At 71.3% G+C, this 88966-nt stretch carries 81 protein-coding genes (1 of these 81 running past the window's edge); 8 read left to right on the top strand and 73 right to left on the bottom strand.

The genetic code is table 11. The annotated features are described in order from the left end of the window. The first annotated feature begins 402 nt into the window (after window positions 1-402). Window positions 403-1101 (top strand): ester cyclase, encoded by a 699-nt coding sequence (locus tag ACFYYR_RS11110; RefSeq protein WP_388849887.1) that lies wholly within the window; start codon window positions 403-405, stop codon window positions 1099-1101. A gap of 72 nt (window positions 1102-1173) precedes the next feature. Here the strand turns inward: ACFYYR_RS11110 and groL are convergent, their stop codons facing one another. The 3 genes from groL to ACFYYR_RS11095 form a co-directional block, all read right to left on the bottom strand. Then, entirely contained in the window at window positions 1174-2796 is a 1623-nt protein-coding gene (gene groL / locus ACFYYR_RS11105; protein WP_388849884.1) for a chaperonin GroEL, read from the bottom strand. Window positions 2797-2886: 90 nt separating this feature from the next. Next, window positions 2887-3195, bottom strand: coding sequence for a co-chaperone GroES (gene groES, locus ACFYYR_RS11100; protein ID WP_329175511.1), 309 nt, complete (start codon window positions 3193-3195; stop codon window positions 2887-2889). Between the two features lie 434 nt (window positions 3196-3629). Continuing rightward, window positions 3630-4688, bottom strand: coding sequence for a polysaccharide deacetylase family protein (locus ACFYYR_RS11095; protein WP_388849880.1), 1059 nt, complete (start codon window positions 4686-4688; stop codon window positions 3630-3632). Window positions 4689-4777: 89 nt separating this feature from the next. On the opposite strand from ACFYYR_RS11095, the gene ACFYYR_RS11090 reads away from it, so the two are divergent. After that, entirely contained in the window at window positions 4778-5953 is a 1176-nt protein-coding gene (locus tag ACFYYR_RS11090) for a methyltransferase domain-containing protein (protein ID WP_388849877.1), read from the top strand. Window positions 5954-6005: 52 nt separating this feature from the next. Here the strand turns inward: ACFYYR_RS11090 and ACFYYR_RS11085 are convergent, their stop codons facing one another. The 4 genes from ACFYYR_RS11085 to tsaB are packed head-to-tail and all read right to left on the bottom strand — an operon-like array spanning window position 6006 to window position 8790. Next, on the bottom strand, window positions 6006-6284 hold the full coding sequence (locus ACFYYR_RS11085) for a hypothetical protein (protein WP_388849874.1): 279 nt from the start codon (window positions 6282-6284) through the stop codon (window positions 6006-6008). 10 nt (window positions 6285-6294) lie between these two features. After that, complete coding sequence (tsaD, locus tag ACFYYR_RS11080) at window positions 6295-7467, bottom strand: tRNA (adenosine(37)-N6)-threonylcarbamoyltransferase complex transferase subunit TsaD (RefSeq protein WP_388849871.1); 1173 nt, start codon at window positions 7465-7467, stop codon at window positions 6295-6297. Then, window positions 7460-8068: a ribosomal protein S18-alanine N-acetyltransferase gene (gene rimI, locus ACFYYR_RS11075; RefSeq protein ID WP_388850335.1), complete on the bottom strand. Its 609-nt coding sequence runs from the start codon at window positions 8066-8068 to the stop codon at window positions 7460-7462. Before rimI ends, tsaD begins: the two co-directional genes overlap by 8 nt. 53 nt (window positions 8069-8121) lie before the next feature. Continuing rightward, the gene (gene tsaB, locus ACFYYR_RS11070) at window positions 8122-8790 is read right to left on the bottom strand and encodes a tRNA (adenosine(37)-N6)-threonylcarbamoyltransferase complex dimerization subunit type 1 TsaB (protein WP_388849868.1); all 669 of its coding nucleotides are present in this window, start codon (window positions 8788-8790) and stop codon (window positions 8122-8124) included. 381 nt (window positions 8791-9171) lie between these two features. On the opposite strand from tsaB, the gene ACFYYR_RS11065 reads away from it, so the two are divergent. Further along, window positions 9172-9738 carry a hypothetical protein gene (locus ACFYYR_RS11065; RefSeq protein WP_388849865.1) on the top strand — a complete coding sequence of 189 codons (567 nt, stop codon included), beginning with the start codon at window positions 9172-9174 and terminating at the stop codon, window positions 9736-9738. A 282-nt stretch (window positions 9739-10020) separates the two neighbouring features. Here the strand turns inward: ACFYYR_RS11065 and ACFYYR_RS11060 are convergent, their stop codons facing one another. From ACFYYR_RS11060 to ACFYYR_RS11010, 11 genes are all read right to left on the bottom strand, one after another. After that, window positions 10021-10251, bottom strand: coding sequence for a hypothetical protein (locus ACFYYR_RS11060; RefSeq protein WP_388849862.1), 231 nt, complete (start codon window positions 10249-10251; stop codon window positions 10021-10023). A gap of 373 nt (window positions 10252-10624) precedes the next feature. Next, on the bottom strand, window positions 10625-11164 hold the full coding sequence (gene tsaE / locus ACFYYR_RS11055) for a tRNA (adenosine(37)-N6)-threonylcarbamoyltransferase complex ATPase subunit type 1 TsaE (RefSeq protein ID WP_388849860.1): 540 nt from the start codon (window positions 11162-11164) through the stop codon (window positions 10625-10627). Window positions 11165-11289: 125 nt separating this feature from the next. Continuing rightward, on the bottom strand, window positions 11290-12489 hold the full coding sequence (locus ACFYYR_RS11050) for an alpha/beta fold hydrolase (RefSeq protein ID WP_388849857.1): 1200 nt from the start codon (window positions 12487-12489) through the stop codon (window positions 11290-11292). Between the two features lie 134 nt (window positions 12490-12623). After that, window positions 12624-13802 (bottom strand): alanine racemase, encoded by a 1179-nt coding sequence (alr, locus tag ACFYYR_RS11045; protein WP_388849854.1) that lies wholly within the window; start codon window positions 13800-13802, stop codon window positions 12624-12626. A gap of 247 nt (window positions 13803-14049) precedes the next feature. Further along, on the bottom strand, window positions 14050-15129 hold the full coding sequence (locus tag ACFYYR_RS11040; RefSeq protein ID WP_388849851.1) for a L,D-transpeptidase: 1080 nt from the start codon (window positions 15127-15129) through the stop codon (window positions 14050-14052). Window positions 15130-15342: 213 nt separating this feature from the next. Further along, window positions 15343-16797, bottom strand: a complete 1455-nt coding sequence (locus ACFYYR_RS11035; RefSeq protein WP_388849848.1) for an NAD(P)H-hydrate dehydratase — start codon at window positions 16795-16797, stop codon at window positions 15343-15345. A gap of 124 nt (window positions 16798-16921) precedes the next feature. Further along, on the bottom strand, window positions 16922-17290 hold the full coding sequence (locus ACFYYR_RS11030; protein ID WP_388849845.1) for a holo-ACP synthase: 369 nt from the start codon (window positions 17288-17290) through the stop codon (window positions 16922-16924). Between the two features lie 112 nt (window positions 17291-17402). Continuing rightward, window positions 17403-19250, bottom strand: a complete 1848-nt coding sequence (glmS, locus tag ACFYYR_RS11025) for a glutamine--fructose-6-phosphate transaminase (isomerizing) (RefSeq protein ID WP_388849842.1) — start codon at window positions 19248-19250, stop codon at window positions 17403-17405. A gap of 190 nt (window positions 19251-19440) precedes the next feature. Further along, window positions 19441-19743, bottom strand: coding sequence for a hypothetical protein (locus tag ACFYYR_RS11020; protein ID WP_388849839.1), 303 nt, complete (start codon window positions 19741-19743; stop codon window positions 19441-19443). 124 nt (window positions 19744-19867) lie between these two features. After that, a complete protein-coding gene (locus tag ACFYYR_RS11015) occupies window positions 19868-20677 on the bottom strand; it encodes an ABC transporter permease (protein WP_388849836.1) in 810 nt (269 codons plus the stop codon). Continuing rightward, window positions 20674-21666, bottom strand: coding sequence for an ATP-binding cassette domain-containing protein (locus ACFYYR_RS11010; RefSeq protein WP_388849833.1), 993 nt, complete (start codon window positions 21664-21666; stop codon window positions 20674-20676). Before ACFYYR_RS11010 ends, ACFYYR_RS11015 begins: the two co-directional genes overlap by 4 nt. Before the next feature lie 162 nt (window positions 21667-21828). Between ACFYYR_RS11010 and coaA the strand changes: the two genes are divergently transcribed. The 3 genes from coaA to ACFYYR_RS10995 all read left to right on the top strand — a co-directional run bounded on the left by coaA (window position 21829) and on the right by ACFYYR_RS10995 (window position 26415). Then, window positions 21829-22827 carry a type I pantothenate kinase gene (gene coaA, locus ACFYYR_RS11005; protein ID WP_388849830.1) on the top strand — a complete coding sequence of 333 codons (999 nt, stop codon included), beginning with the start codon at window positions 21829-21831 and terminating at the stop codon, window positions 22825-22827. A 202-nt stretch (window positions 22828-23029) separates the two neighbouring features. Continuing rightward, window positions 23030-23974, top strand: coding sequence for a DUF389 domain-containing protein (locus tag ACFYYR_RS11000; protein ID WP_388849827.1), 945 nt, complete (start codon window positions 23030-23032; stop codon window positions 23972-23974). 221 nt (window positions 23975-24195) lie between these two features. After that, entirely contained in the window at window positions 24196-26415 is a 2220-nt protein-coding gene (locus ACFYYR_RS10995; RefSeq protein WP_388849825.1) for an NADP-dependent isocitrate dehydrogenase, read from the top strand. 336 nt (window positions 26416-26751) lie between these two features. On the opposite strand, the gene glmM is transcribed toward ACFYYR_RS10995, so the two are convergent. The 4 genes from glmM to ACFYYR_RS10975 form a co-directional block, all read right to left on the bottom strand. Further along, window positions 26752-28110 carry a phosphoglucosamine mutase gene (gene glmM / locus ACFYYR_RS10990; RefSeq protein WP_388849822.1) on the bottom strand — a complete coding sequence of 453 codons (1359 nt, stop codon included), beginning with the start codon at window positions 28108-28110 and terminating at the stop codon, window positions 26752-26754. A 153-nt stretch (window positions 28111-28263) separates the two neighbouring features. Next, window positions 28264-28758: a 30S ribosomal protein S9 gene (gene rpsI, locus ACFYYR_RS10985; protein ID WP_351511208.1), complete on the bottom strand. Its 495-nt coding sequence runs from the start codon at window positions 28756-28758 to the stop codon at window positions 28264-28266. 43 nt (window positions 28759-28801) lie between these two features. Further along, complete coding sequence (gene rplM / locus ACFYYR_RS10980) at window positions 28802-29245, bottom strand: 50S ribosomal protein L13 (RefSeq protein WP_351511206.1); 444 nt, start codon at window positions 29243-29245, stop codon at window positions 28802-28804. A gap of 506 nt (window positions 29246-29751) precedes the next feature. Further along, the gene (locus ACFYYR_RS10975) at window positions 29752-31371 is read right to left on the bottom strand and encodes an ABC-F family ATP-binding cassette domain-containing protein (RefSeq protein ID WP_388849818.1); all 1620 of its coding nucleotides are present in this window, start codon (window positions 31369-31371) and stop codon (window positions 29752-29754) included. Window positions 31372-31428: 57 nt separating this feature from the next. On the opposite strand from ACFYYR_RS10975, the gene ACFYYR_RS10970 reads away from it, so the two are divergent. Continuing rightward, window positions 31429-32265, top strand: coding sequence for a hypothetical protein (locus ACFYYR_RS10970; protein WP_388849815.1), 837 nt, complete (start codon window positions 31429-31431; stop codon window positions 32263-32265). Between the two features lie 695 nt (window positions 32266-32960). Here the strand turns inward: ACFYYR_RS10970 and ACFYYR_RS10965 are convergent. The 5 genes from ACFYYR_RS10965 to ACFYYR_RS10945 all read right to left on the bottom strand — a co-directional run bounded on the left by ACFYYR_RS10965 (window position 32961) and on the right by ACFYYR_RS10945 (window position 46570). Next, entirely contained in the window at window positions 32961-33473 is a 513-nt protein-coding gene (locus ACFYYR_RS10965; protein ID WP_388849812.1) for an SUKH-3 domain-containing protein, read from the bottom strand. A 57-nt stretch (window positions 33474-33530) separates the two neighbouring features. Further along, the gene (locus tag ACFYYR_RS10960; protein WP_388849809.1) at window positions 33531-34112 is read right to left on the bottom strand and encodes a hypothetical protein; all 582 of its coding nucleotides are present in this window, start codon (window positions 34110-34112) and stop codon (window positions 33531-33533) included. A 21-nt stretch (window positions 34113-34133) separates the two neighbouring features. Then, window positions 34134-41138 (bottom strand): RHS repeat-associated core domain-containing protein, encoded by a 7005-nt coding sequence (locus ACFYYR_RS10955; RefSeq protein ID WP_388849806.1) that lies wholly within the window; start codon window positions 41136-41138, stop codon window positions 34134-34136. 189 nt (window positions 41139-41327) lie between these two features. Then, on the bottom strand, window positions 41328-44978 hold the full coding sequence (locus ACFYYR_RS10950; RefSeq protein ID WP_388849803.1) for a LamG domain-containing protein: 3651 nt from the start codon (window positions 44976-44978) through the stop codon (window positions 41328-41330). Between the two features lie 59 nt (window positions 44979-45037). Next, window positions 45038-46570, bottom strand: coding sequence for a VCBS repeat-containing protein (locus tag ACFYYR_RS10945; RefSeq protein ID WP_388849800.1), 1533 nt, complete (start codon window positions 46568-46570; stop codon window positions 45038-45040). 285 nt (window positions 46571-46855) lie between these two features. Here ACFYYR_RS10945 and ACFYYR_RS10940 point away from each other — a divergent pair, with 285 nt between their 5' ends. Then, window positions 46856-48943, top strand: a complete 2088-nt coding sequence (locus ACFYYR_RS10940; protein ID WP_388849797.1) for a glycosyltransferase family 2 protein — start codon at window positions 46856-46858, stop codon at window positions 48941-48943. A gap of 130 nt (window positions 48944-49073) precedes the next feature. Here ACFYYR_RS10940 and truA read toward each other — a convergent pair whose 3' ends face one another. From truA to ACFYYR_RS10710, 46 genes are all read right to left on the bottom strand, one after another. After that, complete coding sequence (gene truA, locus ACFYYR_RS10935) at window positions 49074-49976, bottom strand: tRNA pseudouridine(38-40) synthase TruA (protein WP_388849794.1); 903 nt, start codon at window positions 49974-49976, stop codon at window positions 49074-49076. A gap of 88 nt (window positions 49977-50064) precedes the next feature. Continuing rightward, window positions 50065-50577: a 50S ribosomal protein L17 gene (gene rplQ / locus ACFYYR_RS10930; RefSeq protein ID WP_388849791.1), complete on the bottom strand. Its 513-nt coding sequence runs from the start codon at window positions 50575-50577 to the stop codon at window positions 50065-50067. 172 nt (window positions 50578-50749) lie between these two features. Continuing rightward, entirely contained in the window at window positions 50750-51772 is a 1023-nt protein-coding gene (locus ACFYYR_RS10925; protein WP_010473911.1) for a DNA-directed RNA polymerase subunit alpha, read from the bottom strand. 130 nt (window positions 51773-51902) lie between these two features. Continuing rightward, complete coding sequence (gene rpsD, locus ACFYYR_RS10920; RefSeq protein WP_388849788.1) at window positions 51903-52529, bottom strand: 30S ribosomal protein S4; 627 nt, start codon at window positions 52527-52529, stop codon at window positions 51903-51905. Between the two features lie 23 nt (window positions 52530-52552). Beyond that, window positions 52553-52957, bottom strand: coding sequence for a 30S ribosomal protein S11 (gene rpsK, locus ACFYYR_RS10915; protein ID WP_009715860.1), 405 nt, complete (start codon window positions 52955-52957; stop codon window positions 52553-52555). A 66-nt stretch (window positions 52958-53023) separates the two neighbouring features. Then, window positions 53024-53404 (bottom strand): 30S ribosomal protein S13, encoded by a 381-nt coding sequence (gene rpsM, locus ACFYYR_RS10910; protein ID WP_388849783.1) that lies wholly within the window; start codon window positions 53402-53404, stop codon window positions 53024-53026. A gap of 197 nt (window positions 53405-53601) precedes the next feature. Then, complete coding sequence (gene rpmJ / locus ACFYYR_RS10905) at window positions 53602-53715, bottom strand: 50S ribosomal protein L36 (RefSeq protein WP_003956441.1); 114 nt, start codon at window positions 53713-53715, stop codon at window positions 53602-53604. A 59-nt stretch (window positions 53716-53774) separates the two neighbouring features. After that, window positions 53775-53996, bottom strand: coding sequence for a translation initiation factor IF-1 (gene infA / locus ACFYYR_RS10900; protein ID WP_003956442.1), 222 nt, complete (start codon window positions 53994-53996; stop codon window positions 53775-53777). 140 nt (window positions 53997-54136) lie between these two features. Continuing rightward, a complete protein-coding gene (gene map, locus ACFYYR_RS10895; protein ID WP_388849780.1) occupies window positions 54137-54973 on the bottom strand; it encodes a type I methionyl aminopeptidase in 837 nt (278 codons plus the stop codon). A gap of 174 nt (window positions 54974-55147) precedes the next feature. Further along, window positions 55148-55804: an adenylate kinase gene (locus ACFYYR_RS10890; RefSeq protein ID WP_388849777.1), complete on the bottom strand. Its 657-nt coding sequence runs from the start codon at window positions 55802-55804 to the stop codon at window positions 55148-55150. Next, a complete protein-coding gene (secY, locus tag ACFYYR_RS10885) occupies window positions 55804-57117 on the bottom strand; it encodes a preprotein translocase subunit SecY (RefSeq protein ID WP_388849774.1) in 1314 nt (437 codons plus the stop codon). Before secY ends, ACFYYR_RS10890 begins: the two co-directional genes overlap by 1 nt. 226 nt (window positions 57118-57343) lie before the next feature. Then, window positions 57344-57799 carry a 50S ribosomal protein L15 gene (rplO, locus tag ACFYYR_RS10880; protein WP_351511181.1) on the bottom strand — a complete coding sequence of 152 codons (456 nt, stop codon included), beginning with the start codon at window positions 57797-57799 and terminating at the stop codon, window positions 57344-57346. Between the two features lies 1 nt (window position 57800). After that, a complete protein-coding gene (rpmD, locus tag ACFYYR_RS10875; RefSeq protein ID WP_351511179.1) occupies window positions 57801-57983 on the bottom strand; it encodes a 50S ribosomal protein L30 in 183 nt (60 codons plus the stop codon). A gap of 2 nt (window positions 57984-57985) precedes the next feature. Then, complete coding sequence (gene rpsE / locus ACFYYR_RS10870; protein ID WP_351511177.1) at window positions 57986-58591, bottom strand: 30S ribosomal protein S5; 606 nt, start codon at window positions 58589-58591, stop codon at window positions 57986-57988. Window positions 58592-58660: 69 nt separating this feature from the next. Then, complete coding sequence (gene rplR, locus ACFYYR_RS10865) at window positions 58661-59044, bottom strand: 50S ribosomal protein L18 (protein ID WP_388849769.1); 384 nt, start codon at window positions 59042-59044, stop codon at window positions 58661-58663. 3 nt (window positions 59045-59047) lie between these two features. Next, window positions 59048-59587 (bottom strand): 50S ribosomal protein L6, encoded by a 540-nt coding sequence (gene rplF / locus ACFYYR_RS10860; protein ID WP_388849766.1) that lies wholly within the window; start codon window positions 59585-59587, stop codon window positions 59048-59050. Window positions 59588-59608: 21 nt separating this feature from the next. Further along, on the bottom strand, window positions 59609-60007 hold the full coding sequence (gene rpsH / locus ACFYYR_RS10855; protein WP_388849763.1) for a 30S ribosomal protein S8: 399 nt from the start codon (window positions 60005-60007) through the stop codon (window positions 59609-59611). Window positions 60008-60227: 220 nt separating this feature from the next. Beyond that, window positions 60228-60413: a type Z 30S ribosomal protein S14 gene (locus ACFYYR_RS10850; protein WP_003956452.1), complete on the bottom strand. Its 186-nt coding sequence runs from the start codon at window positions 60411-60413 to the stop codon at window positions 60228-60230. A 2-nt stretch (window positions 60414-60415) separates the two neighbouring features. Then, window positions 60416-60976, bottom strand: coding sequence for a 50S ribosomal protein L5 (rplE, locus tag ACFYYR_RS10845; protein WP_351511170.1), 561 nt, complete (start codon window positions 60974-60976; stop codon window positions 60416-60418). Beyond that, complete coding sequence (gene rplX, locus ACFYYR_RS10840) at window positions 60976-61299, bottom strand: 50S ribosomal protein L24 (protein ID WP_388849760.1); 324 nt, start codon at window positions 61297-61299, stop codon at window positions 60976-60978. The genes rplE and rplX overlap by 1 nt, the downstream gene beginning before the upstream one ends. 3 nt (window positions 61300-61302) lie before the next feature. Continuing rightward, the gene (rplN, locus tag ACFYYR_RS10835; RefSeq protein ID WP_003998823.1) at window positions 61303-61671 is read right to left on the bottom strand and encodes a 50S ribosomal protein L14; all 369 of its coding nucleotides are present in this window, start codon (window positions 61669-61671) and stop codon (window positions 61303-61305) included. Window positions 61672-61801: 130 nt separating this feature from the next. After that, window positions 61802-62083 (bottom strand): 30S ribosomal protein S17, encoded by a 282-nt coding sequence (gene rpsQ, locus ACFYYR_RS10830; protein ID WP_351511166.1) that lies wholly within the window; start codon window positions 62081-62083, stop codon window positions 61802-61804. Next, window positions 62083-62307, bottom strand: a complete 225-nt coding sequence (gene rpmC / locus ACFYYR_RS10825) for a 50S ribosomal protein L29 (protein ID WP_043264893.1) — start codon at window positions 62305-62307, stop codon at window positions 62083-62085. Before rpmC ends, rpsQ begins: the two co-directional genes overlap by 1 nt. Beyond that, the gene (gene rplP, locus ACFYYR_RS10820) at window positions 62307-62726 is read right to left on the bottom strand and encodes a 50S ribosomal protein L16 (RefSeq protein ID WP_351511164.1); all 420 of its coding nucleotides are present in this window, start codon (window positions 62724-62726) and stop codon (window positions 62307-62309) included. Before rplP ends, rpmC begins: the two co-directional genes overlap by 1 nt. 5 nt (window positions 62727-62731) lie before the next feature. Then, on the bottom strand, window positions 62732-63568 hold the full coding sequence (gene rpsC, locus ACFYYR_RS10815; RefSeq protein ID WP_351511162.1) for a 30S ribosomal protein S3: 837 nt from the start codon (window positions 63566-63568) through the stop codon (window positions 62732-62734). Beyond that, window positions 63568-63915 (bottom strand): 50S ribosomal protein L22, encoded by a 348-nt coding sequence (gene rplV / locus ACFYYR_RS10810; RefSeq protein WP_003974262.1) that lies wholly within the window; start codon window positions 63913-63915, stop codon window positions 63568-63570. Before rplV ends, rpsC begins: the two co-directional genes overlap by 1 nt. 44 nt (window positions 63916-63959) lie before the next feature. Then, window positions 63960-64241 (bottom strand): 30S ribosomal protein S19, encoded by a 282-nt coding sequence (gene rpsS / locus ACFYYR_RS10805; protein ID WP_351511160.1) that lies wholly within the window; start codon window positions 64239-64241, stop codon window positions 63960-63962. A gap of 12 nt (window positions 64242-64253) precedes the next feature. Next, a complete protein-coding gene (gene rplB / locus ACFYYR_RS10800) occupies window positions 64254-65090 on the bottom strand; it encodes a 50S ribosomal protein L2 (RefSeq protein WP_351511158.1) in 837 nt (278 codons plus the stop codon). 47 nt (window positions 65091-65137) lie between these two features. After that, window positions 65138-65470, bottom strand: a complete 333-nt coding sequence (gene rplW / locus ACFYYR_RS10795; protein WP_388849753.1) for a 50S ribosomal protein L23 — start codon at window positions 65468-65470, stop codon at window positions 65138-65140. Further along, complete coding sequence (rplD, locus tag ACFYYR_RS10790) at window positions 65470-66144, bottom strand: 50S ribosomal protein L4 (RefSeq protein WP_388849750.1); 675 nt, start codon at window positions 66142-66144, stop codon at window positions 65470-65472. Before rplD ends, rplW begins: the two co-directional genes overlap by 1 nt. A gap of 8 nt (window positions 66145-66152) precedes the next feature. Then, window positions 66153-66797: a 50S ribosomal protein L3 gene (gene rplC / locus ACFYYR_RS10785; protein ID WP_388849747.1), complete on the bottom strand. Its 645-nt coding sequence runs from the start codon at window positions 66795-66797 to the stop codon at window positions 66153-66155. A 13-nt stretch (window positions 66798-66810) separates the two neighbouring features. Further along, a complete protein-coding gene (gene rpsJ, locus ACFYYR_RS10780; RefSeq protein WP_003948644.1) occupies window positions 66811-67119 on the bottom strand; it encodes a 30S ribosomal protein S10 in 309 nt (102 codons plus the stop codon). Between the two features lie 451 nt (window positions 67120-67570). Further along, window positions 67571-68764 carry an elongation factor Tu gene (gene tuf, locus ACFYYR_RS10775; protein WP_351511150.1) on the bottom strand — a complete coding sequence of 398 codons (1194 nt, stop codon included), beginning with the start codon at window positions 68762-68764 and terminating at the stop codon, window positions 67571-67573. Window positions 68765-68975: 211 nt separating this feature from the next. Continuing rightward, window positions 68976-71096 (bottom strand): elongation factor G, encoded by a 2121-nt coding sequence (gene fusA / locus ACFYYR_RS10770; protein WP_351511148.1) that lies wholly within the window; start codon window positions 71094-71096, stop codon window positions 68976-68978. A 38-nt stretch (window positions 71097-71134) separates the two neighbouring features. After that, entirely contained in the window at window positions 71135-71605 is a 471-nt protein-coding gene (gene rpsG / locus ACFYYR_RS10765) for a 30S ribosomal protein S7 (protein ID WP_019707816.1), read from the bottom strand. Between the two features lie 2 nt (window positions 71606-71607). Continuing rightward, a complete protein-coding gene (gene rpsL / locus ACFYYR_RS10760; RefSeq protein WP_003948652.1) occupies window positions 71608-71979 on the bottom strand; it encodes a 30S ribosomal protein S12 in 372 nt (123 codons plus the stop codon). Between the two features lie 330 nt (window positions 71980-72309). Beyond that, window positions 72310-72966 carry a LysE family translocator gene (locus tag ACFYYR_RS10755; RefSeq protein ID WP_388849742.1) on the bottom strand — a complete coding sequence of 219 codons (657 nt, stop codon included), beginning with the start codon at window positions 72964-72966 and terminating at the stop codon, window positions 72310-72312. A 162-nt stretch (window positions 72967-73128) separates the two neighbouring features. Next, complete coding sequence (locus ACFYYR_RS10750) at window positions 73129-73686, bottom strand: NADPH-dependent FMN reductase (RefSeq protein ID WP_388849739.1); 558 nt, start codon at window positions 73684-73686, stop codon at window positions 73129-73131. Beyond that, on the bottom strand, window positions 73683-74741 hold the full coding sequence (locus ACFYYR_RS10745) for a MupA/Atu3671 family FMN-dependent luciferase-like monooxygenase (RefSeq protein WP_388849736.1): 1059 nt from the start codon (window positions 74739-74741) through the stop codon (window positions 73683-73685). The genes ACFYYR_RS10750 and ACFYYR_RS10745 overlap by 4 nt, the downstream gene beginning before the upstream one ends. 52 nt (window positions 74742-74793) lie before the next feature. Beyond that, window positions 74794-76245 (bottom strand): MFS transporter, encoded by a 1452-nt coding sequence (locus ACFYYR_RS10740; protein ID WP_388849733.1) that lies wholly within the window; start codon window positions 76243-76245, stop codon window positions 74794-74796. An 8-nt stretch (window positions 76246-76253) separates the two neighbouring features. Further along, window positions 76254-76466: an MbtH family protein gene (locus ACFYYR_RS10735; RefSeq protein WP_351511138.1), complete on the bottom strand. Its 213-nt coding sequence runs from the start codon at window positions 76464-76466 to the stop codon at window positions 76254-76256. Window positions 76467-76490: 24 nt separating this feature from the next. Continuing rightward, the gene (locus ACFYYR_RS10730) at window positions 76491-85490 is read right to left on the bottom strand and encodes an amino acid adenylation domain-containing protein (RefSeq protein WP_388849729.1); all 9000 of its coding nucleotides are present in this window, start codon (window positions 85488-85490) and stop codon (window positions 76491-76493) included. 76 nt (window positions 85491-85566) lie between these two features. Continuing rightward, window positions 85567-87051 carry a UbiD family decarboxylase domain-containing protein gene (locus tag ACFYYR_RS10725; RefSeq protein WP_388849726.1) on the bottom strand — a complete coding sequence of 495 codons (1485 nt, stop codon included), beginning with the start codon at window positions 87049-87051 and terminating at the stop codon, window positions 85567-85569. Between the two features lie 14 nt (window positions 87052-87065). Next, window positions 87066-87764 carry an indole-3-glycerol-phosphate synthase gene (locus ACFYYR_RS10720; RefSeq protein ID WP_388849723.1) on the bottom strand — a complete coding sequence of 233 codons (699 nt, stop codon included), beginning with the start codon at window positions 87762-87764 and terminating at the stop codon, window positions 87066-87068. Continuing rightward, window positions 87761-88453 (bottom strand): N-(5'-phosphoribosyl)anthranilate isomerase, encoded by a 693-nt coding sequence (locus ACFYYR_RS10715; protein ID WP_388849720.1) that lies wholly within the window; start codon window positions 88451-88453, stop codon window positions 87761-87763. The genes ACFYYR_RS10720 and ACFYYR_RS10715 overlap by 4 nt, the downstream gene beginning before the upstream one ends. Before the next feature lie 4 nt (window positions 88454-88457). Continuing rightward, window positions 88458-88966, bottom strand: the end of a protein-coding gene (locus tag ACFYYR_RS10710) for a TrpB-like pyridoxal phosphate-dependent enzyme (RefSeq protein ID WP_388849717.1). 859 nt of this gene lie beyond the right edge of the window; 509 of the gene's 1368 nt are visible here — the last part of the coding sequence; the start codon falls outside the window, past its right edge — the gene reads right to left on this strand; the stop codon is at window positions 88458-88460.

Raw genomic sequence — 88966 nt, 5'->3', positions numbered from 1 at the left:
CCCGGGGGGGGCGGGGTGGGCGGGGGGGGGGGGGGGGGCGGGGGCCCCGGGGGGGGGGGGTTCCGGAACGTATATTTACGGCCCTGGGGGCCACAAATACACGGCAGCTTCCGGAACCCCCCACCCCTGCGGCCCCGTCACCCTCACGTCTCGTCGGCGGCTGACCCCCATCGCCGCTGAGCCAGGAACGGCCTCTCGGACGTCGCCGTCCCGAGGGTGGGCAGGCCCCGTCACCCTCACGTCTCGTCGGCGACTGAACGACATCCGTGCCTCGGAGCCTCTTCCTCAGCCGTCGCCGCCCCAGGGTGGGTGGGGCCTTCGCGTCGTGGTCGGTTTTCGACACCCCAGGTTTCGGGCATTTCGTCACTGAAGTGGAGTAATCGCCCAGCGCTGGGAGGCGTCATGACTTTCGTGCAGATCATCGACTGCAAGACGGACAAGATCGACGACATGAACCGGCTCATGGACACCTGGGCCGAGCGGACCCGGGGGAAGCGGACCGCTACGCACGCGGTCGTCGGGCAGGACCGGGCCGACGGGGATCACGTCGTCGAGATCATCGAGTTCCCGTCGTACGAGGAGGCGATGCGGAACTCGGGCCTGCCGGAGACGGAGCAGATCTTCCAGCAGATGGTGGCGCTCTGCGACGGCGCCCCGACCTTCACCGACCTCGATGTCGTACGGGACGAGGCGCTCAACAAGGACACGGTGCGGCGGTTCTTCGAGGAGGTGGCCGTGGCGGGGCGGCTCGATCTCGTGGACGAGCTGTTCGCCCCGGACCTGATCGACCACGACATCTCGAAGGACGTGGAGTCCACGACCGGGTCCGATGTCATCCGGCAGGACGTCACGGGCTGGCGGAGCGCCTTCGCCTTCGACTTCACGCTCGAGAGCATGCTGGCCGAGGGCGACGAGGTGGCGGCCCGGTGGACCTGGCAGGGCACGCACCGCGGCGACTTCATGGGCATCGCGGCCACCGGCAAGGACGTCATGATGACCGGCACCACCGTGTTCCGGTTCCGCGACGGACGGATACAGGAAGCCTGGTGGCACTACGACCTGCTGCGGCTGCTCCGGCAGCTGGACGCCGTGCCGATGTGACCCGCACGCGAAGAGCCCCCGCCCCCGCCGCCGAGCGGTGGGGACAGGGGCCCTTCGTGGTGCCTCGCGAGGTCAGTGCGCGTGGCCGTGACCGTGGCCGGCGTCGGCCTCTTCCTCTTCCTTCTTCTCGACCACGAGCGTCTCGGTGGTGAGGAGCAGGGAGGCGATGGACGCGGCGTTCTCCAGCGCGGAGCGGGTGACCTTGACCGGGTCGATGACGCCGGCCTTCACCAGGTCGCCGTACTCGCCGGTCGCGGCGTTGAAGCCGTGGCCCTTCTCGAGCTCGGCCACCTTGGAGGTGATGACGTAGCCCTCGAGGCCGGCGTTCTCCGCGATCCAGCGCAGCGGCTCGACGACGGCGCGGCGGACGACGGCGACACCGGTGGCCTCGTCGCCCTCCTTGCCCAGGCTGCCCTCGAGCACCTTGGCGGCGTGGACCAGAGCGGAGCCACCACCGGAGACGATGCCCTCCTCGACCGCGGCGCGGGTCGCGGAGATGGCGTCCTCCAGACGGTGCTTCTTCTCCTTGAGCTCGACCTCGGTCGCGGCGCCGACCTTGATGACGCAGACGCCACCGGCGAGCTTCGCGAGGCGCTCCTGGAGCTTCTCGCGGTCCCAGTCGGAGTCGGTGGCGTCGATCTCGGCCTTGATCTGGGAGACGCGGCCCTGCACGTCCTCCGCCTTGCCGGCACCGTCGACGATCGTGGTGTCGTCCTTGGTGATGGTCACGCGGCGGGCGGAGCCGAGCACGTCCAGGCCGACCTGGTCGAGCTTGAGGCCGACCTCCTCGGCGACGACGGTGCCGCCCGTGAGGGTGGCGATGTCGCCGAGCATGGCCTTGCGGCGGTCGCCGAAGCCCGGGGCCTTCACCGCGACGGCGTTGAAGGTGCCGCGGATCTTGTTGACCACGAGGGTGGAGAGCGCCTCGCCGTCGACGTCCTCGGCGATGATCAGCATCGGCTTGGAGCCGCCGGCCTGGATGACCTTCTCCAGCAGCGGCAGCAGGTCCTGGATCGAGGAGATCTTGCCCTGGTGGATCAGGATGTACGGGTCGTCGAGGACGGCCTCCATACGCTCCTGGTCGGTGACGAAGTACGGGGACAGGTAGCCCTTGTCGAAGGCCATGCCCTCGGTGAAGTCGAGCTCCAGGCCGAAGGTGTTGGACTCCTCGACGGTGATGACACCGTCCTTGCCGACCTTGTCCATCGCCTCGGCGATGAGCTCGCCGACCTGCTTGTCCTGGGCGGACAGACCGGCGACGGCGGCGATGTCGGACTTCTCGTCGATCGGGCGCGCGATGGCGAGCAGGTCGTCCGAGACGGCCTTGACCGCGGCGTCGATGCCCTTCTTCAGGGCGGCCGGGGAGGCGCCGGCGGCGACGTTGCGCAGACCCTCGCGGACCAGCGCCTGGGCCAGCACGGTCGCGGTGGTGGTGCCGTCACCCGCGATGTCGTTGGTCTTGGTCGCCACCTCCTTGACGAGCTGGGCGCCGAGGTTCTCGTACGGGTCCTCGACCTCGACCTCGCGGGCGATGGTCACACCGTCGTTGGTGATGGTCGGCGCGCCGAACTTCTTGTCGATGACGACGTTGCGGCCCTTGGGGCCGATCGTCACCTTCACGGTGTCGGCAAGCTTGTTGACGCCACGCTCGAGGGCGCGACGGGCGTCCTCGTCGAACTTCAGGATCTTCGCCATGGTTGCGTATGTCCTCTCAACGAACTGCGCCCCGGACGCCCGGTTGTTGAGACACGGGTTCCGGGGCGCAGATCAAAAACAGTGGGTGAATTACTTCTCGACGATCGCGAGAACGTCGCGAGCCGAGAGGACGAGGTACTCCTCGCCGCTGTACTTCACCTCGGTGCCGCCGTACTTGCTGTACAGCACGACGTCGCCTACGGAAACGTCGAGCGGAAGGCGCTTGCCGTCCTCGAAGCGGCCCGGGCCCACGGCCAGGACGACGCCCTCCTGGGGCTTCTCCTTGGCAGTGTCCGGAATGACCAGGCCGGAAGCCGTGGTCTGCTCGGCGTCCAGCGGCTGGACCACAATGCGGTCCTCGAGCGGCTTGATGGCAACCTTGGTGCTGGCGGTCGTCACGATCCGACCTCCCCCTTCGGAGATCTCACGGGGTTAACTGTCTGAGGTGGCGACCTGGTAGATCCGTCGTCGCGGGTGCCGGACCTGCCCGTCGCTGTGTAGCTGGCACTCCGTAGTGGAGAGTGCCAAAGCTGAGACTATGACGGCGTTAGCACTCAGTCAACTAGAGTGCCAACGAACCTCCGGGCGCCCCACCGGTACAGGCGGGCCGGGCACGGTCCTCCGCTGTCGGCCCGGCCTTCCGTGGGCGGGCTTGTTGCTGGTCAGAGCGGTGGGGGGCAACGCTCGGCCGCCGGGCCCGGCGTGGTGCCGGGACGCCCGGTTTCCGGCGCGGAGCCGGAGTGTCAGGACGGGGCCGCGCACCCCGGGCCGGGCGTCCGGCTGCCGTTCGCGCTGCGAACCCGCCGCCGTCGGGCGCGCGGACGCCGGGGCCCTCAGATGTAGTCCTCCAGCCTGGCCACCGCGAAGCCCTGGGCAGTGGCGGTGCGCAGCACCTCGCGGACCATGTCGGCCATGGTCCCGCCCCATTCCCCGCGGCCGCGGAAGTGCGTGAGGATGATGTCGCCCGGGTGCAGCCGGCCCCGGGTGTCGGCGAAGTCGATGCGGTCGGCGAACGCCTCCTGGGTCCAGAGCGGCACGCTGCGGACGCCGCAGGACTTGGCGGCGAGCAGCGTCTCCCGGTCGTAGTTGCCGTACGGCGGGCGGAACAGCCGCGGCCGCACGCCGAACTCCCGTTCCAGGTTCCGCTGCTGGCGGCAGATCTCCTTGTACTGGTCCTCGAAGGACAGCTCCGTCAGGTCGGGGTGGGTGAGCGTGTGGTTGTGCAGGGAGACGCCGAGCCGCTGGAGCTTCCGGAAGTAGCCGTAGTCGTCGCGCACGACGTAGTCGCTGAGGAAGGCGCTCACCGGCACGTCCAGTTCGCGGAGCATCCGGATCAGCTCCGGGTCCTTGTGGCCGCCGTCGTCGATGGTGAGGAAGACCACGCGGTCGGAGGTGGGCACACGGGTGAACACCGGGGGGAGGCCGGACCCCATCGAGAGGGAGCGCGGCGTGGCCGGCCGCGCCTTGCGGACGGGCGGGGCGGGCGCAGCGACCGGCGGGCGGAGCAGGCCCCAGCGCTGGGCGGCGCGCAGCCGGACGGACCGGGCGTTCAGCCTGCTCTCGGCGTAGATCGCCAGGTCGCGGGGGAGGTCCGGGGCCGCCGCGGGGGCCGGACGCCCGGCCGTGCGCGGGACCGGACGGCGGTCGGCGGCGGGCGCCGGGCCGGGGCGCCCCGCGCCGCGCGAGGCGGCTTCGGGGCCGTGCGCGGCGGCGGTTCCGCCCGGCGCCGACCGTCCCGGTCCGGGGTCGGGTCCGGGCAGTGGTGCGGTGCGATCGGGAGGCTGTGCGCAGGCTCCGCCGACCACGCCGACCAGGAGCAGGACCGCGGCACAGGTGGTGGACCGGAATCGACGCTCGTGAGTGTTTTTTTCATTTTGTCGTACTAGTTGCATGGCGCCGCATCCTGCCAGGGAGTCGGCCCCGCGGCGGCGCGACAGACCGTGGTGCCCGGACGGTCCCCCGCTTGGCCCACAATTGACCGGTGAACGCCCTCGACTCCTTCGCCGCCCTGCTCACCGACGAGGGCCGGGCGCTCCTCGCGGACCTGCGCGACTACGACCCCGCCCAGGAACTGGCGACCGCGACCCGGCTGCGCCGCGACCACCCCGCCGACCTGGTGTCCGCGGCACTGGGACAGGCCCGGCTGCGGCAGCGGGCGGCGGCGAAGTTCGGTGCCGAGGACGCGGCCGTCATGTTCTTCACCCCGAACGGCGTGGAGCAGGCCACCCGCACCTCCGTCGCCCGGTACCGGGCCGAACGGTTCGCGGCGCTCGGCGTCCGGCGGCTGGCCGACCTCTGCTGCGGCATCGGCGGCGACGCCATCGCCCTCGCGCGGGCCGGCGTCGAGGTCCTCGCCGTCGACCGGGACCCGCTGACCTGCGCGGTGGCCCGGGCCAACGCCGAGGCGCTGGGCCTGGCGGACCGGATCGAGGTGCGCTGCGCGGACGTCACGGAGGTGGACACCTCCGGGTACGACGCGGTGTTCGCCGACCCGGCCCGGCGGGGCGGCCGGGGGCGGATCTTCGACCCGGAGGCCTACTCCCCGCCGCTGTCCTGGGCGGTCGGTGCCGCCCGCAGCACCCCGTACGCCGCCCTGAAGATCGCCCCGGGCGTCCCGCACGACGCGGTGCCCGACGACACGGAGGCCGAGTGGATCTCGGACGGCGGCGACGTGAAGGAGGCGGTGTTCTGGTTCGGCACCGCGCCGGGCGCCCGCCGCGCCACGCTGCTCCCCGGCCCGCACACCCTCACCGGAGCCGGGCTGCCGGACCCGGCGCCGGGTCCGGTCGGACGCTGGCTGTACGAACCGGACGGGGCGGTGATCCGCGCCCATCTGGTGGCGGACGCGGCGGCCGGCGTGGACGGGCGGCTGATCGACCCGACCATCGCCTATGTGACGGCGGACGAACTCCACCCGACCCCGTGGGCCACCGCGTACGAGATCACCGACGCGCTGCCCTTCAACCTCAAGAAGCTGAAGGCGCTGCTGCGGGAGCGCGAGGTGGGGAAACTGACGGTGAAGAAGCGCGGCTCGGCCGTCGAGCCGGAGGAGCTGCGCCGGAAGGTCAAACCGCAGGGGCCGAACGCGGCCACGGTGTTCCTCACCCGCGCGGCCGGTGCCCCGACGATGCTGATCGGGCGGCCGGCGCGGGGCTGAGGGATCGTTGCCCTACGGGCCCGGGGACGGCTCCCGGCTCGGCGGCGGGCGGCTATTCGGGGGCCCGCGCCGACGGTTCGTGGTCGAGGGCCTCGAACCGCCAGCGATGGACCGGCCGGTGCAGCAGGTCCTCCGCGGGGGAGCCGAGTTCGGGGAGGTCCGCCTCGTACGGGGCGTCCCACCAGGTGATGACCAGCACCCGGTCGCCGGGGGCGCCGAAGGTCTCGCGCCGCAGCGGCGGACCGGCGAGCTCCTGCGCGCGGGCCCACGCCAGCAGTTCCGGGCCGCGGCCCTCGGCGGCCCGGGCCTCCCACATCAGCGCGACCGTCATGCGTGCACCGTCATGAGTACAGGTTGTCCTTGCTCAGCTCGTGGAAGTGGTCGTGGTCGTGGGCATGGCCATGCCCGTGGCTGTTGCCGTCGTGGCTGTTGCCGCCGTGGCCGTCGTGCGGGTGGTCGTGGTCGTGGTTCTCGCCGGGCACATGGGGCTCCGTCACCGGGAGCGAGGAGTCCGCGGACAGGTCCCAGGCCGATGCCGCCCGCCCCCGCGCCACCATCTCCGCGCCGAGCGCCGCGACCATCGCCCCGTTGTCCGTGCACAGCTTCGGCCGCGGCACCCGCAGCACGATCCCGGCGTCCTCGCAGCGGCGTTCGGCCATGGCGCGCAGCCGTGAGTTGGCCGCCACCCCGCCGCCGATCATCAGATGGTCGACGCCGTTGTCCTTGCAGGCCCGTACCGCCTTGCGGGTCAGCACGTCGACCACGGCCTCCTGGAAGGACGCCGAGACGTCCGCCACCGGGACCTCCTCGCCCGCGGTGCGCTTCGCCTCGATCCAGCGGGCGACGGCGGTCTTGAGGCCGGAGAAGGAGAAGTCGTAGGCGGCGTCCCGGGGGCCGGTGAGTCCGCGGGGGAAGTTGATCGCCTCCGGGTCGCCCTCGCGGGCGTACCGGTCGATGACCGGGCCGCCGGGGAAGCCGAGGTTCAGCACCCGGGCCACCTTGTCGAACGCCTCGCCCGCCGCGTCGTCGATGGTCGAGCCGAGCGGGCGGACGTCGCCGGTGATGTCCGGGGCCAGCAGCAGCGAGGAGTGGCCGCCGGACACCAGGAGCGCCATCGTCGGCTCCGGCAGCGGCCCGTGTTCCAGCTGGTCGACGCAGATGTGCGAGGCGAGGTGGTTGACGCCGTAGAGCGGCTTGCCGAGCGCGTAGGCGTACGCCTTGGCCGCCGAGACCCCCACCAGCAGCGCGCCCGCGAGGCCGGGACCGGCGGTGACCGCGATGCCGTCGAGGTCACTGGCCGCCACCCCGGCGTCCTTCAGCGCGCGCCGGATGGTCGGAACCATGGCCTCCAGGTGGGCCCGGCTGGCGACCTCCGGCACGACACCGCCGAAGCGGGCGTGCTCGTCGACGCTGGACGCGACGGCGTCGGCGAGCAGGGTGTGCCCGCGGACGATGCCGACGCCGGTCTCGTCGCAGGAGGTCTCGATTCCGAGGACAAGCGGCTCGTCAGCCATCGTGGGTCGTTCCTTGTTCGTCTGCGGCGGGGCCGTCTGTGGCGTCGCCGTCTGCGGCGGGGTCGGTGTCGTGGGCGGCGGGCGCGGCCACCGCCGCGGCCGCGTCGTGCGCGTGCCGGGCGTCGTGCGCGGCGAGGTCGGGGACGGCGGCGGCGCCGTCGGCCGTCTGGGAGCGGCGCATGACCACGGCGTCCACGTTGCCCGGCTGGTAGTAGCCGCGGCGCAGGCCGATGGGCTCGAAGCCGAAGCGCTCGTAGAGCCGCTGGGCCCGGGCGTTGTCGACCCGCACCTCCAGCAGCACCTCGTGGCACTCGAAGGCGGTGGCGCCGGAGAGCAGGTCGGTGAGGAGGCGGGCGCCCAGGCCCGTACCCCAGTGCTCGCGCGCGGCGGCGATGGTCTGGATGTCACCGGTGCCGTCGACGGCGGACAGCCCGCCGTAGCCGACGACCCGGCCGTTCTCCTCGGCGACCACGTAGCGGCGGGTGGCGGACGGCCCGCGGGCGTGCGCGAGTTCGGACCAGAACAGCCCCCGCGACCAGGCGTCGTCGGGGAAGAGCTCGCGTTCGAGCTCCAGCACCGGCTCGACGTCCCACCAGCGCATCTCGCGCAGGGTCACGGCGCCGGGGGCTTCCGCGGTCGGGTCGGTCGCTTCGGTCACTTCGGGGTGACCACCTTGTAGTTGGCGGGCACTTGGGCGTCCGGGCGGCGCAGGTAGAGCGGCCGGTCCGGGAGGAAGTCCGCGCCGGAGGCGAGCCGTTCGGCGGCGAGCGCGGCCAGCGCGGCCGCGGACTGGTACTCGGGCATCCCGTCGGGCACGCGGGTGAACACCTCGGGGTAGAGCAGCGCTCCCGCGCCGACGGCCGGCTCCCCGGCGACCTGCTCGGCGATGTCGGCGGGCCGGTCGACGGCGGGTTCGGTGACCCGGGTGCGGGGATCGGCGTACCGGGCCCAGTAGACCTCCTTGCGCCGGGCGTCCGTGGCCACGGTGAAGGGGCCGTCGAGGCCGGCCTGTCCGGCGGCGTACGCGAGGCCGTCGAGCGTGCACAGCCCGTGGACGGGGGCGCCGGTCGCGGCGCCGAAGGCGGCGGCGGTCACCAGGCCGACCCGCAGCCCGGTGTACGGGCCCGGACCGACCCCCACGACGATGCCGGTCACCGCGTCGATCTTCGTCCCGGCGGCGCGCAGCACCCGGTCGACGGACGGCAGCAGCAGCTCCCCGTGCCTCCGGGCGTCGACCTGGTGGGACTCGGCGAGGACGCGGTCCCCGTCGTGCAGGGCGACCGTGACGGCGGGGGTGGCGGTGTCAAGAGCGAGCAGCAGCACGGGTACAGCCTACGGCGCGTTCCGCGGCGCCCGGTGCGGTCCGGCCACGGTCCGGCCACCGGGGGCCGGCGGGGAGGGCCGCGCTCGGGCGGGGGTGTGTGCCTCGGGGTGCCGTCGCGGGGGCCTTCGGCAGGGGCCTTTCGGCGGGGCACTTCCGGCAGGGCGCTTCCGGCCGGGTACTTCCGGCCGGGTACTTGCGGGCGGGTACTTGCGGCGAGGTTCTCCGGGCGGGCTGCGGATCCCCGGGACGGCGGTGCGCGGAGGCCGGTGCTCGGGGCGGCGGTGCGGTTGCACGCCCGGGCGCGCAGGTGTACGGGCGTGCGGTGCTACGGTCGGGCCGGTAACGCGGGCAGCGGACGGACCGGACGAGAGGCGGCAGGCGTGGCACGGAGCAACTCGGGGGCGATCGTGACCGCTCTCACGGCCGCGGCGCTCGCCGCGGTCGGCTTCCTCGCCTACCAGGCGTCCGCCAGCGCCCCCGCCGTCGCGGCCAAGCCGCGCCCCTCGGCCTCCGCCGGTGAGCACCACCGCACGGAGAAGCCCGGTGGCGCGGGGCGGACGTCGCGGCACGCGATCCCGGAGAACTCCGGCACCGGTCTCCGCGTGGTCTACGCGCTGGGCCAGAAGCGGGTCTGGCTGGTGGGAGCGGACGGCCGGGCCGCCCGCAGCTACCGGGTCACCCCGAGCAAGATCAGCCCCGCGCCCGGGCAGTACACGGTCACCGGCCGCTCCGCGCTGATCCCCGGCTCCGACGGGGTCCCCGTCGAGCACGTCGTCCGGTTCGCCTCGGTGGACGGAGTCGTGGTCGGGTTCAGCGCCGCCGTCGACGGCTCGAAGCCCGACCCGGTCTCGCAGAAGAAGACCGGCGGCATCCGCGAGGAGCGGGCGGACGGCAAGGCGATGTGGGCGTTCGCGGCCATCGGCACCAAGGTCGTCGTGGTCACCTGAGGGCGTGTGCGGGCGCCCGAGGGCGTCTTGACCGCCTGAGGCCGGGTGCGAGAGCCCGCTCCCGGGCCGCCGGTCCACCCGAAAGGGGTACCCGGCAACCGCCGGGGGTTCCTTCGCGGCTGCCGCGGCGAACGGTGTGCGGGTGCCGGCCCGGCACCGGAAGAGGTACCGGCGAAGCGCCGGTCGTCGTCGACTGGACGCGCGCCGGACGGAGCGCTGTGCGGCGTCCTGGCGGGCTCGCTGCCCCGACTCGGTCGGCGTCTGCCCCCGTCCGTCTCCGGGCTACGCGGCGTCCTGGCGGCCCGTTCCCCCCGGAGCGGGAGTGCGTGCGTCCGGTTCGCCCTCGGCCTCGGGCGGGGTGGAGACCGCGCTGGCCGCCGCGCAGGCCGCCAGCAGCTGGCTCATCGAGGGCGACGCGGCGGGCGGGGCGGCCGGCGAAGGCGACCGCGGAGGCGACTGCGCGTCGCGCCGGGCGGGGCTCGGCGCGTCGGCAGCGGGCTCATGGCGCGGCATGGATGCCTCCCGGGGCTCCTGGTGCAGGCAAAGTTAGGCAGACCTAACCACGTCTCTGTCTCCATGTGACCATGCCCGGTACCGCGCGCGCAACATCTTCCCGACGGCTTGTCGGAACGTACATCAGGGGGAGCGGCCCGCTCCGGGTCCGGGCCGGACAGCGGCAGGCCCGGCGCAGCCCGTACCGGCCGAACGGCGGCGCTCCGTACGGGAGCGGTGAGCGGAGTGCGGTGGGCGGAGTGCGGTGGGCGGCCGAGGCTGCGCGGCCGGGCTCAGGAATGACCGGGGTCGGGCAGGGCGGCCGGAGCCGGGGGCCGCACGGGAAGAAAGTCGCGCCGACCGCCGTGGGCGAAGCCGTGCGGGCGGGTCCGGGTCAGCCGGCCAGCGGGGAGAGGTCGGCGGCGGCCCAGCGCGGCCCCACGCCCGTGATGACGACCTCCCGCTCGTCGTTCTCGGCCGTCTCGTCGCCCTCGGTCCGGCCGATGACCACGTGCAGACGGTCCTCCGAGAGGTCCTCGACCTTCCCGTCGCCCCACTCCACGACCACCACGGAGTCGGGGAGCGAGACGTCGAGGTCCAGGTCCTCCATCTCGTCGAGACCGCCGCCCAGCCGGTACGCGTCGACGTGCACCAGCGCGGGGCCGCCGCTCAGCGACGGGTGCACCCGGGCGATGACGAACGTCGGTGACGTGACCGCCCCGCGCACCCCCATGCCCTCGCCGAGCCCGCGGGTCAGCGTCGTCTTGCCCGCGCCCAGCTGTCCGGTCAGCAGCACCAGGTCACCGGGGCGCAGCAGTTTCGCCAGCCGGCGCCCCAGCTCCTGCATCTGCTCGGGGCTGTGGACGGTGAGCTGCGCGGTGGCGGCGGGGGCACCGGCGGGTGCCACGGTGTGCGGGTCGTACGGGGCGTTCATACCGGCCGATGGTACGGGGCGGGAGGGCCTTCCCGCCGCCGCTGCGCCGCACGGAACGGGCCCCGGGACATCCCCGGCGGCCCGTGGACCGGATCGCGGGGGCCGGGGCCGGTCCGGGGCTCCCGCTACCCCCGCGCCGAGCGCGGCGCGCGGTCCGCCGGGGCCGTCACGCCCGTCCGGGCCAGCAGCTCCGTCAGCCGTTCCGTCACGGTCTCCGGGTGCTCCAGCATCACCAGATGGCCCGCGTCGGGGACGAGCACCAGCTCGGCCGCCGGCAGCCGTTCGGCGATCGCCTCGCTGTGCGTGCTGGGCGTCACCAGGTCGTGCCGGCCCGCCAGCACCAGGACCGGCAGGTCCCGGAAGGCCACCAGCGCCTCGGCCTTGTCGTGCTCGTCGAAGGCCGGGTAGAACTCCGCGACCACGTCGATCGGCGTGGACTCGATCATCCGCTCGGCGAACCGCGCCACCGCCGGGTCGACGTCCCGGGAGCTGAACGAGTACCGCTTGATCAGCCCGGCGAAGAGGTCCGCGGTCGCCCGCCGGCCCCGCTCGACCAGTTCCACCTGGGAGCCCAGGGCCCGCAGCATGCCGGGCAGGATGCGCCGCACCGCGTTCACCCCGGCGACCGGCAGCCCGTAGTTGACCTCGCCGAGCTTCCCGGACGAGGTGCCGACCAGCGCCACCCCCACCACCCGGTCGCGTATGTACTCCGGGAAGTGGTGAGCCAGGGCCATCACCGTCATGCCGCCCATCGAGTGCCCCACCAGCACCACGGGCCCCTCGGGCGCCGCCGCGTCGAGCACCGCCCGCAGATCGCGGCCGAGCTGGTCGATGCTGACGGGGACGCCGTCGGCCTGCGCCAGCCCGCGGGCGGAGCGGCCGTGGCTGCGCTGGTCCCAGTGGACCGTGCGGACCACGCCGCGCAGCGCGGCCCGCTGGAAGTGCCAGGCGTCCTGGTTCAGGCAGTAGCCGTGGCAGAAGACGACGGTCACCGGGGCCGGCCGGCGGCGCCCGAACCGGCGGCGCCGGCGCGGCGCTTCCTGCTCCGGCTCGACCTCGTCGACCTCGTAGTAGAGCTCGGTGCCGTCGTCGGCGACGGTGCGCCCCGGGGTGCCCCGGAGGCTGCCGTACGGGCCGGTGGCGTCCAGCGCGAGGCGCGCCTTCCGGCGTATGCCCCGGCCGACGGTGAGCCGTTCGACGGCGACGCCGGCGGCCGCCCCGGCCGCGATCACCCCGATCGCCGCGCCCGCCAGGCCGGCCCGGCGCCAGCCGCCGGCCGCGGACGTGACCGCACGTCCCATGTCCCCCGCCCCGCTTTCGCCCATGGTGGTGCCGCTCCTCGTCGCTGTTCGTCCCCGTCGGTGCGTGGTGCAGCCGAGCCGTCAGGCCCGGGGCCCGTCGTGCGACCGGGCCGCGCTCGCGGCTCCGGTCCGGTCCGGTCCGGTCCGGACGACAGACCCTAGTGCTCGTCCTCGTGGACGTGGACGCGCGGCACCCGCGCTCCGATCCGGGTGACGATCTCGTACCCGATGGTGCCCGCCGCACGCGCCCAGTCCTCCACGGTGGGCTCCCCCCGGTCCCCCGGGCCGAACAGCACCGCCTCGTCGCCCACCCGGGCCGTGTCGCCGCCGAGGTCGACGACGAACTGGTCCATGGCGACCCGGCCCGCGACCGTCCGCCACTTGCCGCCGACCAGCACGGGCCCGGTGCCCGAGGCGTGCCGCGGGACGCCGTCGGCGTAGCCGACCGGCACCAGGGCCAGCGTCGTCTCGCCGGGGGTGACGTAGTGGTGCCCGTAACTGACGCCGTGTCCCGAGGGCACCTGCTTGACCAGGGCGATGTCGGCGGAGAGCGTCATCACCTGACGCAGGCCGAAGTCCGACGGCAGGCCGATCTCCGGGCTGGGCGAGACGCCGTAGACGGCGATCCCGGCGCGCACCAGGTCGAAGTGGGACTCGGGGAGGGTCAGGGTTGCGGGCGAGTTGGCCATGTGCCGGACCTCGGGCTTCAGCCCGGCCCGCCCGGCCTCCGCCAAAGCCTCGTGGAACACGCCCAGTTGGGCCGCGATCGACGGGTGTCCCGGCTCGTCGGCGCACGCGAAGTGCGACCAGACGCCGGCCACCACGAGGGTGCCCTCGGCCTCGGCGGCGCGGGCGGCGGCGGTCAGTTCCGGCCAGGCGGCGGGCGGGCAGCCGTTGCGGCCCAGCCCGGTGTCGATCTTGATATGCACCCGGGCGGTGCGGCCGCAGGCCCGCGCGGCGTCGGTCACCTCGCGCAGCGCCCACATCCCGCTCACCGACACGTCGATGTCGGCCTCGATCGCGGCGCGCCACGGACCCCCGGGCGTCCACAGCCAGCACAGCAGCCGGCCGGTGTCCCCCGCCGCGCGCAGGGCCAGGGCCTCTTCGGGGGTCGCCGTACCCAGCCAGGCCGCCCCGGCCCGGCGGGCGGCGCGGCCGCAGGGCACCGCGCCGTGGCCGTAGGCATCCGACTTGACCACGGCCATGAGGTCGGCGCGGGGCGCGCAGGCGCGCAGGGCCCGCACGTTGGCGCGCAGCGCGGCCAGGTCGACCACCGCCCGGGCGCGCATCGGAGTGGGGGGAAGTCCGGTCGGCTCCCCGCCTGCTGGTGCAGTCATCGGGGACAGTCTCTCACCGGGCGCCCGGCCGGCGCCGGTCTCGTCCGAGTCTGTCCGGAAAGTCAGGTGCGGGGGTGGTGTGCGGCCCAGTGCGGTGTGGTGTGCGGCCGGGTGCCTGCCCGGCGTCCGGCCGGGTCCGACGCCGCGGTCGGCCGGATATCGGGGCGGCGGTCGGCCGGGTCCCGCGCGGCGGTCGGCCGGTCAGGTCCGGCCCGGCGGCCGGGCCGGATCTCGGGGCGGTGTCCGGTCAGGTTCCCGGGCGGCGGCCCCAGGAGTAGACGCGGTCGTCCAGCCGGAGCGCGTCCCACATCCGTTCGGCGTCCCCGTACCGGAGGTTGACGCAGCCGAACGAGCCCTCGTCCGGGTCGTAGATGTTCCCGTAGACCCCGTGGAAGGCCTGCCCGCCGTTGAAGAACTGCGCGAAGGGCATCGGGGAGTGGTAGATCGAGGAGACGTGATCCTTGTTCCGCCAGTAGACGCGGTTCCAGCCGACACGGGTGGGGTAGCCGGGTTTGCCGCTGCGGATCGCCACCGGCCCGAACACGACCTTCGTACCCTCCTGCACCCACATCAGCTGACGGGGCAGATCGACACAGGCGACCCGCTCGGCGACCTCGGGGCAGTCGCCCGCGGCGTTCGGATCGGGCACGGCCCGCAGCAGCCGGATGTGGCCGTAACTGCTGGGACCGGCGAAACCGATGGCGGGGGTGATGTTCTCCTTCGTCTGCCAGTCGCGGATCGCCTCGCAGTCCTCCTTGGACTGCCGTCCGTCGACGGGCAGCTCCAGGAAGTCCTCGACCTCGCGCTGGTACGGACCGACGGCGTGGGTGCAGCGCAGCGGGCCGGCGGCCTCGTCGCCGGGCTGGACCTCGTCCGGCGGCACGAACTCCACGATGGGCTCGTCGGCGGGGGGCGGTGCGTACGGCCCGGGGGCGCGGGGGTCCGGGTGGCGCTGCGGGGCCGTTCCGGGGCCGGGATCCTTCGGGGAGCCGGGGTCCTTGCGGGCATCCGGGGCGGCGTGGGCGTCCGGGGCCTCGCGGGTGTCCGGAGCGGGGGAAGTCTCCGCGGTGCCCGGTGTGCTCTGCGGGATCTGCGGCGGCAGCGCCTGGTCGGGGGTGTCCACGTGCCGCTCGTGGGGGCCGGGCGGAATGCCGGGGACGAGCCGGTCCAGCGGCACGGCGACGGCCCCCTTGCCGTCCGGCGGCTGCGGATCCCCGGCGTCCGCCACCGCCGCCGTGGCGACCGTCAGCGGCATCAGGACCGCGATGGCGACCGCTGCCGCGGCGGGACGACCTCTCCTCTGCACCGTCTTGACCGGTGGACGCATTCCGTTCCTCTCCACGGCGGCGGGACTCGCGGCCCACGCGGGGCGGGGAGGCTCGCCACAGAACGATCCGGACGGAATTACCGGTCCCGCCGGGCCCGCCCCGACCCACCGCCCCGGCCCGGACACCACCCCGATGCCACGCGGTTTCCGCCCATGAGGCGCAGTGGAGGGGAGCCGGGTGACCCCGGCCCGGGGGGCGGGACGACGCCGCGCTCAGCGCGTCCGGACGTCGCGCCAGGCCGGGGCGAGGGACTCGGCCACATCGGAGGCGCCCACCGGACTCCCCTCCCGGCCCGCCGCGTGCCGCCCCGCCAGGCCGTGCAGATACGCGGCCGTCGAGGCCGCCTCGCGGGCCTCCAGTCCGGCCGCGAGCAGCGCTCCCCCCAGCCCGGACAGCACATCGCCGCTGCCCGCCGTGGCCAGCCAGCCGGTACCGGTCGGGTTGACTCGCACCGGGCTGCCGGAGGCGTCGGCGACCAGCGTCGTCGATCCCTTGAGCAGCGCGGTGGCCCCGTACTCCGCGGCGAGCCGGCGCACCGCGGCCAGCCGCGCCGCCTCCACCTCCTCGCGCGCCGTGCCCAGCAGCGCGGCCGCCTCGCCCGCGTGCGGGGTCAGCACGGTCGCCGCCGCGCGGGAGCGGAGCCGTTCCCGGTCCAGCAGCCGCAGTCCGTCGGCGTCCACGAGCACCGGGACGTCGGAGGCGAGGACGTCGTCCAGCGCCTGCCGGGCGTCGGGGGCGTCGCCCAGGCCCGGCCCGACGACCCACGCCTGCACCCGCCCCGCCTTCGCGGGCGGCCCGGCGTGCACCAGCGCCTCGGGGAAGCGGGCGATGACCGCCTCCGCGGCCGGGCCGACGTACCGTACGGCGCCCGCCCCGCCCCGCAGCGCGCCCGCCACCGCGAGGACCGCCGCGCCCGGATAGCGCGCCGAACCGGCCACCACCCCCACCACGCCGCGCCGGTACTTGTCGCTCTCGGGCACGGGCACCGGCACCCGTTCGGCGACGTCCGCGTGCTGCAGCGCCTCGATGTCCGGCGTCGCGGGCAGAAACGGGGCGAGGCCGATGTCGATCAGCCGCAGCGCGCCGGTCCGCTCCGCCGCGGGGTCGACGAGCAGGCCGGGCTTGTACGTGCCGAAGGTGACGGTGGCGTCGGCGTGCACGGCCTCGCCCGCGACCTCGCCGGTGTCCGCGTCCACACCGCTGGGCAGGTCGACGGCGACGATGCCCGCGTGGGCGGCCCGGGCCGCCGCCACCAGCCGGGCGGCCTCCGGGCGCAGCCCGCCGCGCCCGCCGATGCCGACGATGCCGTCGACGACCAGGGCGGCCCGCGCGACGGCGTCCTCTCCCGCCCCGGCTGTGACGGTGCGTCCGCCGGCCCGGCGCAGCGCGGCGAGCCCGCCGGGGTGCGTGCGGTCCGGGGCGAGCAGCACGGCCGTGACGCCCGCGCCGCGCGCCGCCAGCCGGGCGCCGGCGTAGAGGGCGTCGCCGCCGTTGTCCCCGCTGCCGACGAGCAGCACGACGCGCGCCCCCGAGACCCGGCCGAGCAAGTCGGCGCAGGAGGCGGCGAGTCCGGCCGCGGCGCGCTGCATCAGCGCCCCCTCCGGCAGACGTGCCATCAGCTCGCGCTCGGCGGTCCGTACGGTTTCCACGCTGTACGCAGTCCTCATGGGCCCCAGTCTTCCCAAGACCGGGGCCGGCCGCGCGCGGTCGAGGAGTCCCGTCACCGATGTCCCGCACAGCCCCCGTTCGCCCCCGGGACGCCCGTCCCGGACGCACCTCACCCCCGTACGGTCACCCCTCGGCGATCACCACGGCCGACGCGACGCCCGCGTCGTGGCTCAGGGAGACGTGCCAGCCCCGGACACCCAGGTGCTCCGCCCGCGCGGCGACGGTGCCCGTCACCCGCAGCCGCGGGCGGCCGCTGTCCTCGGTGATGACCTCCGCGTCCGTCCACAGCAGGCCGGCCGGCGCGCCGAGCGCCTTCGCCAGGGCCTCCTTCGCGGCGAACCGTGCGGCCAGCGAGGCCGTGCCCCGGCGTTCACCGCTCGGCAGCCACAGCTCCCGGTCGATGAACAGCCGGCCGGCCAGCGCCGGGGTGCGCTCCAGCGCGGCGCCGAACCGGTCGATCTCCGCGACGTCGATCCCCACCCCGATGATCACGACAGCGCTCCGCCCACGAGGCCGAGCCCTCGGCGCCCCGCCGCGGGCCGCACGGCGGAAAGCGCCCCGGGAGGCACCGGAGCGGGCGACGGAGCCGTGGTGGCGGCTGCGGTCACTCGACCGTCACCGACTTGGCGAGGTTCCGCGGCTGGTCGACCTCGTTGCCCCGGGCCGTCGCCAGCTCGCAGGCGAAGACCTGCAGCGGCACCGTCGCCACCAGCGGCTGGAGCAGCGTCGGCGTGGCCGGGATGCGGATCAGGTGGTCGGCGTACGGGGCGACGGTCTCGTCGCCCTCCTCCGCGATCACGATGGTCCGCGCGCCACGGGCCCGGATCTCCTGGATGTTGGAGACGATCTTGTCGTGCAGCACCGAGCGTCCGCGCGGCGACGGCACGACCACCACCACCGGCACGTCCTCCTCGATCAGCGCGATCGGGCCGTGCTTGAGCTCGCCCGCGGCGAAGCCCTCGGCGTGCATGTACGCCAGTTCCTTGAGCTTGAGCGCGCCCTCCAGGGCGACCGGGTAGCCCACGTGACGGCCGAGGAAGAGCACCGTGTCCTTGTCGGAGAGCGTGCGCGCCAGCTCCCGGACCGGCTCCATGGTTCCCAGCACCTCGTCGACCTGGGTGCCGATCGCGGACAGCTCGCGGATCACGGACCGGATCTCGTCGCCCCACTTGGTGCCCCGCACCTGCCCGAGGTAGAGCGCCACCAGGTAGCAGGCGACCAGCTGCGTCAGGAACGCCTTGGTCGACGCGACGGCCACCTCCGGGCCGGCGTGGGTGTAGAGGACGGCGTCCGACTCCCGGGGAATGGTCGAGCCGTTGGTGTTGCAGATGGCGAGGACCTTCGCTCCCTGCTCGCGCGCGTGCCGCAGCGCCATGAGGGTGTCCATGGTCTCGCCGGACTGCGAGATGGCGATGACCAGGGTGCGGGGGTCCAGGATCGGGTCCCGGTAGCGGAATTCGCTGGCCAGCTCCGTCTCGCAGGGGACCCGGGTCCAGTGCTCGATCGCGTACTTCGCGATCATGCCCGCGTGGAAGGCGGTGCCGCACGCCACGATGACGATCTTGTCGATCTCCCGGAGCACCGAGGCGGGGATGCGGACCTCGTCCAGGTGCAGGCTGCCCGCGGCGTCGATCCGGCCCAGCAGGGTGTCGGCGACGGCCTTCGGCTGCTCGGCGATCTCCTTGAGCATGAAGTAGTCGTAGCCGCCCTTCTCGGCGGCGGAGGCGTCCCAGTCCACGTGGTACGCCCGGACGTCGGCCGGTGCGCCGTCGAAGTCGGTCACCGTCACCCCGTCCCGGCGCAGTTCGACGACCTGGTCCTGGCCGAGTTCGACGGCCTCCCGGGTGTGCGCGATGAACGCGGCGACGTCGGAGGCGAGGAACGCCTCGCCGTCCCCGACGCCGACCACCAGCGGGGAGTTGCGGCGCGCGCCGACCACCACGTCCGGGGCGTCCGCGTGCACGGCGACCAGGGTGAACGCGCCGTCGAGCCGGCGGCACACCAGACGCATGGCCTCCGCCAGGTCGTTGCACGAGGAGAACGACTCGGCCAGCAGGTGCGCCACCACCTCGGTGTCCGTCTCGGACTCCAGGGTGTGTCCCCGCTCGGCCAGTTCGGCGCGCAGCGAGGCGAAGTTCTCGATGATGCCGTTGTGGACGACCGAGACCCGGCCGGAGTTGTCCAGGTGCGGGTGGGCGTTGACGTCATTGGGCGCGCCGTGGGTGGCCCAGCGGGTGTGCCCGATGCCGGTGCCGCCGCTCGGCAGCGGCCGGGTCGCCAACTCCTTCTCCAGGTTGGCGAGCTTGCCCGCCTTCTTGGCCGCCGCGAGTCCGCCGTCGGCGAGGACGGCGACCCCGGCCGAGTCGTACCCCCGGTACTCCAGGCGCTTCAGTCCGGCGATGACGACGTCGAGGGCGGACTGCCCTCCCACATACCCAACGATTCCGCACATGCGGGCAGCCTACGTGTCCGGCCCGGACGCACCTGTCCGCGCCCCGCCCGGTACGGCGGAGCGCGCCGGGCCTCCCGGCCGGTCCGGGCCGACGGCCTCCCGGGGCGCCCGGGGCCGGGCGGCCCCGGCTCCCAGTGGCTTCGCGGTCCGGCGGCTCCGGAGACCGGCGCCCGGACCACCCGACCCGACGTCAGCAGCCCCGGTCGATCCGGTCGATGGCCTCCTGCACGAGGTCCAGGTACTCGACCTCCTCGCAGCGCGGCTTGCTGCCCATCTCGTACATGTCGAGACAGTCGGTCAGCTCCTCGCCGAGGTCCTCGTCCGGCAGGTCGGCGGCCAGTTCGCTGCGCACCCGGCCGGCGAAGTCCTCCCCCGGATCCCTCGGCCCCGGCACCACCGCCGAACGGGCCCGGCCGCCGCGGCCGCGGCCGTCCCGCGCGGTCCGGCGGCCGTCGCCCCCTCGGCCGATGAGATCACGAAGGCGTGCGGACATAACGGTCCTCTCGTGGCACATGGCGATCTACGGCTCGTCCCCCTGACATTCGGAAGCTAGCGCCGAATGCCCCGTACCGATAGACCTCGTACGGAGGACGGCCGGTTGTTCGGATGTGCCCCGATCAGACGCGTGCCCGATAGGCGCGGAGGGCGAGCGGTATGAACACCGCCGCGATCGCCGCCGCCCACAGCAGCGACCAGAGGACCGGCCCGGCCACCTCGCCGCCGGTCAGCAGACCGCGGAAGGCGTCGGAGAGATGGGTCACCGGATTGACGTCGACCCAGGCCTGGAGCCAGCCGGGCATGGTGTCGACCTGCACGAACGCGCTGCTGGTGAAGGTGATCGGGAAGATGATGGTGAAGGCGAAGACCTGCACCTTCTCCGGGTCGCCCGCCAGCATGCCGATGAGCACCGCGGCCCACGACACGGCCGCGGCGAACGTCACCAGCAGCAGCGCGGCGGCGAGGAACCCGTCGAGCCCGGTGGTGATCCGGAAGCCCAGCAGCATGCCCAGGCCGATCATCAGCAGCATCGCCCAGAGCTGCTTGGCGAGATCGGCGGCGATCCGGCCGAACAGCGGGGCCGACCGGGCGATCGGCAGACTGCGCAGCCGGTCGAACACCCCCTTGGTGAGGTCGGAGTTCAGCGCCATGGCGGTGTACATGGTCATGAACAGGGTGTTCTGCACGATGATGCCCGCCAGGGCGTACTGCAGGTACTCCTCGGGCGACCCCGCCATCTGGCCACCGAAGACAAAGGTGAACAGGAAGACGAACATGATCGGCGTGATGCTGAAGTCGACCAGTTCCAGCGGGTTGTGCTTCACGGACACCAGGCTGCGCCACGCCATGGTGACGATCTGCTGAAGCGCCGCACCGGGGCGCACCCGGCCGCTCTTGGTCAGCGGTGCGGCGACCGCCCCGGCGGTCATGCCGAGCTCGCCACCTTCGCGTAGCCGTCCTCCTCGGAGGGCCCCTCGTCCGTCGTCGGCTCGGCCTTGTGGCCGGTGAGCGCCAGGAACACCTCGTCGAGGCTGGAGCGGCGCAGGGTCAGCTCGCCCACCGCGATCCCGGCCTGGTCCAGCCGCCGCACGACGGCGGGCATCAGCGCGGGGTCCTTGACCGGAGCGGTGATCACCTCGCCCTCGATCTGCGTCTGCGGCCCCGCGGCCTCCACCACGAGGGCGTGGGCCGACGGGAGGTCCTCCGCGGCCACCGGCCGCAGCTGGAGCACCTGGCCGCCCACCGCCGACTTCAGCTGGTCCGGGGTGCCCTCGGCGATCACCTTGCCCTTGTCGATCACCACGATGTCGTCGGCGAGCTGGTCCGCCTCATTCAGGTACTGGGTGGTGAGCAGCGCCGTGACACCGTCCGCGACCAGACCGCGCACCAGCTCCCACAGCTCGATGCGGCTGTGCGGGTCGAGCCCGGTCGTCGGCTCGTCGAGGAACAGGATCTGCGGCCGGCCGACCAGGCTGGCCGCCAGGTCCAGCCGCCGCCGCATACCGCCGGAGAACGTCTTCGCCGCGCGGCCCGCGGCGTCACTCAGCTGAAAACGGTCCAGCAGCTCCCCGGCCCGGGCCCGCGCCTCGCCCCGCGGCAGGCCCAGGAGGCGGCCGATGAGCAGCAGATTCTCGGTGCCGGTCAGATTCTCGTCGACCGCGGCGTACTGCCCGGTCAGCCCCACGACGGAGCGGACCAGGCCGGGCTCGCGCAGGACGTCGTGCCCGGCGACCGTCGCGCGGCCGGCGTCCGGGCGGATCAGCGTCGCGAAGATCCGGACCGCGGTCGTCTTGCCCGCCCCGTTGGGGCCCAGCATGCCGAGCACGGTGCCGGAGCGCGCGGCCAGATCCACGCCGGCCAGCGCCTGGGTCTCCTTGAACCGTTTGGCCAGGCCCTCCGCCTGGATCGCGTACGTCATGGGCTTCCCCTCGACTCCGGTACGGGTGCATCGGCTTCCACACCTCCCACAACTGTGACGCACACCACTGACATTCCACCCGGCGAGGACCAGCAGGTGACCGGCCGGGCACAGCGGGGCGTGAGCGACGCCACGCCCCGCGCCGTCCGCCGAGCGAACACAATGAAACGTGTGATCACCTCTCCAGCGCGCAGCACCCAGCGTCGGGCCGAGACGAGCCCGTATGTGGACCTCACCCGCGCCGAGTGGAGTGCCCTCCGGGAGCGGACGCCGCTGCCCCTCAGCGCGGAGGAGGTGGAACGGCTGCGCGGGCTGGGGGACGTCATCGACCTCGACGAGGTCCGCGACGTCTATCTGCCGTTGTCCCGGCTGCTCAACCTCTACGTGGGCGCCACCAGCAATCTGCGGGGCGCGCTGAACACCTTCCTCGGTGACGCGGGCAACGGCCACGGCTCCCAGCCCGGGACCCCGTTCGTGATCGGCGTCGCGGGCAGTGTCGCGGTCGGCAAGTCGACGACGGCCCGGCTCCTCCAGGCGCTGCTGGCGCGCTGGCCCGAACACCCGCGGGTGGAGCTGGTCACCACCGACGGTTTCCTGCTGCCCAACGCCGAGCTGCACCGGCGCGGACTGATGTCCCGCAAGGGCTTCCCGGAGTCCTACGACCGCCGCGCCCTGACCCGCTTCGTCGCCGATGTGAAGTCCGGCAAGGACGAGGTGACCGCGCCGGTCTACTCGCACCTGGTCTACGACATCGTGCCCGGCGAGCGGCTGACCGTGCGCAGGCCGGACATCCTCATCGTCGAGGGGCTCAACGTCCTCCAGCCCGCCCTGCCCGGCAAGGACGGCCGCACCCGGCTGGGCCTCGCGGACTTCTTCGACTTCAGCGTCTACGTGGACGCGCGCGCGGAGGACATCGAGCGCTGGTACCTGGGGCGCTTCCGCCAGCTGCGCCAAACGGCGTTCCAGAACCCGTTCTCGTACTTCCGCAAGTACACCCAGGTCTCCGAGGACGAGGCGCTGGACTACGCCCGGCTGATGTGGCGCACCATCAACCGGCCGAACCTGGAGCAGAACGTCGCGCCCACCCGCAGCCGCGCCACACTCGTCCTGCGCAAGGGGCCGGACCACAAGGTGCAGCGGCTCAGCCTGCGGAAGCTGTAGCGGCGGGCGGGGACCGAGCGTTTCCTGACGCCCGGGGGCCGGGTGCGCCGGGGGCCCGGGCGCCGTCGCGGCGCGCGTGCGGCCCCTCCCCCGCTCCGCGGCCGAGGCGTTCCCGCTCCGTGGCCGATGCTTCCCGCTCCGCGGCTGATGCGTCCCCCGTCCGCGGCTGACGTGGCGCGGGTGCGGCACGTAGCGTGCCCCCATGCTGCACCTGCGCCTGATCGTCCCCGCCGACCGCACCGACGAGGTCGTCGCCCTGCTGGAGCGGACGGTCGGCACCGCCCACCTCGCCGTGCTGACCGGCGCCGCCCGCGACCCCGCCGGGGACATGGTGCTCTGCGATGTCGCCCGGGAGGCCGCGGACGAGCTGCTCGGCGCCCTGCGCGCGCTGGGCATCCACGCGACCGGCTCCATCTCGCTGGAGAATATCGACCTCTCGCTGTCCGAGCGGGCCGACCGGGCGGAGGAGGAGGCGCCCGGCGAGGGCGCGGACGCCGTGCTGTGGGAGCACCTGGAGGACGCCACGCACGAGGAGTCCACGCTGTCGGCGACCTATCTGGCATTCCTCACCGTGGCGACCATGATCGCGGCGTGCGGTGTGGTCCTCGACAACGCCGTCCTCATCGTCGGCGCGATGGCAGTCGGCCCGGAATTCGGGCCGCTCGCCGGGGTCTGCACGGCGGTGGTGCAGCGGGCACCGCGGCTCGCCTGGCGCTCGCTGGTGGCGCTGCTCCTCGGCTTCGCCGTCGCCATGGTCCTGACCACCGGCTTCAGCCTGCTCATGGACGCGCTCGGGCTGTTCCACTCCTCCGATGTGACGAGCGAGCGCCCGAACACCGACTTCATCTGGCAGCCGGACGCGTTCTCCTTCGTGGTGGCGGTCCTCGCCGGGATCGCCGGGACGCTCTCCCTGACCTCCTCGAAGTCCGGGGCGCTGGTCGGCGTGGCGATCTCCGTGACGACCGTCCCGGCCGCCGCCAACGCCGCCGTGGCGCTGAGCTACGGGCAGTACGCCCAGGCCCGCGGCTCCAGCGAACAGCTGCTGCTCAACCTGGCGGGCATCGTCCTCGCCGGGACACTCACCCTGATCGTGCAGAAGGCGCTCTGGGCCCGGCAGCGCAGGCTCACGCCGCCCGTGCGGGGCTGAGCGGCGACGGTTTCCGGCCATGGTCCGTACCCTGCGTACCGGGCGCCCGGACCGTGCCCCGCGCGGCTGAAGGGGGCCGACGTCCCGGGTGGTCCGCCCCGCAGGCCGGGACAGGCCGTGCGGGCGGCCCCGCGACCCCGGCGCGAGGGGGCGGTGTCGGGAGGGGGCACTCACGAGATATCTTGACATCGAGACGATTAGAGACGTGAAGCGGAGTATCGATGACTGACTCGACCATCATCTACACGCACACCGACGAGGCCCCCGCCCTGGCGACGTACTCGTTCCTGCCGGTGATCCAGGCATACGCCTCGACGGCCGGGGTCAGTGTCGAGAGCCGCGACATCTCCCTGGCCGGGCGGATCATCGCGAGCTTCCCCGAGCACCTGGAGGAGGGCCAGCGCATCGACGACGCCCTCGCCCAGCTCGGTGAGCTCGCCAAGACGCCGGGCGCCAACATCATCAAGCTCCCGAACATCTCGGCCTCGATCCCGCAGCTGAAGGCCGCGATCGCCGAGCTCCAGGAGCAGGGCTACGCGCTGCCGGCCTACCCGGACGACCCGAAGACCGACGAGGAGCGCGACATCCGCGCCCGTTACGACAAGGTCAAGGGCAGCGCCGTCAACCCGGTCCTGCGCGAGGGCAACTCCGACCGCCGCGCCCCCGCCTCGGTCAAGAACTACGCCAAGGCGCACCCGCACCGGATGGGCGCCTGGACCCCCGAGTCCAGGACCAACGTCGCCCACATGACGGCCGACGACTTCCGCTCCACCGAGAAGTCCGTGGTCATGCCGGAGGCGGGCACGCTCCGCATCGAGCTGGCGGGCGACGACGGCAGCACCACCGTGCTGCGCGAGTCGGTACCGGTCCTGGCCGGCGAGGTCGTGGACGCGTCGGTCATGCGCGTCGCGGTGCTGCGCGAGTTCCTCACCGAGCAGGTCGCCCGCGCCAAGGCCGAGGGCGTGCTGTTCTCGGTGCACCTCAAGGCCACGATGATGAAGGTCTCCGACCCGATCATCTTCGGCCACGTCGTCCGGGCCTTCTTCCCGAAGACCTTCGCCGAGCACGGTGAGACCCTCGCCGCCGCCGGCCTGACCCCGAACGACGGCCTCGGCGGCATCCTCAAGGGCCTGGAGTCGCTGCCGCAGGGCGCGAAGATCAAGGAGTCCTTCGAGGCCGAGCTCGCCGAGGGCCCGGAGCTCGCGATGGTCGACTCCGACCGCGGCATCACCAACCTGCACGTGCCGAGCGACGTCATCGTCGACGCCTCGATGCCGGCCATGATCCGCACCTCCGGCCACATGTGGGGCCCGGACGGCAACGAGGCCGACACCCTCGCCGTCATCCCCGACAGCAGCTACGCCGGCATCTACCAGGTCGTCATCGACGACTGCCGGGCCAACGGCGCCTTCGACCCGTCCACCATGGGCTCGGTGCCGAACGTCGGCCTGATGGCGCAGAAGGCCGAGGAGTACGGCAGCCACGACAAGACCTTCGAGGTGCAGACCACGGGCACCGTGCGGGTCCTCGACGGCAACGACAACGCCGTGATCGAGCAGACCGTCAGCGCCGGCGACATCTTCCGGATGTGCCAGACCAAGGACGACCCGATCAAGGACTGGGTCAAGCTGGCCGTCACCCGCGCCCGCGCCACCGGCGACCCGGCCGTGTTCTGGCTGGACGAGGGCCGCGCGCACGACGCCAACCTCATCGCCAAGGTGAAGCAGTACCTCCCGGAGCACGACACCGAGGGGCTGCGCATCGAGATCATGGCGCCGGCGGACGCGATCGCGTTCTCGCTGGAGCGGATCCGCCGCGGCGAGAACACCATCTCGGTGACCGGCAACGTGCTGCGTGACTACCTGACCGACCTGTTCCCGATCCTCGAGCTCGGCACCAGCGCCAAGATGCTCTCCGTCGTTCCGCTGATGAACGGCGGCGGCCTGTTCGAGACCGGGGCCGGCGGCTCGGCGCCCAAGCACGTCCAGCAGCTCGTCAAGGAGAACTACCTGCGCTGGGACAGCCTGGGCGAGTTCCTCGCGCTGGCGGTCAGCTTCGAGCACCTCGCGCAGACCACCGGCAACGCACGGGCCCAGGTCCTGGCGGACACCCTGGACCGCGCCACCGCCACGTTCCTCAACGAGGACAAGTCGCCCAGCCGTCGCCTCGGCGGCATCGACAACCGCGGCAGCCACTTCTACCTGGCCCTGTACTGGGCCCAGGAGCTGGCCAAGCAGACCGACGACACGCAGCTCGCCGCGTCCTTCGCGGAGCTCGCCAAGACCCTCTCCGAGCAGGAGCAGGCGATCGTCGACGAGCTGATCGCGGTCCAGGGCACGCCGGCCGACATCGGCGGCTACTACCAGCCCGCGACCGCCAAGGCCGCGGCCGTGATGCGCCCGTCGAAGATCCTGAACGAGGCGCTGGCGACCCTCGGCTGACCCGCGTCGGCTGAATCACCGCACCACACCGGGGAGGCCCCCGGGCCCGCTTTCGCCGCGGGTCCGGGGGCCTCTTCGTCGGTGGGGGCCCGTTGTCGGTGGGGGCCCGTCGTCGGTGGGGGCCCGTTGTCGGGTGCCCCGTCGCCGGTCGGGCCTCGCCGCCGGTCGGGCCTCGCCGCCGGTGGCGGCGCGTCGCCGGTGGGGCGGCCGTCGGGGCCCGCACCGGAGCGCGGTCGCCGCGGCCCCCGGTAACGGCACAGGCCCCGGTAACGGCACAGGCCCGGCACCCCGCCCTGGGGGTGCCGGGCCCGTGGCCGGAATCGATGCGTACCGGGACTACCCCAGCGCGGACTTCACCACGTCGGCCAGCCGCCCCGCGACCGACCGCGCCTGGTCGATGTCCGCGGCCTCGACCATGACCCGCACCAGCGGCTCCGTACCGGACGGCCGCAGCAGCACCCGCCCCGTCGTGCCCAGCTCCCGCTCCGCGTCCGCGACGGCCGCCGTGAGCTCCGTCGACGTCGCCACCCGGGTCTTGTCCACGTCCGGGACGTTGATCAGCACCTGCGGCAGCCGCTCCATGACGCCCGCGAGCTCCGCCAGGCCACGGCCGGTGGCCGCCACCCGCGCCGCGAGCATCAGACCGGTCAGGGTGCCGTCGCCGGTCGTGGCGTGGTCGAGGATGATCACGTGGCCGGACTGCTCGCCGCCCAGGGCGTAGCCGTGCTCCTTCATCGACTCCAGGACGTACCGGTCGCCGACGGCGGTCTGCACCAGCTCGACGCCCTCGCGCTCCATGGCCAGCTTGAAGCCCAGGTTCGACATCACCGTGCCGACCACGGTGTTCTTCCGCAGGCCGTCGGTCTCCCGCATGGCGAGGGCCAGGACGGCCAGGATCTGGTCGCCGTCGACCTCGTTGCCCGCCGCGTCCACCGCGAGGCAGCGGTCCGCGTCGCCGTCGTGCGCGATGCCCAGGTCCGCGCCGTGCTCGACCACCGCGGCCTTGAGCAGGTCCAGGTGGGTGGAGCCGCAACCGTCGTTGATGTTGAGGCCGTCCGGGTCGGCACCGATGGTGACGACGTCGGCACCGGCCCGCGCGAACGCCTCCGGGGAGACCCGGGAGGCGGCACCGTGGGCCTCGTCGAGGACGACCTTCAGCCCGTCGAGCCGGTTCGGCAGCACGCCGATGAGGTGCGCGACGTAGTTGTCGAAGCCCTCGTCGTAGCTGCGCACCCGGCCCACGCCGGCGCCCGTGGGGCGCTCCCAGGGCTCACCGGAGGAGTGCGCCCCGTACACCGACTCGATCCGGTTCTCCAGCTCGTCGGCGAGCTTGTGCCCACCGCGGGCGAAGAACTTGATCCCGTTGTCCGGCATCGGATTGTGGCTGGCGGAGAGCATCACGCCGAGGTCGGCGCCCAGCGCACCGGTGAGATACGCCACCGCTGGGGTGGGCAGCACACCGACGCGCAGGACGTCCACGCCCGCGCTGGCGAGACCGGCCACCACGGCGGCCTCCAGGAACTCCCCGGACGCACGCGGATCACGCCCCACCACCGCCGTCGGACGATGGCCCTCGAACGTGCCCGCCTCGGCGAGCACGTGCGCCGCGGCCACCGACAGACCGAGCGCCAGCTCAGCCGTCAGATCCGCGTTGGCGACACCGCGCACACCGTCCGTGCCGAAGAGTCGTACCACTGGTGTCCTCCGAGTTGCTTGGAAACTGTCGGGAATTGAGCGCCTTCTGTCTGTATACGCTCCTGGACGGCCATAAACGAACGCCCCGGCAGCACGTGGTGTGCCGCCGGGGCGGTCCATCGAACGCCGGCGCGAAACGCGCCAGCCGATCGATTAGCGCTTGCTGTACTGCGGCGCCTTGCGGGCCTTCTTCAGACCGGCCTTCTTGCGCTCGACCGCACGGTCGTCGCGGCTCAGGAAGCCGGCCTTCTTCAGCGGGCCGCGGTTGTTGTCGACGTCCGCCTCGTTCAGCGCACGGGCGACACCCAGACGCAGGGCACCGGCCTGGCCGGAGACGCCGCCACCCGAGATGCGGGCGATGACGTCGTAGCGGTCGTCCAGCTCGAGCACCTTGAAGGGCTCGTTGACTTCCTGCTGGTGCACCTTGTTCGGGAAGTAGCCCTCAAGGGTGCGACCGTTGATCTTCCACTGACCGGTGCCCGGCACGATGCGGACACGGGCGATGGCGTTCTTGCGACGCCCGAGGCCGGCAGCCGGCTGCGGGTCGCCGAAGCGGGACGCGAGCGACTCGGAGGTGTACTCCGACTCGACGGTCTCGGTGGTGTATTCCTCGACCTCGATGGGGGTCTCGGCGGTGGTCTCGGCCACGGTTCTCCTCAGATTCTCTTCGTCTTAGGGGGTGTGGCCGGGACTACTGCGCGACCTGGGTGATCTCGAACGGGACCGGCTGCTGAGCAGCGTGCGGGTGCTCGGAGCCCGCGTAGACCTTCAGCTTCGAGAGCATCTGACGGCCCAGGGTGTTCTTCGGGAGCATGCCCTTGATGGCCTTCTCGACGGCCTTCTCGGGGTTCTTCTCGAGCAGCTCGTCGTAGCGGACGGACCGGAGGCCGCCCGGGTAGCCGGAGTGGCGGTAGGCCATCTTCTGCACGCGCTTGTTGCCGGAGAGGTGCACCTTGTCGGCGTTGATGATGACGACGAAGTCACCGGCGTCGACATGCGGCGCGTAAACCGGCTTGTGCTTGCCCCGGAGAAGGGTCGCGGCCTGGGTCGCCAGACGGCCCAGGACAACGTCCTGCGCGTCGATGATGTGCCACTGGCGCTGAATATCGCCGGGCTTGGGGCTGAACGTACGCACGGTCGTAGCCTTCGCTTCTTCAGTGAGTGGTGTCCTGACAAGGCCACCCGGACGATCACGACAGCCTTGGCGGCACGCGGGGACGCAACCCGTGTACCTGCCGCTGGTCATCGGCCCGGTGGACCGGCGTAACGGCCTCTCACGTGAGAACGAGCAAGCCAGTACGCATAACGAACTGGCAGAATACCGGCCGCGCCCCGCACGGGTCAAAACACCCCGATCGGAGTACGCGCAGCGGCCTCGCCGGGACGGCACCCCGTGCGGGTCGGGTCCCGGCTCCGCGGAACGGGGGTCCGCGGACGCGGCGGCCCCACGGGCACTGGCGGACGAGGGCGCCCTTCCGCCGTCGTCACACCCCGTCCATCACGGTACGTCACCGCTGTGACCAGGAGCCCCGCCCCCGATCACCACCCCCGGAGTGGGGCCCGCCGACCGGGGCGGTGCCCCTGCAGTCCCCGGGCCGGACGGCCACGGGGCCGCCCCGGCCCGGGAGGGCCGCGGCGCCGTCAGCGCGCCCGGGCCACCCGGCCCTCGTCCCACACCGGCTCCGGGGTCTCCCGGACCACCCCGTCCGCCCCGAACACCAGGAAGCGGTCGAAGGAGCGGGCGAACCAGCGGTCGTGCGTCACGGCCAGCACCGTCCCCTCGTACCCCTCCATCCCCTCCTGGAGGGCCTCCGCGCTCTCCAGGTCCAGGTTGTCGGTCGGCTCGTCCAGCAGCAGTGCCGTGGTCCCCTCCAGCTCCAGCAGCAGGATCTGGAAGCGGGCCTGCTGCCCGCCGGAGAGCTTCTGGAACGGCTGGTCGGCCTGCGGCTCCAGCTCGTAGCGGCGCAGCACGCTCATCGCCCGGCCGCGGTCCCGGGCGTGCTCGGTCCACAGGATGTCGACCAGGGTGCGCCCCTCCAGCTCGGGGTGGGCGTGGGTCTGGGCGAAGTGGCCCGGGACCACCCGGGCGCCCAGCTTCCACTCCCCCGTGTGCGCCACGTCCTCCCCCGCCAGCAGCCGCAGGAAGTGCGACTTCCCGGAGCCGTTCGAGCCGAGGACCGCGACCCGCTCGCCGTAGAAGATCTCCAGGTCGAACGGTTTCATCAGCCCCGTCAGCTCGAGGTTCTCGCAGGTCATCGCGCGCACCCCGGTCCGGCCGCCGCGCAGCCGCATCCGGATGTCCTGCTCCCGCGGCGGCTCGGGCGGCGGCCCGGCCTCCTCGAACTTCCGCAGCCGGGTCTGCGCGGCGCGGTAGCGGGAGGCCATCTCGTCGCTCCGGGACGCGTACTGCTGCATGTCCAGCACCAGCCGCTTCAGCTGGGCGCGCTTCTCGTCCCAGCGCCGGCGCAGCTCCTCGAAGCGGGCGAAGCGCTCCTTGCGCGCCTCGTGGTACGTCCCGAAGCCGCCGCCGTGCACCCAGACGTCCGACCCGGCCGGGCCGGGCTCCACACTGACGATCTTCTCCGCCGACCGGGCCAGCAGCTCGCGGTCGTGCGAGACGAACAGCACGGTCTTCCGGGTCTGCCCCAGCTGCTCCTCCAGCCAGCGCTTGCCGGGGACGTCCAGATAGTTGTCCGGCTCGTCGAGCAGCAGGACCTCCTCGGGCCCGCGGAGCAGCGCCTCCAGCACCAGCCGCTTCTGCTCGCCGCCGGAGAGCGTCCGCACCTGGCGCCACTGCGCCCGCTCGTACGGGACCCCCAGCGCGGCCACGGTGCACATGTCCCAGGTGGTCTCGGCCTCGTAGCCGCGGGCCTCCGCCCAGTCGCTGAGCGCCTGCGCGTACGCGAGCTGGGCCGCCTCGTCGTCCTTCGTCATGATCGCCAGCTCGGCCTCGTCGACGGCCTTCGCGGCCTGCCGGATCCGCGGCTGCGCCACCCCCACGAGGAGGTCCCGGACCGTTCTCTCGTCCCGCACGCTGCCGACGAACTGCGGCATCACCCCGAGCCCGCCGCTGGAGGTCACCGAACCGCCGTGCGGCTGGAGTTCCCCGGACAGCAGCCGCAGCAGGGTGGTCTTGCCCGCCCCGTTGGCTCCCACCAGGGCGACCGCCGCGCCCTCGCCCACCCGGAACGAGGCGTCAGCGAGCAACACCCGGCCGTCGGGAAGGTAGTACTCGACATGTGCTGCTTCGAGATGGCCCATGGTGATCGATTGTCACCACTGAACGCCCGCTCTTCCAAGCGGTTTAGGATTCGCGCCATGAGCTTTGGGCAAGGAGGGCCAGTGGACTCCGGCGGATCGAACCGGTCGACGCCCGACTGGGGCGCGTTGGCGGACCGCACGGCAGCCCGCAACCGCCGCCGCAAGGGCATGCTGATCGGCGGCGGCGCGCTGGCGACGGCCGCCGTGGCGGTCGTGGTCGCGGCCGTGGTGGTGAACTCGGGCAGCACGGACGACAGCGCCCAGGACCTCCCGTCGCCGCAGACCCTGCCCAGCGAACCGCAGCAGCCCGAGCCCTCCTTCTCGGACGTCTCGCCGCCGCCCCCGCCGGACCCGCGGGACTTCATATCCACCAAGGAGAAGGACCGGGCCCCGCTCAGCGCCGGCACGCTCTTCCCCGCGGAGACCATGTCGACGGGCGCCGGCTCGTACAAGAAGGGCGCCTCCGGCGCCACCAAGAGCTGCGCCTCCGCCGCCTCCAGCCGTCTGGGTGCCGTCCTCAGCCGCAACGACTGCGACCAGGTCATCCGGGCGACGTACGAGAAGAGCGGCGTGGCCGTCACGGTCGGCGTGGCCGTCTTCGACACCCAGACCCAGGCCTCCCGGGCCAAGAACCAGGCCGCGGGCAACATCCAGTCCCTCGCGGGCAAGGGCGTACCGTCCTTCTGCCGCGCGACGGCCTGCCGGCTGACCTACAACTCGGTCGGCCGCTACGCGTACTTCACGGTCTCCGGCTACACCTCGGGCAAGCCCGTCAAGCCCTCCGACACCCGCGCCCGCCAGGCGGGCAAGGACGTCGCGGACTACGCGTTCTCCCGGATCGTGGAGCGGGGGAACCGGCAGGCTTCGGCGGCGGCTGCTGCGCAGACGGGGTGAGGGGCGGCGCGGGGCGCAGGAGGGCAGGCCTCGGTCACGCCGACATCGACGTCACCGCCGGCGTCTACGCCCACGTAGGACGCCGCCTCCAACGTCAAGCCGTCCACACCCTGGGCACGCAGTCGGCCTGACCGACGACGACTCCAATAGCCCACCCGCTAACCACTCGCCGCGGCCGCGTCCGCTGATGCTGCCGCCAAACGGCGCAGAAGCCCCACCGAAATCACCCTCGGCGGGGCTTCTGATGCATGCAGGGCCATCCCCGATCGAAGCCGCAGGAAAAAGCGGATCAGGGCAGACGCCTAGAGATCAGCCCAGTTGGTCCAGTTCGGCACGGATTCTTGCTGCTTCAGCACGAGCAGCGGCCGCTTCGGCTTCAGCCCTCTGGCGATCTTCCTGATGGATCAGAAATCCAGCCAGCGAATCCAACGCGCCTGCAATCCTTTCCCGCCACACGGCAAAGGATTCGGTTTCGCGCTCACCTCGGGGCCTTTCGCGCCGAATTGCTCGCAATCTTTGAAGTGCTGCACGCAACTCTGGAGAGACAGGCACAAGGCTCACCCAGATCCACTGACTAGAGGCAAGAACCCATGCAGGCGCCTCATTAACCTCGCCAACCAGCAGAGTCCACCCGGGTTGGGCGCCGCGCCAACGATGGTTGGGCGACCATCACTGTCCGGGGTTCAACGAGGGAGTCAAGCACTGCCCGGCCACGGCCTCACCTCCTCAGGGGCATGCACACAAACCAGTGGACGATCGGCTCGCACCATGAAGTCCAGACCTGCGAGGGGTGTGTCCCCAAGACTCCAGATGAGGCCATTCGCACAAGCGACCAGCGCGCCGGATCGCTCCATGAAGACATGCGAATAGCTAAGCCACCAGCCGATGGGGAACCAAGCCCCGTTCAGCGCCGAACCGATCGCCACGGCTTCATCTTGATGCCTGTTCCCGACCCCTACCGGGTCGGCGATGAACGGTTCTCCGTTGATGAAGTTCGGGCCTTGTTCATTGACCGGCTCGACCCGCAGCCCAGAGAACGACTCAAGAAAACCGAGGACCGTGCGACTCGTGACGTACCCGCGGGCTTCCAAGGCTTGCACCTCAGCGGACACGTCGACCCGACGCCCAGGATGCCATCCAGACGCCTCCAGAGCGGCCACGGTGCCGGGATCCAAGCTGAGCACCGGATCCTGCGACTCTGCGTCCACTAGTAGCCCCCCAACCCGTTCTTCACTCGACGGCATGCCCGACATGGGGTGGCAATTTCAGCATGAGCGCCCCGGCTGCGCACCCGCCTCCCGCAAATCAGTAAGAGAGTCGCCGATAACGGCACTGTGACCGTCCAGGCCCTCAAGCCGCAACGCGCTTTCCAGGTAGTGGATCGACCGATCTCTCAGGTAGTCGAACTCGATCCCACACATGAGGATGAGGTCGATGCACGCCGTGCGGGAGTTGACGTTCGAACCGGTTTCAAGGATCTCCACGTACCCCGGATAGGCGAGAACGATTTCCTGCATGCATCGCTCTCGTGATGCATGCCCGTAGACGTCCGGATCTTCCTCGTTCACCACGGCTGCGGACAGGTCGGAGAGCAATCCGAGAATCAAATCCTCTGAATGCTCCGCACTGCGCCAGAGGCAGTGAACAAGGCTGGCCGCCACGGCCGTCGAAGCTTCGCAGAGCAGCCCTTGCGCGAAAATCACGCGTTCCACCCGGCCGGAAGCCTCCAGCGCCGTCCCCCGGTCCTTTGCCCCAGCCAGGTCACGGATAGCCGACTCGAGACCGCGGGCATCACCGCTCACTCCCTGAAGCGAGGCCCACGGGTGCCTTGTCAACTCGATCTCCATACACCCCTCCACCCTCGTGCCCTATTTATCGAAGAGTCTCAGCACGTCAGAATCGAACACCGTCCCCGCACCCTTGAATCCACCACGCCCAAACTGGCCTTCACATGAAACACAGATGTTGATGGAGGCCCCGGTACGAGGGCGCACAGCCGAAGTGAACACGATCTTTGAGGGATCTCCCCCCAACTGATTCACAACACACACTTCTGCACAGACACCCTTACTCGAAGCACCAGCAGCGTACTGCCCAGTCTCCTTGTTATACCCAGCTGTGACGGTCGCTGGACGCTTCCTGTTCGAGAGTCCGGCCATTTTGCCAGCGTATTCATCTCGCAGGCCTTCTGCCTGCGACATCAGCTCATCTTGACCGAGGCCTGCGCCCTCCCTCGGCCCTGTTCCACAATTGTGAACGAGAACCGGAGCCCCGCCCGCCAGCACATGGTACGTATGAATCCCACTGATCGTGAGGTCATGCGTCCGGCGCCGCTCCTCGAAGTGGCGGACGCCCTCGACCGTGACGCGGTCGCCCTTCGGGGTGCGGAGGGTCATGCCGGGCTCGAGGTCGCCCGCCTTGATCCAGCGCTTCTCGGATGTCACCCAGAACGGGTGGGTGGTCGTGGATATCAGCGCCGCGGTCTTCTTGCCGGCCTTGACCGGCTCACCGGCGGCCTTGCCTTCGTCACCGGCCTTCCCGTCGATACCGGCCTTGGCCGGGCCGTCGGCCGCGCCCTTCTCCGTCGAGATCGTCAGGTCGACGAAGTGCTTGTCGTCCTTGGTGACGATGGTGCCGACGACCTCGCGGGTCGTGGTCTCGCCCGTTTCGGGGTCGGTGACGGTGACCTTGTCGCCGAGTTCGACGTCCTCGATCGGCTTGGTGCTGCCGTCCGACAGCAGCACCTTGGTGCCTGGCAGGAAGCTATGGCACTTGGTCGGCTCCTTGCCCTTCGCGACCATGGATTTCGCCTTGGCCCGGGCGGCGGCGAGTGTGTCCTTCGCCTTGTCGAGTGACTTGGACGCCTGCCACATGTCCTTGGCGCCGCCGACGAGGTCGCCGAGCAGGCCCCAGACGCGTTTGGTGAGTCTGGCTCCCTTCGCCCAGTTCCAGGGCATGCCGTATTTGGAAAGGATCTTGCCGGCGAGTCCGCCGGCGAAGCTGCCCGCGACATTCAGCAGGGTCTCGCCGCAGGAGCCCAGGTCTCCGGTGGAGACGCAGTCCATCGCGGCGTCGACGCCCAGAATGTCTCTGGCGATCTTGACGAGGGATTTCGCGGCCTGCACGACGCGGTGCTTCGCCGTTCCGAGGTTGCGCTGTGCGGAGTAGACCTGGTGCTGCGCCTGGTGGACGACCCAGTCCTGATGGCCGCCACCCCCGCCGCCACCGCCACCGCCGTGACCACCACCACCGCCACCGCCGCCTCCGCCCCCGCAGGAGGAGAAGATCGGGTTGCACGGGCCGCAGCTGAGCTGGATGCCCGTCGCGCACGGCAGCAGGCCGCTGGGGTCGGACAGCGTGACGGGAGAGTTGTTGGCGTACCCGTAGCCGTTCATCTGCTGCGGACTGAAGAAGTCGATGACCGGGTCGACCGAGATGAACTTGCCCAGACCCGGGTCGTATTCGCGCGCCCCCATATGGGTCAGGCCGGTCTGCGCGTCGATCGTGGCGCCGACGAAGCCCTTCTCACCGGGCCATTCACCCGCGGGCTTGCCGCGCTCCACGCCGTACGGGTCGAAGCGGCGCTGGGAGACCGCACCGGTTTCGGCGTCGACGGCCAGTTCGCCGGTGCCGTGGTGGTCGGAGGCGAGGAAGGAGAGGTCTCCCTTGTCGGTGCGGATCGCCACCGTCCGGCCGGCGAACGTGTAGTAGCGGGTGGCCTGGATCTTCTCCCCGCCCTTGGGCAGGCTGAGTTCCATGCCCGGCAGGTAGACCGTGGTGGCGGCCGCGTCCCGCCGGATGACCCGGTTGCCCTCGGCGTCGTAGAGGTAGGTCGCCTCCTTGCCGTCCGCCTCCTTCGTCTTCGCGAGGTCGCCCTCGGCGTTCCATTCCAGGGTCTGGGCGTTGCCGCCGACCGTGCGCTTCTCGGTGTTGCCCGCGGGGTCGTAGCCGTAGGAGGACTGCCGGTCACCGGTCGGGGTGTTCTCCACGACCTTGGTGACCGCGTGCGGACCGGCCTTGTTCTCGCCGTACGTGAAGGAGCGGGTCACGTCCTTGGCCTTGTCGAGGCCGGTGTCGTGGACGGTCTCCTTGGTCCGGTTGCCGATCGCGTCGACGGTGTACGACTTCCAGTACGCCGCCGGGCCGCCCAGCGGCTTCTCCCCCGGAGAAGCCCCGCAGCTCTTCGGGGAGGAACCGTTCTGCTGTCCGCCGACCGTGCCCGATCCGGCCGCGCCCGCCCCGTCCGACTGCGGCGTCCACGCCTCGGACAGCCGCTGCGCGGAGTCGTAGGCGAAGCACTGCACATCGGGCGTGGTGCTCGCCGTGTCGGCGATCGACAGGACGTTGCCGGCCTGGTCGTAGGAGTAGAAGGACTGCTTGGCCGGTCCCGTGACACCCGAGATGTCCACGGTCGAGCGCGTCAGTCGGTCCGTCCCCTTCTCGTACTCGAAGGTCTGCCAGACCTTCTTGCCGCTGCCGGTGGACAGTTCGAGCTGCTGGACCAGGCTGGTGGGGCTGTAGACGGTGTGCGAGACGTACGGCTTATCGCCCTGCATGCCCGTCGGACGCTGGAGTGCGTCGTAGGTGAAGACGACGGCCTCCGACCCGAGTCCGCCCGCCGCGGGCATCCCCAGGCCCTGCACGGTGCCGTCGCGGTTGTACGTGGTGCTGAAGGTGTAGACGCCCGCGAGCGCCCCTTCGGACTTCGGCACCTGGTAGGCGGTCTTGACCGGACGGTAGTACTCGTCCACCGCCTGCGTGACCGACAGGAAGTACTCGGTGTCGCTGGTGTAGCGCAGCGAGGCGTAGGCGTGGCCCAGCCGGCCGGCTCGGTCGTAGCGGGTCTCGGTGAGTCTGGTGCCGGTCTTCGGCTCGCCCTCCCAGGTCGATACCGGGCGGCTCAGCTCGTCGTAGACCGTGGAGATCCGCTTGCCGCGGCTGTCGGTGGCCGAGACCGGCCGGTCCAGTGCGTCGTACTCGGTGGTCGACGTGCCGGTGTCCGGGTCGACGCTCTTGGTCTTCCGCCCGAGCTGGTCGTACTCGTAACGCCAGACGTTCTTCTTGGCGTCGGTGACCGTCTTGAGCTGCCCCGCCCGGGTGTAGGTGTACTCGGTGGAGTCGTAGCCGTTGCCCGGTCCGCCGGCGCCTTCCGGGGTGGGGCCCGCGCCCTGGTGGTGACGGACTTCGGTGGTGCGGCCGGCCGCGTCGGTGAGGGTGGTCGTGGGGATGCCGCCGGCCGGCGGGTCGACGCGGGTGCGGTCGCCCTCGTACACCGTCGTGGTCCGCCACTGTTCCTGGCCCGCGACCCGCGAGATCTCCGCGGTGGTGCGGCCCAGGCCGTCGTACTCGTAGAGGGTCTGCGCGCCGACCTCACCGTTGGCGACGGTCAGGAGCTTCGGCGACGGGGCACCCGCCGCGTTGTAGGTGGAGTTGGTCTTCTTGATCTTGCCGGTGCCGTCGTGGAAGGTGTCGGCCACCATCCGGGTGCCGCGCGGCCCCTCGGTCTGCTTCTGCCGCGGGCGGAGCAGGCTGTCGTAGAGCTGGTACTCGACGCCGAAGGAGCCGCTGATCTCGGCCTTCTCGGTCTTGACGGCGATGATGTCGTCACGGCTGACGGAGTAGGAGTACCTGATGCTCGGGGACTCCGACTTGGGGCGGTCCGGCATCCACACCGAGGTCAGCCGGCCGAGTGCGTCGTAGCCGAGGTCGGTGCGCCGGCCGTTGGGGTCGGTCTGTCCCGCGGACTGGCCCCAGGCCGGGGCGTAGTCGGTGGTGGTGGCGTGACCGAGGGCGTTGGTCACCTTCGTCCTGGTCAGCAGGCCGTTGGTCTCGGTGTAGTCGGTCGAGGTCGCGTTCTCCGCGGCGTCCTTCTGCCGGGTGGGGCGGCCGAAGGCGTCGTACGTGGTGGTCCCGGTGACCTGGTAGCGCGCGGTGTCCCCCTGGTACGAGGTCAGCCGCTCGGTCCTGGTCGCCAGCCCCCTGGCCGGAGCCTCGTCGAACTTCCCGTCGTCGTAGAAGGTGCGCTCGTCGGCGGTCACCTGGGTCCCGCGGTCGGGCGTCTTCGAGCAGTCGACGCTCACCGCCTCGCTGCGGGAGGGCAGTTCGTAGAGGTTGCTGCCGGGGTTGTCCGCGTACCAGAGGCGGGTGCAGGTCTGGTCGTCGTCCTTCGCCAGGTCTCCGTCGTCGTCCGTCCTCAGCAGCCGGCCGGTGTCGGTGTCGGTGTCGTAGGTGGACTCGGACCTCGTGGTGCGCCAGCGGCCGTCGGCCAGGGCCGTGTAGCCGCGGGTCACCTTCGGTTTGACGATGCTCGCCCGGGTGGTGGCCCAGCTCCTGGTCTCGGTCGCGGTGACGTGCTTCCAGGGCTCGTTGACGACCTTGGAGACGACCTTGCCCCGGTCATAGGTCGCGGCTTCCAGCTCGAAGCCGTTGTACTCCTCGGAGTCGGTGTACTCCTTGCCGGTCGAGTCGGAGACCTTCTCCGAGCGGGTGCCCCCGCCGGGCTTCTTGTCCCCGTCCATGCCCTGGAGGTAGGTGTAGTCGACCCGGGTGGGCTTGGTCTCGCCGTCACCACCGGTGACCTTGACCTTGCCGTAGCCCTGCCACTGCCCCCAGGTCAGGTACTTCTCGTCGGTGATGCCGTCCGGGTCGGGGTGCCGCCAGGCCGCGTCGCCCTGGTAGTCGTACTCCGTGACCAGGTCGTCCCCGCCACCGGTGCGGTCGGTCTCGATGGTCTCGGCGACGACGTACTTGTGGAACCAGTCGGTGATCGGCTCGATGTGGCCGGGCGGCGCCCAGCGCACCGGGTAGCACCGCTTGGTCGACTCCCCCGGCTTCGGAAGGGCGCCCGCGGTGCACTCGGTCGGCGCGTAGTTGATGTCGAGTTGCGAGCCGGTCTCGCTGAGCACCGTGCCCAGCCGGTAGCGGTGGAAGGGGGCGATGTTGTCGCCGTTCCGGTCCACCCGGTTGACGAGCTGGGTGCCCTGCAGCTCCACCGAGGGCATCTTGACGCTGCCGCTCCCGGCCTTGCCCTCGTGATCGATGGCGGCGAGCCACAGGGTCTTGGAGTCGTCACCGTTGTCGGTGAAGCGATGGGTGAGCGTCCAGGCGTCGACATCCGTGTAGGTGTCGGTGCCGGTGCGCATCTGGGTGGTGATGCCGGTGAGCCGCTTCGTCGTCCAGAAGGAGGGGACGGACTGGCCGGCCGTGCACTTGGTGTCGGCCTTGCACTCCAGGTCGACCGGGGTGTCCGGCCAGTGCGCGGCGTTGGCCTTGGTCCGCTTGCCCGGGGCGCAGTCGAAACCGCTCGTGGGCAGACACCGCTCCGCCACGGTGAAGGAGACCCGCGCGGGGGCCTTCGCCTCGTAGACCTTGGTGTCCCGCTGGCCGTAGTCGATGCGCTTGAGGTAGCCCCCGCGCTCGTAGGCGGTGCCCTTGGCGTCCGTCTTGCCGTTCAGGGCGTAGTGGTTGGTCTCGGCCCCGTAGAAGTAGGACATCACATTGCCGTGGGTGTCCTTGACGTAGTCGAGGTTCCACCGCCACGCCTGCTTGCAGTGCGCGCTGCTGAAGGCGGCCTTGTAGCAGGGTTCCTTGGCGTCGTCGCCGAAGACCGGGGCCGTCCAGGCCGAATCGGTCTCCTCCTTGCCGGCGCTCCAGCCCGGCAGGCGGTTCAGGCCGAAGAAGTACTGGGTGCCGTCGGTCGTGGTGACCTTCCAGTGCTCACCGTCGTCGTCACCGTTGGTGGCTCCCGTCAGCCGCTGGACCTTGGCTCCGCTCTCGCCCGCCAGGTGCCAGTCGTCACCGTCGTCGTCCTTGACCAGGCGGGTGGCGCTGCCGTTGAGCAGGATGGTGGCGTTGTCGTACGCCCAGCACTGCTCGGCGGAGTCCTTGTGGCCGTCCTCGGAGCACGGCTTGTACGCCCGCTCGATGTAGCCCGGCTCGAAGCTGAACCCCTCGCCCAGCCACGATCCCTGGTTGTTGGTGACCGCGGTACGCCCGTCGACGGACTGCGAGGAGTAGCCGAGCCCGATCGACGGCGTCAGACCGCCCGGGGTCGGAACCGTGCGGACGGGATAGTTCCAGGAGAAGCCGCCCGAGGCGTTGGACACGCTCCAGCTCGCGGAGGGAGCCAGCGGAGTGGCCTTGTAGCTGCCCTGCGACGACGAGGTGCCGGCGGCGAGGGCGACCAGCGGTCCCTTGGAGGCGGTGCCGGCGGACTTCCCCGGGGCTGCCGGAGCGGCCGTGACCTCCGCGGTCACGGTGCGGCGCGAGGCGTCGTTCACCGTGTCGAGCGGCACCGGCAGTCCGGGGCAGCTCTTGCTGCCCGGGAGGGCCACCGCCGCGCAGGCGGGGAGCTGCACCAGGTGGAGCCGCGCCCCGTAGCTGCCGCCGTAGCCCTCGGCGAAGGCCGAGTAGTCGACGGTGAGCGCGACCTTGCCCGGCCGGCCGGCCCGGTCGGTGCGCTGTACGCGCAGCAGTGCGGCGCTGCCGAGCGCACGGGCCCGCCGGGTGTCCAGGTTCGTGACCCGGACCGCGGCGGGCCGCCGTGCAGCGCCTGCCTTCTGCCGGCCGGACGCGGCGGCCTCGGCGACCGAGACGGGCAGTCCACCCGCGGTCACCTTCGCCCGCTTGCCCGGCTTTCCGCTGCTCGGGTGGACGGGGGCCTCCACGCTCCCGGACTTCGGCCAGGCGGCCGTGTCCAGTCGGGTGACGGCGGCCTTCCGCGTCGGGTCGGACGGCCGTGGGAGGGCCTTCGCGTCCCTGCCCCGGGCAGGGTCGGCCGACCGGGCCACGCCGGGACGCCCGGGCCCGGACTTCTGCTCGGCCGGAACGGCCTCGGCCATGCCACCGACCAGGGCCAGGTTGAGTCCCAGCACGATGGCGCCTATGGCGCGTCTGGTTAAGCGGCTGTTGAGTGAACGGCCACACATGGGCTTCACGGGTGCTTCTTTCCGCAGGTTCCGAAGACGGAGATTCAGAGGATTCGATGGATGGGCCACCGAGAGCACCGGCACGGGTCCGGCGCTCTCGGGCCGGGGGCGCGTCCGCCCCGGGAACTGTCCGCTCTAGAGGTCGGGCACGGCTTCCCGCTGCGCCATGCGGGCCACCGCCGCCGGGTCGGCCGCGCCGGAGTAGACCCGCACCTCGTCGAGCGCACCGGCGAAGTGGTCCCGGCCGCCGCCCTGGGCGGAACGGCCGACCTGCAGCCCTCCGTTCGCGGCCCAGAGGGTGGTGTCGGCGGCACTCGCGGACGTGGCGAGCTGCCCCTCCACGTAGAGGCGGAGCCGATTGGCGAACGCGTCGTAGACGACGGCGAGATGCTGGCCCGCCCCGCCGGTGTCCGGGAGCTCCCGGTCATCGGTCACCGATGTGACCTTGGCGCCGGCCTTGTTCTCCCGCGCCACCACCAGCTGCCAGCGTCCGGACGGTGCGTCGTAGCGCACCGCGACCCGGTCCGCCGCGCTGCCCGGCAGGGAGAACACCGTCTGCGACTTCTCGGCGTCCAGCGAGGTCAGCTGGGCCCGGGCCGTGATGGTGAAACTGCTGGTCCCGCTGACCGGGGGCGTCGCCGTGGCAGCCCAGTCACCCGCGCCGTCGAGCGTCAGGTGCCCCGCGCCGACGAGAGGAGGCTCGGCCAGCGGGTCCGACGACCGGTACACCGTGGCGTCGCCGCCCAGCGTCAGCGGCTGTCCGCCCTGCTGGACGTCGGCGGACGTGCCGTTCGCCGCGCTGTCCAGCGGCCAGTAGCCCTTGCGCTGGGGCTTCACCGTCATCTGCTCGGCGACCTGCTCCGGGGACAGCACGCGGTCGAAGGCCCGGACCTCGGCCAGATCCCCCTGGAACGGATCACGGTAGCCGGAGGACGCCGTCGCCCGGCCGATCTGCAGGTCGCCGCGCGCCTTCCAGACGGAGCGGCGCTTGGCGGTGCCCTGCACCTGCTGGTTGACGTGGATCCGCATCTCCGGACCGCCCGCGGCGTGGGCGTCGTACACGCCGGTGAGCAGCACCCACTGGTCCTTGACCGGGACGACTCCTGCCTTCGCCTGCCAGGAACCCAGCGAACTCACGTCGCCGACCGGCGCCGAGAACGCCCAGGACTTGAGGCCAGCGTCGTACCCGAGGGTGAAACCGGGCTCCCCGGTTCCGTTCTGGCTGACCACCGCCATGTCGTGGTCCAGGGCGGTGGGCCGGACCCAGGCGCTGACGCTGAAGCTCGCGTCGCTGTCGAGAACCCCCGCCTCGGTGTCGAGGTAGCCGTTCTCGCTTCCGTCGAACCGTGCGGCGAAGTCCGCCGTCCCACCGGGTCCGGGCACGCCGAACTCGACGCCCGGCCCCGCCGCCGCGGGATGGTCCAGCGTCTCGTCGTGAGCGGTCCCGGACCCGCGCTCGTCCGCGAGGTTCCACTGGCCCGCGACCGGGCGCCCCTCGGTGACGAGGAACCAGTGGTGCGAGGAGCTGCTGGAGTGCTTCGCGCGGTCGTACGCCTCGACGGTCAGCGTGTGCCGGCCCGGCTTCATCGGAGTCCAGCTCACCGTGGCCGGTCCGCCCATCGGCTTCGCGGGCACCGGCTTCATCGGCTCCTTGTCGAAGCTGTAGCGGTACTCCGTGACGTCCTTGTCGTCGATGGAGTCGTCGGTGTTGGGAGCGAAGGTGAAGCTGCCGACCGTGCCGACGCCGTCGTGCCACTTGCCGTCATCGGGATAGGCCTTCGAGACGACCCCGGGAGCTCCGGGGACGGTCGCGTCGTAGATGAACTCGCAGCGCTGGGCGCCACCGTCGTAGCTCCACGGTCCCCACTGGGCGCGGTCGTAGGCGCGGGCGCTCCAGTAGATCACCGAGCCCGGTTTGAGATCACTGATGACGGACTTCTTGACGGTGTGGTCGAAACTGGTCCCCTCGTTGGGCGCTTTGAATTTCGTCTGCTCCGTATAGGACGCGGAACTGCCGTTCCTGCGCGTCCAGTCGACCTTGAACTCCACCTGCACCTGCTCCGTGCGGTAGGAGGTGTGGTCCGGGTCCCGGGCCTGGGTACGGAGCTTCGGGCGCTCGTCGGTGAACGGCCGTCCGTTCCCCCAGGTGCACTCCTTGCCGGGGTTGGACGACATCCAGTCGACGTCGATCCTCTTCGGCGGATTGTTGTACTTGACCGACAGGTGAGCCTTCCCGCAGATGCGCTTCCACCCGCCGAAGGTGTCCTCGTTGGTGGCCCGCAGCCCGAGCGACATCGAGGACCAGTCGTCGTCGGCCGCGGTCTGCAACTCCTTGACGAGCTCCCCGCCCTCGAAGTGCAGATTCGGCTGGGCCCCGCAGGACGTCGGCTGGATCTTCCGGTCGACGGTCAGAAGCCGGTCGTTCCAGTCGTCCTTGGTATTGGACCAGTTGCTCTTCGCGGTGACGGTGTAGTTCTTCCCGCCGATCCGGTAGAGACTGATCGGCTCCGCCCTGGCGTCGGCGTGGTAGACGTGCTCCACCCGTGCCGAGAAGCTCGCGCTGAGGATGCTCTTGCCCCGGTAGAACGACGTCGGCAGGGTGTAGAGCAACCGCCGTACGCCCACACCGTTGCAGGAGACCGGGTTGTAGTCCGTCGGGCACTTGCCCGCTCCCGCGCTCCCCTTGTACTTCCAGTCCTGTTCCGTCGGCATGCCGGACATGACGCCGGTCCAGGCCGTACGGGAGGTGGTCCGCTGGACCGGGTCGATGACCACGGGGAAGACGGTGTCCTCGCCGGTGAGCAGCGCACGGTCCGGGGTGAGGCTGAGCCGGTCCCCGGTCACCTCGACGTCGACGGGGGCGGTGCGGCCGCCGGCCCCCGGGCCGTCGACGGACGGGTCCACGGCCGGGCGGGAGACCGAAGCCGGGCGCGCGGCCCGGGCGGCCGGAGCCCTCGACGGCGCCTTGCCGGGACCGGCCGAGGACGACGGGCCGCCCTGTTGTGCGGTGTCCGCGGAATCCCACATCACAGGCTCGGCGCCCTCGAACACCGTGCCGCCGACCTCGGCGTCCACCGCGCGCAGGGAGCCGTCCGCGGTCTCCTCCACGGTCAGCCCCTGGGTCCGCAGCCCGAACTCGATCTTCTTCAGCTCGGGGTTCCGGGCCGCTTCCGGTGTCTTCACGACCAGCAGGTGTGCCAGACCGTCCACCTCGGCGCGGGTCACGAGATCCACCCCGGGCAGGACCTCGGGGTAGGTCGCGGAGCTGCCCTCCACCTTCGGTGCGGGCAGTTTGCCGGCCCGCCAGGTCAGGGCGTACTCGCGCCCCGCCTTCCGCATCCGCACAAACGGTTCTTCACCGCCGTTCGAGAAGCGCAGGTCGACGGTGGCCGCCTTCGGTCCCCAACTCCCGTCCGCGCGCCTGACCAGGGCGTCGTCCACGGGGACCCACCGTCCGTCGCGGACGGTGCGCACCGGCTCGGTGTACTCGTACGCGGTGAACGAACCGTCCGGGTTGGCCAGCACCTCCCGCCGCTCCTGGCGGAGCGCGGCGACCTCGACGGGGCTCCCGCCGGCCTCGGCCGCCACCTGCGCCTGTTCCTCCGTCTGCTGCACCTTGGCGTAGCGGCCGGACGGTGTCTTCGCGGGCGCTGCGGAGGCAGCCCCCGCGGGCACCGGTGTGCCGGTGTCCGGAAGTCCGGTGCTGCCGGCCGCCAGCAGCGCCGTCAGCACCCCCACCATGGTCGCGGTGCGGCGCACGCTGCGCCGTGGTCGATTGCCCTTCACGTCCCCGCCCCCGGGTTCCCCCGGCTCGTCCGTCCTGTCGTCCCCACGTCCGCCGGAGGTCACCGGACCACCGCCCCGAAGGCCCGTCCTCCGGCGGGCAGTCCGCCCTCGCCCGGCTTCCAGGCGGTCACGGTCCCGGCTGTGCCGGCCAGGACGTCCGGCCATCGCAGGCCGTACACCCCCCGGTCGGCCGGTGCACCGTGCGGAATCCCCACATAGAGCTGCGAGGAAGTGGCCCAGAGGCTCGTCCCGAGGTACTCCCGCGGGCCCGGTGTTCCCGGCAGCCCGGCGTCGCCCTTGCCCACGGCGGCGTCACCGTCGCCGGGTGCTCCCACCAGCGGGAAGAGCTGCACCGAGCCGGAGTCGACGGCCTCCTCGACGTCCTCGCCGGGAACCCCCACGGCCAGCAGGACCGTGCTCGCCGTGCCGACGGAGCCGGGAGCGGTGTTGACGGCGGCCAGTTGACGGCCGAAGTAGTCCCCGTCCTCGCCGACGCCCGTGACGCCCGCTTCGGTCTGGCTGATGTCCGCCGTCTGCTTCGCCGTGCCGGAGGCCGTGACGTCCAGGACGACGGCCCGGCCGGTGTCGGTACCGGTCGTGCTGTCCTCGCCGGGCGCCCCCACGGCGAGCAGCGAATGGGTCGCCGACGCGGCACCCGACGGCCGGTAGGGAACCAGGGCCAGGGCCGAGCCGAACTGGTCCCCGGTCTCCGCGGACCCGCTGATGCCCGAGGTCTGGTCGAAGTCGGCCAGGGGTACCGGGATCCCGTCGGCGCTCAGCCGGTGCCCGAGCACCCAGGCCGCGCCGGAGAACGTCCGGTCCTCGATGGCCTCGCCCGGGCCGCCCACCGCGATGTGCTCGGGTGACGCGGCGACCGCGGTGCCGAACCGGTCGTCCGTCTCCGCCACCCCTGCGACACCGGGGCTCTCCTCGTGGATGCTGACGTTGACGCTGCCGCGCAGATAGTGCACGGTGCCGGCGTCCTGGGTGGAGTCGAGGTCCTCCCCCGGCACGCCGATGACCAGATACGGGTCTCCGGAGGTGGTGGCCCCGGCCGCCAGCGCGTAGCCGAACCAATCCCGCGCCTCCGCGGCGGACGTGGCGATGTCGCCCTTGCCCGCCCCCTGGAACAGCTCCCGCACGGCGGGACCGGTCCCCAGCCCGCCCGGCGCGCCGTAGATCACCTGGACCATGCCCGCTTCGGCTTCCTCCCCGAGGGATTCGTACGGCACCCCGACGGCCAGGTCGCTGCACCCGTCCTTGTTCTCGTCGAGAACGGCGAGGGCGTGGCCGTAGCGGTCACCGGTCTCCGCGTCCCCCGGCATCCCGGCGGCGTCCTGGGAGATCTCCGCGACGCCCTTGCCGCCGCCGTAGGCAATCCGGACCAGCCCCGCCTCCGCATGCCCCGCGACCGTCGCCTCCGGGTCCGCGATCGCGATGTCACGCGTCCCGTCGCCGTTGAAGTCCACCGGTGTGCCGGCCGTGCACCCCGCGGCCGCCGCCGGCGGCGCGAGCGCGCCGGCCGGTGCGGACACCAGCAGGAGTGCCGTGGCCGCCCCGGCGGACAGCCACCTCCCGCACGATTCCCCCATCACTGCTTATGCCCCCTCATGGCCCCAAGTCAGGTGAATATTCACCCGCTTACGTGCCAGTAACAAGAGGAGATGTCCGACAAAGACGGACAGCAGTCGTCACAGATCCATCACAAGATGCCCGGGATGTAAAGGAATTGGACGCCAACTGAGCTGCGCGCAGCGGGAGATACGTACGATCGTTCGGAAGGCTCCGCCGCCCGGTGGCCCGCTGCCGAACCGAGACAGCACCTGCTGCGGGCCCGTCCCCGCGGAGCTCCCGCTGCCTGAACGGAGTGCGCTCCCTTGCCCGTCCCCGACGTCAGCATCATCATCGGCGCCTACAACGCCATGCCCTATCTCACCCAGTGCGTGACGTCGGTGGTCGAGCAGTCCATCGGGCACGACCGCATGGAGATCATCGCGGTGGACGACGGCTCGACCGACGGCACCGGCGCGGAACTCGACCGGCTCGCCGCGGAACACCCCGGTCTCATCAGGGTCGTTCACCAGGAGAACTCCGGTGGCCCGTCGGCGCCCCGCAACCTGGCACTCGATCAGTACGCGCGCGGCCGCTACGTCTTCTTCCTCGACGCCGACGACTACCTCGGCACCGAGGCCCTGGAACGGCTCGTCGAGGCCGCCGAGACCAACGGCACCGACGTGGTCCTCGGCCGCATGGTCGGGGTCGGGGGCCGCCGCGCGCCCAGCACCATGTTCCACCGCAACCAGCCGCGCACCGACGTCTTCGCCTCACGCGTGTACTGGACGCTCAACCCGATGAAGCTCTTCCGGCGCGACCTGCTGGAACGCCACGGGCTCCGCTTCCCCACCGAGTACAAGATCGGCGAGGACGTCTACTTCACGGCCCTCGCCTATCTGCACGCCTCCGGCATCTCCGTGGTCGCCGACTACGACTGCCTGTACTGGGTCGCCCGGGCCGACGGCGGCAACATCACCGTCACCCACCACGACACCGACATGCGGATCCGCTCCCTGGACACCATGGTCGACCTGCTCGACGAGCACGTCCCCCCGGGCCCCGGCCGCGACCACCTGCTGCACCGTCACCTCACCGTGGAACTGCGCGACGCCGTGCTGCACATCCACCACGAGCCCCGGCGCGACGACCAGGAGAAGGCGCTCACCCGGCTCCGGGACGTCCTCGGCCGCTGCTACCACCCGGAGCTCGCGGCCCGGCTGCCCGCTCTCGCCCGGCTCCGCTGCCACCTCGTGGAACACGGCATGCTCGACGAGCTGCTGGAGCTGGTGGAGTTCGAGATGGCCCAGGGCAGCACCAGCTACGGCATCACCGTCCGGGAGCGCACGGCCGGCACCAGCGCCCCCGGGGTCCTGGTCGAGCAGGGCCGCGTCCTCGCCCGCTACCCGTTCTTCCGGGACCCCGAGCGCGCCGTGCCCGACGCCTGCTACGACATCACCGACGAGGCCAAGGCGCGCCACCGGGTCGAGGCCGCCGTCCTCACCGGGAGCGAGCTCCGCCTCACCGGACACGCCCGGCTCCGGCGCGTCCCGACCACCACCGAGGGCCTGCGCACCGAACTGGTCCTCCGCGAGCGCGGCACCGGGGCCGAGCACCGGCTCCCGGCGGAGCGCACCCCGACCCCCGGGCTCGGGGCCGACGAGGACGCCGGAGCGTACGACTACTCCCGGGCCGGCTTCGCCGCGACCGTCGACCTCGCGACCGCCGCGGACGGCACCGCGCTGCCCGACGGCCTGTGGGACCTCCACCTCGCGATATCCGTGGACGGCTTCACCAAGGAGATACGCCTCGGCAGCCGCCGCACCGAGGCCGTCCCGCACCAGCCGGCCACCCACCTCGTGGCCACCGCCGACGGGGCCGCGCCCGTCACGCTCTACTCCACCAAGCCCCACGGGAACCTCACCCTGGACGTCGGGGAGCAGAAACACCAGGTCGCCCCGCTGCTCGGGGCCGGGAACGCCGCCTGGTCGACGGAAGACGGAATCCTCACCGTCTCGGGGACCTGCGAGCTGGCCGGCCTGCCGGAGGGCACGCTCCGGGTACGCCTGACCGAGACCACTGGGACCACCGGCACCACCGAGGAGATCGTCGTCCCGGTACCGGCCCCCGGAGACGATCCGGCCGCGCCGCTGTTCCCCGAGGGCCGGTTCGCGGTTGCCGTACCGCTGACCCGGCTGTCCGCCGGGGACTGGAGCGTCTCGCTGCACCTCGGCACGGGCCCCGGGCGCTCCTGGGAGCTGCCCGTACCGGCCGAGCCGACGCTGCCCGCGGCGCGGTGGCGGCGCGGCATCCTGCCGCGGTACGCCAAGCCCGTCCCGCGGACGGAAACGCTCACCCTCCGTGTCGACCGGGTCAAGCCGCTCAAGGCCCTGCTGGCCCGGCTGGGCCGGTAGCGCCCCGCTCAGCCGAGCCGGACCGGCATCCGGCCCGGCCGACCGGAACCGGGCCCGACCGCAGTCGGCCCCGACCGCAACCGAGCCCGGCGCCACCGGCCCAGCCGAGGCCGGCCCGACGGCTCCCGTCTCAGCAGCAGCCCGCGCCGCCCCCCGCACCCGCCACAGCGCCGGACCCGCCCCCGGCGGGCGCGGTGCCCGGCAGGGAGCGCTTGTTCCGCGCCGCGAGGTTGCGGGCCGCCAGCTGGTCGTCCGGCGGGTAGCCGACCTCTTCCAGGGTCAGCCCGTGCGGCCGGACGACGTTCACCGCCGAGTGCCGCACCCGGCCCGCCAGCACCTCGCCTGGGAAGCCAACCGGCCGGTGCCCGTCGCCGACCAGCAGCAGCGAGCCCACCAGGGCCCGCACCATGTTGTGGCAGAAGGCGTCCGCCCGGACCGTCGCCACCGCGAGCCCGTCCTCGGTCCGCTCCCAGCGCAGGTCGAGCAGGGTGCGGATGGTGGTGGCGCCCTCGCGCTTCTTGCAGTACGCGGCGAAGTCGTGCTCGCCGAGCAGCCGCTCCGCGGCCTCGTTCATCAGGCCGATGTCCAGCGGCCAGTCGTGCCACAGCACGTACCCCCGCCGCAGCGGGTCGACGCCGCCCCGCTGGTCGCCGACCCGGTAGGCGTACCGCCGCCAGATCGCCGAGAACCGGGCATTGAAGCCCGCCGGGGCCTCCTCGACCTTCCACACCCGGACGTCGTGCGGCAGCCGCCCCGCCAGCCGCCGCAGCAGCTTCTCGCGGTGCTCGTCCCACACCTCCTGCGCCAGATCCACATGGGCGACCTGGCCGCGGGCGTGCACCCCCGCGTCGGTACGGCCCGCCACGGTCAGCTCGACCGGCTCGGGCAGCCGCATCACGGTCTGCAGCGCGCTCTCCAGCTCGCCCTGCACCGTGCGCCGCTCCCGCTGGCGTGCCCAGCCGGAGAAGTCCTTCCCGTCGTACGACAGGTCCAGCCGGACCCGGACGAAGCCGGGCTCCACGTCGTCGCTCACACCCACACGTTCCTCTCCACGCCGGACGCCGAACGGGCCCGCCCCCAGAAACTGGGAGCGGGCCCGTCCGTGCAAGCCGTCGGACGGCTCAGGCGTCCTTGGACTCCTCGGCGGCCTCGTCCTTGGCCTCGGCCTCGACGGCCTCGTCCTTCTTGAGGTCCGCGGCGGCCTGGTCACCGGCAGCGTCCTTGGCGGAACGCTTGGTGGCGGCCTCGGCCTCACCGACAGCGGCCTGCTGCACGGTCAGGGCCTCGACCAGCTCGATGACCGCCATCGGGGCGTTGTCGCCACGACGGTTGCCGATCTTGGTGATCCGGGTGTAACCACCCGGCCGGTTCTCGTAACGCGGGCCGATCTCCGTGAACAGGGTGTGGACGACACCCTTGTCGCGGACGGTCTGCAGCACCAGACGGCGGTTGTGAAGGTCACCCTTCTTCGCCTTGGTGATCAGACGCTCGGCCACCGGGCGCAGGCGGCGGGCCTTGGCCTCGGTGGTCGTGATGCGGCCGTGCTCGAACAGCGCGGTGGCGAGGTTCGCCAGCATGAGCCGCTCGTGCGCAGCGCTGCCGCCCAGACGGGCGCCCTTGGCGGGCTTCGGCATGGTGTTTCTCCTCGTTGTCTGCACCGGCCGTATCAGGTACCGGTGTCAGGGTCCGCACGGGCTGCTGCCCGCCGGAAGATCTCGCATCGGGCCCGGTGAGGGCCCGACCCACGCCCCGGCGGGGCCCTGACCTGCGGCTTTCACCGCGGGCCCGGTCCCCGCCGGAGAGGGATCAGTACTGCTCGGTCTCCACGAAACCGGCGTCCGCGTCGTCGTCGGCGCCGAAGGCGTCGGCGGCGGCGGTCGGGTCGAATCCGGGCGGGCTGTCCTTGAGGGCCAGGCCCATGCCGGCCAGCTTCGCCTTGACCTCGTCGATCGACTTCGCACCGAAGTTGCGGATGTCGAGCAGGTCGGCCTCGGAGCGGGCGACGAGCTCACCCACGGAGTGGATGCCCTCACGCTTGAGGCAGTTGTACGAGCGGACCGTGAGCTCGAGCTCCTCGATCGGCAGCGCCAGGTCGGCGGCGAGCGCGGCGTCCGTCGGGGACGGGCCCATGTCGATGCCCTCGGCGTCGATGTTGAGCTCGCGGGCCAGACCGAACAGCTCGACCAGGGTCTTGCCGGCCGACGCCATGGCGTCACGCGGCCGCATGGCCTGCTTGGTCTCGACGTCGACGATCAGCTTGTCGAAGTCGGTGCGCTGCTCGACACGGGTCGCCTCGACCTTGTAGGTGACCTTGAGCACCGGGCTGTAGATGGAGTCGACCGGGATGCGGCCGATCTCCTGGCCCAGCTGCTTGTTCTGCACGGCGGAGACGTAGCCGCGACCGCGCTCGACGGTCAGCTCCATCTCCAGCTTGCCCTTGCCGTTCAGGGTGGCGAGCACCAGGTCGGGGTTGTGCACCTCGACGCCGGCCGGCGGGGCGATGTCCGCAGCGGTGACCAGGCCGGGACCCTGCTTGCGCAGGTACATCACGACCGGCTCGTCGTGCTCCGAGGAGACGACCAGCTGCTTGATGTTGAGGATGAGGTCGGTGACGTCCTCCTTGACGCCCGGCACGGTGGTGAACTCGTGCAGGACCCCGTCGATCCGGATGCTGGTGACAGCGGCACCGGGGATCGAGGAGAGGAGCGTACGACGCAAGGAGTTGCCGAGGGTGTAGCCGAAGCCCGGCTCCAGCGGCTCGATCACGAACCGGGAGCGGTATTCGTCGACGACCTCTTCGGTCAGAGAGGGACGCTGAGCGATCAGCATGAAAGTTGCCTCCAGTCTTCGGCACCCGCTATTTGATGCCGATGCCCCGGGCGGCAGCCCGGAGTCGATACTGCAAGGGTACGGGCGGTACGGCCCGAATGGGTCGTACCGCCCGAACCGCCCGGCCCTACTACTTGGAGTAGAGCTCGACGATCAGCTGCTCCTGCACCTGGGTGTCGATCACCTGGCGTTCGGGCAGCGCATGCACGAGAATGCGCATCTTCGACGGCATGACCTCAAGCCACGCCGGGACGGTGCGCTCCCCGGCCTCCGCACGAGCGACCACGAACGGGGCCATCTCGTGCGAGGACCGGCGGACCTCGATGATGTCGTTCACGGCCACGCGGGCCGACGGAATGTCGGTCTTGCGGCCGTTCACCGTGATGTGACCGTGGCGGACCAGCTGACGGGCGTGGTCGCGGGACTTGGCAAAGCCGGCCCGGTAGACCACGTTGTCGAGGCGGATCTCGAGGATGCGCAGCAGGTTCTCGCCGGTCTTGCCCTGCCTGCGGTTCGCTTCCTCGAAGTAACCACGGAACTGCTTCTCGAGGACACCGTAGATACGAGCGGCCTTCTGCTTCTCACGCTTCTGCAGCAGGTACTCGCTGTCCTTGGTGCGCCCGCGTCCGTGCTCACCCGGGGGGTAAGGACGGATCTCGATCGGGCACTTCGCGCTCTCGCACTTGCTCCCCTTGAGGAAGAGCTTCTGCTTCTCCCGACGGCAACGCTTGCAGTCGGCCCCGGTGTATCGCGCCATTCAGTTGTCTCCTCGAGGGATGATCAGACGCGGCGGCGCTTCGGCGGGCGGCATCCGTTGTGCGGGGTGGGGGTGACGTCCTGGATCGAACCCACCTCGAGGCCGGTGGCCTGGAGGGAGCGGATCGCGGTCTCACGGCCGGAGCCGGGACCCTTCACGAAGACGTCGACCTTGCGCATGCCGTGCTCCTGCGCGCGGCGGGCGGCCGACTCGGCGGCCATCTGCGCGGCGAAGGGGGTGGACTTGCGCGAGCCCTTGAAGCCGACGTGGCCGGCAGAGGCCCAAGAAATCACGTTCCCGGTCGGGTCGGTGATCGAGACGATCGTGTTGTTGAACGTGCTCTTGATGTGAGCGTGCCCGTGGGCGACGTTCTTCTTCTCCTTGCGGCGCACCTTCTTGGCGCCGGCCGTACGGCTCTTCGGAGGCATACTTGGTAACTCCCGTGGAGGTGGTCGGTCCTACAGCTCGGACCGCTGGGCAGCGTCCGGTGAGGACTACTTCTTGCCCGGCTTCTTCTTGCCGGCGATCGCGCGACGCGGGCCCTTGCGGGTGCGGGCGTTGGTGCTCGTGCGCTGACCGTGGACCGGCAGGCCACGGCGGTGACGAAGACCCTGGTAGCAGCCGATCTCGACCTTGCGGCGGATGTCGGCCTGAATCTCGCGACGGAGGTCACCCTCGGTCTTGAAGTTCTGGTCCACGTACTCGCGGATCTTGACCAGGTCCTCTTCGGCCAGGTCGCGAACGCGGGTGTCGGGGTTCACACCAGTGTTCTTCAGGGTCTCCTGAGCACGGGTGCGACCAATGCCGAAGACGTAGGTAAGGGCGACCTCCACGCGCTTTTCGCGCGGAAGATCAACGCCTTCAATGCGTGCCATTGATGTGGCTCCTGATGGCTATGCGGAGGTCTTCCGCAGCACCGCTCCCGGCCGTCGGAACGCCCTCGGGCGCCCGGACGAAAATCCCCGGGTCCCCGGCCTCCGACCGGGGGTGTCCTCCCCACTGCTGAGGAAGGGGTGACTGCGTATGTACGAATGTGCGTCGCGCGAAGAAACTGCGAGGTGCAGGTCGTGCGTCAGCCCTGGCGCTGCTTGTGGCGCAGGTTGTCGCAGATGACCATGACCCGGCCGTGGCGGCGGATCACCTTGCACTTGTCGCAGATCTTCTTGACGCTCGGCTTGACCTTCATGGGATGTGAGGTTCTCCGGGTCAGTGCCGGTCCCCCGCGGACGAGGGCCTCGGCAAGATCTACTTGTAGCGGTAGACGATCCGACCGCGCGTCAGGTCGTAGGGAGAGAGCTCCACGACGACCCGGTCATCCGGGAGGATACGGATGTAGTGCATCCGCATCTTGCCGCTGATGTGCGCGAGGACCTTGTGACCGTTCTGGAGCTCCACCTTGAACATGGCGTTCGGCAGGGACTCGATCACGGTGCCCTCGATCTCGATGGCACCTTGCTTCTTGGCCACGCTTCGCCCTTCGAATCGGCTACCTTGATCGGCCCTCGTCTACGCATGCGGACACACGGATACACGAGAGCCGACGCGTCAGTCTACGCCAGGGCACCCGGAAAGACGAATCGAGGAAGGATGCCCCGTAGCGTAGATCATTAAGCCAGCGGGTCCGGCGCGGTGGTGACGCCGTACTCGGCGAGCTTCGCCTTGCCGCCGTCGACGGCGGTCAGCACCAGCGGGCCCTCCTCGGTCAGCGCGACCGAGTGCTCCCAGTGGCTGCTCCAGCTGCCGTCATCCGTCTTGACCGTCCAGTCGTCCTCCAGGACGTGGGTCCGCGGCGTGCCGAGGCCGACCATCGGCTCGATCGCGATGCAGAAGCCCGGCACCAGCTTGGGGCCCCGGCCGCGGCGCCGCTCGACGTAGTTCAGCAGGTGCGGGTCCATGTGCATCTCGGAGCCGATGCCGTGGCCCCCGTAGTCCTCGATGATCCCGTACTTCCCGGTGGCCGGGCGCGGCTGCCGGCGGATGTAGGTCTCGATGGCCCGGGAGATGTCGACCAGCCGGTTGCCGTTCTTCACCGCGGCGATGCCGGCCCACATGGACTCCTCGGTCACCCGGGAGAGCTCGTGCAGCTCCGGGGCGTGTCCGGTGCCCACGAAGACGGTGAGGGCCGCGTCGCCGTGCCAGCCGTCGACGATGGCGCCGGCGTCGATCGAGAGCAGGTCACCGTCCTTCAGGACGGTGTCGGTGTCCGGGATGCCGTGCACCACGATGTCGTTCACCGAGGTGCAGATGGTGGCGGGGAAGCCGCCGTAGCCGAGGAAGTTCGACTTGGCGCCGTTCTCGGCGAGCACCTTGCGCGCGACGTCGTCCAGGTCCTTGGTGGTGGCGCCCGGCACGGCAGCCGCACGGCACGCGTCGTGGATCTTCGCCACGACCAGCCCCGCCGCCCGCATCTTGGCGATCTGCTCCGGGGTCTTGATCTCCACCATGGGTCTCCTGCTGCCTCTCCGCGGTCACGCCGCCACTGTCGCGGAGGGGAATCGTCTCCGCTGGGTTCCTCGATGAATCGGTTGCCGTCCTTACGGTAACCGGCCAACCGAAAACGGCCGCGGTGTCCGGGGACACCACGGCCGTTCCGTGCTCTGTTCCGATCCGTGCAGGCCTCAGGCAGCGTTCTGCCGGAGCGCCTCCATGGCCCGCTGGGTCACCTCGGTCACCTTGCCGAGCGCCGAGATCGTCACCACCAGGCCCTGGGCCTTGTAGTAGTCGATGATCGGCTCGGTCTCGCGGTGGTAGACCTCGAGGCGCTTGCGGACCGTTTCCTCGGTGTCGTCGTCCCGCTGGTACAGCTCGCCGCCGCAGTGGTCGCAGACCCCTTCGGCCTTCGGCGCGCTGTAGGTCACGTGGAAGACGTGGCTGCTGTCGTTGCGGCAGATGCGGCGGCCCGCGATCCGCTTCACGACCTCGTCCTCCGGGACCTCGAGGTCGAGCACCGCGTCGAGGCGGATGCTCTTCTCGTCGAGGATCTCGTCCAGGACCTTGGCCTGGTTGAGGTTGCGGGGGAAGCCGTCCAGCAGGAAGCCGTCCGCGGCGTCCGGCTCCTCCAGGCGTGCCTTGGCCATCCCGATGGTGACCTCGTCCGGCACCAGCTGGCCGGCCTTCATGTACTCCTGCGCCTTCTTGCCGAGGGGCGTGCCCTGGCTGATGTTGGCGCGGAAGAGGTCTCCCGTGGAGATGTGCGGGATCGACAGATTCTTGGCGAGGTACGCGGCCTGCGTGCCCTTGCCCGCACCGGGCGGCCCGACGAGGACGATTCGCATCAGCGGAGGAACCCTTCGTAGTTACGCTGCTGAAGCTGGCTCTCGATCTGCTTCACGGTTTCCAGACCCACACCCACGATGATCAGGATGCTCGTCCCGCCGAACGGGAAGTTCTGGTTGGCACCGAAACCTGCCAACGCCGTCGTCGGCACAAGTGCGATCAAGCCCAGGTACAGCGACCCCGGCCAGGTGATCCGATTGAGCACGTAGCTCAGGTACTCAGCAGTAGGTCGACCAGCCCGGATGCCCGGGATGAAGCCACCATACTTCTTCATGTTGTCCGCGACTTCCTCGGGGTTGAACGAGATCGCCACGTAGAAGAACGCGAAGAAAACGATCAGGAGGAAGTACGTGACCATGTAATACGGGTGGTCGCCCTTGACCAGATGGGTGTTGATCCACGTCGCCCAGCCCGCCTTCGAGCCACTGAACTGCACCAGCAGGGCCGGAATGTAGAGCAGCGACGAGGCGAAGATGACAGGAATCACACCTGCCTGGTTCACCTTGAGCGGGATGTACGTGGACGTGCCGCCGTAGGACCTGCGGCCGATCATGCGCTTCGCGTACTGCACCGGGATCCGGCGCTGGGCCTGTTCCACGAAGACGACCAGGCCCACCATCGCCAGACCGACCAGGATCACCACACCGAACTCGACCCAGCCGTCGGCGATCTTGCCCTGCTGCTTGATCGACCAGAGGGCGGACGGGAAGCCGGCCGCGATCGAGATGAACATCAGGATCGACATGCCGTTGCCGATGCCGCGGTCGGTGACGAGCTCACCGAGCCACATGATCAGGCAGGTGCCGGCGGTCATGGTGATGACCATCGTGATGGTCATGAAGATCGAACGGTCCGGGATGATCTGCGCGGCCCGGTCGCACCGCGGGAAGAGCGAGCCGCCCTGCGCCGTGGCCACCAGGCCGGTCCCCTGGAGCACCGCCAGCGCCACCGTCAGGTACCGGGTGTACTGCGTGATCTTGGCCTGGCCGGACTGCCCCTCCTTCTTGAGGGCCTCCAGCCGTGGAATGACCACGGTCAGCAGCTGCAGGATGATGCTCGCCGTGATGTACGGCATGATCCCGAGCGCGAAGATCGTCAGCTGCAGCAGTGCGCCGCCGCTGAACATGTTGACCAGGCCGAAGAGGCCCTGGGTGCCCTCTGCCTGCTTCACACACGCATTGACGTCCGGGAAGCTGACTCCGGGCAGCGGGATGTGCGCCCCGAGCCGGAACAGCACGATGATGGCGAGTGTGAACAGCAGCTTTTTGCGCAGGTCGGGCGTCTTGAACGCTCGGGCGAACGCGGTGAGCACGGTGCCTCCTGCGACCCCCGCGTATCGGCGCGAGAGGTGACGGTCGTGAGAATCGACGAATACTGATCAGTCAAAAGCCGCACGGGCACAGTCCGCGCGGCCCGGGGCGAGCCCCGGTGTTTACAGCAATACTGCACGCCACCATACCGGCGCACGTGCCCCCCTTGGAACGACCAACCGGGGATGCCCCATTTGAGGGCATCCCCGGCCGGATGAGTCATCGGGCTCAGACGAGCTCGGTGACGGTGCCGCCAGCAGCGGTGATCTTCTCCTTGGCGGAGCCGGAGACGGCGTCGACCGTCACCTGCAGCGCCACGGTGATCTCGCCGGTGCCGAGCACCTTGACGAGCTGGTTCTTGCGAACCGCACCCTTGGCGACCAGGTCGGCCACCGTGACCTCGCCACCCTGCGGGTAGAGCGCGGCCAGCTTGTCCAGGTTCACGACCTGGAACTCGGTGCGGAACGGGTTCTTGAAGCCCTTGAGCTTCGGGAGCCGCATGTGGAGGGGCATCTGCCCACCCTCGAAGCGCTCCGGAACCTGGTAGCGGGCCTTGGTGCCCTTGGTGCCACGACCAGCGGTCTTACCCTTGGACGCCTCACCACGACCCACACGGGTCTTGGCGGTCTTGGCGCCCGGGGCGGGCCGGAGGTTGTGGACCTTCAGCGGGTTCTGCTCCGCCATGTCAGTCGACCTCCTCGACCGTCACGAGGTGCCGCACGGTGTTCGCCATGCCGCGGATCTCGGGGCGGTCCTCCTTGACAACCACGTCGTTCAGGCGCTTGAGCCCGAGCGAACGCAGCGTGTCGCGGTGGTTCTGCTTGCTGCCGATGTATGACTTCGTCTGCGTGATCTTGAGGCGGGCCATGCTTACGCACCCGCCCCGGCACGCGCACGCAGCAGGGCTGCGGGAGCGACGTCCTCGAGGGGCAGGCCACGACGGGCGGCGATCTCCTCGGGGCGCTGCAGCCCACGGAGAGCCTCCACCGTGGCGTGCACGATGTTGATCGGGTTCGACGAGCCGAGCGACTTGCTCAGCACGTCGTGGATGCCCGCGCACTCCAGCACGGCGCGCACCGGGCCACCGGCGATCACACCGGTACCGGGGGAAGCCGGCTTGAGCAGGACGACGCCCGCAGCCTTCTCGCCCTGGATGGGGTGCGGGATGGTGCCCTGGATCCGGGGGACCTTGAAGAAGTGCTTCTTGGCCTCCTCCACACCCTTGGCGATGGCGGCCGGCACCTCCTTGGCCTTGCCGTATCCGACACCCACGGTGCCGTCACCGTCGCCCACCACGACCAGCGCGGTGAAGCTGAAGCGACGACCACCCTTCACAACCTTGGCGACGCGGTTGATCGCGACGACACGCTCGACGTAAGCGGTCTTCTCGGCGGCGGCGCCGCCGTCCCGCCGGTCCTTCCGGTCCCGCCGCTCGCCGCCACCGGCACCGCTCCCGCGGCGCTGGGGTCCAGCCATTGGAATTACCTCTCTCGTTTACGTCCGCTAGCTACGCAGCGACACTCGATCGCTGGCGCGACGGTCGGCTCAGAACTTGAGTCCGGCCTCGCGGGCGGCGTCAGCCAGAGCGGCAATCCGCCCTGCGTACTTGTTACCACCGCGGTCGAACACGACGGCCTCGATGCCGGCGGCCTTGGCACGCTCGGCGACCAGGGCGCCGACCTGCTGGGCCTGCGCGCTCTTGTCGGCCTCGCCACCGCGGATGGACGTGTCCAGGGTCGACGCGGACGCGAGCGTGTGGCCCGCGATGTCGTCGATGACCTGGGCGACCATGTGGCGGTTGGACCGCGTCACGACCAGGCGCGGGCGCTCCGGGGTACCGGAGATCCGCTTACGGACGCGGATGTGGCGACGCTTGAGGGCAGCACCCTTGTAGGCCTTGCCCTTGGCGATCTTCACACCGTATGCCATGGCTTACTTACCAGCCTTTCCGACCTTGCGGCGGATGACCTCGCCCGCGTACTTGACGCCCTTGGCCTTGTACGGGTCGGGCTTCCGCAGCTTGCGGATGTTGGCGGCGACCTCGCCGACCTTCTGCTTGTCGATGCCCTCGACGCTGAGCTTGGTCGGGGACTCGACCTTGAAGGTGATGCCTTCCGGCGCCTCGACGAGGATCGGGTGGCTGTAGCCCAGGGAGAACTCCAGGTTGGAGCCCTTGGCCTGGACGCGGTAGCCGACACCGCTGATCTCGAGCGCCTTGCTGTACCCCGTGGTCACACCGGTGATCATGTTCGCCACCAGCGTGCGGGACAGGCCGTGGAGGGCCTTGTTCTGACGCTCGTCGTTCGGGCGGGTGACGCTGATCGCGCCGTCCTCACCCTTGGCGACCTCGATGGGCGCGGCAACGGTGTGCGAGAGAGAACCCTTGGGGCCCTTCACTGCGACCGTACGGCCATCGATGGTGACGTCCACGCCGGCGGGAACCTGGATGGGCAGCTTGCCAATACGCGACATGAGCTTTTCCTCCGTTCCCGACTACCAGACGTAGGCGAGGACTTCCCCACCCACGCCCTTCTTGCTGGCCTGCTTGTCGGTGAGGAGCCCGTGCGACGTGGAGATGATCGCCACGCCCAGGCCGCCGAGCACCTTCGGCAGATTGGTGGACTTTGCGTAGACCCGCAGGCCCGGCTTCGAAATCCGCTTGATGCCGGCGATCGAGCGCTCGCGGTTGGGGCCGAACTTCAGCTCGAGGACGAGGTTCTTGCCGACCTCGGCGTCCTCGACCTTCCAGCCGATGATGAAGCCCTCCTGCTGGAGGATCTCCGCGATGTGCGACTTGATCTTGCTGTGCGGCATCACGACGGAGTCGTGGTAAGCCGAGTTAGCGTTTCGCAGACGGGTCAACATGTCTGCGATCGGATCGGTCATGGTCATGATGGCCTTCGGCCTCTCTCGCCGGGGTTTCCTATGTGCGCCATCCCTCTCCCCGAACGATGTCGGGACGGGTGCGGCGCGGGGACCTACGGCGTAGTAAGACGGTCATGGGCGGCGGGCGCCCAACCCCTCTACTCTACGGGAGCGCAGAGGGGCCATGTGTACGGGAGCCCGCCAACCATTTGCTTACCGAGAGCCCGGTATCACCCCAGAGGGGTGATTACCAGGAGCTCTTGGTCACGCCCGGCAGCTCGCCACGGTGAGCCATCTCACGAAGGCACACGCGGCAGAGGCCGAACTTGCGGTAGACGGAGTGCGGCCGGCCGCAGCGCTGGCAGCGGGTGTACGCGCGCACACCGAACTTCGGCTTGCGGGCGGCCTTAGCGATCAGAGCCTTCTTCGCCACGGTCAGTTCTCCTTGAACGGGAAGCCGAGGTGACGCAGCAGGGCACGGCCCTCGTCGTCGTTGGTCGCCGTGGTGACCACGGTGATGTCCATACCCCGGACCCGGTCGATCTTGTCCTGGTCGATCTCGTGGAACATGACCTGCTCCGTGAGACCGAAGGTGTAGTTGCCCCGGCCGTCGAACTGCTTCGGCGACAGACCGCGGAAGTCGCGGATGCGCGGCAGCGCGAGCGACAGCAGGCGGTCCAGGAACTCCCACATGCGGTCACCGCGGAGGGTGACGTGGGCACCGATCGGCTGGCCCTCACGCAGCTTGAACTGCGCGATGGACTTACGGGCCTTGGTGACGGACGGCTTCTGGCCGGTGATCGTGGTGAGGTCGCGGATGGCGCCCTCGATCAGCTTGGAGTCGCGGGCGGCGTCGCCCACACCCATGTTGACCACGATCTTGGTCAGACCAGGGATCTGCATGACGTTCTCGTAGGAGAACTCGTCCTTCAGCTTGCCCTGGATGTCGTCGCGGTAGCGCTGCTTGAGGCGCGGTGCGTTGGTGGTGGCAGTCATCAGATGTCCTCACCGGTCCGCTTGGCAACGCGGATCTTGTTGCCTTCGTCGTCGAAGCGGTATCCGACGCGGGTGACAACCTTGTTGCCGTCCTTCTCCACCACGAGCTGAACGTTGCTCACGTGGATCGGGGCCTCGGTCGTCACGATGCCGCCGGTCTTGGAACCGCGAGCGGTCTGACCGGCCTTGGTGTGCTTCTTGACCCGGTTGACACCCTCGACCAGGACGCGGTCCTCAGCCGGGAAGGCCTGGATGACCTTGCCCTGCTTGCCCTTGTCCTTACCGGTGATGACCTGGACCAGGTCGCCCTTCTTGATCTTCATCGGTTACAGCACCTCCGGCGCGAGCGAGATGATCTTCATGAACTTCTTCTCGCGCAGCTCACGGCCCACGGGGCCGAAGATACGGGTGCCGCGGGGGTCGCCATCGTTCTTGAGGATGACGGCCGCGTTCTCGTCGAAGCGGATGTACGAGCCGTCCGGACGGCGGCGCTCCTTGACGGTGCGAACGATGACCGCCTTGACGACGTCACCCTTCTTCACGTTGCCACCGGGGATCGCGTCCTTCACGGTGGCGACGATGACGTCACCGATGCCCGCGTAGCGGCGACCGGAACCACCGAGAACACGGATGCAAAGGATCTCCTTCGCACCAGTGTTGTCGGCGACGCGCAGTCGCGACTCCTGCTGGATCACGTCTATCTCCTGATCGTCTGCCGGTTCCCGGCAGGGACTGGATCTCTCCAGTCCCTGCCGAGCCTGGCGGAACTGTCCAGAAGGCGAATGCCTTCAGGATGGATCTTGGTAATTCCCTTGCGGGAATTGCCTACTTGGCCTTCTCGAGGATCTCGACGACGCGCCAGCGCTTCGTCGCGGACAGCGGCCGGGTCTCCATGAGGAGGACACGGTCGCCGACACCCGCGGCGTTCTGCTCGTCGTGCGCCTTGAGCTTGTTGGTACGGCGGATGACCTTGCCGTACAGCGCGTGCTTGACGCGGTCCTCGACGGCGACGACGACGGTCTTGTCCATCTTGTCGCTGACGACGAGACCCTCACGGGTCTTGCGGAAGCCGCGGTCGTTCGTCTCAGTCACATTCTTCTCGCTCATCAGGCGCTCTCCACCGTCTCGATGCCCAGCTCGCGCTCACGCATCAGGGTGTAGATCCGGGCGATGTCCTTGCGGACGGCCTTCAGCCGGCCGTGGTTCTCGAGCTGTCCGGTCGCCGCCTGGAAGCGGAGGTTGAACAGCTCCTCCTTGGCCTCGCGCAGCTTGGCAACGAGTTCCTCGTTGTTCAGCTCGCGCAGCTCGGTCGCCTTGGTACCGGCCGCCATCACGACTCACCTGCCTCGCGCCGGACGATCCGGCACTTCATCGGAAGCTTGTGGGCGGCGCGGGTCAGCGCCTCCTTAGCAACCTTCTCGTTCGGGTAGGACAGCTCGAACATCACCCGACCGGGCTTGACGTTCGCGATCCACCACTCCGGCGAACCCTTACCGGAACCCATGCGGGTCTCGGCGGGCTTCTTCGTGAGCGGCCGGTCCGGGTAGATGTTGATCCAGACCTTGCCGCCACGCTTGATGTGGCGGGTCATGGCGATACGGGCCGACTCGATCTGACGGTTCGTCACGTAGGCCGGGGTCACCGCCTGGATGCCGTACTCGCCGAACGCAAGCTCGGTGCCACCCTTGGCCATGCCGTTGCGCTTCGGGTGGTGCTGCTTGCGGTGCTTGACCCTACGGGGGATCAGCATGACGGTCAGGCCTCCGTTCCGGTGGACTCGGCCGGAGCGGCAGCGGCGGGAGCCTCGGCCTTGGGGGCCTCGGCAGCCGGAGCCGACTGCTGCTGCGGCTTACGGCCGCGACCGCCACGCTCGCCACCGCGGCCACCACGGGCCGGGCGGTCGTTGCCACCACGGGCCGGGCGGTTGCCGGCGCGGGCAGCGGCGTTCTCGGCGCGGACCTCGGCGATGTTCTTGACGTCGCCCTTGTAGATCCAGACCTTCACACCGATGCGGCCGAAGGTCGTCTTGGCCTCGAAGAAGCCGTAGTCGACGTTCGCGCGGAGCGTGTGCAGGGGCACGCGGCCCTCGCGGTAGAACTCCGAGCGGGACATCTCGGCGCCGCCGAGGCGGCCACCGCACTGGATCTTGATGCCCTTGGCGCCGGCCTTCATCGTCGACTGCATGCTCTTGCGCATGGCGCGACGGAAGGAGACGCGGGAGGACAGCTGCTCGGCCACGGCCTGGGCAACCAGCTGAGCGTCGGTCTCGGGGTTCTTGACCTCGAGGATGTTCAGCTGGACCTGCTTGCCGGTGAGCTTCTCCAGCTCGCCGCGGATGCGGTCGGCCTCCGCGCCGCGACGGCCGATGACGATGCCCGGCCGGGCGGTGTGGATGTCGACGCGGACGCGGTCGCGGGTGCGCTCGATCTCAACCTTCGAGATGCCGGCCCGCTCCATGCCCTTCGTCATCATCCGGCGGATGGCGACGTCTTCCTTGACGTAGTCCTTGTACAGCTTGTCGGCGTACCAACGGGACTTGAAGTCCGTGGTGATGCCGAGCCGGAACCCGTGCGGGTTAACCTTCTGGCCCATTACCGGGTTCCTTCCTTGCTGCTGACGACCACAGTGATGTGGCTGGTCCGCTTGCGGATCCGGTAGGCGCGGCCCTGGGCGCGCGGACGGAACCGCTTCAGGGTCGGGCCCTCGTCGACGTACGCCTCGGAAATGAAGAGGCTGTCGGCGTCGGTGTGGTCGTAGTTGTGCGCGGCGTTGGCAATGGCGCTGTCCAGCACCTTGCCCACCGGCACGCTCGCGGCCTGCGGGGCGAAACGCAGGACCGCCTGGGCCTCCGTGGCGTCCATGCCACGGATGAGGTCCACCACTCGGCGGGCCTTCATGGGCGTGACGCGGATGTACCGCGCCTGGGCCCTGGCTTCCATGGTTGTCCCTTCGGTGTCAGTCATAGTCTTCGCACCCCGCCTTGTCAGCGACGCTTCGACTTGCGGTCGTCCTTGACGTGGCCGCGGAAGGTGCGGGTCGGCGCAAACTCGCCGAGCTTGTGGCCGACCATGGACTCGGTGACGAACACCGGAACATGGGTCTTGCCGTTGTGCACCGCGATCGTGTGGCCCAGCATCGCCGGGACGATCATCGAGCGACGGGACCAGGTCTTGATGACGTTCTTGGAACCGGCTTCGTTCTGGACATCCACCTTCTTGATCAGGTGGTCGTCGACGAAGGGCCCCTTCTTGAGACTGCGCGGCATCTGAACCCGCTCCTAGCGCTTCTTGTTCGTCTTGCGGCGGCGGACGATGTACTTGTTGCTGGCCTTCTTCGGCGAGCGAGTACGACCCTCCTTCTGACCCCAGGGCGAGACCGGGTGGCGACCACCGGAGGTCTTGCCCTCACCACCACCGTGCGGGTGGTCGACGGGGTTCATGGCGACACCGCGGACGGTCGGGCGAACGCCCTTCCAGCGCATACGGCCGGCCTTGCCCCAGTTGATGTTCGACTGCTCGGCGTTGCCGACCTCGCCAACGGTGGCGCGGCAGCGGATGTCGACCAGACGGACCTCGCCGGAGGGCATCCGCAGGTGGGCGTAGGTGCCCTCCTTCGCCAGCAGCTGGACGGAAGAGCCCGCGGAACGGGCGATCTTCGCGCCGCCGCCGGGGCGGAGCTCGATGGCGTGGATGACCGTACCCACCGGGATGTTGCGCAGCGGGAGGTTGTTGCCCGGCTTGATGTCGGCGCCCGCGCCGTTCTCAATCCGGTCGCCCTGGCCCAGCTTGGCCGGGGCGAGGATGTAGCGCTTCTCGCCGTCTGCGTAGTGCAGGAGCGCGATGCGCGCAGTGCGGTTCGGGTCGTACTCGATGTGCGCGACCTTGGCCGGCACGCCGTCCTTGTCGTGACGACGGAAGTCGATCACTCGGTAGGCGCGCTTGTGGCCACCGCCCTGGTGGCGAACGGTCACACGACCGGCGTTGTTACGGCCGCCCTTGCTGTGCAGCGGGCGGACCAGCGACTTCTCCGGCGTGGACCGCGTGATCTCGACGAAGTCGGCGACGCTGGAGCCACGACGGCCCGGGGTCGTCGGCTTGTACTTGCGGATTCCCATTTCTCAGTCCTCGGAAGATTCCGGACTTCTGGACGCTCCGGCCTCCGTTAGGAGACCGGGCCGCCGAAGATGTCGATGCGGTCGCCCTCGGCAAGGGTCACGATGGCGCGCTTGGTGTCCTTGCGCTTGCCGAAACCGGTGCGGGTGCGCTTGCGCTTGCCCTGCCGGTTGATCGTGTTCACCCCGGTGACCTTGACCGAGAAGACCGCCTCGACGGCCTGCTTGATCTGGGTCTTGTTGGCACGCGGGTCGACGATGAACGTGTACTTGTTCTCGTCCAGCAGCGCGTAGCTCTTCTCGGACACCACCGGCTTGACCAGAACGTCACGGGGGTCCGTGAAGGTCTTGCTGGTGACGACCGCTGCAGTTGCCTCGCTCATCAGGCGTCGCTCCCTTCGAGCTCAGCCTCGGAGGCGACGGCCTTACCGGCCTTGGCCGGACCGGCCACAAAGGCCTCGAAGGCGGCCTGCGTGAAGACCACGTCATCGGAGACGAGCACGTCGTACGTGTTCAGCTGGCCCGGCTCCAGGATGTGCACCTGGGGCAGGTTGCGGGCGGACAGCCACGCGGCCTCGTCGGACCGGTCGGCGACCAGGAGCAGGTTCTTGCGCTCGCTGATCTTGCCGAACAGGGTCTTGGCGGCCTTCGTGGAGACCTCGCCCTCGACCACGCCGGCGACGACGTGGATGCGGTTGTGGCGCGCCCGGTCGGAGAGGGCACCGCGCAGGGCGGCGGCCTTCATCTTCTTCGGGGTCCGCTGCGAGTAGTCACGCGGCACGGGACCGTGCACGACGCCACCACCGGCGAACTGCGGGGCGCGGGTCGAGCCCTGACGGGCGCGGCCGGTGCCCTTCTGGCGGTACGGCTTCTTGCCACCGCCGCGGACCTCGCCACGGGTCTTGGTCTTGTGCGTGCCCTGACGGGCCGCGGCCAGCTGTGCGACGACGACCTGGTGGATCAGCGGAACGCTGACCTGCACGTCGAAGATCTCCGTGGGGAGCTCGACGGTCCCGGCCTTGTCGCCTGCCGGCGAAAGGATGTCAATGGTGCTCATCGGTTACCTCAGGCCCCCTTGGCCGCGGTACGGACCAGGACGAGGCCGCCGTTCGGACCAGGAACCGCTCCCTTGATCAGGAGCAGGCCCTTCTCCGCGTCAACGGCGTGGACGGTCAGGTTCTGGGTGGTGACCCGCTCGTTGCCCATGCGGCCGGCCATGCGCAGGCCCTTGAACACGCGGCCCGGGGTGGCGCAGCCACCGATGGAGCCCGGCGAGCGGTGCTTGCGCTGGGTGCCGTGGCCGGCGCCGAGGCCGCCGAAGCCGTGGCGCTTCATGACACCGGCGGTGCCCTTGCCCTTGCTGGTGCCGGTCACGTCGACCTTCACACCGGACTCGAACACCTCGGCGGTGACCTCCTGGCCGAGCGTGTACTCGCTGGCGTCAGCGGTACGCAGCTCCACCAGGTGGCGGCGCGGGGTGACATCCGCCTTGGCGAAGTGGCCCTTGAGGGGCTTGTTCACCTTGCGGGGGTCGATCTCGCCGAAGGCGATCTGGACGGCGTCGTAGCCGTCCGCGTCGTTGGTGCGGACCTGGGTCACGACGCAGGGACCGGCCTTGACGACGGTGACCGGGACGACACGGTTCTTCTCGTCCCACACCTGCGTCATGCCGAGCTTCTCGCCCAGGACGCCCTTGATCTGCTTAGCCATCTCGCGCGTCACCTCAGAGCTTGATCTCGATGTCGACGCCCGCCGGCAGGTCGAGACGCATGAGCGAGTCGACCGTCTTCGGCGTGGGGTCGAGGATGTCGATGAGGCGCTTGTGCGTGCGCATCTCGAAGTGCTCGCGCGAGTCCTTGTACTTGTGCGGCGACTTGATGACGCAGTACACGTTCTTCTCTGTGGGCAGCGGCACCGGGCCCGCGACCGACGCACCAGTGCGGGTCACCGTCTCGACGATCTTCTTCGCCGAGGAGTCGATGACCTCGTGGTCGTAGGCCTTGAGCCGGATGCGGATCTTCTGTCCCGCCATGGCTACTTCGTAGTCCTGTCTCTCGTAACGCTCTGGGACCCGGTGTGCTGTGCCTCGGGGGAGGCACCGCTCTTCTCCGACCCACGCGGTCGGGCGTGTCGCGATCCTTCTCAAGAAAATTCCGTACGGAATTCCCTGCGAAAGGGTGCGCGGCGCCGAACCGCGGCCGGGGGAGAACACCCACCGGGTGCCTGGCTGGGGCCCCGCTGACACTTCCCGGAAGATTCCCGTACTTCCACCTCTGATGAGAGATGACGAGTACTGCGGGACTCGCTTCCAGTCCTCCCGGCGGGAGGCGTGCAGCATCGGCACTCAACCGAGCAACCTGGACAGTGTGCCACACCTGGGACGCCCAAGGCCAATCGAGGCCCAACTGTCAAGGAGCCCCGCCCACCTGACGGCGGGCGGGGCTCCTCGGGTGCTCTGTCGAGCTACCGGGTCGAACCGATGATCACTTGGTGATCTTGGTGACCTGGCCGGCGCCGACGGTCCGGCCACCCTCACGGATGGCGAACTTGAGGCCCTCCTCCATGGCGACCGGCTGGATCAGCTGGACGGACATGGTGGTGTTGTCGCCCGGCATGACCATCTCGGTGCCCTCGGGGAGGGTCACGACGCCGGTCACGTCCGTGGTACGGAAGTAGAACTGCGGGCGGTAGTTGTTGAAGAACGGGGTGTGACGGCCACCCTCGTCCTTCGACAGGATGTAGGCCTGGGCCTCGAACTCGGTGTGCGGCGTGACCGAACCCGGCTTGATGATGACCTGGCCGCGCTCGACGTCCTCACGCTTGATGCCACGGAGGAGCAGACCGACGTTCTCACCGGCCTGGCCCTCGTCGAGCAGCTTGCGGAACATCTCGATGCCGGTGACCGTGGTGGTGGTCTTCTCGGTCTTGATGCCGATGATGTCGACGGTCTCGTTGACCTTCAGGACACCACGCTCGATACGGCCGGTGACGACCGTACCGCGACCGGTGATGGTGAAGACGTCCTCGATCGGCATGAGGAACGGCTTGTCGACGTCACGCTCCGGGGTCGGAATGTTGTCGTCGACGGCCTTCATCAGGTTGAGGACGGACTCGCCCCACTCCTTGTCGCCCTCGAGCGCCTTGAGCGCCGAGACCTTGACGACCGGAACCTCGTCACCCGGGAACTCGTACTCCGAGAGGAGCTCACGGACCTCGAGCTCGACGAGCTCCAGGATCTCCTCGTCGTCCACCATGTCGGCCTTGTTCAGGGCGACGACGATGTACGGAACGCCGACCTGGCGGGCCAGGAGCACGTGCTCCTTGGTCTGCGGCATCGGGCCGTCGGTGGCGGCGACCACGAGGATGGCGCCGTCCATCTGCGCCGCACCGGTGATCATGTTCTTGATGTAGTCCGCGTGACCCGGGCAGTCAACGTGGGCGTAGTGACGCGAGTCGGTCTGGTACTCGACGTGCGCGATGGAGATCGTGATACCGCGCTGGCGCTCTTCCGGCGCCTTGTCGATCATGTCGAAGGCCGAGGCCTCGTTCAGGTCCGGGAACGCGTCGTGCAGCACCTTGGTGATCGCCGCGGTAAGAGTGGTCTTACCGTGGTCGATGTGACCGATGGTGCCGATGTTGACGTGCGGCTTAGTCCGCTCGAACTTCGCCTTCGCCACTGGGGTCCTCCTGTGGACTGGTGCTGTACTCCACCCGCTCTTTTTGCGGATGGGTTCAGGTGGTCTTACCGAACCGACCAGGACCCCTAGGGGACGCCCTTGGCCGTATTCGCTTGGGGGCCGGCGCCCGGGTCCCGCCGCAGACCGCTGTGCGGCCTGCGACGGAATGTCCGGGTGCCTTTGCTCCAGCCTAAACGCTGAGCAGCAGGTGCTACTCGCCCTTGGCCTTCGCGATGATCTCCTCGGCGACGTTCCGCGGAACCTCGGCGTAGGAGTCGAACTGCATGGAGTAGCTCGCGCGACCGGAGGTCTTGCTGCGCAGGTCTCCCACGTAGCCGAACATCTCGGACAGCGGCACCAGGCCGGTCACCAGCTTGGCGCCGGACCGCTCCTCCATGGACTGGATCTGTCCACGGCGGGAGTTGATGTCGCCGATCACGTCGCCCATGTAGTCCTCGGGCGTCGTGACCTCGACCTTCATCATCGGCTCGAGCAGGGCCGGGCTGGCCTTGCGGGCGGCCTCCTTGAAGGCCATCGAACCGGCGATCTTGAACGCCAGCTCCGAGGAGTCGACGTCGTGGAAGGCACCGTCGAGCAGCGTCACCTTCACGCCGGTCAGCGGGTAGCCGGCGAGTACACCGAACTCCATGGCCTCCTGGCAGCCCGCGTCCACGGACGGGATGTACTCCCGCGGGATACGGCCACCGGTGACCTTGTTCTCGAACTCGTAGCCTTCGCCCTCGAGCGGCGCGATCGCGATCTGCACCTTCGCGAACTGGCCGGAACCACCAGTCTGCTTCTTGTGCGTGTAGTCGACCTTGTCGACCGCCTTGCGCAGCGTCTCGCGGTACGCGACCTGCGGCTTACCGACGTTGGCCTCGACCCGGAACTCGCGCTTCATACGGTCGACCAGCACGTCGAGGTGCAGCTCGCCCATACCCGCGATGATGGTCTGGCCGGTCTCCTCGTCGGTGTTGACCTGGAAGGACGGGTCCTCCTCGGCCAGCCGCTGGATCGCGACGCCCAGCTTCTCCTGGTCGCCCTTCGACTTGGGCTCGATGGCGACCTGGATGACCGGGGCCGGGAAGTCCATCGACTCCAGGATCACCGGGTTCGACGAGTCGCAGAGGGTCTCACCGGTGGTGGTCTGCTTCAGACCCATGACGGCGATGATGTCGCCGGCACCCACCGAGTCGATCTCCTCACGCTTGTTCGCGTGCATCCGGTAGATCTTGCCGATGCGCTCCTTCTTGCCCTTGACGGAGTTCTGCACCTGCGTGCCGGACTCCAGGCGGCCCGAGTACACCCGGACGAAGGTGAGCTTGCCCAGGTGGGGGTCGCTCGAGATCTTGAAGGCCAGCGCCGACAGCGGCTCGTCCTCGGACGGCTTGCGGGTGATGACCTCGTCGGGGTTGTTGACCGCGTGGCCCTCGATGGCCTCGACGTCGAGCGGCGAGGGGAGGTAGCGGACAACGGCGTCGAGCAGGGGCTGAACGCCCTTGTTCTTGAACGCGGTGCCACAGAACACGGGGGTGACGGTGGTGCCGCCGCCCTTGCCGGAGCTGATGGTGATGCGACGGATCGCCTCGTACAGCTGCTCCTCGGTGGGCTCCTGGCCCTCGAGGTACAGCTCCATCATCTCTTCGTCGTTCTCGGCGACGGCCTCGAGCAGCTTGCCGCGCCACTCGTCGGCCGCCTCGGCGTGGGTCTCCGGGATGTCGATCGTGTCGTACATCTCGCCCTTGGTCGCCTCGGCGGACCAGACGTAGGCCTTCATCGTCACGAGGTCGATGACGCCCTTGAAGTCCGCCTCCGCGCCGATCGGCAGCTGCATGACCAGCGGAACCGCGCCCAGGCGGTCCACGATCATGTCCACGCAGCGGTGGAACTCGGCACCGGTACGGTCCAGCTTGTTGACGAAGCAGATGCGCGGAACGCCGTAGCGGTCCGCCTGACGCCACACGGTCTCGGACTGCGGCTCGACACCGGCAACACCGTCGAACACCGTCACCGCACCGTCGAGCACGCGCAGACAGCGCTCCACCTCAACGGTGAAGTCGACGTGCCCGGGGGTGTCGATGATGTTGATCGTGTGGTCGACGTTCGCCAGCGGCCAGTGGCAGGTGGTGGCAGCGGACGTGATCGTGATGCCACGCTCCTGCTCCTGCTCCATCCAGTCCATCGTGGCAGCGCCGTCGTGGACCTCACCGATCTTGTAGCTCACACCGGTGTAGAACAGGATCCGCTCGGTGGTGGTCGTCTTGCCCGCGTCGATGTGGGCCATGATCCCGATGTTGCGGACCTTGGCCAGGTCAAGCGAAGTGGTGGCCATATGGCTCAGTCTTCTCTCGGTTTCGATGGGGGTAGCGACTACCAGCGGTAGTGCGCGAAGGCCTTGTTGGACTCGGCCATCTTGTGGGTGTCCTCGCGACGCTTGACGGAGGCGCCGAGACCGTTGCTGGCGTCCAGCAGCTCGTTCATCAGGCGCTCGGTCATGGTCTTCTCGCGACGGGCGCGCGAGTAGCCCACGAGCCAGCGGAGGGCGAGGGTGGAGGCGCGGCCGGGCTTGACCTCGACCGGCACCTGGTAGGTGGCGCCACCGACACGGCGGGACTTGACCTCGAGCGTCGGCTTGATGTTCTCGAGCGCGCGCTTGAGCGTGATGACCGGGTCGTTGCCGGTCTTCTCGCGCAGGCCCTCCATGGCGCCGTACACGATGCGCTCAGCGGTGGAACGCTTGCCGTTCAGCAGCACCTTGTTGATGAGCGAGGTGACAAGAGGAGAGCCGTAGACCGGGTCGATGATGACCGGGCGCTTCGGGGCGGGGCCCTTACGAGGCATTCTTACTTCTCCTTCTTGGCGCCGTAGCGGCTGCGGGCCTGCTTGCGGTTCTTGACACCCTGGGTGTCGAGCGAACCGCGGATGATCTTGTAGCGAACACCCGGCAGGTCCTTCACACGACCGCCACGCACGAGCACGATGGAGTGCTCCTGCAGGTTGTGTCCCTCACCCGGGATGTAAGCGGTGACCTCGATCCCGCTGGTCAGACGCACACGCGCGACCTTACGCAGGGCCGAGTTCGGCTTCTTCGGGGTGGTGGTGAACACGCGCGTGCAGACGCCGCGGCGCTGAGGGGATCCCTCGAGTGCGGGCGTCTTGTTCTTCTCGACCTTGTCCTGCCGGCCCTTCCGGACCAGCTGCTGGATCGTAGGCACCGTTTCTCCGGTTTCTGTGTGCCGACTCGTGAAGCTAACCTGGGGCCTCCCCCGACCCACGCGGTCGGGTGTGTCGCCGACCTCATACGTTTCCCGTGAACGGGAAGTGCGTATGTGGACGGTGCATCGGCCTCGGCATCCTGCGCGGCGGAGACCCCGGCCGAAGACCGGGTGCGTGCACGCACAAGAACCCGGGCACACCCCAGGCACAAGGTCTGAGCGTACCTATCGCATCGACTCCGGTCAAAACAAATGCCCACGCCGGGCGGCCCTAGGGGCTGCCCGGCGTGGGCTTCGCGACGGGGCGGTGGGCTTCGCGACCGCCGCGGGTCAGCCCCGGCTCGCGGGGCGCCCCGCGAACAGCGCCGCCCCGGCGAGCGCCAGGTACGTCCCGCCGGTGACGTACTTCTGGCTCCGCCGGAACCGCTCGTGCCGGGCCAGCCAGCGGGCGACCCCCGAGGAGGCCAGCGCGTAGCACAGGTCGAGCCCCAGGGCGACGAGGAAGAAGACCAGCCCCAGGACGAGGGACTGGGTCAGCACCGAGCCGCGCTCCGGCGCAACGTACTGCGGCAGCAGCGCCAGGAAGAAGAGGGCGACCTTGGGGTTGAGGATGTTGACCAGGGCGCCGCGCCGCAGCAGCCGCAGCGCGGTGCCGCCGGCCGCGGCGTCACCGGGCAGGCCCTCGTCCACGGGGGCGCGCAGCGCCCGCACCGCCAGGTAGAGCAGATAGGCCACCCCGGCGTACTTCAGCAGGTCGAAGGCGAGCGCCGAGGCGGCGATCAGGGCGGAGAGCCCCGCCACCGTGCCCAGGACGTGCACCAGCGTGCCGAGCTCCACGCCCAGCGCCGCGGCGAAGGCGGCGCGCCGGCCCTGGACGACGCCCTGGCTCAGGATGAACAGCATGTTGGGCCCCGGTACGGCGATCAGGGCCAGGGCGGTGACGAAGAACAGCGCCAGCGTGGACGCCTCGGGCAGGGTCGGTTCCACCGGGTTCCCCCTTCGGTGCGGGTGATGATCACCGGGGCGGCCGGCGCTGCGGGCGGCACCGGGGCCGCCCCGCGGGACGGCGGGGCGTACCGGTGCCGGGGCGGCGTGGTCCACCGGTGCCGCGGTGGCGGCTCATACCGGTGCCACCGCCGCGGTGGCGGCTCATACCGGTGCCACCGCCGCGGCGCGGAACGCCCGGACCAGCTCGGCCAGCTCCGCCAGCCCGGCGTCGACCCGCTCCAGCAGGGCCCCGGGGGCCTCGGCCCGGCCCAGCTCCGGCCGTTCGGCGACGATCTGGGTGGGTGCGGCCCAGCCGCCGAGCGAGCGCACCACCGAGCGGAGGTGGTCGCAGGCGGTGGCGCCGTTGTGCAGGCTGACCGCGGTGGCGGCGAGCAGCACCGGCTTGCCGGCCAGCGCGCCGGGCGGCAGGTGGTCCAGGGTGTTCTTCAGCGCCCCCGAGAGGGAGCCGTGCTGGACGGGGGTGGTGAGGACGACGGCGTCGGCCTCCGTCACCTCGCTCAGCAGCAGGCCGACCCGCGGGTCCTCGTACAGCTCGCCGGAGGCGTAGCGCTCGGGGGCCAGGACGGCGAGGGTGAGCAGGGAGCGGTCCAGCTCCCGGGCGTCGAAGCCGGCCTGCCCGGCCCTCTCCCGCACCAGGGCGGTCAGGCGGTGGCAGCCGGAGGTCACGGCGGCGGTGCCGGAGACCAGGCACAGTCTCATCGGGCGCTCCGTGCGGTCCAGGCCTCGCGGAGGCGGCCGAGGTGGGTCAGCGAGTCGAGCACCGCGTCGTCGTCGACGCCGAAGTCGATCAGGCAGGCGACCTCGTCCACGCCCGCCGCCTCGATCCGCTCCAGCAGCGGTATCAGGTCCTCGACGGTGCCGAAGAGACCGCCGGTGTCGAAGTACTTGCTGAAGGAGTGCTCGACGAGGAAGTCCAGGTCCTCCGGGTCGAGGTCGTCCGGTTCGACGCCGGGCAGAATGTCGCCGGCAGCCTTCATGATCAGCCCGAGGGAGCTGCGGATGTAGGCGCTGAACGGTTCGCGCACCCGCTCCCGGACGGCCTCGCGGTCGGTGCCGACGAAGGTGTGGAGCATCAGGGCGACCTTGCCGGCCGCCGGGTTCTCCGGGGTGGCGGCGGGGAGCGCCGCCCGGTACTCGGCGATCTTCTTCTCCAGCTCGCCGAGCTCCTGGCCGAGCAGATGGGTCAGGACGCCGTAGCCCTGGGCTCCGGCGTGCCGGAACGTGTCGGCGCTGCCCGCGCTGGTGAGCCAGACCGGCAGGTGGGGCCGGACCGGGGCGGGGAAGGAGCGGACGGTCGTCTCCTTGTCCTCCCCGTCGGTCAGCCGGACGCTCTCGCCGCGCCAGAGGCCGCGGACGGTCTCGATGGTCTCGGTGAGGACCTGCTTGCGGCCGGCGTAGTTCTCCGGGCGGAGCGCGAAGTCCTCGGCGTGCCAGCCGGAGGCGAAGGCGAGGCCGGCCCGGCCGCGGGAGAGGTTGTCGACGACCGCCCACTCCTCGGCGATGCGCACCGGGTGGTGCAGCGGTCCGACGACGCTGCCGGCGCGGACGTCGACGCGTTCGGTGACGGCGGCGACGGCGGCGCCGGTCACCGCGGGGTTGGGGTACGGGCCGCCGAACTCGTGGAAGTGGCGTTCCGGCGTCCAGACGGCGCTGAATCCGTGCCGGTCGGCGAAGCGTGCGCCGTCGAGCAGCAGTCGGTAGCCGTCGTCACCGGAGCGCTGTCCGGCGGCGAAGTAGAAGAGGCTGAACTCCACGGGAAGCCCTCTCTGGATGGCGGGTGTCGCGTGCGGGTGGTGGGTACGCCGGTCAGCTCCTGCCGCTCCGGGCCGGCGCGGCACCGGCCGCGGACTCGGCCGGACCGGGTGCGTCCGGCGTCGCCCCGCGGACGGCGAGCGTGACCGCGGCCCCGAGGAGCATGAGGGCGACGGGCAGCAGATAGGTGAGGCGGATGGCGGTGGTGGTGTCCTGCCGGGCGAGCTGGACCTGGAGGAGCGCGCCGACGGCGGCGGAGCCGAGCAGACTGCCGCACAGCCGGGTGGTGTTGAACAGTCCGGAGGCGGCGCCGGCCATGGCGGGGTCGATGTCCCGGAAGGCGACGACCGCCGCCGGGGCGAAGGCCACCCCCATACCGACGCCGACGCAGAGCAGCCCGGGAAGCAGGGCGGCCTGTCCGGAGTCGGCGCGGATCAGGGCGGCCAGCAGGGCGATGCCGCCGGCGAAGAAGAGCAGCCCGGTGACCATGACGTACTTGCCGCCGAAGCGGTCGGTGAGCCGGCCCGAGTAGGGGGCGATGAAGACCGAGACCAGGGGGGCGACGGCGACCAGCAGTCCGGCGCGGAAGGCGGAGAGGTGCTGGACCTCCTGGAGGTACATCGGGGTGAGCAGCATCATGCCGCCCAGGCCGCACGGCAGGACGCCGACCACGGTGGCCATCACGGTGAAGTTCCGGTTGCGCAGCACGGCGAACGGGACGAGCGGTTCGCGGTCCTGGCGCCGTCGCTCGACGAACGCGAACAGGGCGAGCACCAGCAGTCCGGCGGCGATCAGCACGGGCACGGTGACCGGGCCCCAGACCGTGCCCCAGTTCTTGGACTCGCCCTCCAGCAGCGCGTAGACCAGGAGGAACATCGCGACGGTGAGCAGCGCGGCGCCGGCCATGTCGAGCCGGGGCCGCTTGTCGCCCGTCACCCGGGGCACGCAGAGCAGCATGAGCACGGCGCCGACGGCCCCGATGGGGAGGTTGATCCAGAAGATCCACCGCCAGCCGAGCGAGGCCACCAGGAAGCCGCCGAAGGTGGGGCCGGCCGCGGCGACGATGCCGGCGAACGAGCCCCAGACGCCGAGCGCTGCGCCGCGGCGCTCCACGGGGAACATCTGATTGATGATCACCATGGCCTGCGGGGTGAGCAGGGCTCCGCCGATGCCCTGGAGGACCCGGGCGGCGATGGCCTGGCCGGGGGTGTCCGCGAGGCCGCAGGCGGCGGAGGCCAGGGTGAAGACCAGCAGCCCGGTGAGGAAGACCCGGCGGGCCCCGTAGAGGTCGCCGAGGCGTCCGCCGGTGACGAGCAGCACGGCGAAGGAGAGCAGGTAGGCGTTGATCACCCACAGCACCTGGGTGAGGTTCGCGTCCAGGCCACTGGTGATCTCCGGGACGGCGACGTTCACGGCGGTGGTGTCGAGCAGGACGACGGACTGCGCCCAGCAGATCGCGAACAGCGCCCACCACGGCGACCGCATCCGGGTGCGGAGGGTACTCATGGGGTCTCCTAGGAGTTCACGGCGCCGATGAGGCTGAGCGGGCGCATGTCCGTCCAGGTCTCCTCGATGTGGTCCAGGACCGTCTGCCGGGCCTCGGGCCCGAAGCGGGTGTGCCAGCCGGCCGGCACCTCGAGGTGGCCGGGCCACAGGGCGTACTGGCCCTCGTCGTTGACCACCGCGAGGTAGCGGGCCTCGGTGTCCTCGAACGGGTTGGTCGGCATGGTGCTCTCTCCTCGGTTCAGGGGTCAGGAACGGTCGGACAGCGCGGCGGCCAGCACGGGGCCGATCACCGCGAGCGCCTCCGGCCCCGCCATGGCGCCGTGGACGCACCGAACGGGATGGTCCTCGATCCGGCCGGTGATGTGCGGGACCCACGCCCGGGCGGCGGTGTCGCCGGTGTCCCCGGCGGTGTCCCCGGTGCTTTCGGTGGCGCTCTGGGTGGCGGTGAAGAAGAGGACGTCGCCGTCGTAGCGGCGCGGGGTGAAGGCGGTGGCGAGCCGGACGTTGTCGGCGAAGGCGGCCACCATCGCCGCCAGCCGGGTCTCGCCGAGGGCGGCGAGCGGGCTGTGACCGTCCGCCAGCAGCTCCAGTACGGCGGCGGGTTCGAGCCCGGACGGGTCCTCGGGGACGGGGTGGCCCAGGGACGCGAGCAGTTGGGCCATCACCTCCTCCTGGCCGGACGGGCCCCCGGCGGCGGTGCCGGGCCTGCTGTCCAGCAGGGCCAGCAGGGCCACCTCCTCGCCCTGCTCGCGCAGCAGGACCGCGATCTCGTGGGCCAGCGTGCCGCCGAAGGACCAGCCGAGCAGGTGGTACGGGCCGTGCGGCTGGATCTCCCGGATCCTGGCCAGGTATCCGGCGGCCAGCTCCCCAACGGCCTCCGCGGGCACGGCGTCCGCGGGCGCGGCGTCCGGGGACAGCAGCCGCGGCGACTGCAGCCCGTACACCGGCCGTTCCGGCTCCAGGTGGCGCAGCAGGCCGGAGTAGACCCAGGCGATCCCGGCGGCCGGGTGGACGCAGAAGAGGGGCGGCTGGTCGCCCTGCGGGCGCAGCGGCAGGACGGTGTCGAAGTCGTCGCCCCGGGCGTCCGGGCCGTCGCCGAGCCGGGCCGCGAGGGCGGCGACGGTGGGCGCCTCGAACAGGGTGCGGATGCCGGGGGTCACGCCGAGTACCGCGCCGATCCGGCCGGTGAGCCGGGTGGCGAGCAGGGAGTGACCGCCGAGGTCGAAGAAGTTGTCGTCGATGCCGACCCGGGGCACCCCGAGGACCTCGGCGAAGAGGTCGGCCAGGATCTCCTCGTGGACGCTGCGCGGGCCGCGTCCGGAGACGGCCGCCTCCGGCTGCGGCTCCGGGAGGGCCTTGCGGTCGAGCTTGCCGCTGGGGGTGAGCGGCAGCGCGTCCAGAACGACGACGGCCGCGGGCACCATGTACGCGGGGAGTTCGGCGGCGAGGGCGGCGCGCACCTCGGCCGGGTCGGCGGTGGCGCCCGGGGCGGGCACCACATAGCCGATGAGCTGCTTCGGCCCGTCGTCACCCGTGCGGGCGACGGCCACCGCGGTGTCCACGGCGGGGTGCCGGGCGAGGGCCTGTTCGATCTCGCCGAGCTCGATCCGGAAGCCCCGGATCTTGACCTGGTGGTCCACCCGGCCCAGGAACTCCAGCTCCCCGGCCTCGCTCCACCGGACCAGGTCCCCGGTGCGGTACATCCGCGAACCGGCCGGACCGAACGGGCACGGCACGTACCGCTCCGCCGTCAGCCCCGCACGCCGCCAGTAGCCGCGCGCCACCCCGTCACCCGCGATGTACAGCTCCCCCGCCACACCCACCGGGACCGGCGACAGGCCGGCGTCCAGCACGTACACGCGGGCGTTGCGGATGGGCCGCCCGATCGGCGGGGTGCCGCCGCCGGGGGCGAGGGGGTCGCTCATGGTGGTGACGACGGTGGCCTCGGTGGGCCCGTAGACCTGCATGACGCGGCGTCCGGGGGCCCAGCGTTCGACGAGTTCGGCGGAGAGCGCCTCGCCGCCGACGACGAAGCCGCGCAGGTCGGGCAGGTCGCCCTCGGGAAGCGAGGCCAGCATCGGGGCCACCAGGTCGGTGTGGGTGACCCGGTGGTCGCGCAGCAGGTCCCGCAGGTCCTCGCCGAACACCTGCCGTTCGGGCGCGGGCACGACCAGGGCCGCTCCGGAGGTGAGGGTGAGGGCGATGTCGGCCAGCGAGACGTCGAAGCTGATGGAGACCAGCAGCAGGAAGCGGCTCGTCGCGTCCAGCCCCAGCCGGTCGATGTGCTCCCCCGCCACGCCCGCGATGCCGCGGTGGGTGACGACGACGCCCTTGGGGCGGCCGGTGGAGCCGGAGGTGTAGATGACGTACGCCGGGTGGGCCGGGGTGAGCGGGGCGCGCCGGTCGGCGTCGGTGGGGTCGTGGGCGGGCAGGGCGTGCAGCAGGGCGGCGGTGGCGGGGTCGTCGAGGACGACCGCGGGGACGCCGGCGGGTACGGCGCCCGCCGCCCGCGCGGTGGTCAGCGCGAGCACCGGGGAGCCGTCGTCGAACATCTGCCGCACCCGGTCGGCCGGGTAGTCCGGGTCGACGGGCAGATAGGCGGCGCCCGCCTTCACGGTGGCGAGCAGCGCGACGATCACGTCCACGGAGCGGTGCGCGGTGAGCGCGACGAAGTCCTCGGGGCCCACGCCGAGCCCGATGAGGTGGTGGGCGAGCCGGTTGGCCCGCTCGTTCAGCTCGCGGTAGGAGACGGCCGTGTCCCGGAAGAGCACGGCGTCGCCGTCGGGGGTGCGCCGCACCCGGTCCTCGAACAGCTGCGGCAGGGTGTCCCCGGCGACCGGGTGCGCGGTGGCGTTCCAGGTCTCCAGCAGCCGGGTCCGCTCCGCCTCCGGCAGGACGGCGATGGCGCCCAGCCGCTGCCCGGGGTCGTCGGCGACGCTCTCCAGCACGCGCAGCAGGCAGCCGGCGATCCGGTGGGCGGTGGCCTCGTCGAAGAGGTCCGCGCTGTACTCGACGACTCCGGTGATGCCGTCGGGGGTGCCGTCCGGGGTGCGCCGCTCGGTGAGGTCGACGGCGAGGTCGAAGCGGGCGGTGCCCAGGTGCGGCACGGTGACCTCGGACTCCAGCCCGGGCAGGTCGAGTTCGGGCCGCAGGCTGTCCTGGAAGGCGAGGAGCACCTGGAAGAGCGGGTGCCGGGCGAGCGAGCGGGCAGGGTTGAGTGCCTCGACGAGCCGCTCGAACGGCAGGTCGGGGTGGGCGTAGGCGGCGAGCCCGCGGTCCCGCACCCGGGTCAGCAGCTCGGCGAAGGTCGGGTCGCCGGAGGTGTCGGTGCGCAGCACCAGGGTGTTGGCGAAGAAGCCGACCAGCCCGTCCAGGGCCTCGTCGGTGCGGGCGCCGACGGGGCTGCCGAGGGGGATGTCCTCCCCGGCGCCGAGCCGGGTGAGCAGGGTGGCCAGGGCCGCCCGGAGCGCCATGAAGACGGTGGCGCCGCGGGTCCGGGCCATGGCGTGCAGTCTGCGGTGCAGCTCCGGCGGCACGGTCAGCGGCACGGTGCCGCCCCGGTAGCCGGCCAGCGCCGGGCGCGGCCGGTCGGTGGGCAGGTCCAGCTGGTCGGGGAGGCCGGCCAGTTCGGTGCGCCAGAAGGCGAGCTGTTCGCTCATCCTGCTGTCCGGGTCCGTTTCGTCGCCCAGGTGCCGCCGCTGCCAGAGGGCGTAGTCGGCGTACGGGACGGGCAGCGGCTCCCAGTCGGGGGCGCGTCCGGCCAGCCGCGCCGCGTAAGCGCGGGAGAGGTCGCGGGTGAGCGGGGTGGTGGACGGGCCGTCGCCGGCGATGTGGTGCAGGACGAGCAGCAGGACGTGCTCCTGCTCCCCGGTGGCGAGCAGGTGGACCCGCAGCGGGGTCTCCCGGGTCAGGTCGAAGCCCTGGTGGGCCAGTTCGCGGACGGTGGCGTCCAGCTCCCCGGGTGCGATCCGCCGGGTCAGCACCCGCGGCCGGGCCGCGTCGGGGTCGAGGACGTGCTGCCGGGGCTCGCCGTCGGTCTCGGGGAAGACGGTGCGCAGCGCCTCCTGGCGGCGGACCACATCGGCCAGGGCCTCGCTCAGCGCCGCCGTGTGCACGGCGCCGCGCAGCCGGATGACCAGCGGAATGTTGTAGAGCGAGCCGTCGTCCTCGAAGCGGTTCAGGAACCACAGCCGCTGCTGCTGGAAGGAGAGCGGCAGCCGGTCGGGGCGCGGGCCTGCAGGGAGCAGTCCGGCGCCGGCCGCGGCGGCGCCGCCGAGCCGCCGGGCGAGCGCGGCGACGGTGGGCGACTCGAAGAGGTGACGGATCTTCAGCTCGCCGCCGTGCAGCGACCGGATGCGGCTGATCAGCCGGATGGCGAGCAGCGAGTGGCCGCCGAGCGCGAAGAAGTCGTCGTCGGTGCCGACCGCGGGCACGCCGAGCACCTCGGCGAACAGCTCGCAGAGCAGCTCCTCCTGCGGGGTGCGCGCGGCCTTCCGGCCCTCGGACTCCGCCGCCGCGGGGGCCGGGAGGGCCTTCCGGTCGAGCTTGCCGTTGGGGGTGAGCGGGAACGCCTCCAGGACCAGGACGGCGCCGGGCACCATGAACCGCGGCAGCCTCTCGCCGACCGCGGTGCGCAGCGCCTCCGGTTCCGGCGTCTGCCCGGGGGCGGGGACGACATAGCCGGTCAGCCGCTGGTCGCCGGGGGTGTCCTCGCGGACGACGACCACGGCGCGGGCGACGTCGGGGAGGTCGGTGAGGGCCTGTTCGATCTCGCCGAGCTCGATCCGGAAGCCCCGGATCTTGACCTGGTGGTCCACCCGGCCCAGGAACTCCAGCTCCCCGGCCTCGCTCCACCGGACCAGGTCCCCGGTGCGGTACATCCGCGAACCGGCCGGACCGAACGGGCACGGCACGAACCGCTCCGCCGTCAGCCCCGCACGCCGCCAGTAACCGCGCGCCACCCCGTCACCCGCGATGTACAGCTCCCCCGCCACACCCACCGGAACCGGCGAGAGAGCGGCGTCCAGCACGTACACCCGGGTGTTGCGGATGGGGCGCCCGATGGTCGGTGCCGCGTCCGCCACCGGCGAGGAGGTGGACCAGATCGCGGTCTCGGTGGGTCCGTACATATTGGTCACCGAGCGGCAGGCGGCGGCGAGTTCCGCGGCCAGGGCGGGCGGCAGCGCCTCGCCGCCGACCAGCGCGGTGAGGCCGCGCAGCGCGTCCGGCCGGGCGGCCAGCAGCTCCTGCCAGAGGGAGGGCGTGGCCTGGAGGTGGGTGACGCCGGTCTCCGCCACGAGGGCGGTGAGCGCGGCGGGGTCCCGGACGGTCTCCTCGTCGGGGAGGACCACCGCGGCGCCGCTGCGCAGCGGCAGGTACATCTCCAGGGCGGCGATGTCGAAGGCGATGGTGGTGACGGCGGCCAGCCGGTCGTCGGGGCCCATCGCGAAGAGGTCGTCCATGCCGGCGAGGAAGTTGTCCAGCGCGGCCCGGGGGACGACGACGCCCTTCGGCCGCCCGGTCGAGCCCGAGGTGTAGATGACGTACGCGGGGGCGCCCGGGGGCACCGGCCGGGCCGCCGGGGCGGCCGCCGGGTACTGCCGCAGGGCGGCCGCGGTCTCCGGCAGGTCCAGGTGGAGCCGGGGCGCGTCCGCGGGGAGCGCGCCGTCCGTGCCGGTGGTGGTGAGGACCAGGGCGGGGCGGGCGTCGTCGAGCATGTGGGCGACGCGGTCGGCCGGGTAGCCGGGGTCGAGCGGGAGGTAGGCGGCGCCGGTGCGCAGCACGGCCAGCAGGGCGACGACCAGGTCCGGGGTGCGGGGCAGGGCAAGGGCGACGAAGCTGCCCTCGCCGATGCCCCGGTCGAGCAGCAGCCGGGTGAGCCGGCCGGCCCGCTCGTGCAGTTCGGCGTGGGTGAGGGTCTCCGTGGCGGTGACGACCGCGGGGGCCTGCGGGGTGCGGGCCGCGACCGCCTCCAGCTGTGCGGTCAGCCCGTCCCGCGGTGTGGTCCGGCGGGTGTCGTTCCAGGTCTCCAGCAGCCGGTGCCGCTCGTCGGGGTTGAGCACCCCGAGCGCGCCCAGCCGGCGGCCGGGGTCGGCGGCGGCGTCGGTGAGCAGCAGCGTCAGCCGCTCCAGCAGGAGTTCGACGGTGCCGCGGTCGAAGAGGTCGGTGCTGTACTCCAGCATGCCGCCGATCCCGGCGGGCTTGCCGTCCTCGCCGGTCAGCTCCTCGACGTAGAACGACAGGTCGCACTTGGCCACCGGCAGCGCGAACGGCACGGGCTCGACGCGCACACCGGGCAGCTCCGGGCGCGGGTGCGGGAAGCTCTGCAGCGCGAGCAGCACCTGGAAGAGCGGGTGACGGCTCATGGAGCGGGCCGGGTTCACCGCCTCCACCAGCCGTTCGAACGGCACGTGCTGGTGGGTGTAGGCGGCCAGGCCGGTCTCCCGCACCCGGGCGAGCAGTTCGGTGAAGGCGGGGTCGCCGGAGGTGTCGGTGCGCAGCACCAGGTTGTTGATGAACAGGCCGACCATGGGCTCGGTCGCTTCGTCGGTCCGGCCCGCGACGGGGCTGCCGATCGGGATGTCCTCGCCGGCGCCGAGCCGGGTCAGCAGAGCGGCCAGCCCCGCCTGGAGGACCATGAACAGGCTGCACCCGTGCTCCTGGGCGAGGCCGCGCAGCGCGGTGTGCAGCTCGGCCCCGAGCGCCACGGGGACGGTGTCGCCGCGGTAGCTGCCGCGGGCCGGACGGGGCCGGTCGGCGGGGATGTCGAGCTGCTCGGGCAGCCCGGCCAGGGCGGCCGTCCAGTGGTCGAGTTCCCGGGCCAGCAGCGAGCCGGGCCCCTCCCCCAGCACCTCGCGCTGCCACAGGGTGTAGTCGGCGTACTGCGCGGGCAGCGGCTCCCACTGGGGCGCGGCGCCGGAGGTGCGGGCGCGGTAGGCGTGCGCCAGGTCGTCCATGAGCGGGGCGTGCGACCAGCCGTCGGTCGCGATGTGGTGCAGGGTCAGCAGCAGGAGGTGGCGGTCCTCGCCGGTGCGGAACAGGTGGGCGTGCAGCGGGGTCTCGGTGGCGAGGTCGAAGTCGCGCAGGCTCTCCGCCGTCATCGCCCCGGGCAGCTCCTCCGCGGTGACGGTGGAGGTGCGCAGCTCGACGGCGGCCGCGTCGCGGACGTCCTGGTACGGCTCCCCGTCGTCGGCGGGGAAGACGGTGCGCAGCGCCTCGTGCCGGCCGGCGACGTCGGCGAGGGCGCGGCGCAGGGCGTCGGTGTCCAGCGCTCCGTCGAGCCGGTGGGCGAGCGGGATGTGGTAGGTCGCGGAGGGGACGTCCTCCATGCGGCTGAGGAACCACAGCCGCCGCTGGGCGTACGAGAGCGGGACCCGGGCGGGGCGCCGGCCGGCCCGGCGCAGCGGCGGGGTCTCCTCGGCGGCGGCGCCGCGGGACTCGGTCCAGCGGGCCAGCGCCGCCGGGGTGGGCGCCTCGAACAGGCTGCGGACGTCCACCGCGGCGCCGAGGGCGGTGCGGACCCGGCTGACCAGCCGGGTGGCGAGCAGCGAGTGGCCGCCGAGGCCGAAGAAGTCCTCGTCGGCGCCGACCGCCTCCAGGCCCAGCACCTCGGCGAAGAGGGTGCACAGCAGTTCCTCGCGCGGGGTGTGCGCGAGGCGCCCGATGCGGGTGCGGGCGCCGGAGGGCGCGGGCAGGGCCTTGCGGTCGAGCTTGCCGTTGGGGGTGAGCGGGAACGCCTCCAGCACCACGACGGCGGACGGCACCATGTACTCCGGCAGCGTGCGGGACAGCCGGGCGCGCACCTGCGCCGGGTCCGCCGCCCAGCCGGGCTCGGGGACCAGGTAGCCGATGAGCCGCCGGTCGCCGGGCCGGTCCTCGCGGATGGTGACCGCGGCCTGGGCGACGCCGTCCAGCGCGCCGAACGCGGCCTCGATCTCACCGAGTTCGATCCGCACACCGCGGATCTTCACCTGGCTGTCCACCCGGCCCGCGTACTCGACGGCGCCGTCCTCCCGGCGCCGGGCCAGGTCACCGGTGCGGTACATCCGGGAGCCCGGCTCCCCGAAGGGGTTGGGCAGGAAGGACTCGGCCGTGCGGCCGGGACGGCCCAGATAGCCGCGGGCCAGCTGGACACCGGCCAGGTAGAGCTCGCCGGTCTCCCCCGGCGCGGTCTCCCGCAACTGCGCGTCCAGCACGTACACCTGGGTGTTCCACACCGGCCGGCCGATGGGCACGGTGGTGGCGCCCGGCTCGGGGACGCACTCCCAGAAGGTGACGTCCACCGACGCCTCGGTGGGCCCGTAGAGGTTGTGCAGTCCGGCGGTGTCACCGAGCAGCGTGCGGAACCGCTCGGCGAGTTCCAGCGGCAGCGCCTCGCCGGAGCAGATGACCCGGCGCAGGCTGGTGCACTGCGCGGCGGTGGGCTCCTCGGTGAAGAGCTGGAGCATCGACGGCACGAAGTGGATCGTGGTGATCCGCTCCGCGCGGATGATCTCGCTGAGGTAGCCGGGGTCGCGGTGGCCCTCGGGCTTGGCCATGACCAGCGCCGCGCCGTAGGAGACGGGCCAGAAGAACTCCCAGACGGAGACGTCGAACCCGGACGGGGTCTTCTGGAGCACCCGGTCGTCCTTGCCGAGCCGGTACTCGGCCTGCATCCAGCTCAGCCGGTTGACGATGCCGCGGTGCGGGACGACGACGCCCTTGGGGTGCCCGGTGGAGCCGGAGGTGTAGATGACGTACGCCGCGTCCTCGCCGTGCACCGGGCGGGCCGGGGTGAACGTCACGGAGGGCTGCGCGGCCAGCAGCCCTCGCGTCCCGTCGGTGTCGAGCACGACGGTGCGCAGGCCCTCGGGGCGCGCACCGGCCGGGATCAGCTCCTCGGCCGCGGTGTGGCTGAGCACCAGCGCGGGGGCGGAGTTCTCCAGGAGATAGGCGATGCGCTCGGCCGGGTAGCCGGGGTCGACCGGCAGATACGCCGCGCCCGCCTTGACCACGGCCAGCAGCGCGACCAGCAGTTCGGTGGAGCGGGGCACGGTGACCGCGACGATCGAGCCCGGCCCGACGCCCGCCCCGGCGAGGAGGTGGGCCAGCCGGTCGGTGCGCTCGTCCAGCTCGGCGTAGCTCAGCCGCTCACTTGCGTGGACCAGCGCGAGACGTTCGGGAGTGCGGGCGACCTGCGCCGCGAAGAGCCCCGGCAGGGTGGTGGAGGCGTCCGGCAGTCGCACCGAAGTGTCATTCCATTTCACCGTAAATATCCTCCACAGCCCAAGAGTTCACAACGTATAGCGATCGGTACGTCTTCAGCGGATCCGGGCCTGGCCGCTAGCGGTCATGGCCTGCACCGGACAGCCCGTAGCTACGGGCGGTGCGCTCCCGGAGCGCGAACGGGGTGGTCGCGTCGACCGCGGCCCGGCCGGGCGGCCTGCTCCCGCCCCGGGCGCGGGTCCACTCCTCGGTGCCGGACGGGTCCATGGGGACCGGCCCGTACTCATCCCGGGCGACCGTGTCGACGGCGAGGTTCGCCCGGGTGGTGAGGGCCCACAGCAGGTCCTCCGCGCAGGAGATCCGCACGTCGTCGTCGGTGACGACCACCAGCTTCAGGAAGGAGTGCTGCGCCAGCAGCGACCGGGCGATCCGGGCCGGGGCGGCGTCCCCCTCCGCGCTCTCCTTGCGCAGCGCGACGGCCAGCAGCAGCATCCCGCCGCCCGCCGCGGCCTGGTGGAGCTCACGGACGGCCGCGCCAGGCACGTCCGGCAGCGACAGCGCCGCCGAGAGGGCGCCCGCGGTGCCCAGGATGTGCGACTGCTCCCGGCCCGGCCCGATGACGGCCTGGTAGACGGGGTCCCGGCGGTGGGTGACGGCGGTGACGGTCAGCACCGGCAGCCCGGTGCGGGAGCGCCCGTCGTAGCCCAGGAACTCCGGCAGCGACCAGCCGCTGCCGGTGACCGTCTCGTCGGCGAGCGTGCCGTCGAGGTACCCCTCCAGCACGATCTCCGACTCCGCGAGCACCGACGCCCCGCCCTGGGTGAGCGCCGGTGCGACGGCCACCGGCGCACCGGCGAGGGCGCCCGCGACGGCGAGCTTGTCGAGCCCGGGCGGCAGGAAGCGGGTGCCCAGGGCGGAGGCCACCATGGCGGCGGGCGGCACCCCGGTATTGACGGTGACCGGCAGCCGGCGCCCGGCGCCGACGGCCCGTTCGTACAGGGCCCCGAGCTGCCGCCCCGGCACCATCCAGACCGTGAGCCGGGTGCGGTCCAGCACCAGCATCCGGTGCGAGGACAGCGCGGTCTCCCCCGTCTCCGGGTCCTCGGCGCGGACCAGCGCGGCGGTGAGGTACGGCCCGGCGTCCCGCGGGGTGGCGGTGAGCACCGGCAGCCGGCGCAGATCCACCCGGTCGCCGGTGTGCACCCGCTCCCGGCAGGCCGGTTCCGCGACCCGTACCGGAGGGAGCGCCCGCGCCGTGAGCCGCCGGGCGCGCTCCGGCGTGATGCGGTCCGGCAGCCCGGGCAGCCAGCGGCGCAGCCGGTCCTCCGCGCCGTACAGGCCGAGCAGCACCGGCCCCCCGGCCCCCTCGACTGCGGTGTGCAGCACCGCGGGTTCGGGGCGGGAGACGCCGACGGCCGGCACCCCGCCGTGGCGGCGGGCGAAGCGGCCCGCCACCTCGGTACGGGCCAGTGGCTCCGCCTCCCGCAGCACGGCCCCGGGCTCGCGGCCGGCCAGCTCGGCGAGGGCGGCGCGCAGCGACAGCCCGGGAGGGCCGGCCGGCGGCTCGGCGTCCGCCGAACTCACCGCGTTCTCGAAGCTCACGACCTCCTCCGGCCTCACCGCGCACGCTCCAGCTCCGCCGCCCAGCCCGACAGGTCGTCCGCCAGCAGCAGCCCCGTGCCGATCAGTAGCGCCCGGTAGCCCGCGTCGAGCAGCCCCCGCGCCTCCTCCGGGCTCCGGATGCCGCTCGCGCTGACCGGCACCGGGGTCCCGGTGGCCAGCACCGCGGGCAGCAGGGCGTGGCTGCGCTCCGGGCCCTCCGGGCCCCGCTCGCGCCGCCGGATGTCCTTGTTGTTGACGGCGACCACGCACCGCTCGCCGTGGACCACGGCGGCGGCCTCCCGTTCGTCGCTCACCTCCACGAAGGGGGTGAGGCCGTGCTCCAGACAGCTCTCGATGAGCCGCGGCAGCACGGATTTCGGCAGCACGGTGGCGGTGAGCAGCGCCGCGGACGCACCGCGCGCGGCGACGTCGGCGAGCTGCCGCTCCTTGGTGAGGAAGTCCTTGACCAGCACCGGCAGTCCGGTGGCCGCGACGACCTCGTCCAGCAGTCCGGGAGTGCCGCCGAACCACGACCCGGTGACGACCGAGAGGGCCGGGGCGCCCAACGCCTCGTACTCCCGGACCAGTTGCCCGACCGTCCGGCCGCGGAAGAGATCGTCGCCGTCGGCGGACCGGCGTTTGATCTCCATCAGGACCGGCACCCGGGAGATGAGCAGGGCGTCGCCGAAGCGCCCCACGGCCGGCGCGCTCATGCCCTGACCTCGTCCCGTACCCGGCCCAGCCGCTCCCACCAGGCGGTGCGGATGGCGTCCAACCGGCGCAGGGTGAGCGAGCCGTCCGGGCCGCGCAGCGCGCTGTCCAGGTCGATCCCGAGCAGCCCGGGGTGCCGCAGCACGTGGTCGTACCGTTCGACGCCCGCCTCCGAGAGCCCGCCGGCCAGCAGGAACGGACGGCTGACCCGCTCCAGCGCCCGGGTGAGCGCGGCCGGGTCCAGCGGCCGGCCGGTGGAGCCGATCCGGCCGTCCGGGCCGACGGAGTCGAAGAGGAAGGAATCCGCCCCGGCCTGCTCGTACGCGCCGATCAGCGGCTCCTCCAGCACCTTGCCGTCCCGGACGTGCAGCACCTTCACCAGGTGGACCCCGGGCAGCGCGGCCCGGATCCGGCGCACCGTGCCGGGCATCGGATAGCCGTGCAGCTGCACCCGGCGCACGCCGGAGGCGGCGACCGCGGCGCGCAGCGCCTCGGGGTCCTCCTCCAGCGTGACCAGCACCGGGTCGAGGTGCAGCTGAGCTGCGCGGGCGGCCAGCGCGACCAGCCGCTCCAGCGGCAGCTCGGACCTGCCGCCCGGAACGCCGTGCCAGAGTCCGACCTGCTCGACCGGGAACTTCGACAGCCGGCGCAGCTCGTGGTCGGTCACCAGCCCGCACACCTTCAGCAGCACGGTCTCAGCCCTCCTGTCCGCCGGGGACGGGCAGCTGCGCGAGGGAGCGGCCGACCGCGTCCGCGTCGAAGCCGTCGTCCGTGAGCTCCCCGGCGAGGTGGCGCTCGTACGCGCCGAGGTCGAAGTGGCCGTGGCCGGACAGGCCGAACAGGATCACCTGCGAGCGGCCCTCCTCGCGGCAGCGCAGCGCCTCGTCCACGGCGACGCGCACCGCGTGCGTCGACTCCGGTGCGGGCACGATCCCCTCACTGCGGGCGAAGGCGAGTCCGGCCTCGAAGCAGGCGGTCTGCGGCACCGCACGCGCCTCCATCAGCCCCTCCTCGAGCGCCCGGCTGACCAGCGGCGAGATGCCGTGGTAGCGCAGGCCGCCGGCGTGGATGGGCGGCGGGACGAAGGCGTGGCCGAGGGTGTGCATCTTCATCAGCGGGGTGAAGCCGCCGGTGTCGCCGAAGTCGTAGGCGACCCGCCCGCGGGTCAGCGTCGGGCAGGCCTCCGGCTCGGCGGCGATGACCC

Source organism: Streptomyces sp. NPDC001922, from assembly GCF_042891165.1.
GTDB lineage: Bacteria > Actinomycetota > Actinomycetes > Streptomycetales > Streptomycetaceae > Streptomyces.
The sequence above is the reverse complement of the archived record's forward strand: the minus strand, read 5'-3'. Positions and strand labels throughout refer to the sequence as shown.

What these genes read in the sequence shown, in the direction of transcription:
- map (WP_388849780.1), bottom strand. Translation starts at nt 54,973, where the DNA reads ATGGTGGAGATCAAGACCCCGGAGCAGATCGCCAAGATGCGGGCGGCG.
- alr (WP_388849854.1), bottom strand. Translation starts at nt 13,802, where the DNA reads ATGACTGCACCAGCAGGCGGGGAGCCGACCGGACTTCCCCCCACTCCG.
- rplF (WP_388849766.1), bottom strand. Translation starts at nt 59,587, where the DNA reads ATGTCGCGTATTGGCAAGCTGCCCATCCAGGTTCCCGCCGGCGTGGAC.
- coaA (WP_388849830.1), top strand. Translation starts at nt 21,829, where the DNA reads ATGAAACGTGTGATCACCTCTCCAGCGCGCAGCACCCAGCGTCGGGCC.
- ACFYYR_RS11060 (WP_388849862.1), bottom strand. Translation starts at nt 10,251, where the DNA reads ATGCCGCGCCATGAGCCCGCTGCCGACGCGCCGAGCCCCGCCCGGCGC.
- rpsD (WP_388849788.1), bottom strand. Translation starts at nt 52,529, where the DNA reads ATGGCGCGATACACCGGGGCCGACTGCAAGCGTTGCCGTCGGGAGAAG.
- rplX (WP_388849760.1), bottom strand. Translation starts at nt 61,299, where the DNA reads ATGAAGATCAAGAAGGGCGACCTGGTCCAGGTCATCACCGGTAAGGAC.
- rpmD (WP_351511179.1), bottom strand. Translation starts at nt 57,983, where the DNA reads ATGGCCCGCCTCAAGATCACGCAGACGAAGTCATACATCGGCAGCAAG.
- rpmC (WP_043264893.1), bottom strand. Translation starts at nt 62,307, where the DNA reads ATGGCGGCCGGTACCAAGGCGACCGAGCTGCGCGAGCTGAACAACGAG.
- rplV (WP_003974262.1), bottom strand. Translation starts at nt 63,915, where the DNA reads ATGGAAGCCAGGGCCCAGGCGCGGTACATCCGCGTCACGCCCATGAAG.
- ACFYYR_RS10970 (WP_388849815.1), top strand. Translation starts at nt 31,429, where the DNA reads ATGAGCTTTGGGCAAGGAGGGCCAGTGGACTCCGGCGGATCGAACCGG.
- ACFYYR_RS11010 (WP_388849833.1), bottom strand. Translation starts at nt 21,666, where the DNA reads ATGACGTACGCGATCCAGGCGGAGGGCCTGGCCAAACGGTTCAAGGAG.
- ACFYYR_RS10720 (WP_388849723.1), bottom strand. Translation starts at nt 87,764, where the DNA reads ATGAGCGCGCCGGCCGTGGGGCGCTTCGGCGACGCCCTGCTCATCTCC.
- ACFYYR_RS10945 (WP_388849800.1), bottom strand. Translation starts at nt 46,570, where the DNA reads ATGGGGGAATCGTGCGGGAGGTGGCTGTCCGCCGGGGCGGCCACGGCA.
- rplO (WP_351511181.1), bottom strand. Translation starts at nt 57,799, where the DNA reads ATGGCGGAGCAGAACCCGCTGAAGGTCCACAACCTCCGGCCCGCCCCG.
- rplP (WP_351511164.1), bottom strand. Translation starts at nt 62,726, where the DNA reads ATGCTGATCCCCCGTAGGGTCAAGCACCGCAAGCAGCACCACCCGAAG.
- ACFYYR_RS11015 (WP_388849836.1), bottom strand. Translation starts at nt 20,677, where the DNA reads ATGACCGCCGGGGCGGTCGCCGCACCGCTGACCAAGAGCGGCCGGGTG.
- rpsG (WP_019707816.1), bottom strand. Translation starts at nt 71,605, where the DNA reads ATGCCTCGTAAGGGCCCCGCCCCGAAGCGCCCGGTCATCATCGACCCG.
- fusA (WP_351511148.1), bottom strand. Translation starts at nt 71,096, where the DNA reads ATGGCCACCACTTCGCTTGACCTGGCCAAGGTCCGCAACATCGGGATC.
- rplW (WP_388849753.1), bottom strand. Translation starts at nt 65,470, where the DNA reads ATGAGCGAGGCAACTGCAGCGGTCGTCACCAGCAAGACCTTCACGGAC.
- ACFYYR_RS11110 (WP_388849887.1), top strand. Translation starts at nt 403, where the DNA reads ATGACTTTCGTGCAGATCATCGACTGCAAGACGGACAAGATCGACGAC.
- rplE (WP_351511170.1), bottom strand. Translation starts at nt 60,976, where the DNA reads ATGACTGCCACCACCAACGCACCGCGCCTCAAGCAGCGCTACCGCGAC.
- ACFYYR_RS11040 (WP_388849851.1), bottom strand. Translation starts at nt 15,129, where the DNA reads ATGCGTCCACCGGTCAAGACGGTGCAGAGGAGAGGTCGTCCCGCCGCG.
- rpsH (WP_388849763.1), bottom strand. Translation starts at nt 60,007, where the DNA reads ATGACCATGACCGATCCGATCGCAGACATGTTGACCCGTCTGCGAAAC.
- ACFYYR_RS11095 (WP_388849880.1), bottom strand. Translation starts at nt 4,688, where the DNA reads ATGCAACTAGTACGACAAAATGAAAAAAACACTCACGAGCGTCGATTC.
- rpsS (WP_351511160.1), bottom strand. Translation starts at nt 64,241, where the DNA reads ATGCCGCGCAGTCTCAAGAAGGGGCCCTTCGTCGACGACCACCTGATC.
- ACFYYR_RS11020 (WP_388849839.1), bottom strand. Translation starts at nt 19,743, where the DNA reads ATGTCCGCACGCCTTCGTGATCTCATCGGCCGAGGGGGCGACGGCCGC.
- ACFYYR_RS10925 (WP_010473911.1), bottom strand. Translation starts at nt 51,772, where the DNA reads ATGCTGATCGCTCAGCGTCCCTCTCTGACCGAAGAGGTCGTCGACGAA.
- rimI (WP_388850335.1), bottom strand. Translation starts at nt 8,068, where the DNA reads ATGCGCTGGTGGGACGTCGAGCCGGTGCTGGAGCTCGAACGCGAGCTC.
- ACFYYR_RS11035 (WP_388849848.1), bottom strand. Translation starts at nt 16,797, where the DNA reads ATGAGGACTGCGTACAGCGTGGAAACCGTACGGACCGCCGAGCGCGAG.
- rpsC (WP_351511162.1), bottom strand. Translation starts at nt 63,568, where the DNA reads ATGGGCCAGAAGGTTAACCCGCACGGGTTCCGGCTCGGCATCACCACG.
- groL (WP_388849884.1), bottom strand. Translation starts at nt 2,796, where the DNA reads ATGGCGAAGATCCTGAAGTTCGACGAGGACGCCCGTCGCGCCCTCGAG.
- ACFYYR_RS11050 (WP_388849857.1), bottom strand. Translation starts at nt 12,489, where the DNA reads ATGGGCGAAAGCGGGGCGGGGGACATGGGACGTGCGGTCACGTCCGCG.
- ACFYYR_RS10735 (WP_351511138.1), bottom strand. Translation starts at nt 76,466, where the DNA reads ATGCCGACCAACCCGTTCGAGGACACCGAGGCCCGCTACCTCGCGGTG.
- glmS (WP_388849842.1), bottom strand. Translation starts at nt 19,250, where the DNA reads ATGTGCGGAATCGTTGGGTATGTGGGAGGGCAGTCCGCCCTCGACGTC.
- rpsQ (WP_351511166.1), bottom strand. Translation starts at nt 62,083, where the DNA reads ATGAGCGAGAAGAATGTGACTGAGACGAACGACCGCGGCTTCCGCAAG.
- rpsM (WP_388849783.1), bottom strand. Translation starts at nt 53,404, where the DNA reads ATGGCACGCATTGAAGGCGTTGATCTTCCGCGCGAAAAGCGCGTGGAG.
- ACFYYR_RS10995 (WP_388849825.1), top strand. Translation starts at nt 24,196, where the DNA reads ATGACTGACTCGACCATCATCTACACGCACACCGACGAGGCCCCCGCC.
- rpsE (WP_351511177.1), bottom strand. Translation starts at nt 58,591, where the DNA reads ATGGCTGGACCCCAGCGCCGCGGGAGCGGTGCCGGTGGCGGCGAGCGG.
- ACFYYR_RS10750 (WP_388849739.1), bottom strand. Translation starts at nt 73,686, where the DNA reads ATGAGACTGTGCCTGGTCTCCGGCACCGCCGCCGTGACCTCCGGCTGC.
- rplQ (WP_388849791.1), bottom strand. Translation starts at nt 50,577, where the DNA reads ATGCCGAAGCCCGCCAAGGGCGCCCGTCTGGGCGGCAGCGCTGCGCAC.
- ACFYYR_RS11000 (WP_388849827.1), top strand. Translation starts at nt 23,030, where the DNA reads ATGCTGCACCTGCGCCTGATCGTCCCCGCCGACCGCACCGACGAGGTC.
- rplC (WP_388849747.1), bottom strand. Translation starts at nt 66,797, where the DNA reads ATGGCTAAGCAGATCAAGGGCGTCCTGGGCGAGAAGCTCGGCATGACG.
- rpsK (WP_009715860.1), bottom strand. Translation starts at nt 52,957, where the DNA reads ATGCCTCCGAAGAGCCGTACGGCCGGCGCCAAGAAGGTGCGCCGCAAG.
- rplR (WP_388849769.1), bottom strand. Translation starts at nt 59,044, where the DNA reads ATGGCATACGGTGTGAAGATCGCCAAGGGCAAGGCCTACAAGGGTGCT.
- ACFYYR_RS10975 (WP_388849818.1), bottom strand. Translation starts at nt 31,371, where the DNA reads ATGGGCCATCTCGAAGCAGCACATGTCGAGTACTACCTTCCCGACGGC.
- rpmJ (WP_003956441.1), bottom strand. Translation starts at nt 53,715, where the DNA reads ATGAAGGTCAAGCCGAGCGTCAAGAAGATCTGCGACAAGTGCAAGGTG.
- ACFYYR_RS10890 (WP_388849777.1), bottom strand. Translation starts at nt 55,804, where the DNA reads ATGCGAATCGTCCTCGTCGGGCCGCCCGGTGCGGGCAAGGGCACGCAG.
- rplB (WP_351511158.1), bottom strand. Translation starts at nt 65,090, where the DNA reads ATGGGAATCCGCAAGTACAAGCCGACGACCCCGGGCCGTCGTGGCTCC.
- rpsJ (WP_003948644.1), bottom strand. Translation starts at nt 67,119, where the DNA reads ATGGCGGGACAGAAGATCCGCATCCGGCTCAAGGCCTACGACCACGAG.
- ACFYYR_RS10740 (WP_388849733.1), bottom strand. Translation starts at nt 76,245, where the DNA reads ATGAGTACCCTCCGCACCCGGATGCGGTCGCCGTGGTGGGCGCTGTTC.
- rplD (WP_388849750.1), bottom strand. Translation starts at nt 66,144, where the DNA reads ATGAGCACCATTGACATCCTTTCGCCGGCAGGCGACAAGGCCGGGACC.
- ACFYYR_RS11085 (WP_388849874.1), bottom strand. Translation starts at nt 6,284, where the DNA reads ATGACGGTCGCGCTGATGTGGGAGGCCCGGGCCGCCGAGGGCCGCGGC.
- ACFYYR_RS10960 (WP_388849809.1), bottom strand. Translation starts at nt 34,112, where the DNA reads ATGGAGATCGAGTTGACAAGGCACCCGTGGGCCTCGCTTCAGGGAGTG.
- tsaD (WP_388849871.1), bottom strand. Translation starts at nt 7,467, where the DNA reads ATGGCTGACGAGCCGCTTGTCCTCGGAATCGAGACCTCCTGCGACGAG.
- tsaE (WP_388849860.1), bottom strand. Translation starts at nt 11,164, where the DNA reads ATGAACGCCCCGTACGACCCGCACACCGTGGCACCCGCCGGTGCCCCC.